Source organism: Arenimonas sp. MALMAid1274 (assembly GCF_049195245.1).
Lineage (GTDB): Bacteria > Pseudomonadota > Gammaproteobacteria > Xanthomonadales > Xanthomonadaceae > Arenimonas.
Window position 1 is genome coordinate 381,887 of record NZ_JBMIRR010000027.1, and the last position, 111,223, is coordinate 493,109.

Sequence of the window (111,223 nt, forward strand, 5' to 3'; positions counted from 1 at the left end):
GCCGACATTGCCGCAGATGCGGCCGCTGACTGCGTCGCCGCGGAACTTGAGCTTCTTGGCCGAGCCCAGTTCGGTGCAGGCGCCTGCCAGGTGCATGCGGTACTTGCGGCGGCCGGCGTCCACCACCAGCTGGTCGCTGTCGACGTACTGCCAGTCGCGCGCGGCCGCGGGCTCCAGACAGTCGGGGCCGCGCAGCAGGGTGCGCTTGGCCACCGGCGTGGCGTCGGCGGCGGGGTCCTCGGCGGCGCGGCCGGGGCGGACGGCAAAGGCGGTGGCCAGGGCAAGGCTCAGGATCAGCAGGGCAGGGGCGCGCATGGGTCTCTCCGGCGTTGGGGTCGGCAACCGGATTCTTCAATCCGGCCACTTAACCCGGGCGAAACAGACCGGGGCGCATTATGCTGTGACCATGGACCGCAACCCGCACAACGCCACCACCCTGGGCTGGACCTTTTTCAGGCAGTGGCTGAAGAACCCGCTGGGCATGGCGGCGATCTCGCCGTCGAGTCCGCAGCTGGCGCGGCAGATGATGTCGGAATTGCCGCGCGGCGCCAGGCGCGTGATCGAACTGGGCGGCGGCACCGGCGTCTTCACCCAGGCCCTGCTCGACCACGGCATCGCGCCGTCCGACCTGCTGGTGCTGGAGCTCAATGAAGAGCTGCACCAGCACCTGCAGAAACATTTCCCGCAGGTGCAGGTCGCCTGCGCCGACGCCCGCGACCTGGCCGAGCTGGCCCTGGCCCGCGGCTTCGGTCCCGAAGCACCCGCGGACGCGGTGATTTCCGGCCTGGGCCTGCTGTCCATGCCCAAGGCCACGCAGCAGGCCATCCTGGGCGCGGCCTTCGACTGCATGCAGCCGCAGGGCCGCTTCGTGCAGTTCACCTACGGTCCGGCCAACCCCGTGGCCAAGGAAGTGGTCGAGGCGCTGGACCTCAACGCCCGGCGCGGCAGCTTCACCTGGTGGAACGTGCCGCCGGCCACGGTGTACGTCTACTCGCGGCGTGTCTCGCGGGCCATTCCGCCCCGTTCGATGCGCTGAAACCCGCGCCGCCCGCCACCCGGGCGGACGACGCGTATCGGCTCAGCGGCCAGTCTTGATCGTGGTCCAGGCGCGCACGCGCTCGCGGGTGACTTCCGGCGACAGCGTGCGCGGGTCCACCAGCTTGGCCATCACCTCGGCCGGCGGGTAGATGGCCGGGTCCTGCGCCACCTCGGGATCGATCAACGGCTTGGCCGCTTCGTTCGCGCTGGCGTAGGCCACGTAGCCGGTAATGCCGGCGGCCACCTCGGGCTTGAGCAGGTAGTTGATGAAGGCATGGGCGTTGTCCACGTGCGGCGCATCCTTGGGCACGGCCATCAGGTCCACCCAGCGCAGCGCGCCTTCCTTGGGAATGAAGTACTGGATCTCGACGCCGTTGTCGGCCTCGGCCGCGCGGTCACGCGCCTGGAACACGTCCCCGGAATAGCCCATCACCAGGCACAGGTCGCCGCTGGCCAGTTCCTCGATGTACTTGGAGGAGTTGAAGTAGCGGATGTGCGGGCGGATGCGGGCGTAGGCCTCGGTGACTACCTGGGTTTCGTCGCCCGTGATGGCGTTGGGATCGCGGCCGGCGTGGATCAGCGCGGCGGCGAAGGTTTCCTGCTCGTCGTCGAGCACGGAAATGCCGCAGGCCGCCAGCTTCTCGGCATTGGCCGGGTCGAACAGCAGCGACCACGAATCCAGCGCGGCGTCCTCGCCCAGCGCGGCCTTCACCTTGGCCACGTTGATGCCCAGGCCGGTGGTGCCCCACATGTAGGGCACGGTGTGGACATTGCCCGGGTCCACGTCCACCAGGCCGGCCAGCAGGGCCTGGTCGAGGTTGCCGTAGTTGCCCAGCTTGGCCCGGTCCAGCGGCGCGTACACGCCGGCCTGGATGTGGCGCTGCGCAAACGGCCGCGCCGAGGGAAAGACCACGTCGTAGCCCGAGGCGCCTGCCATCAGCTTGGTCTCGAGCATCTCGTTGGTGTCGTAGACGTCGTAGACGACCTTGATGCCGGTTTCCTTCTCGAAGTTGGCCAGGGTGTCCTCGGCCACGTAGTCGGACCAGTTGTAGACGTAGACCACCTTCTCGCCGCCGGCCTTGGCGGCAGGCGCTGCGCCGGTGGCACCGTCGGCCGCGGGATCGGGACTGCGGCCGCAGGCGGCGAGCAGCAGCGCGGTGGCGATCAGGCTCAGGCGCAGGGTCATGGCGGCACTCCGTAGGGTCGGGCCTGCATGTTCGGTGCCGGGGCTCGGGCCTGTCAACGCGAGCCACGCGTGCTTCAGCGCCCGGCCTGCCACTCGCTGGCCAGCAGGCCCATCACCACGCTGTCCTGCAGCTCGCCGGCCACCTGCCAGCGCTGGCGCAGGTAGCCCTCGCGCCGGAAACCCAAGGCTTCGAGCGTGCGCAGCGCGGCCTGGTTGCGCGGATCCACATCGGCCTCGAGCCGGCGCAGTCCGAGTGGCCCGAATGCATGCGGCAGCAACACGGTCAGCGCCTCCCGCGCATAGCGCCGGCCCCCGTGCTCGCGCGACAGGGCAAAGCCCAGGTCGGCGCGGCCCTGGGCCAGGTCGACGCCCGACAGCGTGACGGTGCCGACCACGCGGTCGTCGCCGCGCAGGGCGATGCCCCACTGCAGCAGGTTGCCCTGGGCGAATCCGCGCTCGATCGCTTCCAGGTAGATGCTGGCCTCGTCCCGGTGCGGCCAGGCGGCGTGGTTCCAGTAGCGCATCAGGTCCGGGTTGGCGAAGACCGCGTGCAGGTCGTCCAGATCGACGGCGGTCATCCATCGCAGCTGCAGCCGGGGCGCGGTCAGGGTCGGCAGGCGCTCACCCACCGGCGCCGGGGCGGGCGGGGTGCGGGCGGATCGGCTGCGGAGGCTGGGCATCGGGCAGGGCCATGGCGGGGGACGGGACAGTCACAATGCAATACGCAGTCCCGGCGTCCGTCCGGACGGCGGGGCTGGCCCCGACCGGAGAGCCGTGCAACCCTGCGTTGCAGGCCCCGGGGCTGCAAGCCCCGCAGGGCGGCCCTACCTTGATGGCATGGCGCCGCAGGCGCCCCATTCCAGGAGACCCCCATGTCCACTGCGCGTCCCGTCCTTCGCAAGCTGCGCGGCATGCCCGCGTCCGACGGCGCCGGCGTCAAGCTCACGCGCGTGATCGGCACGCCGCCGCTGCCCGATCTCGATCCCTTCCTGATGCTCGATGAGTTCGGCACCGACAAGGCCGAGGACTACCTGGCCGGCTTTCCCTCGCATCCGCACCGCGGCTTCGAAACCGTGACCTACATGCTCGACGGCCGCATGCGCCATCGCGACAACCACGGCAACGAAGGTCTGCTGGTGCCGGGCAGCGTGCAGTGGATGACCGCGGGCCGTGGCATCGTGCACTCGGAGATGCCCGAGCAGGAGGAGGGCCGCATGCGCGGCTTCCAGCTGTGGGTGAACCTGCCCGCCAGCGAGAAGATGACGGCGCCGCGCTATCAGGAATACGGCGCAGACCGCTTTCCCGAAACCCGGCCCGCACCGGGCGTGGCAGTGAAGGTGATCGCGGGCCAGGTGGGCGACGTGGCGGGTCCGATCGTGCAGCCAGCCACCGAGCCGACTTATCTCGACGTGGGACTGGACGCGGGCGCTCGCTTCGAACACGCGCTTCCGGCCGGACACACGGCGTTTGCCTACGTCTACGAAGGCGCAGCGCAGCTGGGTGAATCGGATGGCGCGGCGACCGTGGATGCGCGCGAACTGGCGGTGTTCGGCCCCGGCGACCGGATCGTGGTCGAAGGGCGCGTGGCCGGCACGCGCCTGATCCTGGTCGGCGGACGCCCCCTGCGTGAACCGGTGGCGCGCTACGGCCCGTTCGTGATGAACACGCAAGCCGAACTCCGTCAGGCGTTCGAGGATTTCCAGGCCGGCCGTTTCTGAGCCGGCAGACCCGCACCCCAGGAGCCGCCATGAGCGCACGCCCCGCCCACGCCCGCATCGGTGAGACCTATCCGCCCTACGCCACGCAGCTGGTCGTGGGGGCCCACCACTGGGTCGCCGACGAACCCGCGGACCTGGGCGGCACCGATTCCGGGCCAGCACCCGACGAGGTGCTGCTGGCGGCGCTGGCCTCGTGCACCGCGATCACGCTGCGCATGTACGCGCAGCGCAAGCAGTGGCCGCTGGACGGCGTGGAGGTGGACGTGGCCTATGCCGAACGCGGCAAGGACCGCACGGTGCTGCAGCGGACCGTGCACCTGCACGGTCCGCTGGACGACACGCAGCGCGAGCGGCTGCTGCAGGTTGCCAATGCCTGCCCGGTGCACAAGATCCTGACCGGGCAGGTCGAGGTGCCGACGGCCCTGGCCTAATCGCGCTCGGCCTGCAGCCAGCGGGACACGAATCCCGCGACCACCGCACCCACGATCGGCGCCAGCCAGAACAGCCACAGCTGCGACACCGCGCCGGCATCGGCGAAGAAGGCCACGCCGGTCGAGCGCGCCGGATTCACCGAGGTATTGGTGACCGGGATGCTGACCAGGTGGATCAGCGTCAGGCACAGGCCGATCGCGATCGGCGCGAAGCCGGCCGGCGCGCGTTTGCTGGTGGCACCCAGGATCACGATGAGGAAGAAGAAGGTCATCAGCACTTCGGTGATGGCTGCTGCCATCAGGTTGTAGCCGCCGGGCGAGCGCGCATCGAAGCCATTGCTCGCGAAGCCGCCGGCCTCGAAGCCGGGCTTGCCCGTGCAGATGTGGTACAGCGCCGCGCCCGCGAGCACGCCGCCGATCACCTGCGCCAGCACGTAGGGCACCAGGTCGCGCGCCGGAAAGCGGCCGGCCGCCCACAGGCCCAGGCTGACCGCCGGATTGAAGTGCCCGCCCGAGATGTGCCCGACCGCGTAGGCCATGGTCAGCACGGTCAGGCCGAAGGCCAGTGACACGCCGACCAGGCCGATGCCCAGCGGGTTGCCGTCGCCGCCGAAGTTCGCGGCGATTACCGCGCTGCCGCAGCCGCCGAACACCAGCCAGAAGGTGCCGAACGCTTCGGCGCCGAGTTTGTTTGCCAAGCCCATGAGTCTCCCTCCCAGGAACACGGTGGCGGGCCGCGGCGCGGACCGGTCGTTCTGCACGACCCGCCCTTTATGCACCTGCGGACGCCGGCCGGGAAGGGGTCAGCGCTCGGGCAGCGGGATGAACTCGGTTTCGCCCGGGACCTGGCCCATCCGCCCTTCGCGCCAGTCGTCCTTGGCCTGCTCGATGCGCTCGCGCCGGCTGGACACGAAGTTCCACCACAGGTGGCGATGGCCGTCCACGGGCGCGCCGCCCAACAGCATCACGCGGGCGTCGGTGCGCGCGCGCAGCAGCGGCTCGGTGCCGGGCTCGAGCACGGCCAGGTGGCCCGCCGCGAGAGGTTCGCCGTCCAGGTCCAGTTCGCCCTCGACCGGGTACAGCGCGCGTTCGACGTGCTCGGCCGGGATCGGCAGGGCGCAGCCCGCCTGCAGGTCGATCGACACGTACAGCGTGTCGGCCAGCACGGCCACCGGCGAGCGAACGCCGAAGGCATGGCCGGCCACCACCCGCAGCGTCGCGCCCGGCAGCTCAACGACCGGCAGCGACGCGCGTGGATGATGGGCAAACGACGGCTCCACTTCCTCGTGCGCCTGCGGCAGCGCCACCCAGGTCTGCAGGCCGTGCATCGCGTGGGCCTGGCCCAGCAGCCGTTCGGGCGTGCGTTCGGAGTGCACGATGCCGCGCCCGGCGGTCATCCAGTTGACGTCACCCGGGTTGATCTCCTGCTGCGAGCCCAGGCTGTCGCGATGCATGATCGCGCCTTCCCACAGGTAAGTGACGGTCGCCAGGCCGATGTGCGGATGCGGCCGCACCTCCAGCGGATGGGCGCCGTCGAGCACGGCCGGGCCGATATGGTCGAGGAAGACGAAGGGACCGACGCTGCGGCGCTGCGCATGCGGCAGCAGCCGCTTGACGGTGAAGCCGCCGCCCAGGTCGTGCACGCGCGGGGGTATCGACTGCGGCATGGGGGTGTCCTGTGGATCCAGGGACGCCAGCATGCCACGCGGGCCGCGCGCGGGGCTGCAACGCTGGGTTGCCCTCAGTAGCGGGACTGGAACACGCGGCCGGCGCCATCGGCATCGAGCACCACGACCGTGTAGCGGTCGTACTCGGTCTCCGGCATTTCTGGCGTGGCCTGCCCCGACAGGGCCGACACGATCGCAGGCACGGTATTGCTGTGGCCGACCACCAGCACGGTGCTGCCGGCCGGCAACGCGCGCAGGTCGCGGTCGAGATCGGGGCCATAGCGCTCGGCGTTCGCGGCATCCACCGGCCGCACGCCGACCTCGATGCCGGCCTGCGCCGCGGCGGGCGCCGCCGTGAGCTGCGTGCGGCGGTATTGCGTCGCGAAGGCGGCATCCAGTCCGGTATTCGCCAGCCGGGTGGCAAGGGCCGCGGCCCGCGCCTGTCCGGCCTCGCTGAGCGTGGGGTCGCGCGGATCATCGGTGGCTTTTTCCGCATGGCGCACCACCACCACCACGGTCGCACCGGCGCCCGGCGCCGCCTCCGCGGGCAGCAGCATCGCCAAGCCCAGGGCCAGCACCAGCCGGCTCACATCGAGTCCACGGCGCCGAGCACGCCGACAAACAGGATCAGGCCCAGGAAATACACGATCGGCGACACCACGATGCTGCACACCAGCTGGCCCACGCCATGGGCCACCTCGTCCTTGGTGATGACGATGATGGCGATCACCAGGGCCGCCAGGTTGACCGCCCAGCCCAGGATGCCCAGGCCCGGTATCGGCACCAGGAACAGCAGCCAGGCCAGGCCCAGCACGATCCAGCCGGCCTTCACCGGTGCGGTGTTCGGAATCGCGTCGTGCATCACCTGCTCCCGTGTCCTGGTGTCACTTTAGCCCGCGCCGTGCGGGCGGCCAAGCGCCGCTCAGCCCTTGGCCAGCAGCGTCAGCAGGCCGCGCGCGGTGCGCAGGCGCGAGGCCGCGTCCGGCAGGTCCAGGCGGATGCGCAGCCGGTCGGGCCCGTCCATGGTGTAGACCTTGGACTGGGTCTGGATCAGGCGGATGACCGACATCGGATCCAGCGTGGGCTGCGGCAGGAAGGTGACGCGGCCGCCGGTGGGCCCGAGCTCGAGCTTGCGGATGCCCAGCGGCGTCGCGGCCAGCTTGAGTTCGGCCACCGCGAACAGCTGCTTCGCCGGGTCCGGCAGCACGCCGAAGCGGTCCACCATCTCCACCTGCAGCTCCTTGAGTGCGTCCTCGTCGCGCGCGCCGGCGATGCGCTTGTACAGCGTCAGGCGCGCATGCACGTCGGGCAGGTAGTCCTCGGGGATCAGCGCCGGGATGTGCAGCTCGACCTCGGCGCCATGGCGCAGGGTGGGATCGAGGTCGGGCAGCTTGCCGGACTTGATCGAGGCCACCGCGCGGGCCAACAGTTCGGTATAGAGGGAGAACCCGATCTCGGCCATCTGGCCGCTCTGGTCCTCGCCCAGCAGCTCGCCGGCGCCGCGGATCTCCAGGTCGTGGGTGGCCAGGGTGAAACCGGCGCCGAGTTCTTCCAGCGAGGCCAGGGCCTCGAGACGCTTCTCGGCGTCGCCGGTCATCGCCTTCTTGTTGGGCACCACCAGGTAGGCATAGGCGCGGTGGTGCGAACGTCCCACCCGGCCGCGCAGCTGGTGCAGCTGGGCCAGGCCGAAGCGGTCGGCGCGGTGGATGATGATGGTGTTCGCGCTCGGGATGTCGATGCCCGATTCGATGATGGTGGTGCACACCAGCACGTTGAAGCGCTGGCGGTGGAAGTCGAGCATGGCCTGCTCGAGCTCGCGTTCGGGCATCTGGCCGTGCGCAACCCGGATGCGCGCCTCCGGAACCAGCTCGGCCAGTTCGCGCGCCATTTTCTCGATGCTGTCCACTTCGTTGTGCAGGAAGTAGACCTGGCCGCCGCGCGCCAGTTCGCGCTGGAAGGCCTCGCGCAGCAGTGCGTTGTCCCAGGGCGTCACCACGGTCTGCACCGCCAGCCGGTGCGCGGGCGGCGTGGCGATGATGGACAGCTCGCGCAGGCCGCTCATGGCCATGTTCAGCGTGCGCGGGATCGGCGTGGCGGTCAGGGTCAGCAGGTGCACCTCGGCCCGCAGCGCCTTCAGCGCCTCCTTCTGCCGCACGCCGAAACGCTGTTCCTCGTCCACGATCACCAGGCCCAGGTCGTGGAACTTCACGTCCGGCTGCAGCAGGCGGTGGGTGCCCACGATCACGTCGATCTTGCCTTCGGCCAGTTGCGCCAGCGCCGCCTTCACTTCCTTGGGTGACTTGAAGCGGCTCAGCACCTCGACCTTCAGCGGCCAGTCGGCGTAGCGGTCGCGGAAATTGCGGTAGTGCTGTTCGGCCAGCAGCGTGGTCGGCACCAGGATGGCGACCTGCTTGCCGGCGGTGGCGGCGACGAAGGCCGCGCGCACGGCGACCTCGGTCTTGCCGAAGCCGACGTCGCCGCAGACCACGCGGTCCATCGGCATCGGCTTGCCCAGGTCGGCGATCACCGCATCGATGGCGGCCAGCTGGTCGGGCGTTTCCTCGAACGGGAAGGTCGCGGCGAAGGGCTCGTACATCGCCCGGTCCACGCCCAGCGCCAGACCGACGCGCGCCTGGCGCCGCGCCTGGATCTCCAGCAGTTCGGCGGCGACGTCGCGGACCTTCTCGGCGGCCTTGCGCTTGGCCTTGTCCCACTGCTCGCCGCCGAGCGAATGCAGCGGCGCCAGCTCGGGCGAGGCGCCCGAGTAGCGGCTCACCAGCTGCAGCTGCGCGACGGGCACGTAGAGCTTGTCGCCCTTGGCGTATTCGATCTGCAGGTATTCGCCGCTGATGCCGCCGCTTTCCAGCGTCACCAGGCCCTGGTAGCGGCCGACGCCATGGTCCTCGTGCACGATGGGCGAGCCCATCGTGATCTGGCTCAGGTCGCGCAGCACCGTGTCGGGGTCGCGGGCCGCGCCGCGGCGGCGGCGGCGGCTCTGTTCGGCGCGGTCCGGGAACAGCTGGCGCTCGGTCAGCACCGCCAGCGGCGGCGTGGCCAGCGCGAAGCCTTCCTCGATCGCGGCCACGGTGATCGCGAAGCGGGCGCCGCCGGCGATGAACGCGTCCCAGCCCGCCACCTGCGCCGGGCGCAGGTCTTCCGAGGCCAGCAGCTCGAGCAGCGCCTCGCGCCGGCCGGCCGAATCGGCGGCCATCAGCACGCGGCCCGGATAGCTGCGCAGGAAGCCCTGCAGCGCCGCGCCCGGTTCGCTGCCCTTCACCGACCAGGGCAGGGACGGCACCGGCTGCTCGGCCATCGCCACCGCCTTGTCGTATTGCGGGTGGCCGGGGCCGGCGACTTCGATGCGCAGCGCCTGGTTCCAGCGTGCCCGCAGCTGCTCGGGCGGCAGGAAGATCTCCTCCGGCGGCAGGATCGGCCGCTCGATGTCGTGGCGACGCTGCTCCCAGCGATGGCTGGTCTGGGCCCAGAAGGCCTGTGCGGCTTCAGGGGCGCCGTCGCCGATGACCACCAGCGTCTCGCCGGCGAGATGGTCGAACAGCGTGGCCGTGGCCTCGAAGAACAGCGGCAGGTAGTACTCGATGCCGGCCGGCGCGCCGCCTTCCTTCAGGTCCTGGTAAAGCGGGCAGCGGCGCGGGTCGAACTCGAAGCGCTCACGCAGGGTCTCGCGCACGCGCCGCGCGCTGTCGGCGTCGAGCGGGAACTCGCGCGCGGGCAGCAGGCGCACTGCCTCCACCGCGTGGTCCGAGCGCTGGGTCTCGGGATCGAAGGTGCGCAGCGAATCGATCTCGTCATCGAACAGCTCGATGCGGTAGGGCAGGTCCGAGCCCATCGGGAACAGGTCGAGCAGGGCACCGCGCACCGCGAAATCGCCCGGGTCCAGCACCTGCGGCACGTTGCGGTACCCAGCCGCTTCGAGCCGCCGTTTCTCGGCATCCAGGTCCAGCTTCTGGCCGCGCCGGAGGTCGAGCGTATTGCCGGCGATCCAGCTCGGCGGCGGCAGCCGCTGCATCAGCGAGGCCACCGGCACCACCAGCACGCCCTTGCGCGCGGTCGGCAGCCGGTACAGCGCCGCCACGCGCTGGGACACGATGTCCGGGTGCGGGCTGAACAGGTCGTAGGGCAGGGTTTCCCAGTCGGCGAAATGCAGCACCGGCAGGTCGCCGGCCAGCACCTTGAGGTCGTGCTCGAGCGATTGGGCCGCGTGGCTGTCGCGGGTGACGGCCAGCACCAGGCCATCGTGGGCGCGCGCGGTTTCGGCCAGGCCCAGGGCCAGGGCGCTGGCGCTGGCAGGCGCGCGCCAGTAGGCGCGCTGCTGTCCGGATCGGGGTCGCGGCGCGGAGGGAAGGAGAGGTCGGGTCATGGGGCCGCGGAGTTTACCGCAGGCCGGGGTCGTGGCCCGGTCAACGGCGTGGACGGGGCGCCGGGTCCAGGTCCAGGGTGATGCGCAGCAGGTTGGGCGATTCGGGGCTGGTGTCACGCTCGAAGCCCAGCGACTGTGCCAGCTGGATCATCGCGGTGTTGTCGTCCAGCACTTCGCCCCAGATGCGGCGGATGCCATGTGCCCGCGCCCACTCGACCAGCCGGCCCATCAGCGCCTTGCCCAGACCCTGGCCCGCGACGAAGTGCGACACCAGGATGGCGAATTCGGCGGTGTCCTGGCCCGGGTCGCGGTTGAGGCGGGCCAGCGCACCCACCAGGGCCTCGCCCGGCGGCAGCGGTTCGGCGGCCACCACGGCAAAGGCTTCGCCGGCATGGGGCCGCACCAGCTGCAGCAGGTAGTCCGCGCTCAGGGCCTTGACCGGGTGCAGGTAGCGGCGGCGCACTTCGTCCTCGCCCAGCAGCTCGAACGCGCCGGCGATCGGGCCGGCGTCGGCCGGGTGTACCGGACGCAGCCACAGGTCGCGGCCATCGGGCAGGCGCAGCACCTCGGTACGCTCGGGGCGATGGGAAGGCCGGGCAGGGGTGCGTCGGGTCGCATTCATTGCGGCAAGGGTGTCAGACGGGGGCTGGGTCCATGCTCTAAACCCAAGGTGGAGCGTTCATGAAACGGCATGGCCTTCAGCCTGCCCGATCCTGCGGCTTGTTGCATGTCTCGGCCCGGGAGTAGGCTGGGGCGGACCTGGCGTGGGAGGCGGCACCCGGATGCAAGCGGAGTTCGGCAATCGACGGGCCCCGCCGAACTCCCTGGCCGTGCTGCTGTTGCTGCTCGCGGTGGGACTGGTGTCGCCGGTCTTCGCGCAGTCTTCACCTGCGCCTGCGCCGAACGCACTCGAGCCCCGGGCCGACACGCTCGAACGCCATCCGCTGGAAACGCGCGCGCTGGTCGAACCCGAGGCCGTGCTGCGTGAGCTGTCATCGGCCCTGATCAATGCCAAGGTCGCCGGCGATCCGCACCAACTGGCCTTGCTGTACCTGGCGCAGGCCAACGCCTGCCGCGTGGTCGCCGACTGGGACTGCCAGCGCGAGGCCGGCATGCAGGCCCAGGCCGCGGCCCGCGAGGCGGCGCGGCCGCACCTTGTGGTGCGCGGGCTGATCGCCGAGAGCCGCGCGCGCATGGCCATGCAGGACTACACCCGCGGCGAGCGCCTGCTGGGCGAAGCCGAGCTGCTGCTCAAGCAATCGCCGCAGCCCGAGCTGTCGGCCGACGTCTACCTGGCGTATTCGTCCATGAGTTATTCGCTGGGCAAACATGCCCTGGCCGCCGACTATGCACGCCGCGGGCTGGCCGTGCTGGCCGAAAACGAAGGCCTGGCCATGCAGGCCCGGCTGCAGCGCAACCTGGCCCGCGCGCAGGCGCAGCTGGGCGAGGTCGAAGGCGCCGGCAAGGCGCTGGACGCGGCCACCGCGCTGTCGCAGCGCGTGCAGGATCCCAAGCTGGCGGCCGAACTTTACCTGGAGGGTGCGCGGGTGGCGCGCATCGTCGGCGACTTCGAACTCCAGCGCCGCAACGGCGGCCGCGTGCTGGCCCTGGCCGAGCAGCTGAAGAACTCGCAGCTGGCCGGCCTGGGGCACGAGGTGCTGGGCCTGGCCGCCGCCGACGCCCGCGACGGTCCGCTGGCGCGCCAGGAGCTGCGGGCAGCGCTGGATTCGTTCCGCCAGCTGCAGCTGCAGAGCGACGAGCTGCGCGTATTGCGCGAGCTGGTGACGGTGCTGCTGCGGCACGAGCCCACCAGCCCGGAACTGGCGCCGCTGTTTCAGCGTTTCCTGGCGCTGGACAACGCGATTGCGCAGAGCGAGCGTGCGCAGGCGGCCGACGATTTCGATGCGCGCCTGAAGTACGCCGAGCGCGAGAACGAAGTCATCCGCCTGCAGGGCGAATCGGCCCTGGCCCAGGAGCGCGAGCAGACCCTGGCCCAGACCAACCAGCAGAACCGCCGCATGATGGCGGTGGGGGTGCTGTGCCTGCTGGCCCTCGCGACCTTCTTCGTGGTGCAGCGCCGCAGCAAGCAGCGTCTGGAATCGGCGCTTTCGCAGCTCGGCCAGCGCGAGCTGGAGTACCGCACGCTGGCCGACAACTCCAACGACATGGTGGTGCGCGAGGCGCTCGACGGCCGGTGGCTGTACGTGTCCCCATCCACGCGCGAAATCCTTGGCATGGATCCGGAAGCGCTGCGCACCACGCGCTGGGATTTCGTGCACCCCGAGGACAGGCCCCGGCTCGAGGCGATGCTGGTCGCGCTCCGGACCAAGGGAGACACGGCCACGATGCGTTTCCGCGCCCGCCATGGCGGCGGCCACCAGGTCTGGATCGAGGCGGTGGCGCGACGCGTGCCAGCCGCCGACGGCAGCGAGGAAATCGTCTGGGCAGGGCGCGATGTCAGCGGGCGCGTGCGCGCCGAGCAGGCCCTGGAGGCGATCCAGTCGCGGCTGCGCGCGGTGACCGACAACATCCCCGCGCTCATCGCCCACGTCGACCGGCAGGAGCGCTACACCTTCGTCAACTCGGTCGGGCACCGGCTGTTCGACACCGAAGAGGCCGGCGTGCTGGGCCGTACCGTGCGCGAGGTGCGGGGCGAGGCGATCTACAGCGAGATCAAGGACCACGTGGCGGCGGCGCTGGCCGGACAGCGTGTCACCTACAACGGCCAGGCCGAGATCAAGGGCCGCAGCTACCACTACCAGACCAGCTACGTGCCGGACCTGGATGCGGAAGGTCGCTCCAACGGCTTCTTCTCCTTCACCTACGACATCACCCAGCTCAAGGACGCCGAACAGCGGCTGGAGCAGATCGCTCGTTTCGATGCGCTGACCGGGCTGGCCAACCGGCGCTATTTCGACGAGCGCCTGTCGGCCACGGTGGCCCGGGCGAAGCGGCAGCGCTCGTCGCTGGCGCTGCTGTACCTGGACATCGACCACTTCAAGCTGGTCAACGACCGGCGCGGGCATGCGTCTGGCGATGAAGTACTGCGCGAGTTCGCGCGGCGGCTCAAGGCCTGCGTGCGCGAGGGCGACCTGGCCGCGCGCATCGGCGGCGACGAGTTCGCGCTGCTGGTGGAGGGCCCGGGCTCGGTGGCCGACGCTGAGGCGATCGCCGACAAGCTGGTGAAGACCATGCGCGAGCCGATCCGCATCGCCGGCACCGACCTGCCGGTTGGCACCAGCATCGGCATCGCCTTCAGCCTGGCGTCGGCCGATGCCGACCGGCTGCTGCTGGCCGCCGACGAAGCGCTGTACGCGGCCAAGGCCGCGGGCCGCGGCACCTGGCGGGTGGTACCGCTGGCATGAGCCAGCGCGACCGTTTCAGCACCCACGTCGTCGAGAACCAGCCGCCCGCGCTGTGGCCCTACGACGCCTATCGCACCGACCAGCCCTTGTCGGAGGCCCTGCAGCGCGAGGGCGGCGGCTGGGCCGAGGCCGAGGTGGCCGCGTACGGCCCGCTGGCCGGCGGCGAACTGACGGAACTGGGCCGGCTGGCCAACCTGCACCGGCCGCGCCTGAACGCCTTCGATGCCCAGGGCCACCGCATCGACGAGGTCGAGTTCCATCCCGCTTACCATCGCCTGATGGCCACTGCGGTGCGCCACGGTGTGCCGGGCTTTGCCTGGCGCCATGCCGATCGCCCCGGGGCCCACGTCGCGCGCGCGGCATTGATGTTCCTGCACAACCAGGCGGACCAGGGCAGCAGCTGCCCGCTGACCATGACCTATGCCTGCGTGCCGGCGCTGCGGCACCAGCCGGAACTGGCCGCGCAGTGGCTGCCGCGGCTCGCGTCCACCGAGTACGACCCGCGTCACGTGCCCGCCTGGGAGAAGGCCGGCAACACGCTCGGCATGGGCATGACGGAGAAGCAGGGCGGCTCGGACGTGCGCGCCAACACCACGCGGGCGCATCCCGTCGGCGCCGCGGGCGCGGGCCGGCTGTATGAGCTGGTGGGGCACAAGTGGTTTTTCTCGGCGCCGATGTGCGACGGCTTCCTGGTGCTGGCCCAGGCGGAAGGCGGACTGGGCTGCTTCCTGCTGCCGCGGTTCGCACCGGACGGCAGCCGCAACGCGATCCGCATCCAGCGCCTGAAGGACAAGCTGGGCGACTGGAGCAATGCCAGCAGCGAAGTCGAATTCCACGGCGCCCTGGCCTGGGCCGTGGGCGAGGAAGGGCGCGGTGTGGCGACCCTGCTGCAGATGGTGGCGCTGACCCGCCAGGACTGCCTGATCGGCTCGGCCAGCCTGATGCGCCAGGCGCTGGTGCAGGCGCTGCACCATGCGCGGCATCGTCGTGCCTTCGGCAAGCCGCTGTCGCAGCAGCCGCTGATGCGCAGCGTGCTGGCCGACCTGGCGCTGGAATCGGAGGCCGCGACCGCACTGACCTTCCGCGTGGCGCGCGCGGTGGACGCCAGCGGGCGTGACGCCGGTGAAGCGGCGTTCGCGCGGCTGGCCACGGCCCTGGGCAAGTTCTGGGTGTGCAAGCGCGCGCCCGGTTTCGTCAACGAGGCCCAGGAATGCCTGGGCGGCGCCGGCTACGTCGAAGAGTCCGTGCTGCCCCGGCTGTACCGGCAGGCACCGCTCAATTCCATCTGGGAAGGCAGCGGCAACATCCAGTGCCTGGACGTGCTGCGGGTGCTGGCGCGCGAACCCGAGGCCGCGCAGGCCTGTTTCGCCGAACTCGACGGGATGCGCGGCGGCCACGCCCGGCTCGACGAGGAAGTCGGCTCGTTGCGACAGGCACTGCAGGCCGATCCGCAGGCCCTGGAAGCCGATGCGCGGCGGCTGGCCGAGCGGCTGGCGCTGGCGCTGCAGGCGGCCTGCCTGCTGCGGGCCCAGCCCGTGCTGGGGCAGTGGTTCTGCGAGAGCCGCATCGGCGCCGGCCGGGGCCTGGTCTACGGCAGCCTGCCGCCCGGCGTGCCCGTGGACCTGCTGCTGGAACGCGCCTTGCCCTGAGCCGCGCCCCACGGCTTGGGCAGGGTTCATGCGCCTCCTGTTCCAATGGGAGGCCGTTCCCTACCGGAAATCCCGATGAAACCGTCCCTGCTCGTGCTGGCCCTGGTGGCCGCTGCTTCGCCCGTCCTGGCTACCGAGTGGCAGCCGAAGGCCGAGCTCGGCGTCGTCAACACCACCGGCAACTCCGACACCACCAGCATCAACGGCAAGTTCGCGCTCAACGGCGAGGACGAACGCCTGACCCAGGATTATTCGTTCACCGGCCTGCGCTCGGAGTCCGAGGACGAGCTGTCGGCCAATCGCTACGAGCTGGGCGGCAAGCTGGCGCGCAAGTTCGGCGAGCGCCAGTACCTGGGCGGCGTGGTGCGCTATGAGAACGACGACTTTGCGGCTTATGACTACCAAGCCACGCTGGCCCTGAACTACGGGTTCTGGGCCCTGCAGGACGACACCCGCAGCCTGCAGCTCGAGGGTGGCCCGGGCCTTCGGCGCGCGCGCCTGGCCGAGTCGGGGGAGTCCGAAAGCGATGGTCTGCTGCGCGGTTTCGCCGACTACCAGCACCAGCTCACCGAAAGCACGCAGTTCTACAACACGCTGCTGGTGGAAGCCTCGCCCGACAACCGCTTCCTCCAGAACGACATCGGCATCGCGGTCAGCATCAACCGCTCGCTGGCGTTGAAGGCGGGATTCCAGGCGCGCCACAACACCGACGTGCCCGACGATCGCAAGCGCACCGACACGCTGAGCTCGATCAACATCGTCTGGTCGCCCAAGGCCAGCGCGCGCTGAGGCGAACGGCCGGCCGCGGCCGGCTTTGACGCGGGGGCAGCAAGCCCCTAGCCTTGCCGCATGGCCAAGACCATCAAGCCCTACCAGGGCGCCGCGGGGGGCTGGGACGCCCTGGCCAGTTCGTTCCGGCACGTGAACGAGCAGGGCATCGTCGGGCGCGGCGCGCGGACGATGCTGCGCGCCAACCAGCCGCGCGGCTTCGACTGCCCCGGCTGCGCCTGGCCCGACCGCAATCCCCATTCCACCTTCGAGTTCTGCGAGAACGGCGTCAAGGCTGTCGCGGCCGAGGCGACGTCACGCCGCGTGACGCGCGACTTCTTCGCCGCGCACACGGTCGCCGCGCTGGCGCGGCAGGACGACTACTTCCTGGAGTCGCAGGGCCGGCTGACCGAGCCGATGCGCTACGACGCCGACAGCGACCGTTATGTGCCGGTTGCCTGGGACGAGGCCTTCGCCCTGGTGGCGACGCAGCTGCGCGCGCTGGCCTCGCCCGATGAGGCCCTGTTCTACACCTCGGGCCGCACCAGCAACGAGGCCGCGTTTCTCTACCAGCTGTTCGTGCGTGAGTTCGGCACCAACAACCTGCCCGACTGTTCCAACCTGTGCCACGAGCCTTCGGGCGTGGCAATGAGCGAGCAGATCGGCGTGGGCAAGGGCAGCGTGCGGCTGGAAGACTTCGAGCGCGCCGACGCCATCTTCGTGTTCGGCCAGAACCCGGGCACCAACCATCCGCGCATGCTGGGCGAACTGCGCAGCGCGGCGCGCCGCGGCTGCCGCATCGTCGTGTTCAACCCGCTGCACGAGCGCGGACTGGAGCGCTTCGCCGATCCCAAGGATCCGGTGGAGCTGCTGGGTGGCTCCACCCGCATCGCCAGCCACTACTACCCGCTGCGCATCGGCGGCGACCTGGCTGCGGTCAAGGGCATGATCAAGCACGTGGTCGCCCGGGGCGCCTGCGATCACGCGTTCATCGCCGCGCACACCGAAGGTTACGCGGCGCTGTGCGCGGACGTGGAGGCCGAGGACTGGGCGGTGATCGAAGCGGAGTCCGGGCTGAGCCGCGCGCAAATCGAAGAGGCGGCCGAGGTCTACGCCGCCTCGCGCGCCAGCATTGTCTGCTGGGCCATGGGCATCACCCAGCACCGCAACTCGGTGGCCACGATCCAGATGCTGGTCAACCTGCTGCTGGTGGGCGGCAACCTGGGCAAGCCCGGCGCCGGCGCCTGCCCGGTGCGCGGCCATTCCAACGTGCAGGGTGACCGCACGATGGGCATCTACGAACAGCCGTCCGACGCCTTCCTGGACCGCCTGGGCGCGGAATTCGGCTTCCAGCCGCCGCGACATCCGGGCCACGATGTGGTCGGCGCGATCGGAGCGATGCAGGACGGCCGGTGCAAGGTCCTGTTCGCGATGGGCGGCAACTTCGCCGCGGCCACGCCCGACACCGACCGCACCGCCGCCGCGCTGCGCCGCTGCGCGCTGACGGTGCACGTCTCGACCAAGCTCAACCGCTCGCACCTGGTGCACGGCCGGCAGGCGCTGATCCTGCCCTGCCTGGGCCGCACGGAAGTGGACCGGCAGGCGGCCGGCCCGCAGGCGGTGACGGTCGAGGACTCCATGAGCCACGTGCACCTGTCCGAGGGCGGCAATCCGCCGGCGTCCGAGTCGCTGCTGAGCGAACCGATGATCGTCGCGCGCCTGGCCGAAGCCACGCTGCCGGCCAGCCGCACGCCCTGGCGCTGGCTGGTGGAGGACTACGACCGCATCCGCGACCGGATCGCCCGCGTGGTCGAGGGCTTCGAGGATTTCAACGCCCGCGTGCACCGCGATGGCGGCTTCCATCTGCGCAATGCGGCGGCCGAACGGCGCTGGATGACTTCCAGCGGGCGCGCCAGCTTCCACGTGCATCCCATCGTCCGCACGCCGGCCCGCGACGGTGCGCTGATGACGCTGATGACCCTCCGCAGCCACGACCAGTACAACACCACCATCTACGGTCTGGAGGACCGCTATCGAGGGGTCTCCGGCGAGCGGCGGGTCTGTTTCATCGGTGCGGCTGACCTGATGCGACTGGGGCTGCAGGCCGGGCAGTGGGTGGACCTGGTGTCGGTCTGGCACGACGGCGAGCGCGTGGCGCCGCGATTCCTGCTGGTGGAGTACGACATTCCCGCGGGCTGCCTGGCGGCGTATTACCCCGAGACCAATCCGCTGGTCCCGCTGGACCACCATGCGGATCGCGCGCGCACCCCGGCATCCAAGGCCATCCCGGTGTACCTGCGGCCGCGCGCCGACATCGACCTCGCGCTGGCACCGTGATGCCGGTGGCGCCATGAACCTTCCGCCGCCGCTGCGCGAAAGCCTCGCGCGCCGGATGGACGACGGCGTCGGCCGCGACCAGGTGGAGACGCTGGCCGAGGAGACCCCCGTGGCGCTGCTTTACAACGGCCAGCCTTACGCGGTGATGATGGCCACGCCCGCCGACCTGCACGACTTCGCGCTCGGATTCAGCCTGAGCGAAGGCGTGGTGGCATCGGCCTCGGAAGTCCGCGTGGTGGATGTCGTGGCCGGTGCCGACGGCATCAGCCTGCACCTGGCCATTCCGCAGCAGCGTTTCGACGTTTTGGGATCGCGTGGCCGCAACCTGGCCGGTCGCACCGGCTGCGGCCTGTGCGGCAGCGAAAGCCTGCGCGACGCGATCCGTCCGGTGCGCACGGTGCAGCGCGTCGAACTGTCGGAGCGCGTGCTGTGGCGCGCCTTCGAGGACCTGCTGGCGGCGCAGCCGATCAATGCCCGCACCGGCGCCGTGCACGCGGCCGCCGTGATGGATGCCGATGACCGACTGCACGTGCGTGAGGACGTCGGTCGCCACAACGCCATCGACAAGGCGATCGGCGCGGCGCTGCAGGCCGGGGCGCAGCCACGCGCACTGCTGGTCACGTCGCGCGCCAGCTACGAAGTGGTGCACAAGGCGGCGCAGGTGGGCATCGGCCTGGTGGCGGCGATCTCGGCGCCCACCGCGCTGGCGGTGCGGCTGGCCGACCAGGCGGGTCTGACCCTGCTGGGCTTCGCGCGGGGCAACCGCCATACCCGTTATTCGGGCTTCGGCACGCCGCCGCTTTGACGTGCGCCCGCCGCAGGCACTAGCCTTCGGGCCACTGCCCCGGGATGGAAACGCATGAGCCTTGCCCCACGCCGCATCGTGCCGCTCAGCCAGCGGCTGCCGCGCCTGCTGGCCTATCCGGCCAGCCAGGCCATGCTGTGGATGATCGCGGCGCTCTGCCTGCTGCGCATGCTCAACCACTTGCCCAGCCTGCTGGGCCTGCTGTTCGAGGTCGCCTACTGGATCATGGGCTTCAAGCTGGCGGTGGAAGCCCTGGTCAACACCGCGCAGGGTCGCTTCGAGCCGCTGGGCGGCGAGGACCTGGTGGCCACCGACGGCGATGCCTGGGAACAGATCGTGCTGCAGGCGGTGGTGTTCGTACCGATCTTCGCGGTGGGCCACTGGTTCGGCCCGCTGCCGATGCTGGCGTTGCTGGGCGTGGCCCTGCTGGTGATGCCGGCCGCCACCATCCTGCTGGCCATTGACCACAGCCTGGCGCATGCGCTCAACCCCGTCGCCTGGGGCCGGATGATCGGCCGGCTGGGTGCGCATTATTTCCTGGTGGTGCTGATCCTGGCGGTGCTGGTGCTGGCCTCGTCGGTGCTGCAGTGGATCCTGCTGGCGGTGCTGCCCGGCACGATCGGCATGCTCCCTGGCAGCTTCATCGAACTCTATGCTTTGGTGGCCGGCTTCCACGTGATGGGTTACCTGATCCACGAGCACCACGCGGTGCTGGGCCTGGATGTGAGCCAGGCGGTGACGCGCGCCACCTTCGCCAATCCGATGGAGGACGAGGCGATGGCCCAGGCCGAGGCGCTGCAGGCGCAGGGCCGACCGGCGGAGGCGGCCGACACGCTGGAGGGACTGTTCCGCGGCCGCGGTGCCTCCGATGCGGTGCACGACCGCTACCACCAGCTGGTGGCCGCCAGCGGCGACCGCGTGCGCCTGGCGAAACACGCGCGCGACTACGTCTGCAGCCTGTTGGCCACCGGCAAGGACAAGCGCGCGCTGGCGGTGCTGTCGGAAACACTCGCGATCGTCCCCGACTACCGGCATGAGCTGCCGGGCGACGTGGCGCGCCTGGTCGCGCAGGCCGCGAAGACCGGCCAGAGCCAGCTGGCGGTAGCGCTGGCCGAGGAGTTCGAAGCGCGCTTCCCGGGCGATGAAAACACGCCTGCGGTGCTGATGACGGTGGCGCCCCTGATGGCCGAGAAGCTGGGTCGGGAGACCGATGCGCTGCGGCGGCTGCGCGACGCGCTGCAGCGTTTCCCCGACCATGCGCTGGCCGCCCCGATGCGCGTGCTGGCGGGCGAGGTCGAGCGCCTGCAGCAGATCGCCGGCGGCGCCCGGGCGCGCTGAGCACCGCGGCCTTGCGACCCTGGCCCGATCCTTCGCGGGTCAACGGCGAACCGCTCGACGTCCTCATCGTCGGCGCAGGCTTCTCAGGGCTTTGCCTGGCAATACGGCTCCGCGAGGCCGGCCTTCGATTCAAGGTGCTGGAGCAGGCGGATCGCGTCGGCGGCACCTGGCGCGACAATGTCTATCCGGGCGCCGCCTGCGACGTGCCTTCGGACCTGTACTGCTTTTCGTTCGCGCCGCGGCCGGACAACTCGCGCCGCTATCCGGGCCAGGCCGAGCTGCAGGCCTACCTGGAACACTGCGCAGACCGGTTCGGCGTGCGCGACCACCTGCGGCTGGGATGCACGGTACGCGAGGCGCGTTTCGACCCGGTGGCCTTCCACTGGCGCGTGCGTGTAGACGGCGATGAGCGCGAGTGGCTTGCGCGCAGCCTGGTGATCGCCACCGGCGGCCTCAGCCGTCCGCGCTGGCCGGATATTCCGGGCCTCACGGAGTTCCGCGGCGAGCGGGTGCACAGCGCACGCTGGCGCCCGTTGCCCGACGGCCCCGGCATACGCATCGGCGTGATCGGCACAGGCGCCAGTGCCATCCAGATCGTGCCCAGCCTTGCGCGCGGGCAGGTCGAACTGGCCGTGTTCCAGCGCACGCCCGCCTGGGTGCTGCCCAAGCGCGATCCGCGCGTGCCGGCCTGGCGCCAGCGTGCCTATCGCCGCTGGCCGTGGCTGCAGAAGGCGGCGCGCGGCGTGCTGCGTGTGGCGCTGGAGACGCGCGGCCTTGCCTTCACCCGGGCACCTTGGCTGCTGCGTGCGGCGCGGCCGGTGTTCGAATTCTTTCTGCGACGGCAGGTGCATGACCCCGTACTGCGCGCGGCGCTGCGGCCCGACTACGTGCCGGGCTGCAAGCGCGTGCTGCTGTCCAACGACTACCTGGCCGCGTTTGATCGCGGTCGGGCGACGCTTGTTACCTCACCGATCCGACGCGTGGTGGCCGAAGGGATCGAAACCGCGGACGGCGTGCTGCACCGGCTCGATGCAATCGTCGCGTGCACCGGCTTCGAGGCCGCCGAAGCCGGCGTGCCGTTCCCGGTGCACGGCCGCGAGGGTCGCGAACTCAACGCGCAGTGGCGCGAGGGCGCCCAGGCCTATCGCGGCACGCAGGTCAGCGGCTTTCCCAATCTGTTCCTGATGACGGGGCCCAATACCGGGCTGGGGCACACCTCGGTGCTGCTGATGATCGAGGCGCAGGCCGCTTTCATCCTGCGCCGCCTGCACGCGCTGGCGGGGCGGGTGGGGCAGGCGATGGACGTGCGCGCGGCGGCCCAGGCCGACTACAACGCCTGGCTGCAGCGCCGGCTGGCCGGCACGGTCTGGAACACGGGCGGCTGCCGCAGCTGGTACCTCACCGGCGCGGGCTTGAACACCACCTTGTGGCCCGGCACGACCCCTGCCTTCGAGCGCCTGCTCAGGCGGCCGGACCCGCAAGCCATTGAATTCATTGGTCCTGAGAAAAAAGTTCCGCCCCCCTGACTTCCGGCCCATGGCGGGCTTGCGTTGGTGTTGTAGATTACCAGCACACCAACTCACGAGGCCCCGCCATGAAGACCCTCCACGACTTCTACCGCCTGTTCCCGAGCCGCCCGGCCCTGGCCGAACAGCCCGCCGCCCCGGCCGTCGCGCCGGTCCTGGCCCCGGTCGCCGCACCGCTGCCGGTGCGTGTTTCCAACCGCTACCGCGAGCGCGACTTCGGAAGTGGCTACGGCCGCAGCAGTGGCTACGCCCGCGACAGCCGCTACACCGCCCCGCACGACGACCGCCTGCTGCGCGTCTGCTGATCAGCGCGCGCTGGCGACCCGCGGCCGCTCCGGCGGCGCGTCCGGCCAGCCGCCCGCCAGGGCGCGGTACACCGCCACCAGCGAGGTCGCGGTCCGCGCCTGGCCCAGCGCCAGCTGGTCCTGAGCTTCCAGTCGCGCGCGCTCGGCGTCGATGACCGGCAGGTAGTCCACCAGGCCGCCCTCGAAGCGCACGCGGGCCAGTTCCGCGCCCCGCGTGCCGGCCTCGGCCGCGCGCTGCAGGTGCCCGAGTTCACGCCGGGCCTGCTGGTAACGGACCAGCGCATTTTCGGTTTCCTCCAGCGCCCGCAGCACGGTCTGCTCGTAGCGCGCCAGGTCTTCGTCGGCGCCGGCCTGCGCGGCCGCGATGCGCGCACGCACGCGCCCCACGTCCAGGAACGACCAGTCGATGCCCAGCGCGACCAGGCGGGTCTCGCCGTCGCGACGGAACAGGTCGCCGGCATCGGCGGCCTGGCTGCCCATCAGGCCGCTGAGCGTGAAGCGCGGAAACAGGTCGGCGGTGGCCACGCCGACGCGCGCGCTGGCGGCCTCGAGCCGCGACTCGGCCGCGGCGATGTCGGGACGTCGCCGCAGCAGATCGCCGGGCGTGCCCGGGTCGATCGATTCGAGCCGGGTCGGCAGCGGTTGATCCGGCGTCAGCAGGGACACCAGCGCAGCGGGCTCGCGACCGGTCAGCACCGCGATGCGATGCATCGCGCCCGCCAGCTCGGCTTCCAGCGCCGGGATGCGCGCGCGGGTGGATTCGAGCAGCGCGCGGGCGCGCTCGGCGTCCAGTTCGGTGCCGCGTCCGGCCTCCAGGCGGGCCATGACCAGCTGCAGCGAGCCGTCCAGGTTGTCGGCGTTGCCGCGTGCCACCGCCAGCTGGGCCTGGCGGCCGCGCAGTTCGAAATAGGTTTGCGCCACTTCCGCGGCCACCACGACCTGCAGCGCCGCCAGGTCGGCGGACGCGGCATCGCCTTCGGCGCGGGCCGCGCGGGCCCCGCTGCGCACGCGTCCGAACAGGTCCAGCTCCCACACGGCCGCGATGCCAGCGTCATGGCTTTCGACGTCGCGGGACGCGCGCGAAATCCCGGGCGCCTGGTCGGCACTTGCCCGCGATTCACTGGCCCCGGCCTGCGCGGTCACGGCCGGAAACAGGTCCAGGCGCGATTGCCGCGACAGGGCGCGGGCCTGGTCCAGGCGCGCCAGCCCGATGCGCAGGTCGTGGTTGGCACGCAGCGCATCCTCGACCAGCTGGGTCAGCAGGGGATCCTGGAAACGCTGCCAGAAGCGTCCGGCGTCGGAAGGTGCGACGGCAGGGGCCTCGGGCGCCGTGGACGTCATTGCCTCATCGGCCACGTCCGCCTCATAGGAAGCAGCGTTGGCGAACTGCGCAGGCGTCTCGAGTGCGGGCCGCAGGTTGTCCGCACCGACGCTGCAGCCAGCCAGCAGCAGCGACAACGCGATCGCGGACAGCCGCGGCATCGCGCGGGGGGAAATGGAACGCAGCATCAGAAACTCCGGGAAGGTCGGGGCAGGGCGCGCCGGTGCGGCGCGCCCTGCGCTTACCAGGGCAGGGCCTGGTCGAGGTGGAAGAAGCCGCCGTGCGGGCCATCCTCGCCCAGCAGGGCCAGGCGAACGCTGGTGTGCGCGCCTTCTGGGATGTCCATCGCGCCTTCGCCGGCATTCATGTCGGTGCGCACGTAGCCCGGGTGCAGGGTGTTGACCTTGATGCGGCTGTCGCGCAGTTCGTAGGCCAGCTGCACGGTCCAGGCGTTCACCGCGCTCTTGGACACGTTGTAGGCCGGCACCTTGAAGTCGTAGATGGGCGAACTGGGGTCATTGTGCAGGGTGACCGAGCCGAGCACGCTGGACACATTGACGATGCGCGCCGCGGCCGAGCGGTGCAGCAGCGGCAGGAAGGCCTGCGTCACGGCGATCAGGCCGAAGACATTGGTGTCGAAGGTGCGGCGCCAGGTGTCCTGGGTCTGCTGCGACACCTTCAGCGTGGGGTCGTCGATCAGGATGCCGGCGTTGTTGACCAGGATGTCCAGGCGGCCGTGCTTTTGTTCGACCTCGGCCACGGCGGCGGCGATGCTGGCCGCCTGGGTGACGTCGAGCGCGATCGCCTCGACCGGCAGTCCTTCGGCCTGCAGCTTGAGCGCGGCCTGCACCGCGCCGTCGCGGCTGCGGCCGGCCAGCAGGGTGTGCACGCCGGCGGCGGCCAGCTGGCGCACGGTCTCCAGGCCGATGCCGCGGGTGGCGCCGGTGACCAGCGCGATCTTGTTGGAAGTAGTCATGGGGAGTCCTTGTCTAGTCATGGATCAGGCGTGGGTCGCGGCGGTGGCGCTGCCGGCGGCGGGGGAATGCGAAACCAGCGGGCGATGCACCAGCTTGCGCAGCGCCACGTAGAACACGGGAGTCAGGAACAGGCCGAACAGGGTGACGCCCAGCATGCCGGCAAACACCGTGATGCCGGTGACAGAGCGCACCTCGGCGCCGGCGCCGCTGGAGAACACCAGCGGCACGGTGCCGGCGATGAAGGCGATGGACGTCATCACGATCGGGCGCAGGCGCAGGCGGCAGGCTTCCAGCGCGGATTCGACGATGCCCTTGCCCTGCAGCTCCAGTTCGCGGGCGAACTCTACGATCAGGATGGCGTTCTTGCAGGCCAGGCCCATCAGCACCACCAGGCCCACCTGCACGAAGACATTGTTGTCGCCGCCGGTCAGCCAGACGCCGACCAGGGCCGACAGCAGGGTCATCGGCACGATCAGGATCACGGCCAGCGGCAAGGTCCAGCTTTCGTACAGGGCCGCCAGCACCAGGAAGGCGAGCAGCACGGCCAGCGGGAACACCACCAGCGCGGCGCCGCCCTGGGTGGCCTGCTGGTAGCTCAGGTCGCTCCAGTCGTAGCCCATGCCGGCCGGCAGCGACTGCGCGGCCAGTTCCTCGACCTTGGCCATGGCCTCGGTGGACGAGAACAGGCGCGGGTCGGCTTCGCCCAGCACGTCGGCGGCCGGGTAGCCGTTGAAGCGGATGACCGGGTCGGGTCCGTAGGTCTGGCGGATGGTGACCAGGCTGCCGATCGGCACCATCTCGCCGCGGTCGTTGCGGGTGCGCAGGTTGCCGATGTCCTGCACGTCGTCGCGGAAGTTGCCGTCGGCCTGGGCGATCACCTGCCAGGTGCGGCCGAACAGGTTGAAGTCGTTGACGTAGGCCGAGCCCAGGTAGGTCTGCAGGGTTTCGAACAGCTCCGTCAGCGGCACGCCCTGCGCCTTGGCCTTGACCCGGTCCACCTCGGCGTCGAGCTGGGGCACGTTGGCCTGGTAGCTGCTGATCGGATAGCCCATGCCGGGCGTCTGCGACACCGCGCCCTGGAAGGCATTCACCGCGTTCTGCAGCTCGCCGTAGCCCAGGCCGGCGCGGTCCTCGATGAAGAGCGAGTAGCCCGAGCCATTGCCCAGTCCCTGGATCGGCGGCGGCATCAGCGCGAAGGCGAAACCTTCCTCGATGCCGGCGATCTTCTGGTTGAGCTCGGCGGTGATGTCGGCCGCGCTGCGGTCGCGCTCGGTGAAGGGCTTGAGCGTGAAGAAGGCGACGCCGCTGTTGGGGGTGTTGGTGAACTGCAGCGGATTGAGGCCCGGGAAGGCGATCTCGCTTTCCACGCCTTCGATCGACGTGGCGATTTCGGCGATCTTCGCCAGCGCGCGGTCGGTGCGCTCGATCGACGCGCCTTCGGGCATCTTGATGCCGGCGATCAGGTACAGCTTGTCCTGTACCGGGATGAAGCCGCCCGGCACCGCCGCGAAGATCGCCATGGTCGCCACCAGCAGCGCGGCGTAGACGCCGAACACGGTGCCGCGGCGGCCCAGCGTGCGCGACACCGCGCCTTCGTAGCGCTGCGAGCTGCGGCCGAAGAAGCGGTTGAAGGGCCGGAAGATCCAGCCGAACAGCCGGTCGATCAGGCGCGAGGGGGCATCCTTGGCCGCGTCGTGCGGCTTGAGCAGGATCGCGGCCAGGGCCGGCGACAGCGTCAGCGAGTTGATCGCCGAGATCACCGTCGAGATGGCGATGGTGACCGCGAACTGCTTGTAGAACTGGCCCGTGACGCCGTCCAGGAAGGCCATGGGCACGAACACCGCGCACAGGACCAGGGCGATGGCCACGATGGGGCCCGACACTTCCTTCATGGCCTGGTGCGCCGCGGCCAGCGGCGTCAGCCCTTCGCTGATGTTGCGCTCGACGTTCTCGACCACCACGATCGCGTCGTCCACCACGATGCCGATCGCCAGCACCAGCCCGAACAGGGTCAGCGTGTTGATCGAGAAGCCCAGCAGGTAGAGCACCGCGAAGGTGCCGACCACCGACACCGGCACCGCGATCAGCGGGATGATCGAGGCCCGCCAGGTCTGCAGGAACAGGATCACCACCAGCACCACCAGCAGGGTGGCCTCGAGCAGGGTGGTCACGACGGCGTCGATCGAGTCGCGCACGAAGATGGTGGTGTCGTAGATGGACTTGATCTCGACCCCGGGCGGCAGCCGGGTGGAAATCTCCGCCATCTTTTCCGTCACCGCGTCGCGGATTTCCAGCGCATTGGCGCCGGGGGCCTGGAAGATGCCGATGGCGGCCGCGTTCTGGCCGTCCAGGCGCGCGCGCAGAGTGTAGTCGCCCGCCGCCAGTTCGATCCGGGCGACGTCGGACAGCTGCACGATCTCGCCGCCGGCGCCGCTCTTGATGACGATGTTGCCGAATTCCTCGACCGTCTCCAGGCGTCCCTTGGCATTGATCGGCAGCAGGAAGTCGCTGCCGTTGGCCATCGGCTCGGCGCCGAGCTGGCCGGCCGAGACCTGCACGTTCTGCTCGCGCACCGCCCGCAGCACGTCGCCGGCGGTCAGGCCGCGCGAGGCGATCTTGTCGGGGTCCAGCCACAGACGCATGGCGTAGTCGCCGCCGCCGAAGGGCTGCGCATCGCCGACGCCGGGGATGCGCGCCAGCTCGTCCTTGACGTTGAGGCGCATGTAGTTGCGCAGGTACAGGGTGTCGTACTTGCCGTCGGTGGACACCAGGTGCACCACCATCAGGAACACGGGCGACTGCTTCTGCGTGGTCACGCCCTGGCGGCGCACGTCCTCGGGCAGCCGGGCCAGCGCCTGGCTGACCCGGTTCTGCACGCGCACGGCGGCCTCGTCGGGGTCGGTGCCCGGGCGGAACGTGACCGTCATCTGCATCACGCCGTCGGAGCCGGCGACCGACTTGACGTACATCATGTCCTCGACGCCGTTGATCGCTTCCTCCAGCGGCGTGGCCACGGTTTCGGCGATCACCTTGGGATTGGCGCCCGGATACACGGTGCGCACGACCACCGACGGCGGCACCACTTCGGGGTATTCACCGATGGGAAGCATCGGCAGGGCGATCAGGCCGGCGGCGAAGATCACGATCGACAGCACCGCAGCGAAGATCGGCCGGTCGATGAAAAAGCGGGAAAAATCCATGGAAGGCTCCGGTGCGGCGGATCAGGGCGAGCTGGCGACGGCGGCGGCCAGGCCCGGGGCCTGAGGCTTGGCGTCCAGCGGCATGCCCGGGAAGAAGATTTTCTGCACGCCGCTGACCACCACCTGGTCGCCGGCGGCCAGGCCACTTTCGACCACGCGCAGGCCGTCGACCATGCGGCCCAGGGTGACGTCCTTGCGCACGGCGGTCTTGTCGGCGCCCAGCACGTAGACGTACTTGCGGTCCTGGTCAGTCAGCACGGCCTTGTCGTCGATCAACAGCGCGGATTCGGGTTCGCTGCCGATCAGCTGCACGCGGGCGAACAGGCCGGGCGTGAACAGCCGATCGCTGTTGTCGAGCACGGCGCGGGCGCGAATGGTGCCGGTGCCCGGGTCCACCTGGTTGTCCATGAAGTCGAGCACGCCCACGTGCGGGTAGCCCTGCTCGCTGGACAGTCCGACCCGCACCGGGTTGCGCGCGTCCCGTGACGCGCCGCGGCCATCGTCGCGCGCCTGCTGGTTGTGGCGCAGGTAGGTCTGCTCGTCGCCTTCGAAGTACACGTGCACCGGGTTGAGCGACACCAGCGTGGTCAGCACCGTGGCATCGGGTGAGGCCAGGTTGCCGGTCGTGACGAGGGCGCGACCGGCCAGGCCGTCGATCGGCGCGCGAACCTGGGTGAACTCCAGGTTGAGGCGCGCCACCGCCACGCCCGCTTCGGCCGCGCTGACGTCGGAGGCGGCCTGCGAGGTGGCCGCGCGGCGCTGTTCGAACTCCTCGGTGGAAATCGCGCGCACGTCGGCCATCTTCTGCGCGCGCGCCAGCTCGCTGGCGGCCAGCGCGGCGCGGCTGCGGGCGCGGCTGAGCTCGGCCTGGGCGCGGTCGAACTCGGCCTGGTAGGTGCGGGCGTCGAGGGTGAAAAGCACCTGGCCCTTCTTCACCTCCTGGCCTTCCTCGTAGTTGACGCGCTCGATGTAGCCGCCCACGCGCGGGCGCAGCTCCACCGTCTCGACCGCGGCGATGCGGCCGGTGAACTCATCGGAGGTGGCGATGTCGCGGCTGACGACCGGGGCGATGCTGACCTGGGCCGGGGCGATGTTGCCGTGTTCCTGCGCCTGGCTGCCGCAGGCGGCCAGCACGGCGAGCGTGAGCGCGAAGGTCGCGGCGTGGGCGAGGTGGACGAGGGGATGACGGGTCATGGCGTGTTCTCTTTGCAAGGAATTCGGAGGGAGGGGATGTCAGAGCGGGCGGCGGCGGCGGTCGAAGCGCACCACCGGCTCGTGGCCGGCCAGGGCCAGCAGGTCGACCACGCGCTTGCCGAGCTCGTCGGGACGCGGCCAGTCGGGACAGCTGTGTTCACGATTGCCTTCGGTGCGCAGCGGGGCGCAGACGGCGAGCTGCTGTACGCGCACCGGGCCGCCCAGGGTTTCCTCGCGCAGCGCGCGCGCCAGCATGCGCAGCGCCGCCGAACTCACCGACAGCTGGCCATAGCCGGCCCAGGGCGACTCGGCCGCTGGCCCGCCGACCAGCAGGTAGGTGCCGCGGGCGTTGTTCTCCGACAGCATCGGAATCAGGTGCCGGGCCGCGACCAGGTGCGGGAAAAGATCTTCGTCGAACTTTTCGCGCAGGCGCTGCACCGGCTCGTCGAGCAGCCGGCCGGGCGTGAACGAGCCGCCGACCATCGCCACCACCGCGCCCGGCGGACGCCGCAGCAGGCGCACGGCATTGGCCAGCGCGGCGCCCGCGGTTTCGGTGCCGGTGTGGCCCGGCACGCGGACCAGTTCGGCCTGGCTGCCGTCCGGCCGCACCAGGGCCGACAGCTCGTCGCGCGTTGGCGCCACCGCGATCACGGCCAGGTGGGCTTCGAGCAGGGCACCGACCACGGCCTGGCCGACCTCGCCCGTGGCGCCCAGCACGAGCACCGGCTTCTGGATTGTCCCGCTCACGGGACGGTATGGACCATTATCTGGGTAAATCGGGACAGTCGACATGGCGGCGCATCGTTGGGAGGGGAGTCCAGGCCCCGCACCGGGGGAGGGGATATACGCGAAACCTGGACTCAGGGGCGCAAATCTAGGCCTGTCGCGGCCTCTTGATAAGCCGGCGAATTAGGGAATAATTGTCCCGTCAACGGGCCAATGCCCGGATCGCCCCCGCCAGGAGCCCGTCATGTCCCGCGACCTCAACGACACCCTGATCTTTGCCAAGGTGGTGGAGCAGGGCAGTTTCACCGCTGCCGCAAAACAGCTTGGCCTGCCCAAGACCACCGTCAGCCGCAAGGTCCAGGAGCTGGAGGAACGCCTCGGCGCCCAGCTGCTCAACCGCACCACGCGCAAGCTGGGGCTCACCGAAGCCGGCGCGGTTTATCACGACCACAGCGCGCGCATCGCGCGCGAGCTGGAAGAGGCCGAAAGCGCGGTGAACCAGCTTCAGGGCGGTCCGCGCGGCTGGCTCCGCGTGAGTGCGCCGTACTCGATCGGCGTGATGTGGATCGCGCCGCTGCTGGGCGAGTTCCACCAGCGCTATCCGGAAGTGCGCATCGACCTGCACCTGGGCAGCGAGAAGGTGGACCTGATCGCGTCCGACATCGACGTTGCGCTGCGCATCGGCACCTTGCCCGACTCCTCGCTGGTGGCGCGGCGCCTCGACGGCTTCCGCACCCAGATCTACGCCAGCCCCGAATACATCCGCCGGCACGGCGAGCCGCTGCATCCCAACGACCTGCAGCACCACCGCGTGCTGGCCTACGCCAAGAACCGCCACGGCAACCGCTTCCTGTGGCCGCTGGCCGCCGCCGGCGGCGGCGCGATCGAGGAATACCTGGTGCACCCGATCCTGGTGGCCAACGACCCGGCGCCGCTGCAGGGCGCCATGCTGTGCGGCGAAGGCCTGATGTTCGCCAGCGACGTGAGCATCAAGCCCTTCGTGGAAACCGGGCAGGCGGTGCGCGTGCTCGGTGGCTGGGTCGGACCGGAAGTGGATTTCAACGCGGTGTTCACCCGCGGCCGCGTGCCATCGCCCAAGGTGCGTGCCTTCGTCGACTTCCTGGTCGAGCGGCTGCGCTTCGACGTGAACTACATGAAGAAGAGCTGCCCCAGCCTGTGCAAGTCACAGGCCGCCGAAATGCTGGAGCTGCCGGTGCTGGACGAGCTGCCGGCGCTGTCGGCGCCGCCGCGCGACGTGGTGGTGGCCGCCTGATGGCGCGCCGCTGAGGGACGGCGCCGCTGGCGCGGCCGTCAGCGCGGCGCCAGCACGCCCCCCGACGCTTTGAGCAGCGTGATCAGCAGGTCGAGCCGGCGCTTCATGAAATCCGGGCGCGCGGTCGGCGCCGACGCCAGCTCCATCGCCACGGCCCGACGCACGCTGTCGGCGGGCCAGGCCGGTGCGCCGGCATGGTTGGGATCGCCGGTGCGCGCGAACGCCAGCCAGTAGTCGGCGGTCTGCCGCGCCACCGCGCGGTCCTGCGCGGTGAGCGGATGCGCCAGGCAGCCGCAGGTATCGCCGGTGCCAAACACGAAGGCGATTTCGCCGCCATGCGGCACGCCCGCCACCTTGCCCTGCTGTGCCTGCGGCACGTGGCTGAAGTAGTAGCGCCAGGTCGGCGCGCGCTGCGACTGCAGGTAGGCGATGCGCCGCGCGAACGCGGTGAACACCAGGTCTCGGATCAGGTAGCGGCCCAGCCGGTCGTTGTCCTCCACGCCCGGGTACAGCGGCTTGACCAGCACCCGCGCGGCGCGCAGCTTTTCGATCAGGCTGGCGGGCTCCAGGCCGAAGGCCACCGCCACCGTGGCCTCGTCGCTGTTGTTGCCGATCACCAGCGGCAGCGGGTGCTGCTTCTTCTGCTGGAAGGTTTCCAGGATCGTGCGCGGCAGCGCCGCATCGCCGACGATGAAGCCCGGCGCCAGGTTGGTGGCGGGGTCGGACAGGCCAAAGAATTTTTCCGGCGCAACGGCGCGCAGCTGGTCCAGGCTGGCGCGCTCGCCGGGCAGGCCGACGGCGTGGGCCACCGCGATGCCGGCGTCGCGGGCCTTTTTCCGCGTGTGGCTGGGGATCCCGTACGGGCTCTGGGCAATGCCGCGGGCGAACAGGCCGCGCCCCAGCGGCGAACTGTAGAGCGCCAGCACGCTTTGCCCGCCGGCCGATTCGCCAAACACCGTGACCTGCGCAGGATCGCCGCCGAAGGCCGCGATGTTGCGCTGCACCCACTGCAGCGCGGCGATCTGGTCGAGCAGGCCGAAGTTCATCGCCGACCGCTCGCCCAGCGCCGGGTGCGCGAAGAATCCCAGCGCGCCCAGGCGATAGTTGAACGTCACCACCACCACGTCGCGACGGGCGAGTTCCGCACCGTCGTAAAGCTTTACCGCGCCGCCGCCGAACACCAGGGCGCCACCGTGGATCCACACCATCACCGGGCGCTTGCCCTGCAGCGAGGGCGTCCAGACGTTGAGGTTGAGGCAGTCCTCGCCCAGGTCGCCGGGGCTGCCGCCGCCCTCGAGCGACGCGCCGGGTTGCTGCACGCAGGCCAGGCCGTTGCGCCGCGCGTCGCGCTCGCCGGTCCACGCGGCCACCGGTTGCGGTTCGCGCCAGCGCCGTTCACCCGTGGGCGGGGCCGCGTAGGGAATGCCGCGGAACACAGCCACCGCACCGTCCTGCACCCCGGCCACCTTGCCGGCCTCGGTGCTTGCGACGGAGCCGGATGCCTGCGCCGCGCCCGATGCGGCGCCGAAAACGAGGAGGACTGCGAACAGACCGGGACGCCACGCTGCCATGGAAGCACTCCGCCGGGGACAGGCGGCCAGCATAGCCAAAGCCGGGTCGGCGCGGTCTTTCCCGCGCGTGGCCGTCAGCGCACGCGGTCCAGCGGCAGCGCGGTCACCCGCCAGACGATGTTGCCGACGTCGTCGGCCACCAGCAGACCGCCGGACGCGTCGATGGCCACGCCCACCGGTCGGCCGCGTGCCTCGCCCTCGTCGCTGAGGAAGCCGCTGAGCAGGGCCTCCGGCTGGCCCGCGGGCTTGCCGTCCCGGAACGGCACGAACACCACCTGGTAACCGGCCCGCGGGCTGCGATTCCAGGAACCGTGCTGGCCCACGATCGCCCCGCCCAGATAGCGGTCGGGGAAGGCACTGCCATCGTAGAAGGCCAGTCCCAGCGAAGCGGTGTGGGCGCCCAGCGCATAGTCGGGCACGCGCGCCCGCGCCACGAGATCCGGCGCCTGCGGCTCGATCCGGGGATCGAGGTGCTGGCCGAAGTAGCTGTAGGGCCAGCCGAAGAATTCACCTTCGCGCACCGAGGTCATGTAGTCGGGCACCAGGTCGTTGCCCAGCTCGTCGCGTTCGTTCACCGCGGTCCACAGCTCGCGCGTGTGCGGGTTGAAGGCCATGCCGACGGGGTTGCGCAGGCCCGAGGCGAACACGCGCGTGCGCCCGGTGGCGGCGTCCACCGCCAGGATCGCGGCGCGGTCGGTCTCCTGGTCCATGCCGTTTTCGCCGATGTTGCTGTTCGAGCCCACGCCGACGTAAAGCGTGCGTCCGTCCTCGCTGGCCACCAGGCTCTTGGTCCAGTGGTGGTTCAAGGGGCCGCCCGGCAGCGGCGCCAGCACGGTGGGCGCGCCGGTGAGCGAGGTGTCGCCTTCGCGGTAAGGGAACCAGACCAGGGCATCGGTGTTGGCGATGTAGAAGCGGTCACCCACCAGGGCCATGCCGAAGGGCGAGTTGAGGCCTTCGACGAAGGTGACCTGCAGTTCGACCCGGCCATCGCGGTTGGCATCGCGCAGCAGGGTGATGCGGTTGGCGCTGGGCACGGTCGCGCCGGCGCGGGCCATGACCTTGCCGGCGATCCAGCCCTTGAGGCCCTTGGAGTCCTCGGGCCGCTCCGGCGCATTGGTCTCGGCCACCAGCACGTCGCCATTGGGCAGCACGTACAGCCAGCGCGGGTGATCGAGGTTGCGCGCGAACGGCGCCACTTCGAAACCCTCGGCGGGCACGGGCATTTCATGCACTTCCCAACCCACGGCCTTGGCAACCTTCACCGTCGGCACCAGGCCCTCGTCGGGCGGTGGCAGCCGCACCTCGGTGCCGGTGGTGGCGTAGGTGCCGGGCACCGGCGATTCGGCACAGGCGCCGAGCATCAGGGTGGCCAGAAGGATCGGCGTGATGACGGCGGCGTGGCGTGCGTTCATGGCGTCGATCCGGCGGAGGCAGGCTGCGAGCATGGTCCCGCGCAACTGAACGCGATGTCTAGGCCGGAGACTGCGGCCACGCGGCGCGCCCGGTGGGCGCGCGCCGCGCAGGACGATCAGTCCAGCGGCGGCAGGTCGAACACCAGCACTTCGGCATCCTTGCCGGACCCGACACTGACGACACTCTCGTCCTTGAACTTCAGGGCATCCCCGGCCGTGAGCCGATGCCCGTTCACCACCAGCTCGCCCCGCACCAGGTGCACGTAGCCGAGCCGGCCCGGCGCCAGCGTCAGCTCTGCGCTTTCCCCGCCATCGAACAGGCCCGCATACATGCGCGCGTCCTGCTGGATGGACACCGAAGCTTCGGCGCCATCCGGGCTCACCACCAGCGCCAGACGGCCGCGCTTGTCCTGGTCACCGAAGTGTTTCTGGGCATACCCGGGCTTGACGCCCATGAACTTCGGGATGATCCAGATCTGCAGGAAATGCGTGGTGCCGGTGGTGCTGTAGTTGAACTCGGAGTGGGTGATGCCGGTGCCGGCACTGAGCCGCTGGACTTCGCCGGGCACGATGTTCTCGGCATTGCCCATCGAGTCCTTGTGGCCCAGAGAACCTTCCAGCACGTAGCTGATGATTTCCATGTCGCGGTGGCTGTGCGTGCCGAAGCCTTGCCCGGCTTCGACGCGGTCCTCGTTGATGACCCGCAGCGGGCCCCAGTGCACGTGCGCGGGGTCGCTGTAGCCGGCGAAGGAGAAGCTGTGCCAGGAATCAAGCCAGCCGTGGTTGGCGTGGCCACGTTCGTGGGCGGGGCGGGCGATGATCATGGGCGGACTCCGTGGCGGCGACCGGGCGGGCCGCAGGCTGCGTTGCCCGGATCCGGTTGCGGTGTGCCTGAAGTATGGGAACGCGCAGATGCCGCATCAACGTGCGGAAAAGCGAACCCTACGTTGCAGCCATGGCGTGCTGTACCTGGCCGGGCCCGCGGGAAGCGGTGGCGCTCCCGTCGGGCCAGCGCAGGGACAGGCCGCCGCTCAGGCCGCCAGCGTCGATTTCAGGAATGCCACCGCCTCGCCCCAGGCCAGTTTCGCCGCCGCCTCGTCGTAGCGCGGCGTGGTGTCGTTGTTGAAGCCATGCTGGGTGCCCGGCGGCTGGATCAGGCGGTAGTCCACGCCGGCCTGATCCAGCGCGGCCTGGTAGGCGGGCCAGCCCGCGTTGACGCGCTCGTCGTCGGCGGCCAGCACCACCAGCAGCGAGGCCTTGATGCGCGGCACGTCGTCCAGCGGCGCGCCGCTGCCGTAGAAGGGGACGGCAGCGTCCAGGTCGGGCAGGCGCGTGGCGAGGAAGTTGGAGATGGCGCCGCCGTAGCAGAAGCCGATCACGCCCAGCTTGCCGTTGCCGCCCTCGCGTGCGTCGAGCCAGTTCGCTGCGGCCACCATGTCTTCGCGCGTCAGCGCCTGGTCGAGTTTGCCGAACAGGGCGCGGGCGCTGTCCTCGTCGCCGGGATAGCCGCCCAGCGGGAACAGCGCATCGGGCGCGAACGCGCGGAAGCCTTCCAGCGCCAGCCGGCGCGCAATGTCTTCGATGTGCGGGTTCAGGCCACGGTTCTCGTGCACCACCAGCACCTGCGGCAGGGCCTCGCCGGCGTCGCGGGGCTCCACGAGATAGCCGCGACCGGTGCCATAACCCTGCGGGGACGGGAATTGCACGAAGCGCGCATGCAGACGGCCGTCATCGGGCTTGACCACCTGCGCCGCGGCGAAGTCCGGCGCCAGCGCCGCCAGCAGGCCCGCCGCACCTGAGGCGCCCACCGAATACGCCGCTGCCCCCTTGAGGAAGCCGCGCCGGTCGATCAGTCCGTGCACGTACTGGTCGAACAGCCGCATCACCGCGGGGTCGAAATCCTGCACCGTCTTGCGCGGGGTTTGGCTCATGACCGGCTCCGAAGGGTAGGGATGCCGGAAGCATTCCAGAGCCCGCGCTGGCGGCGCGTGAAGGGTCCGTCAGACGTGGGCTCGCCAGCTCACATCCGGGTAAGGATCACGACGACCACGGCCAGCTGGCCCGAAACCACGCTGAGCACGAAATCCATCGCGGCCACCGCGGCCCCGCGCACCAGGCTGCCCGGCCAGGAGCGTCCGTACACCCGGCGGCTGGCCAGGCTGGCCCACAGGAACAGCAGGAACATGCCCAGGGGCAGGGTTGCGGTGAAGACGGCCAGGCGATCCGCCGCCGGCACCAGGGCGATCACCAGGGTGAGCAGCGAATACACCGCGAAGTCGAACACGGTGTAGTGCAACGCATAGACCATGTGCGCGCCGATGGGCGCGCGGTTGCCCAGGTGCAGCAAGGCGACCCAGAGCCCCATCACCAGCACCGACGCGAACTTGAACAGTGCCGTCAGGTCGCCCACGAGGTTGGCCGCCGCATCGTCCAGGTAGACCTCGCGCACCGGCGCCGGCATCGCGCCCTCGGGCAGGGCGCGGACCTGGTCCACGTTGATCTGGAAGGTCACGTCCCAGGCCAGCAGGAAGTACACGCCGCTGAGCAGCAGGTACAGGCGCAGCGGGGGGAAATACTGCTGCCAGCGATAGTCCAGCCAGGCCCGCGTCAGCAGGCCGGGCCGGAAGATGCCGCCCAGGGTGCGCCACAGGCGCGAGTCAGTGTTGCTGACCTCCTCCCACGCCTCCCCGGCGAGGTGGCGCAGGCCGAAATCGCCGGGCTGGGGCTGGCGCTGGCCGCAGGCCGGGCAGTACGGGCCATCGACGGCGGCGCTGCAGCCGGGACAAGTGCGGATGGTCATGCGTTGGTTCCCCCTGCGGCGAGTCTAGCCCGCGGGTGCGCGGCCTTGTCACGTTTCGTCCCGTCGCACCGTCTGGGCTTTCATCGGCATTGGGGCGGCTTTCGTCCCAAGGCCGGACCGGTGGCGGCGTGAATGCCCTACCATTCGCGGGCCGGACAGGGAATCGGCCGTTGCATCCATTCGATTACGGGGAATCACATGTCGCAGCTGATCAACATCTTCGTGGACCCGGCCAAGGTCTTCACCGAGCTCAAGGAAAAGCCGAGCTTCCTGCTGCCCACCCTGGTGGTGGTGCTGGTCGGCGCGCTGGCCATCGTGCTCTACCACCTGCGCGTGGACCCGCAGTGGTTCCTGGACCACCGCGACGCGGCCATGGCCGGCCAGATGAGCAAGGCCGAGCTGGACCAGGTGCGCAGCGTGCTGCCGGGCGCCCGCGCCTCGGGCTACATCGGTGCGGCCATGGTCTTCATCATGTCCCTGGTGATCTACGTGGTGGTGGCGCTGTACTACCTGCTGGCCGGCAAGATCACCGGCAACGCGGTCAGCTTCCGCCACGGCCTGGCCCTGGTGGCCTGGGCCGGCGTGCCGATGGTGCTGGGCAGCGTGATCATGCTGGTGGGCACCTACACCAGCTCGCCGCAGACCGGCCTGGAGTCGCTGCAGCTGCTCAACGTCGATCCGCTGTTCGTGCAGCTGCCGATGGACCATCCCTGGAGCACGCTGGCCAAGTCCAGCAGCCTGCTGATCCTGTGGGTGGTGTTCCTGGCGGCGCTGGGCTGGAAGACCTGGTTCCGTACCGGCTGGGGCCAGGCCATCGCCGTGGCCCTGTTCCCGTGGCTGCTTTATTTCGGCGCACTGTCGATTCCCGCCCTGGTCTGACCTGATCCGCCTCTCTGGAACCGCGCATGAAATTCAACAGGAAGTACGTCGTCGCCGCCGCGATCATCGCCCTGATCGCCATTCCGCTGATGATCAAGGCCGGCCGCGGCGAGTCCAGCAAGGAAGTGGAGATCGCGGTGGCCGGAAACCAGGCCATCCGCCCCACCATCCTGGCCTCGGGCGTGCTGGCCTACCTCACCGAGGTCAACCTGACCTCGGAAGTGGTGGCCAAGGTGCGCGAGATCCTGGTGGAGGAGGGCGACACGGTCGAGAAGGGCCAGCTGCTGCTGCGCCTGGACCCGGAGTCCTACCGCAACGCGATCGAGCGCGAGGAGGCCAGCCGGCGCCAGGGCCTGATCAGCATCCAGCGCCAGCGCCTGGCGCTGGCGCTGGCCGAGAAGAAGCTCGAGCGCGGCGCGCAGCTGTTCGAGCGAAAGATGATCGGCCAGAGCGAATACGACGACCTGCGCAACGGCCGCGACCTGGCCCGCGTCGAGCTGCAGAGCAGCGAGGAGGCCGTGCGCCGCGCCGACGCCATCCTCGGCGAGGCGCGCGACCAGTTCAGCAAGACCGACATCCGCTCGCCTATCAGCGGCGTCATCGTGGCGCTGCCGATCAAGGTCGGTGAAACCGCGATCGCGTCCACCAATGCCTTCGCGGGCGCCCAGCTGATGCAGATCGCCGACACCTCGGCCATCCAGGCAGAGCTGAAGGTGGACGAGGCCGACATTTCCAAGATCGCCGTCGGCCAGGACGTGAACGTCTACGCCGCCGCGTATCCGGACCTGGCCCTGAAGGGGAAGGTGCACCAGATCGCGCTGGCGCCGACCCTGGAGAACCAGGGCCGCTCCTACGAGGTCACCGCGCTGCTGGAAACGCCCAAGGACATCTCCCTGCGTTCGGGCATGAGCGCACGCGCCGACATCTTCCTGGGCGATGGCGGCGAGAAGCTGGCCGTGCCGGTGGAAGCCGTCGGCACCGACGTGGACGAGAAGAAGAAGGTCACCCGTTTCGTCTGGGTCGACCGCGACGGCGTGGCGCGCAAGGTCGTCGTGCAGACCGGACTGTCGGATGACAGCTGGGAAGAGATCACGTCGGGCCTGAAGCCCGGCGACCGCGTGATCACCGGACCGGGCAAGACCGTGCGCGGGCTGGTCGAAGGCGAGCGCATCCGCCAGGCCGAAGCCAAGCCTGGCAAGGACGGCGCGGACGACAAGGATGCCGGGTCCGACGCCGAGGATGACGCCGACACCGGGGACGCCGGCGAATGATCCGCCTGACCGGCATCGTCAAGCGCTACATCATGGGCGAGGAGGAACTGCTGGCCCTGGCCGGCGTGGACCTGCACATCGGCCGCAACGAGTACGTGGCCCTGATCGGCCCGTCCGGTTCCGGCAAGTCCACCCTGATGAACCTGCTGGGCTGCCTGGACACGCCGACCTCGGGCACCTACGTGCTCAACGGCCGCGACACCTCGACCATGAACGACAACGAGCTGGCCCAGGTGCGCAACCAGGAAATCGGCTTTGTGTTCCAGAGCTTCCACCTGCTGCCGCGCCTGACCGTGCTGGAAAACGTGATGCAGCCGCTGGTCTACCGCGGCCTGCCGCGGCCCGAGCGCAAGCGCCTGGCCACCGAGGCGCTGGAGAAGGTGGGCCTGGGCAACCGCCTGGGCCACCGCCCCAACCAGCTTTCGGGCGGCCAGCGCCAGCGCGTGGCCGTGGCGCGCGCCCTGGTCGGCAAGCCCTCGATCCTGCTGGCCGACGAGCCCACCGGCAACCTCGACTCGCGCACCTCGGCCGACATCATGGCCCTGTTCGACGAAGTGCACCGCAGCGGCCAGACCGTGGTGGTGGTGACGCACGAGCCCGACATCGCCGCCTACTGCAAGCGCACCCTGCGGGTGAACGACGGCAGGATCGTGCAGGACAGCCTCAATCCGCCCCGCGTCCCGGCCGCCGCCGGGGGAGCCCACTGATGTACGCCTTCGTCGAAGCCTTCCGCGCCGCGCTGACCAGTCTGATGGGCCACCGCATGCGCAGCTTCCTGACCACGCTGGGCATCCTGATCGGCACCGCCTCGGTGATCGCCGTGGTGTCGCTGGTGCAGGGCTTTTCCAAGTCCATCTCCGACCAGTTTGCCGACCTGGGCGGCAGCACGCTGACCCTGCAGGCCTACACGCCCTTCGCCGAGGCCAGCGTGGGCAAGGAAAACCGCCTGAGCTTCCAGGACGTGGACACCCTGCGCTACCGGGTGCCGGGAGTGGACCAGGTGGTGCCCACCATGTTTATTCCGCTGGCGTCGGCCGGATTCCGCGGCCGCTCGGCCAGCCCGCAAGTGCTGGCCACCACGGCCGAGTACCCGGCGGTGCGCGGCAACTACCCGGCCAAGGGTCGCTTCATCGTCGCCAGCGACGACCGCGGCCGGCGCCGCGTCGCGGTGATCGGCGACAAGCTGATCGAGGACCTGGACCTGCCCGAGGATCCGATCGGCGAGTTCATCCGGGTCGGCAGCGAGTGGTTCAAGATCGTCGGCGTGATGGAGAAGCGCGGCGAGATCTTCGGCTTCAACCAGGACAACATCGTGCTGATTCCCTTCGACGTGGGCCGGGCCATGACCGGCAACAACGTCGAGCCGCGCATGTCGGTGTCCTTCACCGCGCAGAACCTGGAGGACGTGGAGGCGCTGCGCGAACGCACCAAGCGCGCCATCCGCGCCTCGCACCGGCTGCGGCCGGGCGACGAGGACGATTTCCGGGTCGAAGCCGCCGATTCCTTCGTCAAGCAGTTCGAGACCATCACCGGCACCGCCACGGCGGTGCTGGCCGGCATCGTCAGCATTTCGCTGCTGGTGGGCGGCATCGGCATCATGAACATCATGCTGGTGTCGGTGACCGAGCGTACCCGCGAGATCGGCATCCTCAAGGCGCTGGGCGCGACGCGGCGCGACATCCTGGTCCAGTTCCTGCTCGAGGCCGGCCTGTTGGCTTTGCTGGGCGGCGTGATCGGCATCGTGCTGGGCGTGGCCATCGGCGTTGGCGTGGCCAGCCTGATCCCGGGCTTCCCGCCGGCCTCGGTGCCGCTGTGGGTGATCGCCGCGGCCGCGGGTTTCTCGGCCCTGGTGGGAGTGGTATTCGGCATCATGCCCGCGTCCAAGGCCGCGGGCCTGGATCCGATCGAAGCCCTGCGTTACGAGTGATCGGAAAAGGAGAGGGACGATGCAGGCGGCGGTGGCGTGGCCGCCCGGCTACCGGGCGATGATGACGGGACTGATGGTGCTGGCCGTCGGCGTGGGCTTGCTAGCGGGGCTGCTGGCCATCTTCTGGTCGCCCTGGCTGTGGGTGTTCGCGATCGGTGGCGCGCTGATGGCCTATTCGATGGGCGCGGCCGCGCGCCACATGCGCGAGCGGCCGATGCTGGCCGTGCACGAGGGGCGGCTGCTGTGCCGGCTGGAGGGCACGCGCTCGGGCAAGAGCGCGCGGCTCACCAACGAGCACTGGTTCGCGCTGGACGAGATCGAAAGCATCGGACGCGAAGTGCAGCCCTGGCCCGGCAAGGGCGGCGAACGCCATGTGTACCGGCTGCACCTGCGCAATGGCCGCAACCTCGGACTGGTGCCGCGCCCAATCGATCCGGGGACCCGCCAGGCGATGGCGGACTTCTTCGATCGGCAGCTGCCCGGCCGGGTGCAGGAAACGCGGATCGGCTGAGGCTGCGCACCGGCCGTCGACCGGTGCGCATTGCGCTCAGATCGCCGCGCGCGAAGGTCCGTTGGGTTCGATCACGATCTTGCCGTCGCGGGCGCCGCTGGCGGCCGCCGCCACCGCCTCGCGGATGTCGTCCAGCCCGTAGCTGGCCTGGATGCGCGCCTGCAGCTTGCCCTCGGCGATCAGTCCGGCGATTTCGCCGAACACCGCCATGCGCTTGTCCGGCGCCGCCTTCTTGAACCACTGCGACAGCCAGAAGCCGCGCAGCACGATGTCGCGGAAGACGAAGTAGCGCGGCGAGATCATGCAGCGCTCGCCGCTCATCGCGCCGTAGTTGACCAGGGTGCCGCCTTCGACCAGGCAGCGCGCCAGGTTCTCGGTGCTGACCCCGCCCACGCAGTCGATGGCCAGCTTCACCGGCACGTCGCCGACGAGTTCGCGCACGCGCTTGGGCAGGTCCTCGGCGTCCACCACCACGTGCTCGGCGCCGCTGGCCTTGACCGCCTCGATGGCCGAGGCGCGCCGCACCACGTTGATGGTGTTGATGCCGCGCAGCTTCGCCAGCTGCACCAGGTAGCCGCCGACCGCGGAGTTGGCCGCGTTCTGGATCACCCAGTCGCCCGGCTGCAGGTCCACGAATTCGGTGAGCATCAGCAGGGCCGTGGGCGGGTTCACCGTCAGCATGGACAGCTGCACCGGGTCCACGCCCGAAGGCAGCGGCACCAGGCCCTTGGCGGGCAGGGTGAGGTGGGTGGTCCAGGTGCCGCAGCCCACGGGCAGCAGCACCACGGTGCCGGCGGGCAGGCCGGTGACGCCGTCGCCGACCTCGAGGATGCGGCCCACGCCCTCGTTGCCGCCCACCGCCGGCAGCGGCGGCAGCAGGCCGTACTCGCCGGTGAGGGTAAGCACGTCGGAGGGGTTGATCGGCGCGGCCAGCACGGCCACGCGCACCTGGCCGGCCTGCAGCGGCGGCAGTTCGAAGTCCACCGCGTGGATCACGTCCTGCGGCACGGGGCCGCGCTGTTCGTACTGGGCTTTCTTGGGCTGGGTGGTCATGGCTCAGGCCTTGTCTTGCTTCAACCAGGTGAGGCGCCAGGAAGCGCCGGCTTCGCCCATGGCCTGGGCGAGGGGTTTCAACGCGGGTTCGATCTCTTTTTCGATGTTCCAGGGCGGATTGACCAGCAGCATGCCGCTGCCGTTCATGCGCAGCGGCGAATCGTCGGGCCGCACCAGCAGCTCGATCGCCAGCGCCGACTTCGCCGGCAGCGTGGCCACCTTGCGGAAGAAGGGATGCAGGCTGGGCCGCTGCTTGATCGGGTACCACACCGCGAAGATGGCCTGCGGGAAGCGCAGCAGGGCGTCGCCCAGCGCGGCCAGGATCAGCGGGTACTCGGCCTCCTGGGCTTCGTAGGGCGGATCCACCAGCACCAGGGCACGGGCGAAGCGGGTGGCGCCATCCTTGGGTGGCAGCAGCGCCTTGAGCGCGGCGTACCCGTCGCGCTGGTGCACGTGGCTGCGCGGATCGCCGTGCAGCAGCGCTTTGAGCGCCGCCGCCTCCTCGGCCACCAGTTCGCAGGCGGCGAAGCGGTCCTGGGGGCGCAGGGCCTGGGACACCAGCAGGGGAGAGCCCGGGTAGGACTGCGGGGCATCGGCCTGGGTGGCGGCGACCGCGGCGAGGTAGCGCGACAGCGCCGGGGGGGCGGCCGGCCTGGCGTTCCAGACGCGGTGGATGCCGGCCTTGGCCTCGCCGGTCTTGCTGGCCTGGCCGCCGGACAGGTCGTAGCGGCCGCGCCCGGCGTGGCTGTCGAGCACGAAGAAGCCGGCGTCCTTGCGCTTGAGCGCATCGAGCAGGGCCACCAGCACCAGGTGCTTGAGCACGTCCGCATGGTTGCCGGCATGGAAGCCGTGACGGTAGTTCATGGCGGCAGTTTATAGGTCCCGGCCTCCGGCAGGGTGGCCGGAACGGTGGCCTCTGGTATCTTCCGGGCGACCCCTTGGAGACCCTCCGGATGAAGATCGCGATACGCCTGGTGGGCTGGCTGCTGTTCGCCGGCCTGCTGCTGGGCATAGGCCTGTCCCTGCACACGATCCACGCCAAGCCCCTGAAGATCGAGTGGTTCTTCGAGCGGGTCTTCATCGAGTACGCGATCGACGACCCCGAGATGCTCAGCTCGCTGCGCATCCTGCCGCCCTGGATGGACTGGTACAGCGACGACCTGACCGACCGCTCGCTGGCCCGCGAGGCGAAGATGCAGCGCAAGCTGCGCGACGACCTGGCCACCCTGCGCAGCTACGACCGCGCGGCGCTGGACGCCAACCAGCAGCTGTCCTACGACGTGCTCGAGTACTTCCTGGCCATCCAGGCCGACGGCGAGCGCTTCGCGCAACACAACTATCCGCTCAACCAGCTGTTCGGCATCCAGAACGAGTTCCCCACCTTCCTGGCCACCCAGCATTCGGTGGACTCGGTGAAGGACGCCGAAAACTATCTCTCCCGCCTGACCAAAACGCCGGTGATGGTGGACCAGGTGATGGAAGGCCTGCGCGCGCGCGAAGCCGCGGGCATCCTGCCGCCCACCTTCGTGGTGGAAAAGGTGCTGACCGGCATGCGCGACTTCGCCGGCGCCGCGCCGAAGCAGAACATCCTCTACACCTCCTTCGCGGAAAAACTCGGCAAGCTGCCGGCGGGCACCCTGGACTCCGGCGAGCGCGATGCCCTGCTGGGGCGTGCGGAAGCCGCGATCAGCGGCCAGGTCTACCCGGCCTACGGCAAGTTCATTGCCTACTACGACGGCCTGCTGGGCAAGACCCAGGGCAACCACGGCGTGTGGGCGCTGCCCGACGGCGCGGCCTACTACGCCTGGGCCGCGCGCCAGCACACCAGCACCGACATGACGCCGGCGCAGATCCACCAGCTGGGCCTGGATGAAGTGGCCCGCATCGAGGCCGAGATGAACGCCATCCTGGTCGCCGAGGGCCTGACCGAAGGCAGCGTCGGCGAGCGCGTGCAGCTGATCGCCATGCGGCCCGACCAGCTCTACTCCGACGACGACGCCGGCCGCGCGGCGATCATCGCCGACTTCACCCGCATCATCGAAGAGATCGACGCCGGCCTGGACCCGTACTTCAACGTGCGCCCCAAGCAGGGCATGAAGGTCGAGCGCATTCCCGAGTTCCGCCAGGCCACCGCGCCGGGCGCCTACTACAATCCGCCGGCGATGGACGGTTCGCGGCCGGGCATCTTCTACATCAACCTGCGCAACACGGCCGAGGTGGCGCGCTTCGGCATGCGCACGCTGGCCTACCACGAAGGCATCCCCGGCCATCATTTCCAGACCACGATCCAGCAGGAGCTGACGGGGGTGCCCACGTTCCGCAAGCTGCTGCCGTTCACCGCGTTCTCGGAAGGCTGGGCGCTGTACACCGAACGCCTGGCCTGGGAAATCGGCTTCCAGGACCAGCCGCTGGACAACCTGGGCCGGCTGCAGGCGGAAATGTTCCGCGCCGTGCGCCTGGTGGTGGACACCGGCATGCACGAGCAGCGCTGGACGCGCGAGCGCGCCATTGCCTACATGCGCGAGAAGACCGGCATGCCCGAAACCGACGTGGTGGCCGAGATCGAGCGCTACCTGGTGATGCCGGGCCAGGCCCTGGCCTACAAGGTGGGCATGAACCGCATCCTGGAACTGCGCGAGAAGGCCAAGGCCGCGCTGGGCCCGAAGTTCGACCTGCGCGGCTTCCACGACCAGGTGCTGACGGGAGGCGACCTGCCGCTGGCCCTGCTGGAAAAACGCATCGATGCCTGGATCGGGGAGCAGGCCAAGAAGTGAGCGGCACGGCGACCGTGCGGCGCGTCGGCGGCGCGGCGATCGGCCCGTGGCTGGACGCGGTGGCGGCGCTGCGCATCGCCGTGTTCCGGGACTGGCCGTATCTGTACGACGGCGACCTGGCCTACGAGCGGGACTACCTGCGCGCTTACGCCGCTTCGCCCGGCAGCGTGTTCGTGCTGGCGCTGGATGGCGACCGCGCGGTCGGCGCCGCTACCGGGCTGCCGCTGGCCGATGATGCCGAGGCGTTCCAGGCGCCGTGGCGCGCGGCCGGACTGGCGGTCGACCCTGTGTTCTACTTCGGCGAATCCGTGCTGCTGCCCGAGTATCGGGGGCGGGGCCTGGGCCATCGCTTCTTCGACGAGCGCGAGGCGCATGCGCGCGCACTCGGCCGGTTCACGACCACGGCCTTCTGTGCGGTGGACCGCGATGCCGACGATCCTCGGCGGCCCGCCGGGCATCGCGGCAACGAGGCGTTCTGGACCAAGCGCGGCTACCGGCGCCAGCCGGGCTTGACGGTGCAGCTGGCGTGGCAGGAAATCGGCGAGCCCGCCGCGTCGACCAAGCCGCTGAACTTCTGGGTTCGAGCCCTGGCGTGACCGCAGGTCAGGCGACGACCGGCGCGATCCAGAGCGACAGCGTTGCCAGCGCCAGCCCGAGGCCGGTGGCCGCGATCACGTCGCTGGGATAGTGCAGGCCCAGCACCACGCGCGAGACAGCCACGCTGGCGGTGAACGGAACCAGCAGCCAGGCCAGCGCGGGATAGTGCGCCAGCGCCACCGCCGTGAACGACACCGCGTGCAGGGTGTGGCCGGAGGGGAAGCTGAATTCATCCAGCGGCGCGATCCAGGCGCGGATGCGTACGTCGGCGGCGCAGGGGCGCGGGCGACGGGTCCAGCGCTTTAGTTTGCGATACAGGATTAGCACCACGACGCCGGTGGCGGCCAGGTGCGCCGAGGCCGCCAGGCCGCGCCAGCCGTCGGCCAGCACCAGGGCCGCCATCAGCGCATACCAGAACGCACCGTCGCCCAGCCGGCTGATGGCGCGGAAGTAGGCGCGGACCACGCCGCGCGTGCACCAGCGGTTCGCGGCCAGGCACCAGCCCTGCTCGCGGTCCACGAGCCGGCGGGTGCGCGGCGTCATGCCGCCTCCTGTTCCTGCGCCAGCCCCGAGAGCAGGCCGGCGAAATCGCGGGCGACGGTGTCGGGATGCAGGTGCAGCACCGCCGAACGCGCCGCCGCGCCCAGCGCCGGCAGGTCGCGCCGCAGCGCCGTGCTGACGAAGGCCTCGAGGAAGCCGGCCTCGTCGCCGAAGGCCGCGGTGGCGCCGTGGGCGCCGTTGCAAAGATGTTCGCGCGCCGCGCCATAGTCGAAGGCCACCGCGGCGATGCCGCTGGCCATGGCTTCCAGCGTGACGTTGCCGAAGGTCTCGGACAGGCTGGGGAAGCAGAACAGATCGGCGCTGGCAAAGTGGCGTGCCAGCGCTTCGCCGCGCAGCACGCCGGTGAAGATGAAGTCCGGGTTGGCGGCCTGCAGCTCGGCGCGGGCCGGGCCGTCGCCGACCCAGACGAAGCGCGCCTGCGGCCGGTGCCGCTGCAGCTCGCGGAAGCAGCGCACGGCCAGCGGAAGGTTTTTCTCCGGCGCGATACGGCCCACGCTGATCACCACCGGCGCGTCGGGGCCGGCCTGCCACGTCGCACGCAGCGCGTCGTCGCGCCAGCGCGGATGGAAGTCCCGGGTGTCCACCGCCCGACCCAGCCGCAGCACGTGGCGGAAGCCCTGCTGCGCCAGTGCGTCCTGCAGTTCACGGGTGGGCACCAGGGTGGCATCGGCGCGGTTGTGGAAACGCCGCAGCCAGGAAAATACCCAGGGGCTGAGGAAGCCCGCGCCGTAGCGGCCCACGTAGTCGTCGAAGCGCGTGTGGAAGCCGGTGGCGACCGGAATGCCCAACCGACGGCAGGCGCGAAGCGCCGACCAGCCCAGCGGGCCTTCGGTGGCGATGTAGACCGCATCCGGGCGCTGCACCGACCAGCGCGCCGTGAGCCGGCGGCCGGCCGGCAGGCCGAAGCGCAGGCCGGGATAGCGCGGGATCGGCGCGCCTTCGACCAGCAGCAGTGAGGGGTCGGGGCGGCTGCTGTCCTCGTCGCGCTGCGGCCGCACCAGGCCCACCGTGTGGCCGAGGCCGCGCAGGCCCTGTTCCAGCGCCTGCACGGTGAGCGCGACGCCATTGACGTCGGGCGGGTAGGTTTCGGTGACCAGTTCGAAGTGCTTGAGCCTGTCCATGGCCGGCACTTTGCGCGGCCTGCGTGCCAGCGGCGTTACCGCGGCATGACCGGGCCATGACGCCGGTTCAGACGGTGCGGATCACCAGCTTGCGGTCCACGTCCTGCAGGTACTCGCGCTCGCTGTCGAGATCGGCGCGGGTCAGCGGGTGCGCCTCGAGCCAGGCGCGGGGCAGGGTGAGGGTGGCGGCGTTGGCGCTGTCCAGGCGCAGCTGCATGTCGGGCAGCGGATCGCGGTCGTGGCCGCGGTGGAACAGCACGGCCAGGCGCAGGATCAGGGCGCAGCGCAGCACGTTCGGCACCAGCCGGTCGGGCAGCTTCTCGAAGCTGGGCAGGTGCACGCCGCGGCGCTGGTTGCGCACCACCGCCGCCAGCGACTGCTGCTCGGTGCGCGAGAAACCGGCGATGTCGGAGTGTTCGAGCACGTAGGCGCCGTGCTGGTGGTACTGGCTGTGGGCGATGGCCAGGCCGAGTTCGTGCACCTGCGCGGCCCAGGACAGCAGGCGGCGGTCGCCGGGCTCCAGCGCCAGCGGGCCCTCGACCTGCTCGAACAGGGCCATCGCCGTGGCCTCCACCCGCGCGGCCTGGTCCACGTCCACCCCGTAGCGGTCGCACAGCGCGCGGATCGAGCCATCGCGCGGGTCGGTTTCGCTCGCCCGGCCCACCAGGTCGAACAGCACGCCCTCGCGCAGCGCGTAGTCGCTGATGTGCATGCGCTCGATGCCAAGCTCGGCGAACGCCGCGTCCAGCACCAGCAGGCCACCGGCGAAGATCGGCCGGCGTTCGGACGACAGGCCGGGCAGGCGGATGTCCTGCAGGCGCTCGAAGTCAAGCAGCTTCTCGCGGATCACCGCCAGGCTGTCGGCCGTGACCGAGACCTTGGTCAGCTTCAGCGCCACCGACACGTCGCAGATGGCCTTGATGGTGCCCGACGAACCCATGGCGTCATGCCAGCCGCGTTCGCGGTAGGCGTTGGCGAACTGCTGGAATTCAGCGGTGATCTCGGTGCGCGCTTCCTTCCAGCGCTTGCGCGACAGCTTGCCGTCGGCGAAAAAGCGGCGGGTGGTGGCGATGCAGCCCATCTGCAGGCTTTCGCGCTCGATGGCCTCGAAGCCCTGGCCGATGATGAACTCGGTGGAGCCGCCGCCGATGTCCATCACCAGCCGGCGCTTGCCTTCCGTGGGTGGATTGCCGTTGGCCACGCCCTGGTAGATCAGGCGGGCCTCCTCGCGGCCGGCCACCACGTCGATGCCGTGGCCCAGCGCGGCCTCGGCCGGCACCAGGAAGTCCTGCGGATGCCGCAGCGCGCGCACGGTGTTGGTGGCGATCGCGCGCACGCGCTTGGCGGGAATGGCGCGCAGGCGCTGGCCGAAGCGCGACAGGCATTCCAGCGCGCGCGGCATCACCGCCGGGTCCAGGCCGCCCTGGCCGTCCAGGCCCTCGGCCAGGCGCACGGTCTCCTTGATGCGGTCGACGATGCGCAGCTGGCCCAGCAGGTAGCGGGCCACCACCATGTGGAAGCTGTTGGAGCCCAGGTCGACCGCGGCCAGCAGGTCACCGTCCTTCAGTGGCTGCTCGACGTCGGTCGGCATCAGGTCATCCGCAGAGTTTGGCGAGTAGCGCGCCCTGTGCAGAATAAGGCATCTCGCCCTCGGCGGGCGAGGCCCGGCGATAGCTGCCGTCGTGCTGCAGCTCCCAGGCGTTGAGGTTGTCGGCCAGGTAATTGGCCAGCTCCTCGTCGTACACGCGCTCGGCCAGCCTGGGTTCCAGCAGCGGGAAGCAGGTCTCGACCCGGCGCATCAGGTTGCGCTCCATCCAGTCGGCGCTGGAACAGAAGATCTCCGGCGTGCCGCCGTTGCGGAACCAGTACACGCGGCTGTGCTCGAGGAAGCGGCCGATCACCGAGCGCACCGTGATGTTGTCCGACACGCCCGGCACGCCCGGCCGCAGGCAGCAGGCGCCGCGCACGATCAGCTCGATCTTCACGCCGGCCTGCGAGGCCTCGTACAGCGCGCGGATCACGCTGGGCTCGTTGAGGGCATTCATCTTGGCAATGATGTGTCCACCCTTGCCGGCGCGCGCATTCTTCGCCTCGCGCTCGATCTTCTTGAGCAGGCCGGCATGCAGGGTGAAGGGCGACTGCAGCAGCTTGCGCAGCTTGATCTTGGGCGCCAGGCCCGAGAGCTGGTGGAAGATGTCGTGCACGTCGGCGGCGATGTCCGGGTTGGCGGTCATCAGTCCGATGTCGGTGTAGGCGCGCGCCGTACCGGCGTGGTAGTTGCCGGTGCCCAGGTGCACGTAGCGCTGCAGCTTCTTTCCTTCGCGGCGCACGATCAGCATCATCTTGGCGTGGGTCTTGTAGCCCACCACGCCATACATCACCTGCACGCCGGCCTCCTGCAGCTGGTCGGCCAGGCGGATGTTGGCCTCCTCGTCGAAGCGCGCGCGCAGCTCCACCACCACCGTCACGTCCTTGCCGTTGCGCGCGGCCGTGATCAGGTGGTCGATGATCTTGCTGTCCTTGCCGGTGCGGTACAGCGTCTGCTTGATCGCCAGCACCTCGGGGTCGTTGGCGGCGAACTGCAGCAGGTCCAGCACCGACTGGAAGCTCTGGTAGGGGTGGTGCAGCAGCACGTCCCCTTCGCGCAGGGTCTTGAACGGCGCGTCCTCGTCGAGCTTGGCCGGCCGCTGCCGGAACGGCTTGAACTTCAGCTCCGGCCGGTTGACCAGGTCGTAGACCTGGGTGACGCGGTTGAGGTTGACCGGGCCGTTGATGCGGTACACCGCGTTCTCGGTGAGGCCGAAATTCTGCAGCAGGATGTTGACGATGGCCTTGGGGCAGTGCTCGGCGATCTCCAGCCGCACCGCGGGCCGGAAGCCGCGGCTGGCCAGTTCGTCCTTCAGCGCGCTGGCCAGGTTCTCCACTTCCTCCTCGTCCACGAACAGCTCGGAGTTTCGGGTGACGCGGAACTGGTAGGCGCCCTTGACCTTGAGCCCTGTGAACAGGTCGTCCACGAAGGCGGTGAGCACGGCCGAGAGCAGCACGAAATCGTGCTGGCCGCCGGAAACCTCGGGCGGCAGCTTGATGATGCGCGGCAGCGAGCGCGGCGCCCGCACGATGGCCATGCCGCCGTTGCGGCCGAACGCGTCCTTGCCTTCCAGCACCACCACCACGTTGAGCGACTTGTTGAGGATGCGCGGGAACGGATGCACCGGGTCCAGGCCCAGCGGCGACAGCACCGGCAGCAGCTCGTCCTGGAAATAGCTGTGCAGCCAGCGCTTCTGCTTGGCGTTCCAGGCTTCGCGCGTGAGGATGCGGATGCCGGCCTCGTTGAGCTCGGGGCGCAGGGTGTCGTTCCAGTATTCGTACTGCGCCTTCACCAGTTCGCCGGCCTTGTCGTGGATCAGCTCCAGCGCTTTGGTCGGCGCGATGCCGTCGGGCGGCAGCGGGCCGCCGAACTGCTGGGCCGTGCGCACGGTCGCGGCGCGGATCTCGAAGAACTCGTCCAGGTTGGTGCAGCTGATGCACAGGTACTTCAGGCGCTCCAGCAGCGGCACCGTCGGGTCCTGGGCCTGCGCCAGCACGCGGAAGTTGAACTCCAGCTGGGACAGTTCCCGGTTCAGGTACAGGTCGGGCGAGTGCAGGTCGGGGCTGTCGGGGCTGTCGGGGCTCATGGTCCGTGGCGTTCGTTCGGGGCCGCAGGGAGGCCTGCGGCGGGGGGGATAGTGTAGTGGTTCGGGCTCAGGCGCCCGCGAGCACGCGTTCACGCACCCGCGCCGGGCCGAACACGCAGGCGAAGGTGCTGCCCGAGCCGACTTCGCTTTCGATCTCGAGGCGTCCCTGGTGCAGGCTCAGCACGTGCTTGACGATGGACAGGCCCAGGCCGGTGCCGCCCGATTCCCGCGAGCGGCTGGTGGACACGCGGTAGAAGCGCTCGGTGATGCGCGGCAGGTGCTGGGCCGGGATGCCGTAGCCGCTGTCCTGCACTGCCAGGCGGGCGCCGCCGTCGGCCGTGCGGCTGAAGCGGATGACGATGCGGCCGTCGGTGGGCGTGTAGCGCACCGCATTGCTGACGAGGTTGGAGAAAGCGCTGTGCAGCTCCTTGATCGAGCCGGTAAGGTCGATGCCCGCCAGGTCCTCGACCGTGATCTGGTGCCGCCCCTGGCTCAGGGCCTCGGCCTCGCGGCGCAGCGTGACCAGCATCGGCGCCATGGACATGGGCTCTTCGGGCAGGTGTTCCTGCGCTTCCAGGCGAGACAGGGTCAGCAGGTCCTCGACCAGCTGGGTCATGCGCTGCGACTGGCGCCGCATTTCCTCCACCATCACCGCCAGGTCCGGGTGCTCCTCGGGCTCGATCATGTCCAGGTAGCCATGCACCACCGTCAGCGGCGTGCGCAGCTCATGCGAGACATTGGCGACGAAGTCGCGGCGCACCTGCTCCAGCCGCATCAGCTTGGTCACGTCGCGCACCACCACCAGCCACTGCGTGGCGGAGTAGGGGATCAGGCGCAGGCTGATCCGCACCAGCGGGTCGGCGGGACTGGCCAGGTCGGTCAGCGGGTCGTCGGTCTGCGCGGCGGCCAGCCAGTCGCGCACGCGCGGCTGTTCCGGGAAGAAGTCCAGCAGCGGCTCGCCCAGGCTTTGCGGGTAACGCAGCCCGAGCAGGTGGCGCGCGGTCTTGTTGAACCACACCAGGTGGCCATCGCGGCGGTTGATGATCAGCGCGCCGTCGGGCATCGCCGTCGCGGCCTGGCGATACGCGCGCAGCAGGCGCACCAGGCGCCGGCCGCGGGTGCGGTTTTCGGTCTGGCGCCGGTGGATCAGCGTTTCCAGCGCCGCCCACAGGCCCTGGCCATCCACCGTGCGCAGCTGCTTGCGCCAGTCGAGGAAACGCAGCACGCGGTACAGGCGCCAGTAGGCTCGCGCGGCCAGCAGGGCGGTGGCGATGCCCAGCGACCACCAGACCTGGCCCAGCACGACGCCGATGCCCAGGGCGATCGCGTAATACAGCAGCAGCCGGATCAGGGACTGGCGCCAGGCCAGCCGCAGCAGCATCGAAACGCTCATGTCCGGCCGGGCTCCATCGCTCAGGCCATCGCGGCCGAGAAGCGATAGCCGGAGCCGCGCACCGTCTGCACCATGTCGTCCAGGCGGTAGGGCTCCAGGGCCTTGCGCAGGCGGCGGATGTGCACATCCACGGTCCGTTCCTCGACGTACACGTTGCCGCCCCAGACGTGGTCGAGCAACTGGGTGCGGGTGTAGACGCGTTCGGCGTGGGTCATGAAGAAATGCAGCAGGCGGTATTCGGTCGGGCCCACGTGCACCGACTGGTCGCCGGCGAAGACCCGGTGCGCGGCGCCGTCGATGCGCAGGCCGCCCACGGTCACGGAACCGTCATCTTCGTCCTCGCGCGAGCGGCGCATCACGGCGCGGATGCGGGCCAGCAGCTCGCGGGCCGAGAAGGGCTTGACCACATAGTCGTCCACGCCCGATTCCAGGCCGCTGACGCGGTCGTTTTCCTCGCCGCGGGCGGTAAGCATGATGATCGGGATGTCGCGGGTCAGCTCGTCCTTGCGCCAGCGCCGGGCCAGCTCCAGGCCGCTGGATCCGGGCAGCATCCAGTCCAGCAGGATCAGGTCGGGCACCTTTTCCGCGATCGCGGTCTGGGCCTCGCGGGCGTCGCCGGCGTGCACCGGCTCGTATTCGCCCTTGCGCAGGGCATAGGCCACCATCTCGCGGATGGCGGGTTCGTCGTCGACGATCAGGATGCGTTTTTGCACAGGGTTTACCGTGTCACCGGGAGGGCCTGCGTGCAAGTAGATAAAACTTTTGTGACCGGGCAGTGACAGGGTGCTGTCCGGGGTTCCAGGCCCCGGGGGCCGCGGTCACTGGCGGTCAGGGCGCTGCTCGTGGGCGCGGATGCCCTGGCGTTCCATTTCCAGCACCACCGGGGTGATGGCGGCCATGCGGGCCTCGATGCGGGCGCGCTGGTAGTAGTCCAGGTCGTCTCGCTGCTTGAGGCGGTCGAGCTGGTTGAGCGCATCCACCGCCCGGCCGTTGAGGTAGGCGGCTTCCGCGTAGGCCTCGCCTGCCCGCACCAGGTCGCCGGCCAGCTCGCTGGCGCGGGCGAAGCTGCGCTGGAACAGGGGGTCGTCACCGCTGCTGCCCAGCAGCGGACGCAGCACTTCCTGGGCGCGGCGGCCGGCCACGGCGGTGGACATCTCGCCCAGGGTCTGGGCATAGGCCAGGCGCACCGCGCGGCTGTCGGGATGGCGAAGCAGCAGGGCGTCGAAGCGCTCGCGCGCGACCTCGTTGCGGCCAGCCACCGCCGCGGCCTCGGCGCGGGCCAGCTCCAGCCACAGCTGGCCGGGGTGGCGTGCCAGAAGGGCCTCCAGGCCAGCCTCGGCCTCGGCCGGGTAGCCGGCCCGCATCTGCGCCAGGGCCAGGCCGTAGCGCTGGGGGTCGCCCGCCCTGTCGCCCAGGGCCCGCGCCGAGGCGCGGTACTCGCGCAGTGCCGCGGCGGTGTCATCGGCACTCAGTACCCGCAGCCGTTCCTGGGCCCACCCGAACAAACCGGTTTCGCCCCCGGCGCTGGCGGCGCCGAGGCTGAAGTCGCCCGGCAGCAGCGGATTCATCGACGGCCTGAGCGAAGGCCCCTGCGTCGGCGGCTGGGCCTTGAGCCGCTGTGCCAGCTGGCGGGTCTCGCTGATGCGGGTGGTGGTGACCGGGTGGCTGCGCAGGTATTCGGGCAGCTGGTAGCCACCGCTGTTGCCGCGGTTGGCGCGCTGCATGCGCTCGAAGAAGTCGGCCATGCCATCCGGGGCGTAACCGGCGCGGGCCAGGGTCTGGATGCCGACGCGGTCGGCTTCGGACTCGTTGGACCGGGTGTAGTCGATCTGGCGCTGGGCCATCAGCGCCATCGCGCCGGTCACGACCGCAGCGGTGGCGTTGTCGCTGGAGCTGTCGCGCGAATTGCTGCTGGACGCCGCCTGCGAGGCCGCGATCGCGCCGATCATCGCCAGCAGGATCGGAATCTGGTCCTTCTGCGCGCGTTCGACCGCACGCAGCACGTGGCGCTGGCTGACGTGCGCGATCTCGTGAGACATCACGCCCGCCACCTCGGCCTCGTTGCGGGCGGTCAGCACGAGGCCGGCGTTCATGCCGACATAGCCGCCGAGCGTGGCGAAGGCGTTGATCTGCCGGTCGCGCATCATGAAGAAGGTGAAGGACTGGCGCGGGGTGTCGCTGGCCGCGGCCAGCCGGTAGCCCATGGCCTGCAGCCAGGAATCGATCAGCGGGTCGTCCAGCACCAGGCCCAGGCGCCGCAGTTCGTAGAGAGTGTAGGCACCGTAGTCGGCCTCAAGCTGCGGATCGATCACCTCGCCGGCGGAGGAGCCGATGTCGGGCAGGCCGGTGTCCTGGGCGCGCGCGCTGCAGGCCAGGCCCAGGGCAAGGCTGAGGGCGGCGAGGGGAAACAGGATGCGCACGGTGGCTCCACGGGCAGGACGGCTCAGGATACCGGCTGGGCCCCGGGGCGGGGGTGAACCCGCGGTTAACACGACCGGCCCCGCCATCGCTGCGTTGCAGTGCCGCGCTGGAAAAGCAGGGCCTTGCCCCCCAGACTTGCGGCGTTGCCTGGAGAGAGAACGTGCCCGAAGTCCTGATGTACACCACCGCCGTCTGCCCGTACTGCGTGGCGGCCAAGAATTTCCTCAAATCCCGCGGGGCCACCTGGCGCGAAGTGCGCGTGGACCTGGACTTCGAGGCGCGCCGCCGCATGATGGACCTGACCCAGCGCAGCTCGGTGCCGCAGATCTTCATCGGCGAGCGCCACGTCGGCGGCTACGACGACCTGGTGGCGCTGGACCGCGCCGGCGGCCTCAAGCCCCTGCTGGAGGGCTCGGCATGAGCGCGGACGAAAAGGACCGGGTGCAGGCCTTCACCGAATTCCGGCAGCGCATGAACGAGCGCATCCTGGGCCAGGACAACCAGGTGGTGCGGCGTTTCTTCGCGCTCGACACCCAGACCTACAAGGCCGGCGCGCTCGACCTCAAGACCAAGGAGCTGATGGGCCTGGTGGCGTCGATGGTGCTGCGCTGCGACGACTGCATCAGTTACCACGTCGCGCAGTGCAAGGACGCCGGGGTGAACCGCGACGAGCTGTTCGAGGCCTTCAGCGTCGCCCTGGTGGTCGGCGGTTCCATCGTCATCCCGCATCTTCGCAGGGCCGTGGACTTCCTCGACCAGCTCGAAGGCGCCGGCGCGCACGCGCCCGCGGCGCCCTCGCACGAGCACTGATCCGGCGGCCCGGGGCCACGACCAAGGTCGGGTGGGCAGGGTCGGGGGCTGATCTGGCATAATACGGCGCCTTCGGGAGCCGTCCGGCTGCCCGGTACTTCTTGGAAGAACAAGCACTTATGACCCAGACCATCGCGGTGATCCGTGGCGACGGCATCGGCCCGGAAATCATGGACGCCACCCTGCAGGTGCTCGATGCGCTGCGGCTCGGCCTGCAGTACGACTTCGTCGAAGCCGGCCTGGCCGCCTACGAAAAGCAGGGCGAACTGCTGCCGGCGGCCACCCTGGACGCCATCCACCGCCATCGCGTGGCGCTGAAGTCGCCGCTGACCACGCCGGTGGGCGAAGGCTTCTCGTCCATCAACGTCGAGCTGCGCAAGCGCTTCGACCTGTACGCCAATGTGCGCCCGGCGATCAGTTTCCCCAACACCAAGTCGCGCTACGAGAACATCGACCTGATCACGGTGCGCGAGAACACCGAAGGCGCCTACATCGGCGAGGGCCAGAACCTCACCGCCGACGGCGAGACCGCCACCCTGACCCAGCGCGTCACCCGCCGCGGCTCCGAGCGCATCGTGCGCTACGCCTTCGACCTGGCGCGCCGCGTCGGCCGCAAGAAGGTCACGGTGGTGCACAAGGCCAACATCCTCAAGTCCACCTCGGGCCTGTTCCTGAAGGTGGCGCGCAACGTCGCCGCCGAATACCCCGACATCCAGTGCAACGAGATGATCGTGGACAACACCTGCATGCAGCTGGTGATGAAGCCCGAGCAGTTCGACGTGATCGTTACCACCAACCTGTTCGGCGACATCATCTCCGACCTGTGCGCCGGTTTGGTGGGCGGCCTGGGCCTGGCCCCCGGCGCCAACATCGGCACCGAGGCGGCCATCTTCGAGGCCGTGCACGGCTCGGCGCCGGACATCGCCGGCAAGGGCGTGGCCAATCCGATCGCGCTGCTGCTGGGCGCCATCCAGATGCTCGAGCACCTGGGCAAGGTCGAGGAAGCGGCGCGCCTGCGCAAGGCGATCGTGGACACGATGCAGGCCCGCGACCACCTCACGCCGGACCTGGGCGGCAGCGGCACCACGCAGTCGCTGGCCCAGGCCATCGCGGCCCGCGCCCAGGGCTGATTCCCGCCAGGCATGCAGCAACGAGGGCGCCTCCGGGCGCCCTCGGCCTTCTTGGGTACTTCAGGGGGCGGGCAGGCCGAACAGCGCGCGCGTCTGCGCGTCGGGCGCGTCGCGGAAGGCCAGCAGGTTGATCTCCAGGTTGCCCAGGCTGCTGAAGGTCTTGCGGAAACCCGCGCGTGCCAGCACGCGCTGCAGCGATTTGTTGGTGAAGCCGGTCTTGTGCGCGTAGAAGTCCTGGCCGCTGGCCTGGATCTGCGAGGACAGTCCGTAGATCACATCGAGCACGCGGATGGGGCCGGCCGCCGAGTCGTACAGCACCTCGTCAACGTCCAGGCCACGCTGCAGTGTCTGCTTCATCAGTTCGTGCAGGTCGGGCACGCGCACGTGCAGGAAGCCGTCGGGCTTGAGCACGTGCAGGAATCCGGCCAGCACCCGCGGCACCTCGTGCTCGTGGTAGTGCTCGAGGTTGTGCGAGCAGTAGATGGCGTCGAACTGGCCGGGTTCGAGCGTGGCCAGTTCGCGCGCATCGCAGACCAGATCGGGCGCTCCGGCCGGGTCGATGTCCAGCAGCAGGTGTTCGAAGCCGGCGTATTGCGGCGGCAGCGGCGTGAGCTTGCTGCCGCCGCCGACGTTGAGCAGTCGTTTCATGTCGGGATTCCGGGACGCAGTCCGTCCTGCAAAGAGGAAGGGCCGGCGCTGGCCGGCCCTTCGGGTAGCCGCAGGCCGTGGCCGGTCAGTCGCGCGACTGCAGCTTGGCCAGCAGGCGCAGGATTTCCAGGTACAGCCAGATCAGCGTGACCACCAGGCCGAAGGCACCGTACCACTCCATGTACTTGGGCGCACCGGCCTCGACGCCGGACTCGATGAAGTCGAAGTCCAGCACCAGGTTCAGCGCAGCGATGATGACCACGAAGGCGCTGAAGGCGATGCCCATCCAGCTCGCCTCGTGGATGAAGCCGATGCCGTCCAGGCCGAACAGGCGCATGCCGATGTTGACCAGGTACAGCACCGCGATGCCGCCGGTGGCCGCCACCACGCCCAGCTTGAAGTTTTCGGTGGCCTTGATCAGGCCGCTCTTGTAGGCCAGAAGCAGCGAAGCCAGCACGCCCATGGTCAGCATCACCGCCTGCATGACGATGCCGGGGAACTGCGCCTCGAACATGGCCGAGAGGCCGCCGACGAACAGACCCTCGAGTGCCGCGTACAGCGGCGCGGTGACGGGCGCCCAGGCCTTCTTGAACACGGTGACGATGCCCACGACCAGGCCGCCGATGGCGCCGCCGATCAGCCAGGGCATCACGGCGCCCGGGTTCTCGGGGGTGAACAGGCTCCAGGTGTAGGCGGCGGTGGCCACCACCAGCAGCAGCAGGAAGCCGGTCTTGTTGACGGTGCCGTTGAGCGTCATGGTGTCGCCGGCGGTGGCGCCGGACACCAGCTGGCCGCTGGCGACGTCGAGGAAGGCGTTCTGGTTCAGGGCGGGATTGCCGCTGCGCATGGGTCTGCTCCGGGTGGATTCTGACCGGGATGCTAGCCGAGCCCCGGGACGGGCGCCACCTCGGGCAACCGCGTCAGGCCTCAGTGCGAAGCGGGCGGGCCCACAGGTGGTCCAACACGCGCACCGTGCCCTTGCCCGGCGAATGACCCTGCAGCAAGGCCCCGTGCACGTAATCGGCCGCGAGCTCGCAGGCCGTCCCGGCGTCCCGCCCGAGGCACAGGCCGGCGGCGATCGCCGAGGCCAGCGTGCAACCGGTGCCGTGGCCTTCGAACGGCAGCCGGGCGTGCCGGTACTGCCGGCGGGTGCGGTCATCCCCGTAGCGGTCGATCATGTCGCCGCTGCCGGGCAGGTGGCCGCCCTTCAGCAGCACCGCCCGGGGCCCCAGAGCCAGCAGGTCGTCCAGCGCGCGGTCGGCATCGTCGGCGTCCCGGATGGCGCGGCCCAGCAGCAGCTCGGCCTCCGGGATGTTGGGGGTCAGCACGCTGGCCAGCGGCAGCAGGCGCTCGCGCAGGGCATCCAGGGCGTCGTCGGCCAGCAGCTTGGCGCCCGATGTGGCCACCATCACCGGATCAAGCACGACCAAGCGCGGCGTGTGGACGATCAGGGCATCGGCGACGGCATGGATGACCTCGGCGTTGGCCAGCATGCCCAGCTTCACCGCGCCGATGGCGAAGTCGTCGAAGCAGGCATCCATCTGCGCCCGAAGGAAAGCCACCGGCGGCACGTGCACCGCGGTGACGCCGCGCGTGTGCTGCGCGGTGAGCGCGGCGATCGCACTCAGGCCGTGCACGCCGTGCGCGGCGAAGGTCTTGAGGTCGGCCTGGATGCCGGCGCCGCCGCCGGAGTCGGAGCCGGCGAGCGTCAGGGCGCAGGGCAGGGTGGGGTCCATGGGCGGATTCTGACACCGCCTGTGCGTGGGAGGAATTTCGGGCGCTTGCGGGATGAGCCGCCCGCGGCGCCGCATCCGGCTATCCGGCCGCGTACCCGCCGGCGGTTCAGAAACTTCTGGCGATCAGCTCGATCACGCCGGCGACCTGCTTGCGCACGTGGAAAGGCATGCGCCGCAGCATGTCCAGGCAACTGGCCTCGAGATCGTCGTGTGCGAATTCCGTGGCCCGCACGGCGGCTTCCCAGGACTCCGCCGCCATCGTCACCGGACCGCGCCCCGTGCCCAGCCATTCCAGGTGGACGTTGGTGGCCACGGCGATGGCCACCAGGTGCGGCATCGACGGATAACAGCCATCGCGCCGCTCCCACTGCGCCACGGCGCTGCGCTTGACGCCCACGGCTTCGGCCAGGGCGCGCTGCGACATCGAGGCCAGCGTGCGCGCGCGACGGATGCGTTCGGCAGGCGTCTGCAGATGGCATTCGGACGAAACAGGGGTTGCACGGGAACCATTTACTAACATGTTAGTGATATCTCCCGAACCTGGTGCGGAATGAATAACGCGTCGCGCGAAAGTCCACTTGCCTACAGGACACGCGCAACTTTCGGGATTCCGGCCAAGCGCGGGTTAGCAATAAGCATGCTTGTGGTGGCGCCGGGTGCGGGCTATCCCGTAGGCCATGGAGCCGGATCAGCGACTCCATGCCGCGCCACTGACATGCACTTCCCATCCCGCGACGACGAGATCGCATCACGGAGGACTCATGAACAGGAAAATTTTGTTCTCAAGTTTGCTTTTTGCAACGGTCGCCCAGACGGCCGCGACGTCCCCGACCCAAGCCAAGGGCAATGGCCTGGCCCCGGAATCCATGCGCGCCGAGCTGGCGCAGGACATCGTCGACCGATGGCAGCCGCATGTGTCGCGCACCTACGGCAAGAACAGCGACGGGTGGTCGGAACGCATGCGTTCGACCCTGCGGTCGGCCGACCTCGCCAACCTCGAGCTGGCGGCCAGCGCGGACAGCTTCCGCGCCATGAACGCCGCCCTGCTCGGCGGCGCGAAGGCATTCGCGGACTCCGGCGACGCGCCGTCCAGCCTCGGGCAGCCGGGCGAGGACCTGGTCTACACGCCGGTGGCGCCTTGCCGGCTGGTCGACACCCGCATCATCGGCGGTCCGATCGTCGCCAACACCACGCGCAGCTTCGTCGCCCACAGCGCCGGCGGCTTCGCCTCGCAGGGCGGCGACGCCAGCGATTGCGCCCTGCCCGAGAACGTGTCCTCGGTCACGGTCAAGATCACCTCGGTCCGGCCGGACGCCGACGGCTATTTCACGGCCTACCCCTACAACACGGTGCGGCCGCTGGCGTCCTCGTTGAACTACACGGCCGGCATGATCCTCTCCGACGAAAGCCACGTGACCCTGTGCCGCCCTGGCTGTGCGAATGAGCTGAGCGTCTACAGTTTCGCCACGTCCGACTTGGTGATCGACGTCACCGGTTATTTCACGGAACCCGAGGCCACGGCCCTGGACTGCACGGTCGCAACCGACAGCGGCAACCTTGCCCTGCTGAGTGGACTGCAGCCGCGCAGCGTCAGCTGTCCGGCCGGTTACACCGCCACTGGCGGCGGCTGCGGCGGACCCCTGGGCATCGGCGTGAGCAACTCGCAGCCGGTGGTGACGGCGGGCCAGCCCACCGGCTGGCGTTGCGACCTGGTGGGCTCGCTGCTCAGCGTGATCAGCTACCAGGTCAACGCAACCTGCTGCCGCGTGCCCGGTCGCTGAGCCGGCATTCCGGTCCGAAGGCCGGCCAGGCTGGCCGGCCTTCGTCGTCTTCGTTCCCCTTGTTCGGCGGGGATGGCTAGCGCCTCAGGCCTTGCTGCTTGCCCGCTGGAGCGCGTGATGCCGGTAGACGACGTAGCCGACGCCTGCCGCACCGGTGAGCATCGCGGGCAGGTAAAGCGCACGGTATTGCATCATGCCAAACATCAGCGCCCCCCCCACGCCGCCGGCGAGGAAGCTGGCGATGATCACCAGGCAGAGCCACAGCCGGCGGCGTGGCACCGGCAGCCCGCGCATCGCGTGGCCCAGGGTGATGCCCAGGTCCGTGAACATGCCGCTGACGTGCGAGGTGCGCACGATCGCGCCGCTGTAGGTGGTGGCCATGGCGTTCTGCAGCCCGATCGCGACCGCCGCCAGCACCGGCCCTGCGAAGCTGCCGCGCTCGAACAGCGGCACCGCCAGCGCCAGCAGCACGGCCTCGATCGCCAGCGCCACGCCGTAGCGACGGCCCAGCCTCAGCGTGCTGTCCTGGATCAGCAGGCCGCTGAGCACCGCACCGCCAACGAAGGCCAGCAGCATCGCGCCCAGCTGCAGCACGTGCGGAAGGTTGCCCTGCGCCAGCGCCGCGCCCAGCAGCGACGTGGTGCCGGTGAGGTGGGTGATGGCCTGGTGCTCGAAACCCAGGTAGCCCACCACGTTGACCATGCCGGCCACGCAGGCCAGGGCCGCGGCCCCGACCCAGACCCACGTGGCCAGCCGTTCGGTCATGGCCTCACAGGACTTCCGACGCGTAGTCGGCCAGGCGCGAGCGCTCGCCGCGGCGCAGCGTGATGTGGGCCGAATGCGCCCAGTTCTTGAAGCGGTCCACGGCGTAGGTCAGGCCCGACGTGGTCTCGGTGAGGTAGGGCGTGTCGATCTGCTCCACATTGCCCATGCAGATGATCTTGGTGCCCGGGCCGGCGCGCGTGATCAGGGTCTTCATCTGCTTGGGCGTGAGGTTCTGCGCCTCGTCCACGATCACCCAGCGGTTGAGGAAGGTGCGGCCGCGCATGAAGTTCATCGAGCGGATCTTGATGCGCGAGGCCAGCAGTTCGTTGGTGGCGCCGCGGCCCCAGCTGCCGTGGTCCTCGGTGTGGGTGAGCACCTCGAGGTTGTCGGTGAGCGCACCCATCCACGGCGTCATCTTTTCCTCCTCGGTGCCGGGCAGGAAACCGATGTCCTCGCCGACGCTCACCGTGGCACGGGTCATGATGATCTCGCGATAGCGCTGGATGTCCATGGTCTGGGTCAGGCCGGCCGCGAGCGCCAGCAGCGTCTTGCCCGTGCCGGCGGTGCCCAGCAGGGTGACGAAGTCGATCTCCGGATCCATCAGCGCGTTGAACGCGAAATTCTGCTCGCGGTTGCGCGCGTTGATGCCCCAGACCTGGTGCTGCGGGCTGCGGAAGTCGTCGACGATCTGCAACACCGCGCGCTGTTCGTCCAGGCGCGCCACCTTCATCTCCACTTCGTCGGTGCCGGGCAGGTACAGGAACTGGTTCGGGTACCAGCCGTCGTCGTCGGTGCGGCGCACCTCGTAGAAGGTGCGGCCTTTCTCGGTCCAGCTGCGAAGACTGCCCTCGTGCCGGTCCCAGAAATCGGCCGGCAGCTCGTTGGCGCCGGTGAAGAGCAGGTTGAAGTCGTCGATGGCGCGGTCGTTTTCGTAGTCCTCGGCCTTGACGCCGGCGATCGAGGCCTTGATGCGCAGGTTGATGTCCTTGGACACCAGCACCACCGGCACGCCCGGGTTGTCCTCGATCAGCTGCAGGATCGAGGACAGGATCAGGTTGTCGGGCATCACCTTGCCGAAGCGCTTGCTGCCGTCCACCGGCTTGAGCTGGAACAGCAGGCGGCCCACGCTTTCCTGGGCGCGCAGCTGCAAGCCCTTGGGCTGGGCCAGCTTCACGCCCTGGCCCAGGTCCTGGCTGCCGTGCGCCTCGATGATCTCGTTGAGGAAGCGGCTGACCTGGCGCGCGTTGCGGCTGGCTTCGCTGTGGCCCTTCTTGCCGTTGTCCAGCTCCTCCAGGACCATCATCGGGATGAAGACGTCGTGCTCCTCGAATTTGAACAGCGCGGTCGGGTCGTGCATCAGCACGTTGGTGTCCAGAACATAGATCCGCTTGCTTCTAGTCATGGGGTTCTCGGCTAGGTTGGACACGGAACGCACGTCCTTGTGCACAGCGAAGCGCCGCCTTGGCTCGCGGGGCGAGACGGCGGGTCGGGTTTGCGCGGGGGTGCATCACTTGGCTTTGGCGGCCTTCTGCAGCGTTTCAAGCACGGCCTCGGCATGGCCGGCGACCTTCACTCCGCGCCAGCACTCGGCGACGCGGCCCTCGGGATCGATCAGGAAGGTGCTGCGCTCGATGCCCATCACCTTCCTGCCATACATGTTCTTCTCCTTGATGACACCGAAGGATCGGCACAGGCCCTCGTCGGCGTCGGAGACCAGGTCGAACACGAAGCCATGCTTGGTGCAGAAGTTCTGGTGAGACTTCACCGAATCGCGCGACACGCCCAGTATCTCGGCCTTGGCGCGGCGGAACTTCGGATACAGGTCGTTGAAGTCGAGACCTTCCGTGGTGCAGCCCGGGGTGTTGTCCTTGGGATAGAAGTACAGCACCAGCCAGCGGCCGCGGTAGTCGGACAGGTCGGCATTGCCTCCGCGCCCCAGCGTGATCGGCAGGCCCAGGATGCGGTCGCCGACGTTCACTTGGGCGCCGCTCCGGCAGCCGCCTCAAGTGCGGCAACACGCTTCTTCAGTGCGTGGACTTCGCTCATGGCGATCAGCGCGAACATGAAACCGACAAACGCGAAGAAAGACATCAGCGCTCCTTGCTCAGAACTTCATCGGATCCATGATGGCGTCGAGGTTCAGGTGATCGCAGAACTCGAGGAAATCGTCGCGCAGCGCGGCGATGTGCATGTTGGCCGGGATGCCGATGGTGACCTGGGCCGAGAACATGTCGGCGCCGGTCTGCATCGCCCGGTAGCGCGAGCTGTGCAGGCTTTCGATGGTGATGCCCTGGCGGTCGAAGAAGTCGGCCAGCTGGAACAGGATGCCGGGCTTGTCGGCCGCCACCACCTCCACGATGTAGGGAAGCAGGTTGGACTGCAGCGCCTTGGGGCCGGTGCGGTACCAGACCAGCTTGTAGCCTTCCTCGCGCTCGAGCCGGGTCAGCATGGCCTCGAGCTTGGCCACGGCGTCCCATGACCCCACCGCCAGGGCCGTGACCGACACGTCGCGGCCCACGGTGGACAGGCGCGCGTCCACCATGTTGCAGCCACTGTCGGAGATGCGGCGGGTGACGGCCAAAAGCGGCGACTGCGGATGCGTGGTGTAGGCGCTGATCAGCAGGTGGTTCTCGTTGGCGGTCGGGCGTGCGGCAGGGTCGGTCAATTCGGTGTTCCGTGGCGGCGCGTCTGAAGCTGCGCGGAATGTTCCGGGCCAGCATACTTGCCGCCGCTTTCCACCCGCAAGTAACATCGCGGCCAGTCCCCGCAAGGCCCTTCCTTTGCACCTTTCCGGCAGCATCACCGCCCTGGCCACGCCGTTCACGGCCGCCGGCGCGCCCGACCTCGACGCCTGGTCGCGCCTGATCGACACCCAGATCGCGGGCGGCACCCGCGGCATCGTGGTTGCCGGCTCCACCGGCGAAGCCGCCGCGCTGGACGACCGCGAGTACTCCCAGCTGCTGCGCGCCGCCGTGGCCCAGGCGTCCGGCCGGCTGCTGGTGCTGGCCGGCACGGGCCAGTCCAACACCGCCAAGACCATCGCCCAGACCCATCTGGCGCGCGACGGTGGCGCCGACGCCGCGCTGGTGGTCACGCCGCCCTACGTGCGGCCCACCCAGGAAGGCCTGGTGGCGCACTACACCGCCGTGGCGGAAGAGGGCGGCCTGCCGGTGGTGCTGTACAACGTGCCGGGCCGCACCGGCTGCGACCTGTTGCCTGAAACCGTGGCGCGGCTTTGCGCGCATCCCGGCATCGTCGGCCTGAAGGAGGCCCGCGGCGACGAGGAGCGCTGGGAGGCGCTTTATCCCCTGGCCCGCGACGATTTCGCCCTGCTCAGCGGCGACGATCCGACCTTCGTGCGCGCCCTGCTGGGCGGCGCCCGCGGCGTGATCTCGGTGGCGTCCAACGTGGTGCCCGCCAGTTTCAGCCGGCTCTGCGCGCTGGCCGCGGCCGGCCAGTCCGACGCGGCCCGGGCGCTGGACCAGCGCCTGCAGGACCTCTACGACTTCCTGGGGGTCGAGCCCAATCCGATCCCGGTCAAGGCCCTGCTGGCCCGGCAGGGCATCGGACACGGCCTGCGCCTGCCCCTGTTGCCGCTGTCGGCCGGGCACAATGCCCGGGCCGATGCCATGGCCGCGCTGTGCCAGGCCCTGGAACACGAAACCGCCTAATCCCGCTTACCATATGGAACCGAGCCCGCGGCCGTGCCGCGGTGCCATTCAGGAGATCACCATGACCGCGTCCTCGTCCCACTACCGCCCGCTGCTGATCGGCGCCATCGCACTCGCCCTGCTTTCCGTGGGCGGCTGCGCCTGGACGCGCGACAAGCTGGGCATGGACGCCAAGTACCAGGACAGCGTGCAGAACCAGCCGCTGGAAGTCCCGCCCGGCCTGGACCTGCCTGCCACCACCGGCGCCATCACCGTGCCCGACGTCACCGGCAACCCGAACGTGCGCGGCACGCCGGCCGTGGCGGCGCTGCCGGGCGGCATCTCCAGCTTCACCATGGCCGACACCCTGGACAGCGCCTGGCGCCGCGTCGGCATCGCGCTGGGCAAGATCGAGGGCGTCAGCGTCGATGGCACCGCCAAGCTGCTCAACAGCTATGAGGTCAGCTACCAGGGCACGGCCATGCTGATCCGCGTCGAGACGGTGGGCAACGAGAGCCGCGTCGTGGCGCTCGGCAGCGACGGCAAGGAACTCTCCGGCGGTCCGGGCGGCCAGCTGCTGGCCTTGCTCAAGGCGCGCCTGGGCTGAGGCCAGCGCGCTGGATCGCGCGGGGTACGACCCCCGGCGCGAAGGCAGGCAAGGGGACTAGCGCTGCAGCTGGTCCAGCTTGCCGGACTTGCCGTCCCATTCGGCCGCATCCGGCAGCGGGTCCTTGCGGGTGGTGATCACGGGCCAGGCCTTGGACAGCTCGGCGTTGAGCGCGATGAAGGCTTCCTGGCCGGCGGGCACGTCGTCCTCGGGATAGATCGCCTTGGCGGGGCATTCGGGCTCGCACAGGGTGCAGTCGATGCACTCCTCCGGATCGATCACCAGGAAATTGGGGCCTTCGTGGAAGCAGTCGACCGGGCACACCTCGACGCAGTCGGTGTACTTGCAGCGGATGCAGTTCTCGATGACGACAAAGGGCATGGCCGGTTCCTGGATGGGTCGCAGTGGCCGGGATTCTAGCCGCGGGCGCGGCCGTCGCCCAGCGTGGGCTTGAAACGAGGAAGGCCCGGCACAGGGCCGGGCCTTCGGAAGGGTGGCGCTCCCTAGGGGACTCGAACCCCTGTTCCAGCCTTGAGAGGGCCGTGTCCTAGGCCACTAGACGAAGGGAGCGCTGATGGCGAAGCCATGGGACGGGCGTTAGTATAACGGGCTTTACCCATGCCGGGAAGCCAGACCCCCGGCCCGCGAGCCGCCGCGCAAGGAATCCGCGCGGCCGAACCCAGATGGATACGCGCATCGCCACTCCCACGCACCCGCTCATCGTCCCGCGCGCCGAGCACGGCATTTCCCGCAAGGACATCAGTCCCAACGCGCTGCGGGTGCTGTACCGCCTGCGCGAGGGCGGATTCCAGGCCTACCTGGTCGGCGGCGCCGTACGCGATCTGCTGGTGGGCGGGCACCCCAAGGACTTCGACGTGGCCACCGACGCCACGCCCGAGCAGGTCAAGTCGCTGTTCCGCAACTGCCGCCTGATCGGGCGCCGGTTCCGGCTTGCGCACGTGGTCTATGGCCGCGAGATCATCGAGGTCGCCACCTTCCGCGCCAACATCGACGACGGCAGCGGCGACCGCGAGACCGAGGACGGCGGCCGCCTGCTGCGCGACAACGTCTACGGCACCATCGAAGACGACGCGGTGCGCCGCGACTTCACCGCGAACGCGCTGTACTACGCGATCGAGGATTTTTCGGTCCGCGACTATGTCGGCGGTTTCCAGGACTGCCAGGACCGCGTGCTGCGCCTGATCGGCGATCCGGTCGAGCGTTATCGCGAGGATCCCGTGCGCATGCTGCGTGCGGCGCGCCTGGCGGCCAAGCTGGGCTTCACGATCGCGCCCGACGCGGCGGCGCCGATTCCCGAACTGGCGCACCTGCTGGCGGCGGCACCGCCCGCGCGCCTGTTCGACGAGTGCCTGAAGATGTTCCTGGCCGGCCACGCCGAAAGCAGCTTCCGCACGCTCGAAGACCATGGCCTGCTGCCGGCGCTGTTTCCGGAAACGGCGGTCGCGCTGGAGACCAACCGAAGCGGCGCCCTGCGCACCATGGTGCTGCAGGCGCTGCGCAATACCGACGAGCGTGTCGCACACGACAAGCCGGTCACGCCGGCGTTCCTGTTCGCGGCCCTGCTGTGGCCCGCCTACTGCCGTGAGCTGGCGGTGATGCAGAAGGCCGGCACCGATCCGCTGGTGGCGCAGCAGCGCGCCGCCGACCGCGTCACCCTGCACCAGGCGCAGCGCATCGCGCTGCCGCGCCGCTTCTCGCTGCCGATGCAGGAGATATGGCTGCTGCAGCCGCGCTTCAACCAGCGCGTGCGCAAGCGCGTGTTCCGCCTGCTCTCGCATCCGCGCTTCCGGGCTGCGTTCGATTTCCTCGAACTGCGGGCCAGCGGTACGCCCGAAGTGGCTGACGATCTTGCCTTCTGGCGCGAGGCGCAGCAGCAGGCGCCCGAGCAGCTGTCCGAGCAGCTTGAATCCAAGACCCCGCGCCGCGGCCGCGGCGAGCCGGCCGGCTCCGATGGCGCGGACGCGGACGGCGCATCGCCGGGTCCGAAGAAGCGTCGCCGGCGCCGTCGCAAGCCCGGTGGTGGCGAGGCGGCCGCGGAATGAGGCCCGACGCGCCCATCCGCGCCTACGTTGCCGTCGGCGGCAACGACGGCGACGTCGAAACCAACCTCACCGAGGCGCTGTGGGCGGTGGACGCCCTGCCGCAGACCACCATCCGCGCCCAGTCGGCCTTCTACCGCACGCCCGCCTGGGGCCGCACCGACCAGCCCGACTTCCTCAACGCCGTGGTCGAGCTGCAGACGCGCATGACGGCGCCGGTGCTGCTGGAGTCGCTGCTGGCGATCGAGACCCGCTTTGGCCGCGTCCGCAGCCAGCAGGACCGCTGGGGTCCGCGCACCGTGGACCTGGACCTGCTGCTGTACGGCGACGAGGTGATGGACGAGCCCGGGCTTACCCTGCCGCACCCGCGCATGCACGAGCGCGCGTTCGTGCTGGTGCCGCTGGCGGAAATCGCCCCGCGCCTGGTGGTGCCGGGGCGCGGCGACGTTGCCACGCTGCTCGCGGCGGTGGCTACGGACGGCATCGAAGCGATACCTTAGGGGCTCCCCCGCAAGGTGCCCCGCCCATGTACGCGAACGACCCCCAGGCGCCGGCGCGCATCCGCCTGACCGTACCCGCGCTGCGCAAGCTCAAGGCCGAGGGCCAGCGCATCGTCGCCCTGACCGCCTACGACGCCGGCTTCGCCCGCAGCATGGACGAGGCGGGCATCGACCTGGTGCTGGTCGGCGACTCGCTGGGCATGGTCTGCCAGGGCCACGACAGCACGCTGCCGGTCACGGTGGACGACATCGTCTACCACGTGGGCTGCGTTGCGCGCGGGCTGTCGCGCACCTTCCTGGTGGCCGACCTTCCGTTCCAGTCCGATGCCACGCCCGAGCGCGCACTGGAGGCGTCCACGCGCTGCCTGCAGGCCGGCGCGGCGATGGTCAAGCTCGAGGGTGCTGGCCACAAGCTCGAGGTCATCCGTTTCCTGTCCGATCGCGAGATCCCGGTGTGCGCCCACCTGGGCCTGACGCCGCAATCGGTGCTGCGCCTGGGCGGCTACAAGGTGCAGGGCCGCGAGGCGGCCGCCGCGCGCAAGCTGGTGGAGGACGCGCGGGCGGTGGCCGCCGCCGGCGCTGATCTGCTCGTGCTCGAATGCGTGCCATCCGAGCTGGCCAGCGAGATCACCGCGGCGATCGACATCCCCACCATCGGCATCGGCGCCGGCGCCGGCTGCGACGGCCAGATCCTGGTGTTGCACGACCTGCTGGGCCTGAACAGCGGCCACCGCCGCCCGCGCTTCGTCAAGGATTTCCTGGCGGACGGCGGCTCGGTGCTGGGGGCGTTCCAGGCCTATGCGGACGCGGTGCGCTCGGGTACCTTCCCCGGTCCCGAACACGGATACTGAATCCATGCAGACCCACACCACGCTGGCCGCGCTGCGCGCCCAGGTCCGGCAATGGCGGCGCGACGGCGCCAGCATCGGCTTCGTGCCGACCATGGGCAACCTGCACGCGGGCCACCATGCGCTGGTGGACCTGGCGCGGCGGCACGCCGACCGCGTGGTGGCCAGCATCTTCGTCAACCCGACCCAGTTCGGCCCGAACGAAGACTACGCCCGCTATCCGCGCACGCCCGACAGCGACATCCATGGCCTGGCCGAAAAGAACTGCGACGCGCTGTTCCTGCCGCCGGTCGAGCAGATGTACCCGTTCGGCACCATGGGCTGCGTGCAGATGCACGTACCCGGCATCACCGACATCCTCGACGGTGCGCACCGGCCGGGCCACTTCAACGGGGTGGCGCAGGTCGTGGCGCGGCTGTTCAACATGGTGCAGCCCGACCTGGCCGTGTTCGGCCGCAAGGATTACCAGCAGCTGCAGGTGATCCGCTACATGACCCGCGAGATGAGCTTCCCGGTCGAGATCATTCCGGCGCCCACGCTGCGCGAGGCCGACGGACTGGCGATGAGCTCGCGCAACCAGTACCTGCAGGGCGAGGAACGCCAGACCGCCACCTGCATCCACCAGACACTCCTGTTCATGCGCGATGGCGCGCGCCAGGGGCTGCCGCTGGCCGGCATCGAGGACGAGGCGGTGGCGCGGCTGGAAGCCGCCGGCTTCACCGTGGACTACGCCGAGATCCGCCGCAGCGACCTCACCCGCGCCAAGCTGGCCAACGAAACGGGCCTGGTCGCGCTGATCGCCGCGCGCCTGGGCCGCACCCGCCTGATCGACAATCTCGAGTTCGACGGTGGCAGCCCGTAAGGCTCCGGACTGGGAGGCGCTTCGCGCGCACGCGCGCCGACTGGGCGCCCGGACCCTGTCGGCCCAACTGGCCGCCGATCCGTCGCGGGCCACGGATTTTTCGCTGGACGTCGGTGCCCTGCATGCCAATTTCGCGCGCCAGGGCTACGACCGCGAGGCGCGTGCAGCACTGTTCGCGGCGGCGGAGGCCGCGCGACTTCCGCAGGCGTTCCGGGCCTTGTTCGATGGCGAAACGGTCAATGCTTCCGAACGGCGCCCGGCCCTGCATACCGCCCTGCGTTCCGACCTGGGCCACGGCCCGGTGGCGAAGGCCGCACGCGGCCAGGCGCTGGATGCACGACAGCGCATGGCGGCGATGGTGGCCGAGCTGGAAGCCTCGGACATCACCGACATCATCAACGTCGGCATCGGCGGCTCCGACCTGGGGCCCCGGCTGGCGGTGGACGCGCTGGCGGAGTTCCGCACTGGCCGTTTCCGCGTGCACTTCCTCAACAATGTCGATGCCAGCGGCGTGCACCGGCTGCTGCCCGGCCTGGACCCGGCGCGCACGGCGGTGGTACTGGCGTCCAAGAGTTTCGGCACGCAGGAAACCCTGCTCAACGGCGGCATCGTACGCGACTGGCTGGCGGGTCGCGGCCGGCTGTACGCGGTCACCTCGGCCACGGAACGCGCGGCGGCCTTCGGCGTTGCGCCCGAGCGGGTGCTGCCGATCTGGGACTGGGTCGGTGGCCGCTACTCGCTGTGGTCCAGCGTGGGCTTCGCGGTGGCGCTGGCGCTGGGCAACGCGAACTTCGACCAGCTGCTGGCCGGCGCCGCGCAGATGGATGCGCACGTGCTGGCGCAAGCGCCCCCCACCAACCTGGCCGCCTGGCATGCGCTGACGATGGTGTGGAACCGCAACGCCCGCGGCCTGGGATCCCACGCCATCCTGCCTTACGACCAGCGCCTGGCCCTGCTGCCCGATTACCTGCAGCAGCTGGTGATGGAAAGCCTGGGCAAAAACGTCGGCGCCGGCGGCGAGCCCCTGGCCGAGTCCACGGTGCCCGTGCTGTGGGGCGGCACCGGCACCAACAGCCAGCACAGTTTTTTCCAGGCCCTGCACCAGGGCAGCGACGACGTGCCGGCCGACCTGCTGGGCGTGGTGAGGCCGGCCCACGGTTATGGCGAAAGCCAGCAGTGGGTGCTGGCCAACCTGCTGGCGCAGTCGGAGTCGCTGGCCAACGGCCATGCCGGCGAGGATGCGCAGCGACACTATCCCGGTGGCCGGCCGAACACGCTGGTGTTGCTGGATCAGCTGACGCCGGCATCGCTGGGCGCGCTGCTGGCGATGTACGAACACAGCGTCTATGCCGCCTCGGTGCTCTGGGGCATCAATGCCTTCGACCAGTGGGGCGTCGAGCGCGGCAAGGTCCTGGCGGCGGGCCTGCATCCCGCCCTGGACGGACAGGGCGATGACAGCGCGGTGTCCGATCCGGTGACACGCGCGCTGCTGCGCCGCATCCGCGCCTCGCGCGGCGGCTGAGCCCGCGCTCAGTCCGCGCCGTGGCGCGCCAGCGCCCAGGCGACGTGTTCGCGCACCACGGCGCTGGGATCGGCGCGTCGCGTGGCCAGTGCGCCCACCACCTGCGGCGTGGTGCGCGCATTGCCCAGCGCCACCGCGATGTTGCGAAGCCAGCCTTCATGGCCGGTGCGGCGAATCGCCGAGCCTTCGGTGCGGGCCAGGAACTCCGCCTCGTTCCAGGCGAACAGCTGCACGAGCGTGCTGCGGTCGAGGTCATTGCGCGGACGGAAGTCGGCCTCGGCGCTGCGCACGGCGAACTTGTTCCAGGGGCAGGCCAGCTGGCAGTCGTCGCAGCCGAAGATGCGGTTGCCCACCAGCGGCCGCAGCTCTTCCGGGATCGAGCCCTTGAGCTCGATCGTGAGGTAGCTGATGCAGCGGCGTGCGTCCACGCGGTAGGGCGCCACGATCGCGCCCGTGGGGCAGACCTGCAGGCATCGCGTGCAGCTGCCGCAGTGCGCGCTGGCGGGTTCGTCCACCGGCAGCGGCAGGTCGGTGTAGATCTCGCCAAGGAAAAACCAGCTGCCGGCCGACTTGTTGATCAGGCAGCTGTGCTTGCCGATCCATCCCAGTCCCGCATCGCGCGCCAGCGCACGTTCGAGCACCGGCGCGGAGTCGACGAAGGCGCGATAGCCGAAATCGCCGATGTGCGCGGCGATGCGGTCGGCCAGTTTCTGCAGCCGGTTGCGCAACACCTTGTGGTAGTCGCGGCCCAGGGCGTAGCGCGCCACGTAGGCCTGTTCGTCCCGCGCCAGGGTGTCCCAGGCGGCGCCGTCGTCGCCGGTGCCGTAGTCCATGCGCACCGAGATCACGCGCAGGGTGCCGGGCACCAGTTCGTCGGGCCGGGCGCGCTTGCTGCCGTGCCGCGCCATGTAGTCCATGGTGCCGTGCTGGCCTTGGGCCAGCCAGTCGCGAAGGTGTTCCTCGTCCTCGGCCAGCGAGACGCCGGCCACGCCCAGCTGCTGGAATCCCAGCTCCAGGCTCCAGGTCTTGATCAGGCGGGCGAGGGCGCTGAAGTCGTGCATCGCCGCAAGTATAGAATCCCGGCATGACCCAGCAGTTGCCCCTGTATCTGAGTGCCCAGGTCCGGGCGATGGACGAGCACGCCATCGCCAGCCTGGGCGTCCCCGCCGGGGAACTCATGGCACGCGCCGGTGCCGCCGCCTGGCGCCTGCTGCAGCTGCGCTGGCCCAAGGCCAGGGTCATCGGCGTGGCCTGCGGGCCGGGCAACAACGGCGGCGATGGCTACGTGCTGGCGCGGCTGGCGCGCGCGGCCGGCCATACCGTGCGCGTGGTCACGCCCCCGGGCGCAACGCCGCGCACGGCGCCGGCGCGGGCCGCGCTGGCCGCGTGGCGGCAGGCGGGCGGGTCGGTGATCGCGTTTGACGGGCTGCTGCCGGAAGCGGACGTGTGGGTGGACGCCATCTATGGCATCGGGCTCAGTCGTGCGCCGTCGGAAGCGGCACAGGGCATGATCGAGCGCATCAACGCCAGCCGCGCGCCGGTGCTGTCGCTGGACGTGCCTTCGGGGCTCGATGCCGACACCGGCCATGCCGAAGGCGTGGCGGTGCGCGCCACGGTGACCCTGAGTTTCATCGGCGCCAAGCGGGGGCTGTACACGGGCATGGCGCGCGATTTCGACGGTGAGGTGCTGCTGGACCGGCTGGACCTGAAGATCGGCGCCTTCGACGACATCACGCCGGCGGCCTGCCTCTGCGTGCCCGAGGGCCTGGTGCGCTGGCTTGCGCCGAGGCATGCCAATGCCCACAAGGGCGAACATGGCCACGTGCTGTGCGTGGGCGGCGAAGAAGGCATGGGCGGGGCCGTTCGACTGTGCGCCGAGGCCGCGCTGCGGACCGGGGTCGGCCTGGCCAGCGTCGCCACCCGCCAGTCCGGCGTCGCGGCGCTGGTGGCGGCGCGGCCCGAAGCGATGACGCATGCGGTGGAGGACGCCGACGCGCTGCGCCCCCTGATCGAACGCGCCACGGTGCTGGCCGTGGGCCCCGGTCTCGGGCAGGGCGATTGGGGACTGGCGCTTTATCGCGAAGCGCTGACTTCGGGAAAACCCGTGATCCTGGATGCCGATGCGCTGAACCTGCTGTCGCTGCAGCCCCGGCGGGTACCGCAGGCCATCCTGACGCCGCATCCCGGCGAGGCCGCCCGCCTGTTGGGCAAGGACAAGCGTGACGTACAGGCCGACCGCTTCGGAGCCGCCGAAGCCATGGCGCAGCGCTTCGGTTGCGTGGTGGTGCTCAAGGGCGCGGGCACGATCATTGCGGCGCCCGGGGAGATTCCCGCGGTGATCGGCGCCGGCAATCCCGGCATGGCCACCGGCGGCATGGGCGACGTGCTGTCGGGCGTGATCGCGGCGCTGCTGGCGCAGCACCTGCCGCCGTTCCAGGCGGCCGTGGCCGGGGCCCTGCTGCATTCGGCCGCCGGTGATGCGGCGGCCCGCGTGGGTGGCGAGCGGGGGCTGCTGCCCTCGGACCTGTTCCCGCACCTGCGTCGCATGGCGAACCCCGAATGAACCACGAGCTTGCCCTGTCCGATGCCGACGCCACCGCGACGCTGGCCCGCAGCCTGGCGCTGTCCGCGCCGGAACGCGCCGTCGTCTACCTGCACGGCGAACTCGGCGCCGGGAAGTCCACCCTGGCCCGCGCCTGGCTGCGCGCGCTGGGCGTCACCGGTGCGATCAAGAGCCCGACCTACACCCTGGTCGAACGTTATCCGCTGGCGCGGGGCGAGGCGGCGCACCTGGATCTTTACCGGCTCGCGGGCGCCGGTGAGCTGGACTTCCTGGGGCTGGACGAACTGGCCTCGGAGGCCCGGCTGTGGCTGGTGGAGTGGCCCGAGCGCGGGCAGGGCGGACTGCCGGCCCCGGACCTGAGCCTGCATCTGTTGCACGACGGCCCCGGCCGCCGGGCCTCGATGGCCGCGGGGAGCCCGGCAGGAGAAGCCTGGCTGGGCCGGATCGCGTCCTGACGCCTTCTCCGGGCCTCTTCTGACCCGAAATTCAGGAAGGTTGGGCAGGCTACGGATTCCTAAGGAAAAATCTTGCTTTTCCGGGATTACGGTGCTTCAATCCCGCCCATGCGCCGGAATCCTGCCCTTGCCCTGTTGACGTCCGTCCTGTTCGGCCTGGCCGCCGTGGGTGCGCAGGCCGCGCAGCTGGAAGGCCTGAAGCTGGTCGACGGCGAGAACGGCACCCGCGCGGTGCTGGACCTGTCCGGCCCGGCCGACTACAAGATTTTCACCCTGGCCAATCCCGATCGCCTGGTGTTGGACCTGTCGGGCACTTCGTTGGCCAATGGTTACAAGGCGCCGGCGCCCAACGGCGTGGTCGCCGGCGTGCGCACCGGCAAGCCCTCTGACGGCGACCTGCGCGTGGTGCTCGACCTGGGCCGCGAAGTGAAGCCGCGCAGCCGCATCGAGCGCACCGGCAGCCAGGCGCGCCTGGTGCTTGAGCTGCTCACCGATGGCGCTGCGGTGGCCGGCAAGCCTGCACCCGCACGCACGCTGCAGGACGTGATCGGCACCGGCAGCCGCAAGCTCATCATCGCCATCGACGCCGGACACGGCGGCAAGGATCCGGGCGCGATCGGCCCGAGCCGCAAGTTCGAGAAGGACATCACGCTGGCGATGGCGCGCGAACTGGCCACGCAGATCAATGCCGATCCGGGCATGGAAGCGTTCCTGGTGCGCGACCGCGACGTGTTCATCCCGCTCGACCAGCGCTACATGATTGCGCGCGAGGCGCAGGCCGACCTCTTCATCTCCATCCACGCCGATGCCGCGCACAACCGCAACGCCAACGGCGCGTCCGTGTATGTGCTGTCCTTGCGCGGCGCCTCGTCGGAAGCGGCGCGCTGGCTGGCCGACCAGGAAAACGCCGCCGACCTGGTGGGCGGCGTCGAGCTGGACGCGCGCGACAAGAACCTGGCCGCGGTGCTGCTCGACCTTTCGCAGAACGCCACCATGCGCGTGTCCGACGACGTCGCCAGCGAAGTGCTGGCCGCGCTCAAGGGCGTGGGCAAGGCACACAAGCCGCAGATCGAGCGCGCCAACTTCGTGGTGCTGCGTTCGCCCGACGTGCCGTCCATGCTGGTCGAGACCGGCTTCATCTCCAATCCGGGAGAAGAGGCCAAGCTCAGCGATCCGGTGTACCGCTCGCGCATGGCCACCGCCATCGTTTCGGGCGTGCGCAGCTACTTCGCCAACCAGGCGCCGCCGGGCACCTGGTACGCCGCGCACCAGGGCCAGTTCGGCGGCCCGCGCCAGCACGTGGTCAGCCGCGGCGAAACCCTGAGCCTGATCGCCGCGCGCCACGGCGTGCCGATGAACAGCATCCGCCAGGCCAACAAGCTGCAGGGCGACACCGTCCGCGTCGGCGAGCGCCTCACCATCCCGGCCGCCACGGCCCTGGCCGCAGCCCCGAAGTAGGGCCTCCGCGCCGCTGGTATCATCGGTCTCCGAACCTCGAGACCGACCGTCCGTGCCGATCCAGCAGCTTCCCGACACCCTGGTCAACCAGATCGCCGCCGGCGAGGTGGTCGAACGACCCGCGTCGGTGGTCAAGGAATTGGTCGAGAACGCGCTCGATGCCGGCGCCACGCGCGTGGACATCGACCTGGAAGAGGGCGGCATCCGCCTGATCCGCATCCGCGACGACGGCGGCGGCATTCCGGCCGCCGAGCTGCCCTTGGCCATCTCGCGCCACGCCACCAGCAAGATCTCCTCGCTCGATGACCTGGAGGAAGTGGCCACGCTCGGCTTCCGCGGCGAAGCGCTGCCCTCGATCGCGTCGGTCAGCCGGTTCGCGATGAGTTCGCGCACCGCCGACCAGGCCCACGGCCTGCGGCTGGAAGTGGAGGGCGGCAAGGTTGCGCCTGCGCAGCCGCACCCGCATCCGGCCGGCACCACGGTGGAAGTGCGCGACCTGTTCTACAACGTGCCCGCGCGCCGCAAGTTCCTGCGCGCCGAGCGCACCGAGCTGGGCCACGTGGAGGAATGGCTGCGTTCGCTGGCGCTGGCGCGTCCGCAGGTGGAGCTGCGCATCAGCCACAACGGCCGCCTGACCCGGCACTACAAGCCGGTGCGCGACGGCGCCGACCAGGTGCGACGCGTCGCCGAGGCGCTGGGTGAAGAGTTCACCTCGCAGTGCCTGCAGATCGAACATGCCGCGGCCGGCCTGCGCCTGCGCGGCTGGGTGGGGCTGCCCACCGCCGCGCGTTCCAGCGCCGACCAGCAGTACTTCTATGTCAACGGCCGCGCGGTGCGCGACCGCACCGTGGCCCATGCGGTGCGGCAGGCTTACGCCGACGTGCTCTTCCACGGCCGCTACCCGGCCTTCGTGCTGTTCCTGGACTGCGATCCGCGCCAGGTGGACGTGAACGTGCATCCGGCCAAGCACGAGGTGCGTTTCCGCGAACAGCGCCTGGTGCACGAGTTCATCTATCGCACGCTGCACGAGTCCCTGGCCTCGACGCGTGCCGGCCTCAACGGCGGCGCGGCCGCGGCGGGCGCCGAACTGGCCGGCCAGGCTGTCGCCACCGGCGCGGCGTTTGGCTGGTCCGCGCCCGCGCAGACCGGGCTGGGGTTGCCGGTGCGTGAAGCGATGTCAGCGTATGCCTCGCTGTATCGCGCTCCCGCCGATTCGGCGCCAGGTCCGGGTATGCCGGCCGCCAACGAGGCCGAGGCGCCGCCGCTGGGTTATGCGCTGGCGCAGCTGCACGGCGTCTTCGTGCTGGCCGAGAACCCGCAGGGCCTGGTGCTGGTGGACATGCACGCGGCGCACGAGCGCATCACCTACGAACGGCTCAAGGCCGCGCGCGACGGCGAGGGTATCCGCACCCAGCCGCTGCTGGTGCCGATCGCGCTGGCGGTGTCCGAGCGCGAGGCCGACCTGGCCGAGCAGCACGCCGATACGCTGGCCGCCTTCGGCTTCGAGCTGCGCCGGGCCGGGCCGCAGTCGCTCAGCGTGCGCAGCGTGCCGACCCTGCTGGCCGATCTGGATCCGAAGTCGCTGGTGCTGGACGTGCTCGGCGACCTGCGCGAGCACGGCCAGAGCCGCCGCCTGGAGGAAGCGCGCAACGAACTGCTGTCCACCCTGGCCTGCCACACCTCGGTGCGCGCCAACCGCAGGCTGACGCTGCCGGAGATGAACGCCCTGCTGCGCGACATGGAAGCCACCGAACGCAGCGGCCAGTGCAACCACGGCCGGCCGACGTGGGTACAGTTGAGCAAGGCCGAACTCGACCGCCTATTCCTGAGGGGACGATGATGAGAATGCGCTGGATTCCCGCCCATGCTCCGCTACGCGTGGTTGGACTGTGCCTGGCCGCGCTGGTGCTGGTAACGGCGTGCGGCGGCGACGAGGACGAGGCCAAGCGCTCCGAGGCCGCCGCACGCGCAGCCAAGGCGGCCCGCCTGGCCTATGACGGCCAGATCCTGGCCTGGCGCGACGAGCGCCTGGCGCGCCTGACCCGGCCCGATGGCTGGCTGTCGCTGGTGGGCCTGCACTGGATCACGCCCGGCGCCACCTATGTCGGCTCAGCCCAGGACAACGGCACCCGGCTGGCGATCGGCCCGGCGCAGCTGGGCATGCTCACGCTGGGAAAGGACGGCAGCGTCCGTCTGCGCGCGGCGGCCGATGCCGAGGTGACCATCGATGGCCAGCCGGCCCAGGGCGAGGTGCCGCTGGTGGTGGATAGCCAGGGCACGCCCACCGTGGTGGGCTTCAACAAGGGCGACGCAAGCTTCGTGGTGATCGAACGCGGCGGCCGCTACGGCCTGCGCGTTCGCAATGCGATGGCCCGTACCCGCACGCAGTTCCCCGGGCTGGACTACTTCGACATCGATCCGGAATTCCGCATCACCGCGCGCTTCGAGGCGCATCCCGCGGGCAAGACCCTGGACATCGTCAACATGCTGGGCATGGTCGAACCCATGGCCAACCCGGGCCGGCTGCTGTTCGAGAAGGACGGCAAGGCCTATGCGCTGGAGGCGGTGGACGAGGGCGACGGCCAGCTTTTCCTGATATTCGCCGACCGCACCAGCGGCCATGCTACCTACGCGGCCTCGCGCTTCCTGTATGCCGCGCCCGCCGGCAAGGACGGCACCACCGAACTCGACTTCAACAAGGCCTACAACCCGCCCTGCGCCTTCACCGCGTTTTCCACCTGTCCGATGCCGCCGCCCGAAAACCGGCTGGACCTGGCCGTGACCGCGGGTGAGAAGAAGCCCCGCCCCTTCCCGCAATGATGTTGTCCCCCCACCCAAGGAAACCCCGCATGTCGAAACGCTGGATCGCCACCCTGCTGCTGGCCACTGCCACCACCTTCGCCCAGGCCGAGCCGCCCAAGCCCCTGCTTTGGAAAGTCAGCGATGCCGACAACTCGGTCTACCTGATGGGCTCGTTCCATCTGCTCAAGCCCGGCGACTATCCGCTGGCGCCCAGCACCGACGCGGCCTTCGAGGACGCCGAGAAAGTGGTGTTCGAACTCTCGCCCCAGGAAATGAACGACCCCAGCCTGGGCCCGCGCATGCAGCAGGCCGGCACCCGCACCGACGGCAAGACCCTGCAGCAGACGCTGCCGGAAGCCACCTGGAAGCAGCTTGAGGCCTGGGCCACGCGGCGCGGCGCCAACGCCGCGATGTTCCAGGGCATGGAGCCCTGGCTGGCCAGCCTGGTGATCAGCATCACCGAGATGCAGCTGCTGGGCCTGGACCCGAAGCTGGGCCTGGACAAGCACTTTGCCGATCGCGCGGTCGCGGCGGGGAAGCCGGTGGAAGGTCTGGAGACCGGCGCCCAGCAGATCGAGATGTTCGACGGGATGGATGAGAAGGAGCAGCTGCAGTCGCTGCAGGAAGCCCTGGCCGAAATGGCCACGATGGAAGCCGAGATCGGCAAGCTGCACGACCTGTGGCGCCAGGGCGACGCCGACGCGCTGTTCGCCGGCACCGGCGCCGAGATGAAGGCCGACTACCCGCTGCTGTACGACCGCCTCAACAAGGACCGCAACCTGGCCTGGATGCCGCGCCTGCGCGCGCTGCTGGACCAGAGCAAGGAAGACGACACCCTGGTCGTGGTGGGCGCGATGCATCTGCTCGGCGAGGACGGCGTCATCGCGCTGCTCAAGGCGCAGGGTTACACCGTCGAGCGGCTCTGAGACCCGCTCGCCCGGTCGCGCCCGGGGTTCACGCCGGGCGCGGCCACTGCGGCAGGGACGCCGCCCGTGCTGGCGGCACCAGCACGATGCAATCCACCGGGCAGGGTGGCAGGCACAGCTCGCAGCCCGTGCACAGCTCGGCGATCACCGTGTGCATCAGCTTGGGCCCGCCGACGATGGCGTCGACCGGGCAGGCCTGGATGCATTTGGTGCAGCCGATGCAATCGGCTTCCACGATCAGCGCCACGACCGGGGGTTTTTCCTTACCGTTGTCGGGATTGATCGGCTTGGGCTCGCGTCCCAGCAGGCTGGCCAGGGCGCGCACGCCGGCTTCGCCGCCGGGCGGGCACTGGTTGATGTCGGCCTGGCCCGCGGCGATGGCGGCCGCGTAGGGTTTGCAGCCGGCGTAGCCGCACTGTCCGCACTGGGTTTGCGGCAGTTCCCGGTTGATGCGTTCCACCATCGGGTCGTCCTGCACCCGCCAGCGCACGGCCGCCCAGCCCAGCCCGGCGCCCAGCGCGGCGGCCAGGGCCGTCACCACCAGCAGCGCCGTCAGCATCTCAGGCCGGCACCAGGCCGGCGAAGCCCATGAAGGCCAGCGACATCAGGCCCGCGGTGGTCAGCGCAATCGGCGTGCCGCGCCAGGCGGCCGGCACGTCGGCCGTTTCCAGGCGCTCGCGCATCGCCGAGAACAGGACCAGCACCAGGCCGAAGCCGAGCGACGCGCCCAGGCCGTACAGCACCGAATCGAACAGGCTGTGCCGAGCCTGCACGTTGAGCAGGGTCACGCCCAGCACCGCGCAGTTGGTGGTGATCAGCGGCAGGTAGATGCCCAGCACGCGATACAGCCGCGGGCTGCGCCGGTTCATCACGATCTCGGTGAACTGCACCACGGCGGCGATCACCAGGATGAAGCCCAGGGTGCGCAGGTACTCCAGCCCCAGCGGCAGCAGGATCCAGTGGTGCACCATCCAGGCCAGGGCCGAGGCCAGGGTCAGCACGAAGCCGGTGGCCAGGGCCATGCCGTAGGCGCCGTCCAGGCTGCGCGAGACGCCCATGAACGGGCACAGGCCCAGGAACTTCACCAGCACGAAGTTGTTGACGAAAACCGCGCCGACCAGGAGCAGGGCGATTTCGCTCATGGCGCGCTCAGCGCACCGGCATGCCCGGCTCGGCGCCGGAGTCGACGTCCAGCAGCACCAGCGCATCGGTGGCGTGGCCGGCCGACAGGATCATGCCTTCGCTGGTGCCGAAGCGCATCTTGCGCGGCGCCAGGTTGGCCACGAAGACGACGAATCGGCCGACCAGTTTCTCCGGCTCGCCGTAGCTGGCGCGGATGCCCGAGAAGATCTGCCGCTGGCCCAGCTCGCCGGCGTCGAGCAGGAAGCGCAGCAGCTTGTCCGAGCCCTCCACGAAGCCGCACTCGAGCACCTTGCCGATGCGCATGTCGATGCGGGCGAAGTCGTCTATGCCGATCACGGCAGTCGTGCCCGCCGGGGCGGCGGCAGCCGCTTCCGGCGCCTTCACCTTCGCCTCGGCTGGCTTGGCCGGGGTCGGCAGGGCGGCGGGCGGGGTGACGGCGCTGCCGTCCTTGCTGGCTTCGGTCATGGTCTCGATCTGGCTGGGTTCGATGCGGGTCATCAGGGGCGTGAAGGCTGCGATGGTGTGGTCGAGCAGCGGCGCATCGACGTCGTGCCAGTGCTGGACCGGGGCGCGCAGGAACGCTTCGGCGCGCGCCACCGTGGCCGGCAGCACCGGCTTGAGGCCGGCCGCCAGCACGCGGAACAGGTTCAGGCCCTGGCTGCACACCGCCTGCAGTTCGGCCTCGGCATCTTCCTGCTTCGCGATCACCCAGGGCTTGCGCTCGTCGATGTAGCGGTTGGCCTCGTCGGCCAGGGCCATCAGCTGGCGCGTGGCCTGGCCGTACTCGTCGCGGGCGTAGCTGGCCGCGACCTCGTGCACCGCGGCCGCGAAGCGCGCATACATCGCCCGGTCCGGCAGCTGCGCCGCCAGCCGGCCGTCGAAGCGCTTGCCGATGAAGCCGGCGCAGCGGCTGGCGATGTTGACCACCTTGCCGACCAGGTCGCTGTTGACGCGCGCGACGAAGTCCTCGAGGTTGAGGTCCAGGTCCACCACGCCGGCGCCGGTCTTGGACGCGAAGTAGTAGCGCAGGTATTCCGGATTCAGGCCGGTGTCGAGGTAGGTGCGCGCCATCACGAAGGTGCCGCGCGACTTGGACATCTTGGCGCCGTTCACCGTCAGGTAGCCGTTGACGTGCAGTCCGGTGGGCGCGCGCAGCCCGGCGCCATGCAGCATCGCCGGCCAGAACAGTCCGTGGAAATTGATGATGTCCTTGCCGAGGAAATGGTGCATCTCGGTTTCGCCGCCAGTGTTGCGGGCGGCGTCGGTGTAGGCCTCGAAATCGGTGCCGGTGCGTGCGCACAGGGCCTTGAAGCTGGCCAGGTAGCCGATCGGCGCATCCAGCCACACGTAGAAGAACTTGCCCGGGGCATCGGGGATGGGGAAGCCGAAGTAGGGCGCGTCGCGGCTGATGTCCCAGTCGCGCAGGCCGCCTTCCAGCCACTCGGCCAGCTTGGCCTTCACCGCCGGGTGGGCCACCTCTCCGGCCAGCCATTCGCGCAGGAAGGCCTCGAACTTGCCCAGCTCGAAGAAGTAGTGCTCGGAATCGCGCAGCTCGGGCGTGGCGCCGGAGACCACCGAACGCGGATTCTTCAGGTCGGTGGGCGAATAGGCCTTGCCGCAGACCTCGCAATTGTCGCCGTACTGGTCGGGGCTGCCGCAGTTGGGGCATTCGCCCTTGATGTAGCGGTCGGGCAGGAACATCTGCCGGACCGGGTCGTACAGCTGCTGGATCGACCGGCGGGCGATGCAGGCCGGCCCATGGGTGCCATCGCGCAGGCGCGTGTAGACCTCGCTGGCCAGCGCGCGGTTGTACTCGGAATGGGTGGAGTCGTAGTGGTCGAAGGCCACCCCGAAGGCGGCGAAGTCGGCCTCATGGCCCGCCTGCACGTCGCGGATGAAGTCTTCCGGTGCAAGCCCGGCCTTTTCGGCCGCCAGCATGATCGGAGTGCCATGGGCATCGTCGGCGCAGACGAAGTGCACCGTGCCGCCGGCCATGCGCCGGGCCCGCACCCAGATGTCGGCCTGCAGGTAGCCCACCAGGTGGCCCAGGTGCAGCGGACCATTGGCATAGGGCAGGGCGGTGGTGACCAGGGCGGGGCGGGGCGGTGTCATCGGTGTCGGGGGTCCTTCGCGAGGCCGCCATTATCCCACACAAAAAAAGAGCCCGGCTTTCGCCGGGCTCCCACCACTCTCTGATCCGTTGGAGAATCAGAACTGATAGTCGAACTGCAGACCCACCTCACGACCGACCGGGCTGTACGCCTGCCAGAAGTAGGGGTAGGTGTTGAAGGTCGGATCTTCCGGCGCGATGTCGTTGAGAATGTTGTTCACATTCAGACGCATCGAGAAGTTGTCCGTCCAGCGCTTGCCGATCGAGATGTTGGCGATGGTGTGCGGCGAGGCGCGGGAATCGAGCTCCCCACTGACCACGGCCGTGTTCAGCAGGTTCCAGCGCGGGAAGGTGCCATCACGGTAGATGTACGTGGTGGCATCCCAGTCGCCCTTCTGCCAGCCGAGCGTGAGGGTCACGCGGCTGCGGAAGTCCGACGAACCGTTGCTGTCACGCAGGTTGAACAGCGCCGAGTCCGCACGCAGCTTGGTGACATGCTTCAGGACGTGGGCCCACTGCAGGCGCGACGAGAAGTTGCCCCAACGATCGGTGTCCAGGCTGTAGCGCAGGCTGGCATCGATGCCGGTGACCTTGCGATACGACAGGTTGACCGGTCCGGAACGGATTTCAGTGATGCGGTTGCCGTTGTTCGGGTCGCGGTCGATGCGGCCGTCGATCTCGTTGCAGTAGGCCGAGCCGGCAGCGTACGGGAACGGCAGGCCGTTGGTCGGGTAGGTGCCGTAGGTGCAGCCGTACTCGTCCTGGATGATCGTGGTACCGGCCAGCACGGCGACCTCGTTCTCGAGCTCGATCTCGTAGTAGTCAGCCGACAGCGACAGCGTGTCGGTGATGTCCCACACCAGACCCGCCGACCACGACTTGCCCTCTTCCTCTTCCAGCGTCGTGGAACCCTGCGACGTGGTGAAGGCCGAGTAGACGTAGTTGGCGCCTGCCGCGTTGCAGGTGGCAACGGGGAGGTTGTTTTCACGGCAGCGCACGTAGTCGATCACGTTGCCGAACGAGCCGCTGCGGTCCGAGAACACGTAGTGCATGTCCGGGGCCTTGAAGCTGGTGGCGTACTGGCCGCGGAACAGCAGGCTCTCGATGGGACGCCACTCGAGGCCGGCGTTCCAGGTCACGGCATCGTCGACTTCGGTGACGTCGTCGTAGTTGTCGTAACGGGCGGCCGCGGTGAGGGTGACCGACTCCAGGACCGGGAAGCTGGTCTCGACGCCGAAGGCGTAACGGTCACGCTCGCCGCCACCGCCGGTGCCGGTCAGGTTGTAGATCTGGCGCACGTCCGGGGCGATGCGGGCATCGCTGACCAGGTCGTATTCCTGGTGGCCCCACTCGGCCACGGCCGCGACGGCAGCGGTGCCGCCACGCATGTCGAACAGGTCACCGGTGACGGCGAACTGGAACAGCTGGTTCTCCGACTCGGCTTCGTACTCGACCTGGGTGGACATGGCGAGGTAGTCGGCCGGGCTGATCGGGCCGTAGAAGCGGTCCAGGTTCATGCGGTACACCGGGGTGCCGTTGGGCACGCCGACGATGCCGACATAGGCACCCTGGCCGACCGTACCCAGGCGCGGGCCGAGGAAGTAGTCGGTGGCGCCCTGGACGGTCAGGCGCGGGCGCTGGCGGTCGGTTTCATACTTGGAGGTGCTGGCGGTCAGGTCCCAGTCGAAGCGCTCGCCGAAGGAACCGCTCAGGCCAGCGGCGAACTCCCACGACAGTTCCTGGAACTTCTGGAAGGTGCCCTGCGGGCCGCCGTAGGCTTCCGTGCTCAGGGCGCGGATGGGGAAGGTGCGCGCGCCCGGGAACTGCGGGTCGTAGTGGAAGGCACCCGGCTGCGGGCCGCCCTGCCACTGCTCCACGCCGCCACCGAGCTCGGCATCGGACTTGAAGGCCATGATGCTGGCCCAACCCGAGATCGAGTCGTTGAAGTCGTAGTTGCCGATCACGTAGGCCGACAGGTCCTGCGTACCGTTGAGCACCGTCTGCTCGGCGACGAAGCGGTCGTAACCGCAGCCCGGGCCGAGGGTGGCGCCGGTGGCACCGCTGACGTAGGTGTGCGGGCGGTAGAACTCGCTGCCCGAGCAGTCGTAGCCGGCGGGCTGCACGTAGTTGATGGTTCCGCCGTTCGCCGCGATGCGGCGGATCTGGGTGCCGATCGACGGCTGGTAGCCACCGAAGCCCGGGGTGCCGTTGACGCCGGCCGGGGACGGGTTGTCGGCGCCGGAGTCCATGAAGTCGCGCTGCCAGGCGAACAGCGGGCTGCGGTCGAAGTACTCGATGGCGTAGGTCAGGCTGCCGCGGTCGGAGGTCTTGCCTCCCACCCACTGGAAGTTCAGCGTGTTGGCACCGCCTTCGCTGGACGTCTGGCCCTTGAGGCTCATCACGTCGCCTTCGAAGTTCTTGCGCAGCACCACGTTGACCACGCCGGCCACGGCGTCGGAACCATAGATGGCGGACGCGCCGCCGGCCAGGATCTCGATGCGCTCGACGGCGGCGGACGGGATGTTGTTGAAGTTCTGGAAGTTGCTGCGGCCGTTGTACGGGAACGGATAGTCGTTCGCGCGGCGACCGTTGATCAGCAGCAGGGTGCGACCCGGGCCAAGGCCACGCAGGTTGACCACGCCGGCATTGGGCGTGAAGCCACCGTTGGCGTTGAAGTCGTTCTGGGCGAAGCCAATGTTCTGGGCGACCGTCTGCAGCACGTCATGCACGGTGTTGAAGCCGGACTTCTCGATCTCCTCGGCGGAGATCACCGTGACGGGCGAGGGACCTTCGATGGTGGCGCGCTTGATGCGCGAACCGACGACGGTGACCGTCTCGAGCGTGGTGGCGTCTTCGGCCGAGCTGGTGCTCTCGTCCTCGGCGTCCTGGGCGTAGGCGGTGGCCGCCAGCGGCAGCACCATGGCCAGGGCCAGGGACTGCGCCAGGACATTCCTACGGTAAACGGGTACGGCGGTCTTCATCGGGTGACTCCCCTGAGTCGTTATCGGGTCGTGGAAAGCAGCGTTTTTTGGGATAGGGCCCGGTATTCCCCACGCGGGCCTTAACCGGAACGTAACACAATCGTGCCCCGTCTCTGCAAGTGCCCCGGCCAAGCCCGCTCGGCGGCCGCCGACGGCCCGTGTAAACTATTGGCCGAACAGGAGTTTTAAGAATGTCCATGGATTCACAGGTACGCGCGGCGGTCTCCGCCCTGGCCGATCCCCACGCTGGCCAGACCCTGGGTGAGTCCGGCGCCGTGCGAGGGGTCGGGGTCGAGGGCACGGCGGTCGTGGTCGAAATACTGCTGGGCTACCCCGCCGCCGGCTGGCACGCCGCGCTCGAGGCACGGGTCCGCGAGGCCGTCCTGGCCGTGCCGGGGGTGGAGCGGGCGACGGTCTCGGTCGCGTCGCGCGTTCAGGCGCATCGCGTCCAGAAGGACCTGACCCCGCTGCCCCAGGTGAAGAACATCATCGCCGTGGCTTCGGGCAAGGGCGGGGTGGGCAAGTCCACCACCGCGGTCAACCTGGCCCTGGCGCTGCAGGCCGAGGGCGCCGTGGTCGGCGTGCTGGACGCCGACATTTACGGGCCCAGCATCCCCAAGATGCTCGGCTTGAGCGGCCGGCCCGACAGCCCGGACGGCAAGTCGATCGAGCCCAAGCGCAACCATGGCCTGCAGGCCATGTCGATCGGCCTGCTGATCGGCGAGGACACGCCGATGATCTGGCGCGGCCCGATGGTCACCCAGGCCCTGCAGCAGCTGCTCAACGACACCCGCTGGGAAGGCCTGGACTACCTGGTGATCGACCTGCCCCCGGGTACCGGCGACATCCAGCTCACCCTGGCCCAGCGCGTGCCCGTGTCGGGTGCGGTGATCGTGACCACGCCCCAGGACATCGCCACTCTGGACGCGCGCAAGGCGCTGCAGATGTTCGCCAAGGTGGACGTGCCGGTGCTGGGCATCGTCGAGAACATGGCCGTGCATGTCTGCACGAACTGCGGCCACAGTGAACACGTATTCGGCGCCGGCGGCGGCGAGCGCATGTCCGCGGAGTACGGGGTACCGCTGCTGGGCGCGCTGCCGTTGGACATCCGTATACGCGAGCAGGCCGATTCCGGCGTGCCCACGGTGGCCGCCGATCCGGAGTCGGCGCTGTCGCTGGCCTACCGCGACATCGCCCGGCGCACCGCCGCGCGGCTGTCGCTGCAGGCGCGCAACAAGGCCATCGCCTTCCCCAACATCGTGATCCAGAACACCTGATGGCGGCCCGGCTGGCCCGGCGGCTGGTGCTGGCGGCGCTGATGGGGGCGGGGCTGGTGGCGGCCACCCCTCCGGCGCCACCGGTGGTCACCCTGCTCGAGGCGGCCCACCGCCAGGTCGGGGTGACCCGGCTCTACGACGGGGCCTATGTCCGCCTGGCGTACCCGGGCGGCGACGTTCCGGCCGATCGTGGCGTCTGCACCGACGTGGTGATCCGGGCCCTGCGCGCCACCGGCCTGGACCTGCAGAAGGCGGTGCACGAGGACATGCGCGCAAACTTCGCCGCGTACCCGCGCAACTGGGGTCTGAGGCGCCCGGACCGGAACATCGACCATCGGCGCGTGCCGAACCTGGAGACCTGGTTCCGGCGCGCGGGCCACGCGTTGCCGGTGACCGCCGATGCGGCCGACTACCGGCCCGGCGACATCGTCAGCTGGCGCCTGCCGGGCGGGCTGCCGCACATCGGCGTGGTGTCGGACCGCAAGGTGCCGGGGGCGGACCGCTACCTGGTGGTGCACAACATCGGCCAGGGCGCCCGGGTCGAGGACGTGCTGCTGGCCTGGCCACCGGTGGGACACTTCCGGGTCTTCCGCGCGCCGCCGGCAACCCGCTGAGCGCCGGCTGCCGATAGAATCGCGGGCTTGAACGTCGCCACCGAGAGCCCCGAATGAGCATCAAGTCCGACAAGTGGATCCGCCGCATGGCCGAGGGCCAGGGCATGATCGAGCCCTTCGAGCCGGGCCAGGTCAAGCACGGCGCCGACGGCCACCGCATCGTCAGCTACGGCACTTCCAGCTATGGCTACGACGTGCGCTGCGCGCGCGAGTTCAAGATCTTCACCAACATCAACTCCACCATCGTGGATCCGAAGAATTTCGATCCCACCAGCTTCGTGGACGTGGTGTCGGACGTCTGCATCATCCCGCCCAATTCCTTCGCGCTGGCGCGCACGGTCGAGTTCTTCCGGATCCCGCGCGACACTCTCGTGGTCTGCCTGGGAAAGAGCACCTATGCGCGCTGCGGCATCATCGTCAACGTCACCCCGCTCGAGCCGGAGTGGGAAGGCCACGTGACCCTGGAATTCAGCAACACCACGCCGCTGCCGGCCAAGATCTATGCGGGCGAGGGCGTGGCCCAGATGCTGTTCTTCCAGTCCGACGAGGTCTGCGAAACCTCTTACAAGGACCGCGGCGGCAAATACCAGGGCCAGACCGGAGTAACCTTGCCCCGGACCTGACCGGCGCCGCGGCGGCGCCCCCCACCGGAGCCCCACCATGCCCCCTGTTCGCCTGCTCGTGCTGATCGCGCTGTCCCTGCTGGTGGGCTGCGGCTCGCTGGGTCGCCTGGAAAGCAGGAGCCCGGCGCGCGAGGCGCAGATCCGCGACTACGACCGGGTGATCGTCGCCGACTTCATCCCCAACGATTCGCGCCCGGCCAAGGACGAGGCGCAGCGGGCAGAACGTGCCGCGGAAATCGAAGCCGGCGCCAAGGCGTTCTCGGCCCGCATCGCCGAAGAAATCCGCGCCACGGGCGCCTTCCCGGAAGTGGCCCAGGCCAAGATGGTGAGTCCCGCGCTGCAGGTGCACGGCACGGTGGACCTGTGGGAGCCGGGCAACATCGCCGCGCGCGCCGTCACCGGCTTCGTGGGCAAGAGCGAATTCAGCGCCACCGTGATCATCTCCGACCTGGACTCGGGCCAGGAACTGGCGCGGCTGGTGGTGGACCGCAACAGCTGGCCGCTGCCGATCGGGGCCTCGACCACGATCGTGCAGACGGTGGATTTCTTCATGCACCAGGCCGCCAAGCGCGTCGCCGACGAGCTGGCGAAGAAGAAAGCCCCGCCGATGGTGGAGTAGGGCCTCAGCCGGCCGGCAAGGTCGGAAGGGTCTGGCGCAGGTCGGCCAACAGCTGCCCACGTGCCTCCGGGGAATACCGGGTCGCCGTGCCCGAGCCCCAGGCCGGACCCGGCCAGGCGGCATCGCCTTCCTGCCGCGCCAGCACGTGCACGTGCAGCTGTCGCACGATGTTGCCCAGCGCGCCGATGTTGAGCTTGTGCACCGGGCCCTGCGCGCGCAGCAGCTGGCCGGCCAGGTTGATCTCGGCCAGCAGCAGGCGCTGCTGAGCGCCATCGAGATCGATCCACTCCACCGCGCCCGCCACCCGCGGCACCAGCACCAGCCAGGGAAAGCGAGCATCGTCCATCAGGCGCAGCTGGGACAGCGGCCCGTCGGCCACCAGCACCGTGTCGGCCGCCAGCCGCGGGTCGAGCGCGAAGGAAGCCGCCATGCCTAGCGCAGGGCCTTCTGAAGGAAGGCCAGGGTGCGCGTGAGGGCCTGCTGGGCCACGTCGGCGTTGTAGTCGGCGCGCTGGTCACAGTTGAAGCCGTGGCCCGCGCCGGGCCAGACCTGGATGTCGGCCGCAGGCAGGGCTTCGCGGTGGCGTTCTACGTCCTCGGGCGGGATCAGCGGATCGTCCTGGCCGAAGTGCAGCAGCATCGGCGCCTTGGGGCGCTCCTTCAGCAAGGGCACGGTGCGGCCGCCGTAGTAGCTCACGCAGGGCAGGCCCAGCCGGGTATTGGCCAGGAAGGCGACGCTGCCGCCCCAGCAATAGCCCACCACGCCGACCTTGAATTCGGCTTCCAGGTAGTCGAAGGCCCCGCGTACGCCGTCGAGCGCGCCGTTGAAGCCCAGCTCCTCGACGATCTCGCGGCCGCGCTTCACGCCCGCCTCGTCGTAATCCAGGGTGGTGCCGGGGTGGACCAGGTCGAACAGGGCCGGGGCGATGGCCACGTAGCCGTAGTTGGCGAAGCGGTCGGCCACCTGGCGGATATGCGAGTTGAGCCCGAAGATTTCCTGCACCACGATCAGCGCACCCTTGGGCGTGACGTGCGGCTTGGCGTGCCAGGCGGAAATGCGCCCGTGGCGGGTGTTGATCGAGATGGTCTGGCCCATGGCGGTTCCCCCGTGCGGTCCCGGGCGCCAGCCTACACCGGCCCGGCCGGCGGGGAGCGCTATAATCCGCGCCCGCTTCCCCTACGGCCCGCCATGTCCGCCAGCCACCCCAAGGTGGGTTTCGTCAGCCTCGGCTGTCCGAAAGCCCTCGTAGACTCAGAACGCATTCTGACCCAGCTTCGGGTCGAGGGTTACGAGATCGTGCCCAGCTACGACGCCGCCGACGTGGTGGTGGTCAATACCTGCGGCTTCATCGACTCGGCCGTGACCGAAAGCCTGGACGCGATCGGCGAGGCGCTGGCCGAGAACGGCAAGGTCATCGTCACCGGCTGCCTGGGCAAGCGCCCCGAGCAGATCCGCGCGGCGCACCCCGACGTGCTGTCCATCAGCGGCCCGCAGGACTACGGCACGGTGATGAATGCGGTGCACGCCGCGCTGCCGCCGCGCCACGATCCGTTCGTGAACCTGCTGCCCGACTACGGGCTCAAGCTGACGCCCAAGCACTACGCGTACCTGAAGATTTCCGAAGGCTGCAACCACCGCTGCAGCTTCTGCATCATCCCGTCCATGCGCGGCGACCTGGTATCGCGCCCGGTGGACGAGGTGCTGCGCGAAGCCGAGAAGCTGGCCAGGGGCGGCGTGCGCGAGCTCCTGGTGATCTCGCAGGACACCAGCGCCTACGGCGTGGACCTGAAGTACGCGGAGCGCGAATGGCGCGGCAAGGCCTATGCCACCCGCATGAAGGGCCTGTGCGAAGGCCTGGCCGAGCTCGGCCTCTGGACGCGCCTGCACTACGTGTATCCGTATCCGCACGTGGACGACATCATTCCGCTGATGGCCGAGGGCAAGCTGCTGCCTTACCTTGACATCCCGTTCCAGCACGCCAGCCCGCGCATCCTGAAGCTGATGAAGCGCCCCGGCGCGGTCGACAAGACGCTCGAGCGCATCCAGCGCTGGCGGGCCATCTGCCCCGAGATCACGATCCGCAGCACCTTCATCGTCGGCTTCCCGGGCGAGACCGAGGAAGACTTCGAGCAGCTGCTGTCCTTCCTGGACCAGGCCGAGCTGGACCGCGTCGGCGCCTTCGCCTATTCGCCGGTGGACGGCGCCCAGGCCAATGCGCTGCCCGATGCGGTGCCCGAGGAGGTGAAGCAGGAGCGGCTGGCGCGCTTCATGGCGCTGCAGGCCGAGATCAGCACGGACAAGCTCGAGCGCAAGGTCGGCACTGTGCAGACGGTGCTGGTGGACGAGATCGACGGTGAACTGGCGATCGGGCGGTCGAAGGCCGACGCGCCGGAAATCGACGGGCTGGTGCAGATCCAGGACGGCGCGGCGGCCGGCCTCAAGCCTGGCGACTTCTGCGAAGTGCGCATCATGGGCAGCGACGAGCACGACCTGTTCGGACTGGTCGGCGACGAGGAAGACTGAGTAGGCATCCAAGGGGAGGCGGCGTCATGAAGATCGTCCTGCTGGCTGTCGTGCTGTTCGCCAACCCCGTGGGGGCGAAGGCGCCGGGTCCGGACGCACCCCCGGTGCTCGCCGCCATGACCGACGCCATGCTGCTGGACCGGCATCCCGCGGGCGCGGTGATCGAAACGCGCCTGGACGCCGATTTCAACGGCGATGGCCTGGTCGACACCGCCTACGTGGCCCGCGTGCCGGACGAGTGGCGCAAGCTGGCCGTGATGATGGGCTACGCCGAAGAGACCGACATGGGCCATGAGCCCGCCGGCGAGGCGGAGATGGATCCCTATCCGCTGGGCAGCGCCACCCTGAGCGTGAAGAAGGGCGTGTTGCTGGTGGAGGACCTGGCCGGCGGCACCAGCGCGACCGCCAGCACCTATCGTTACCGCTTTGATCCGGCGCAGCGGCGCATGCGCCTGATCGGCGACGACGTGGCCTATTACAGCCGCACGAACCAGCACGACAAGGTGGAGATCAGCACCAACCGCCTCACCGGTCAGCGCATACGCCAGGTCTTCAAGCTGGACGCCGATGGCTACGCGCCGCAGCCGCCGGTGAAGGAGGCGGTGCCGACCGCGCCGGTGTACATGGAGGATGCGCCCCTGCCCGACGTCACGCTGGGGCTTGGCGAGGCGGGTTAGTCTTCCCCGGGTGACTCATCCCGGACCCGACATGGCCCCCACGCCTTCCGCGACCAGATCCACCAAGCCGCCCAAGCCGAACCTTCGCGAACGCTTCGACGCGCTGCGCAACCTGCGCCCCTTCCTGGCCCAGATCTGGGCCACCAGCCGCCCGCTGACCCTGGCCACGCTGTCGCTGCGCCTGGTGCGCGCGCTGCTGCCGGTGGTGATGCTGTACGTGGGCAAGCTGATCATCGACGAGGCGCTGCGCCTGGTCGGCCTGCAGCCGGAGCTGGGCACGGTGCGCGAGTGGCTCGACAGCGGGCTGCTGACGCCAGTGCTGTGGCTGCTGGCGCTGGAGTTCGGCCTGGCCGTGCTGTCGGACGTGCTGGGACGGCTGGTGTCGCTGTTCGACTCGCTGCTGTCCGAGCTTTTCACCAACGCCACCAGCGTCCGCCTGATGGAACACGCGGCCACGCTGGACCTTGAGGATTTCGAGGACAGCGAACTGCAGGACCGCCTGGACCGCGCGCGCCGCCAGACCATGGGCCGCATGACCCTGATGAGCCAGCTGTTCGGACAGGCCCAGGACATGCTGACCATCATCGGCTTCGCCGCCGGCCTGATCGTGTACGCGCCCTGGCTGATCCTGCTGCTGGTGGTGGCCCTGGTGCCGGCGTTCCTGGGCGAGGCCCATTTCAACGCGCTCAACTACTCGCTCAACTTTTCCTGGACACCGGAGCGGCGCGAGCTGGAATACATCCGGCAGACCGGCGCCAGCGTCGAGACGGCCAAGGAAGTGAAGATCTTCGGCCTGCACGACTTCCTGATCGGGCGCTTCCGCGAACTGTCCCAGCGCTTCTACGCCGCCAACCGGACCCTGGCGATCCGCCGCGCCGGCTGGGGCAGCGTGCTCACCGCGCTGGGCACGCTGGGTTATTACGTGGCCTATGCCTACATCGCCTGGCGCACCGTGCGCGGCGAGTTCACCATCGGCGACCTGACCTTCCTGGCGGGCAGCTTCCGGAGGCTGCGCCAGCTGCTGGAAGGCCTGCTGGTGGGCTTCTCGCAGGTAGCGGGGCAGGCGCTGTACCTGGACGACCTGTTCTCCTTCTTCGAGATCGAGCCCGAGATCACCTCGCCGGCGTCGCCGCGTCCGTTCCCGATGCCGGTGCGCGAAGGCTTCGTGTTCGAGGACGTGGGTTTCCGCTATCCGGGCGCGGAACGCTGGGCGGTGCGGCGCCTTTCCTTCACGCTCAAGGCCGGCGAGGTGCTGGCGCTGGTGGGCGAAAACGGCGCCGGCAAGACCACCCTGGTGAAGCTGCTGGCGCGGCTGTACGACCCCGACGAGGGCCGCATCCTGCTCGATGGCCACGACCTGCGCGACTACGACCTGGACGTGCTGCGGCGGAACATTGGCGTGATCTTCCAGGACTTCGTGCGCTACCACCTCACCGCCGCCGAGAACATCGCGGTGGGCCGCATCGAGGCGCGCGACGACCGCGCCCGCATCGTCGAGGCCGCGCGCCGCAGCCTGGCCGACGAGGTGATCGCCAAGCTGCCCAAGGGCTACGACCAGGTGATCGGCAAGCGCTTCAAGTACGGCGTGGACCTGTCGGGCGGCGAATGGCAGAAGGTGGCCATCGCGCGCGCCTACATGCGCGAGTCGCAGCTGCTGATCCTGGACGAGCCGACGGCGGCGCTGGACGCCCGCTCGGAGTTCGAGGTCTTCCAGCGCTTCAAGGAGCTCAGCGACGGCAAGACCGCCGTCCTGATCTCGCACCGTTTCTCCAGCGTGCGCATGGCCGACCGCATCCTGGTGCTCAACCAGGGCCAGGTGGAGGCGGTGGGCACGCACGAGGAACTGCTGGCGCAGGACGGACGCTATGCGGAGCTGTTCGAGCTGCAGGCGGCAGGCTACCGGTGAGCGCTGTGCCCGGCGGGCCGCTGCACGGCGGGGCAACCAATTCGCCGCGTGCCACGGCGATGTCTCCGCCCCTCAGTCGTAGCTGACGGCCGCAACGACATAGCGCGCTGGTCCGGCCGGCAGCGCGACCTCGAACTCGTCGTCGACGCGCTTGCGCAGCGCCGCCCGCGCCAGCGGCGAGTCGATGCTGATCCAGCCGGCGCGCGCATCGGTTTCATCCGGGCCCACGATGCGGTACGTCGCCGACTCGCCGCTGTCGGCGTCCTCGACGGTGAAGCGCGCGCCGAAAAAGACCGCGCCAGGATCCGAGGGCCGGCCGTCGGCGACCTTCAGCACTTCCAGCCGCTTGCTCAGGTAACGCACGCGCCGGTCGATCTCGCCCAGCTGCTTCTTGCGGTAGGTGTATTCGGCGTTTTCGCTGCGGTCGCCCTCGGCCGCGGCCGCGGCGAGCGCCTTCACCACCTCGGGGCGGCGCAGGCGCCAAAGCTCATCGAGTTCGGCGCGCAGGCGGTCGAAGCCGGCGCGGGTGATCAGGGCGGTGGAGGCTTCGGACGGCGGACGCCAACGGGACATGGGTGTGCCGGCGCAGGTCAGCGCTTCTTGCCGCCGAGCAGGCTGCCCAGGATGCCGCGCAGGATCTGGCGGCCCAGGCCCGTGGCCACCGTGCGCGTGGCCGACTTGGCGGCGGCTTCCACCGCGCCCTGGCGGCGCTTCGTGCCCCACAGGAATTCGTCCATTTTCGACGGGGGCTTGGGCGCTTCCGCAGGCGCCGGTTTGCCCGCGCCGCCGCCATTGGCGGCCGGGCCGGTGCCACTCGCTTCGGGGGCCGCCGACTGCGCGGCGCGCGCGGCCAGCATTTCGGCGGCCGACTCGCGGTTCACGGCGGTGTCGTACTTGCCGCCCACCGGGCTGCGTGCGCGCACGGTAGCGCGCTCTTCCTGCGTGATCGCGCCCATTCGGCAGCGCGGCGGGCAGATCAGCGCGCGTTCGACCGGCATCGGAATGCCCTTGTCCAGCAGCATCGACACCAGGGCCTCGCCGACCGCGAGTTCGCCGATGGCCTTGGCCACGTCGATCTTCGGGTTCTGCACGAACGTCTCGGCGGCGGTGCGCACCGCCTTCTGGTCGCGCGGCGTATAGGCGCGCAGCGCGTGCTGCGCGCGGTTGCCCAGCTGGCCCAGCACCTCGTCGGGGATGTCGTCGGGGTTCTGCGAGCAGAAGTACACGCCCACGCCCTTGGAACGGATCAGCCGCACCACCTGCTCCACGCGCTGGCGCAGCGCGGGCGGGCAGTCGTTGAACAGCAGGTGCGCCTCGTCGAAGAAGAACACCAGCTTGGGCACGTCCAGGTCGCCCACCTCGGGCAGAGTCTCGAACAGTTCCGACAGCAGCCACAGCAGGAAGCTGGAATACAGGCGCGGGCGCAGTATCAGCTGCTCGGCCGCGAGCAGGTTGATCACGCCCCGGCCGGACATGTCCTGGCGCATCAGGTCGGAAAGCTGCAGGGCCGGCTCGCCAAAGAACTGCTCGCCGCCGTCCTGCTCCAGCCGCAGCAGTGCGCGCTGGATCGCCGCCACCGACTGCGGGCTGACCAGGCCGTACTCCTTTGAAATGGCGGACTTGTTCTCGGCCACGAAGCTGAGCAGGGCGCGCAGGTCGTCCAGGTCCAGCAGCAGCAGGCCCTGGTCGTCGGCCAGCTTGAAGGCGATGTCCATCACGCCCGACTGGATTTCATTGAGCTCGAGCATGCGCGACATCAACGGCGGCCCGACCTCGGACACGGTGGTGCGCACCGGGTGGCCCAGCTTGCCGTAGAGATCCCAGAACACGACCGGGCTGGCTTCCTGGGTGTAACCGTCGATGCCGATCTGCTGCACGCGCGCGGCGAGCTTGTCGCTGGGTACACCGGGCACCGCGAGACCCGCGATGTCGCCCTTCACGTCGGCCATGAACACCGGCACGCCCAGACGCGAGAAACCTTCGGCCATCACCATCAGCGTCACCGACTTGCCGGTGCCGGTGGCGCCGGCGACGAGGCCGTGGCGATTGCCGTACTTGCCCAGCAGGCGCACGGGCAGCTCGCCCTTGCCGATCAGGATGTCGCTCATCTTGCTCCGCTCCGTGGCGTGTCGGTGTGCTGCGATTCTAGCCCGCGGCTTGCCGGGCTGGCGTTGCGGCCGCTAGGCTGCGCCCCTGTCGTCCGGAACCCTGCCCATGCGCGTGCGCCCCCTGTTCGTCCTGATCCTGCCGCTGCTGGCCCTGCTGGCCCTGCTGGCCGCGTCGCCGGCCGAGGCCCGGCGCCCCTCGGCCAAGGTGCAGAAGCTCTATGACACGCTGGCCGCGTCCACCGAGCAGTACCGCGCCGGCGTGGCCCAACTGCGCAAGGGCGAGACGGCGCCGGGGCGCGAGGCCATCCGCCAGGCCTCGGGCCAGCTGCTGGATGCGGCGCGCCGTTGCGGCGCCACCCGCGGCTGCGACAGCGCGCGCTTCCTCGCGGCCTACGACGCCCTGGTGCAGCAGGGCGCGGATCTCGCCGCCGGCGGCGAAGGCTTCGGCGCCGCGGAAGCCGGGATAGGGGGCAGCGCCCAGCAATCGGGCGTGCTCGGCGCGATGCCCGAGGCAGGGCGCTCGATCAGCCTGCTCAAGGGCCGCGACCTGCGCGAGATCATCGAACTCAACGAGCCGGTGAAGGCCGCGATGGCCGAGTGGCTGACCTGGATGCGGCCCAGCCTGATCACCAGCTGGGAGAACTACCAGCAGATGCGCTTCCTGATGTGGCCCGAGTACGAGAAGGCCGGGCTGCCCGAAGCCCTGCTGTTCGGCATCCTGGCCAAGGAGTCCAATGGCCGCGTGCATGCGGTATCGCGCGCGGGCGCGGCGGGCCCGATGCAGTTCATGCCGGCCACCGGCGCGCGCTTCGGCCTGGGCTGGCGCGACGGCTTCGACACTCGCTACGACCCGCAGCTGGCGGCGCGTGCGAGCGTGCTCTACTTCAACGAGCGCTTTGCCGAGCTCAACAACGACCTGGAATTCGCGGTGGCCGCCTACAACGGCGGCGAAGGCCGCGCGCTGCGCCTCAAGCGCGCCTCGGGCGACAAGGATTTCTGGGATCCCGAGGTGTACGCCCAGCTGCCGCCGGAAACCCGCGACTACGTGCCCTACGTGCTGGCGGCGGCCTGGCTGTTCCTGCACCCGGAGCAGTACGGGCTGGAGTTCCCGAAGGTGGACGGCGCGGCGACCGTGATCAAGCTGGCGGCGCCGGCGTCCATCTACCAGCTTTCGATCTGCCTGGGCGGGCCGCGCGACGGCTACTTCCGCCCCCTGCGCAACCTCAATCCGCGCTACGAGCCGCATTTCCTGATCCCGGCGGGTACCGAACTGCGCGTGCCCGTGGCGGTGCCGCCGCTGTACCAGGCCTCGTGCCTGACCGGTCCGCGCGCCGAAGCCGCGGTGGCGCTGATGGCCGCCAGCAAGCCGACGGTGCCGGCCACGGCCACGCGACCGCCGGCATCGCGCGCGGTGGCGGCACGCAGCTACCGGGTGAAGTCGGGCGACACGCTGAGCAGCATCGCCCGCCGGAATGATTGCGCCAGCCCCGAAGCGCTGGCGCGCGCCAACGGCCTGCGCTCGCCCTACGTGTTGCGCACCGGCCAGCAGCTCAAGCTCACCGGCTGCGGCTGAGCGGAGCCGCGCCGCGGATCAGAGCTTGTCCCAGCCCGCGCGCGGCTTGAAGCGGCCGCCGTAGCGCGTGGCCAGCACTTCCAGCCGCGCCACCAGCTTGTCGTCGCCGACCGCCTTGATGTGCTGGATCGGGCCGCCGCGGAAGGGCGCGAAACCGGTGCCGAAGATCACGCCGGCGTCGAGCAGGTCGGCGTCCGACACCACGCCGTCGTTGAGGCAGGACACGGCTTCGTTGAGCAGCGGCAGGATCAGGCGGTCCTCCAGATCCTCGGGCGCCTGGTAGTCCTTGGGCACCTCGGGCTTGACCGCCTTGCCGTTCTCCCACTTGTACAGGCCCTGGCCGTCCTTCTTGCCGCGCCGGGCTTCCTCGACCTTGAAGGCCTCGGGCAGGGCCTGGCCATGGAAGTCGGCCATGATCCGGCCCACGCTGGCGGCGACATCCAGGCCCACGGTGTCCACCAGTTCGATCGGGCCCATCGGCATGCCGAACTTCAGCGCCGCCTTGTCGATCACCGGTCCCGGGATGCCTTCGGAGAACGCGATGATGGCTTCCTGCATGTAGGGCGCCAGGATGCGGTTCACCAGGAAGCCGGGTGTGCCGGCGACGGGCACCGGCAGCTTGTCGATGGCCTTGCAGAAGGCCGCCAGGCGCCGCTCGGTCTCGGCGTCCAGGCCGTCGTGGCGCACGATTTCCACCAGTGGCATCAGCGCCACCGGATTGAAGTAGTGCAGGCCGGCGAAGCGCGCCGGATCCCGGCGGCCTTCGCGCAGCTGGGTCAGCGGAATCGAGGAGGTATTCGAAACCAGGATCGCGCCGGGCTTGAGCGTTTCCTCCACCTTGGCGAACAGCGCCTGCTTGGCCTCGAGGTTCTCGAAGATGGCTTCGATCACCAGGTCGGCCCGGGCCACGCCCGCGCCCTCGACGTCGGCCACCAGGCGCGCCTGGGTGGCCTCGCGCTTGGCGGGGTCCTTCACCTTTTTCTCGAACAGCGCCCGGGCGCGGTCCATTGCCGGCTGCACGAACTTCATCTCGCGGTCCTGCAGCGTGACGTCGAAGCCCCGCAGCGCGCACCAGGCGGCGATGTCGCCGCCCATCACGCCGGCGCCGATCACGTGCACGTGGGTGATGCCATGGTCCTTGCCGCCCAGGCCCTTGAGCCGGTCCATCAGGAAGAACACGCGCACCAGGTTGTGCGCGGTCGGGGTACCGGCCAGCTTCACGACCGACTTCGCCTCGGCCTTGAGGGCCGCATGTACCGGCAGGCCGCCGCTGCGGCGCCAGGTGTCGATCAGGGCGAACGGCGCCGGGTAGTGTTCCTTGCGCGCCTTGCGGGCGGTGGCCTTGGTGATCTGCGGCGCCAGCAGCGCGCGGCCCAGGCCGGTGTTGGTGGCCCAGGCGGTGAAGCGCTGCTTGAACGGCCGCGTGGTGCCGCGCTGGGCCAGCTTCACGGCCTCGTCCAGCAGCAGCGCGGGCTCGACCACCTTGTCCACCAGGCCCATCGCGCGGGCCGAGGACGCGGACAGCGAACGCCCGGTCAGCATCAGGTCCATCGCGGCCGGTGCACCCAGCAGGCGCGGTGCGCGCACGCTTCCGCCCCAGCCCGGATAGATGCCCAGCTTGATCTCGGGCAGGCCGATGCGGGTGGACTCGCTGTTGCTGGCGATGCGGTAGCGGCAGGCCAGCGCGATCTCGGTGCCGCCGCCCATGCAGTGGCCGTGGATCGCGGCCACGGTGGGGCAGCGCAGTTCGGCCAGCTTCTGGAACACCAGCTGGCCGCGGCGGATCCAGTCCTCGACCAGGCCCTTGGCGGCGATTTCCTCGAAGCTCTTGATGTCGGCGCCGGGGATGAAGCCGGCCTTCTTGCCCGAGATGATGACGATGCCCTTGGGCAGTTCCAGGGCGATGCGCTCGATCATGGCCTCGAGCTCGTCTAGCACGGCGCGCGACAGCGCATTGACGCCCTGGTCGGCGCGATCCAGGGTCAGCACCAGGATGCCGTCGGGGCGGCGGTCGGCCTGCCAATGGGCGAGGCGAAGTCCGTCGAACATGGCGGTCTCCATACGAAGGGGTAGGGTGGGAGCACGTATCATCGGGGCAGGACCCCGGGGGGTCAACGCCGGGGCGGGCGCCCGGGGAACTTCCCGGGGCCGGCGATGTCCATGAATCGGCCCGGATGGCCGCAGGAGCAGCGGCCCGGATGGGCGACGACAATCAACTGGACCTGGCCCTCGTCAAGCGTGTTCAGGCTGGCGACAACTCGGCGTTCGACCTGCTGGTGCGCAAGTACCAGCACCGGATCGGCGCGGTGGTGTATCGCTTCGTGCCCGACCATGCCGAATGCCAGGACATCACCCAGGAGGCCTTCATCCGTGCCTATCGGGCGCTGGCGAACTTCCGCGGCGATGCGCAGTTCTATACCTGGCTCTACCGGATCGCCGTGAACACCGCCAAGAACCACCTCGTCGCCACCAAACGCCGGCCACCCCTGGCCGACATCGCCGCCGAGGATGCCGAACACCACGCCGGCGCCGGGCGCATGCACGACAACGACACGCCCGAGCACCAGCTGCTGCGCCAGGAAATCGAACAGACGGTCACCGACACCGTGGCCGGCCTGCCCGAGGAACTGCGCCAGGCCATCACCCTGCGCGAGGTGGATGGCCTGAGCTACGAGGAAATCGCCGCGCTGATGCAATGCCCGATCGGCACGGTGCGCTCGCGCATCTTCCGCGCCCGGGAAGCCATCGATCAGAAGCTGCGCCCCCTGATGGACCACGAACGAGTGCGACCATGACCCCGATTCCGCCCGACCTGCTGCAAGATCTCTGCGCCTGGATGGACGGCGAGCTGCCCGAGCCGCAGGCCCGTTTCCTCCAGCGCCGTCTCGAGCACGACCCGGAGCTTCGCGGCCAGTGGGAGCGATGGCAGCTGGCGTCGGCCTGCCTGCGCGGCCAGCCCGTGCGGCCCATGCCCGCCGCGCTCGCCCCCGCCATCGCGGCGGCCATCGCCGGCGAACGGGTGGCCGCGCCGGGTGCCAGGCGCTGGCCTTGGCTGGCCGGCGCGGCCGCCGCCGTGTTCGCCGCGGCGCTGCTGCCGGGCCTGCTGGCCGAGGCGCCGGGTCCGGGCCTTGCGCCCTCGCCGGAACTGGCTGCACAGCCTGGTGTGCCCGTGTTCGAAGCCAGTCCGATGCCGCCGGCACCCTCGACGCCGGTGGACGCGGCCACCTCGGTGCGGGATTTTCCCCTGGCCGAAGTCGCGGGCGGCAAGCCCTGGCCGCGCTCCCCGCTCGCGCCCGACGGGCGTTCGATGGAGGCCTACCTGGTCCGCCACAACGCACTGATGGCCGAAGATGGACTGGGCGGCTTCATGCCTTACGTCGACGTGGTCGCGCATGCGACCGACGAGGCCTCTGGAAGCCAGGAAAACGCGGAGCAGTGATGCGCCTTTTGCTGGTGCTGTTGCTGGGACTGGCCGGGCCACTGCAGGCCGCGGTCACGGCCGAGGCGTGGCTGGCGCGGATCGGTCCGGCGCTGCGCAGCGTCGATTACCACGGCACCCTGGTCTATGCCGCGGGTGGGCGGATGGAAACCCTGCGCGTTTTCCACCGTGTGGATGGCGGGCGCGAACGCGAGCGCCTGGTCGCGCTCAGCGGGCCGCCGCGCGAAGTGATCCGCGACGGCGACAAGGTGATGTGCATCGGTACCGGCATCCAGCCCGTTTCCTACGACCTTCGGCAGGCGGGCCGCTGGAGTGAGGCCCTGGCCGTCTCCGAGGCGGTGCGCCGCCAGGGTTACCGCGCCCGGCTGGCGGGCGAGGGACGCATTGCCGGCCATGCCGCGCAGATCGTGGACGTTGCGGCCAGCGACGGCTGGCGCTACGGCTATCGGCTCTGGATCGAACGCGAGACCGGCCTGCCGCTGCGCGTCGACCTGCTGGATGACGACCGTCGATCGATCGAGCAGGTGGCCTTTACCGACATCCACCTGGGCGTGGCTCCGGCCGAAGCGGACCTGCGTCCCTCGTCGGGGGTCAGCCTGAGCCCCGTGGTGGCGCTGCCGCGTCCCGATCGCGCCGCGCCGCAGTGGCGGGTGCGTTTGATGCCCGCCGGTTTCGAGCTGCGCGCCGTGCGGCATCTGCCCGAGGGCGTGCAGCTGCTCTACAGCGATGGCCTGGCCAGCGTGTCGGTGTACGTCGAGCCCGCGGCGGCCGGCCTGCGCGGCAGCTCGTCCTCCCGCCGCGGTGCGGTGAACATCCGCTCGTACTGGATCGATGGCTGGCAGGTGCTGGCGATCGGCAAGGTGCCGGCCGCGACCGTGGACCGCTTCGCGCGCAACCTGCGCCGGGTCGATGCGGATGGCTGAGCGCCAGGTCCTGGTGCAGGCGGTGACGCCGGAAGGCCTGCGCCTGCGGCTGCTCGGATCGGCCTGTGCGGGTTGCCAGGGCGGATGCGGCGGGCGCTGCAGCCTTTTCGCCACCGGCGCCGATGGCGACCTGCTGCTGCCTTGTCCGCCGGGTGCCGTCCCGCGCGTGGGCGACCAGCTCCGCCTGCGCATCGACGACGTGCAGCTGCGCCGCAGCGCTTGGCGGGGCTATGGCCTGGCCTGGCTGGGGCTGGTGGCCGGCGCCGCCGTCGGCCACGGTTTCGGACTGTTGTGGCCGGCGGCGTCGAACCTGCTGACCCTGGCTGGCCTGGCCGCGGGAACTTTCCTGGCCGTGCTTTCATCCAAGCGCCACCTGCCCGAGCCCAGTCTGGTGCCCGGGACTGAACATTCGCCTCCCCCTACGCATGAGTGACCGACCATGACCCCGACGTTTCGACATGCCCTTTTCCTTGCCCTGCTGCTGGGCGGTCCGCTTGCCCAGGCGCAGGCACCCGCGGTCGCTGCGCCAGCGAGCGCGCCGATCGTCAACCTGCCGGACTTCACCCGGCTGGTGGAGCGCGCCGGCCCGGCGGTGGTCAACATCGAAGCCAGCGCCAAGGGCGAAGAAGAAGCGCTGGCCCAGCAGGGGCGGCGTCCGCCCGGCAGCCAGGACGTGCCCGATGACGTTCCCGAATTCTTCAAGCGCTTCTTCGAAGCGCCGGGCCAGGGCGGTCCGCCGGGACCGATGCCGCGCGGCGGCGTGTCGCAGGGCACCGGGTTCATCATTTCGGCCGACGGCTATGTGCTCACCAACCACCACGTGGTGGCGGGCGCCGATGACATCGTGGTGCGCCTGGCCGACAGCAACGAACTCACCGCGCGGCTGATCGGCAGTGACCCGCTGTCGGACGTGGCCCTGCTCAAGGTCGAGGGCCAGGGCCTGCCGGTGCTGAAGATCGCCGACTCGCGCAGCCTCAAGCCCGGACAGTGGGTGCTGGCGATCGGCTCGCCGTTCGGCTTCGAGCATTCGGTCACCGCCGGCATCGTCAGCGGCGTCGGCCGGCGCTCGCTCGATCCCAGCCAGCAGTACGTGCCCTTCATCCAGACCGACGTGGCGATCAACCGCGGCAATTCCGGCGGCCCGTTGCTCAACACCAGCGGCGAAGTGGTGGGCATCAACTCGCAAATCTTCTCCAACTCCGGTGGCTACATGGGCGTGAGCTTCGCCATTCCGATCGAGGTGGCGATGAACGCCGTGCGCCAGCTGCGCGAGACCGGGCGCGTGGTTCGCGGCCAGCTCGGCGTGCGCATCCAGGACGTGGGCCGCGAGCGCATGGCCGAGCTGGGCCTGGCCCGCCCGATCGGCGCCTTCGTGGACTCGGTCGAAAATGGCAGCGCCGCTGCCCGCGCCGGGCTGCGTCCGGGCGACGTGATCACGGCCATCAACGGCCGCGAGATCGTCCGCTCCGCCGAACTGCCGCCCCTGGTCGGCGCCATGCCCCCGGGCAGCCGCGTCAGCCTGGGCCTGCTGCGCAACGGCAAGCCGCTGGACGTAGTGGTGACCCTGTCGGCGCTGGATGCGGCGGTGGCGTCCGGCCCGGACGCGTCGCCGGCCAAGACGCTGCCGGCCCCGGCGGCCGGCAATCCGCTGGGCGTGGTGGTGGAGTCGCTGGATGCCCCCGCGCGCCAGGCCCTGGGCCTGGCCGAGGGCGAGGGCGTGCTGGTTTCGCGGGTCGCGGGCCTGGCGGCGCGCCGGGCCGGGCTGGCCCCGGGCGACGTGGTCCTGCAGGTGGGCCGGACGTCCGTGGGCACCGTGGCCCAGTTCGAAGGCGCCGTGAAGGGCCTCAAGCCGGGCGACGAGGTCCGCCTGCTGGTCCGCAACACCCGCAGCACGGGCTTTGTCACCTTCGTCCTGCGCTGAGGTGGCCGGAGCGGCCGCGGGGTTCCCCTCCTGGGGGCCTGCGGCCGTGGTCCGGGCCGGGGCAGGGGCGCTGTGCGATAATCGACCGTTTACAGCATCGAAACGGCAGCCAGCGTCCCCCATGCAGCACATCCGCAATTTCTCAATCATCGCCCACGTGGACCACGGCAAATCCACCCTGGCCGATCGCATCATCCAGATCTGCGGTGGCCTGCAGGCGCGCGAGATGGAAGCGCAGGTGCTCGACTCGAATCCGATCGAACGCGAGCGCGGCATCACCATCAAGGCCCAGTCCGTGTCGCTGCCCTACACGGCGAAGGACGGCATCACCTACCAGCTCAACTTCATCGACACGCCCGGCCACGTGGACTTCAGCTACGAGGTCAGCCGGTCGCTGGCCGCCTGCGAGGGCGCGCTGCTGGTCGTGGACGCGGCCCAGGGCGTGGAAGCGCAGTCGGTCGCCAACTGCTACACCGCCGTCGAGCAGGGCCTTGAAGTGGTGCCGGTGCTGAACAAGATCGACCTGCCCACCGCCGACATCGAGAAGGTGAAGAAGGAGATCGAGGCGGTGATCGGCATCGACGCCGACGACGCGGTGGCGATCAGTGCCAAGACCGGCCTGAACGTCATCGACGTGCTCGAGGCCATCGTTCAGCGCATCCCTGCGCCGAAGGACCGGGGCAGCGACAAGCTGCAGGCGCTGATCATCGATTCCTGGTTCGACAACTACCTGGGCGTGGTGTCGCTGGTGCGCGTGATGCAGGGCGAGATCAAGCCCGGCGACAAGATGCTGGTGATGTCCACGGGCCGCACCCACCTGGTGGACAAGGTCGGCGTGTTCACCCCCAAGCGCAAGGAGCTGGCCAAGCTCGGCGCGGGCGAGGTGGGCTGGATCAACGCGTCCATCAAGGACGTGCACGGCGCGCCCGTGGGCGACACGCTGACGCTGGCCAACGATCCGGCGCCGGGTCCGCTGCCGGGCTTCCAGGAAATGCAGCCGCGCGTGTTCGCCGGCCTGTTCCCGGTGGACGCCGAGGACTACCCCGCGCTGCGCGAGGCGCTGGAGAAGCTCAAGCTCAACGACGCCGCGCTGCGCTTCGAGCCGGAAAGCTCCGAAGCCATGGGCTTCGGCTTCCGCTGCGGCTTCCTGGGCATGCTGCACATGGAAATCGTGCAGGAACGGCTGGAGCGCGAATACGACCTCAACCTGATCACCACCGCGCCGACGGTGGTGTACGAAGTGCTGATGAACGACGGCAGCACCATGGCGCTGGACAACCCGGCCAAGCTGCCGCCGCCGACCAAGGTCAGCGAGATCCGCGAGCCGATCATCCGCGCCAACATCCTCACGCCGCCCGACTACGTGGGCAACGTGATCAAGCTGTGCGAGGAGAAGCGCGGCCGCCAGGTGTCCATCACCTACATGGCCTCGCAGGTGCAGATCAGCTACGAGCTGCCGATGGCCGAGGTGGTGTTGGATTTCTTCGACCGCCTCAAGTCGGTGTCGCGCGGCTACGCTTCGCTCGACTACCACTTCGAGCGCTTCGAGGCGGGCCCGTTCGTGCTGGTGGACACCCTGATCAACGGCGACAAGGTGGACGCGCTTTCGTCCATCGTGCACCGCAGCCACGCCGACCGCCGCGGCCGCGACATCTGCGAGAAGATGCGTGAGCTGATCCCTCGGCAGATGTTCGACGTGGCCATCCAGGCGGCGATCGGCTCGCAGATCATCTCGCGCTCCACCGTCAAGGCGATGCGCAAGAACGTGCTGGCCAAGTGCTACGGCGGCGACGCCACGCGCAAGAAGAAGCTGCTGGAGAAGCAGAAAGAGGGCAAGAAGCGCATGAAGCAGGTGGGCCGGGTGGAGATCCCGCAGGAGGCCTTCCTTGCCGTGCTCCAGGTCGACAACAAGTAAGCGGCCCCCGCCGCAGGGAAACCACGCGTGAAAATTGATCTCGCCCTGATCCTCACCGTCGCCGCCGCCATCACCGGCGCCATCTGGCTGCTCGACAGCCTGCTGTTCGCCCGCAAGCGCCGACTGATGCTGGCCGAAGGCGAGGAGGTGGCCGAGCCGGTGATCGTGGAATACGCCAAGTCGCTGTTCCCGGTGATCTTCCTGGTGCTGGGCCTGCGCAGCTTCGTCGCCGAGCCCTTCCGCATCCCGTCCAACTCGATGATGCCGACCCTGCTCGACGGCGACTTCATCCTGGTCAACAAGTTCGGCTACGGCCTGCGGCTGCCGGTGGCCAACACCAAGGTGCTGGACCTGGGCGCGCCCCGGCGCGGCGACGTGGTGGTGTTCCGCTACCCCGGCAACGGCCCGGACGATCCCACCGCCGGCGCCGATTACATCAAGCGCGTCGTCGGCCTGCCCGGCGACCGGATCACGTTCCGGGACCAGACCCTGTATCTCAACGACCAGCCGGTGTCCAAGCGCCCGGTCGGCGTCTACGTGGGCAGCGGGGAAGGCCGGGAAATGACCGGCGCCACGTTGTTCGAGGTGGACCTGGACGGTCGGAGACACCAGAGCCTGGAGCTGTTCAAGCAGGGCGACCCGCGCGCCGAGGACAGCTGGGTGGTGCCCGAGGGCCACTATTTCATGATGGGCGACAACCGCGACCGCAGCGAGGACAGCCGCTACTGGGGCTTCGTGCCGGAGCAGAACCTGGTCGGCAAGGCGTTCGTGATCTGGCTCAACTGCGACGGCTGGTTCTGCAGCGGGGCGTTTGACTACACCCGGATTGGCGATACCATTCGCTGAACGGGCAACCTTGGGGAAAGGGCATGGCAAGCAAGCAGAAAGGCATCACCTTGATGAGCTTCGTGGTTGTCCTGGTGGTCGTGGGCTTCTTCGCCCTGATCGCCATGAAGCTGTTCCCGATGTACAGCGAATTCCACAACCTCAAGGGCACCATGGACGAGTTCGCCCTGCAGCCCAACGCAGCCAGCTACACCCCGGCCCAGCTGCAGGCCGACTTTGATCGCCGGTTCAATATTGCCTACGTCGAGTCGGTGGACTCCCGCAAGCACCTCAAGATCGTCCGCAACCCGGGCGGACGGGGCAGCCAGCTGGTTGTCTCCTACGAAGTCCGCAAGCCGCTGATCGCCAACCTTGATGTGGTGGGCAAGTTTGATTACGCGGTCGACCTCACCGGCGCGAGTTCGGGTGGCTGATCGCATCACGCACCCGTTCCAAAACCCCGAGCTGCTGCAGCAGGCCCTCCGGCACCGCAGCGCCGGGGCGCCCCACAACGAACGACTGGAGTTCCTGGGCGACGCGCTGGTGAACCTGGTGGTCGCAGAAGCGTTGCACCAGCGCTGGCCCAAGGCCGACGAAGGCACGCTCACCCGCGCCCGCGCCAGCCTGGTGCGGGAATCGGCACTGGCCGAACTTGCCCGGCGCCTGGAGCTCGGTGCGCGGATCGAACTGGGCCCTGGCGAACTCAAGAGCGGTGGCCACCGTCGCGATTCGATCCTGGCCGATGCGCTCGAGGCCGTGGTGGCCGCGATCCACCTCGATGCCGGTTTCGAAGCCTGCCGGCGCGTGGTATTGCCCTGGTTCGAGGCGATGATCGCCGAGCTGCCCGAAGGCAAGGCCGACAAGGATCCCAAGACCCGGCTGCAGGAATGGCTGCAGGGACGGCAATTGCCACGCCCCAGCTACCGGCTGGTGGACACCCGCGGCGACGACCATGCCCGTATCTTCCAGGTGAGCTGCGAGACCAGCGAACCTGCGCTGGCCGAACAGGCCGAAGCCAGCTCGCTGCGCGTGGCCGAACAGCTCGCCGCCGAACGCCTGCTGGCCAGACTGGAGAAGAAGTGAACACGCCCCCCTCGACCGGCCCGGCGTTCCGCGCCGGCACCATCGCCGTGCTCGGGCGCCCCAACGTCGGCAAGTCGACGCTGGTCAACGCCCTGGTCGGCGCCAAGATCAGCATCGTTTCGCCCCGGCCGCAGACCACGCGGCACCGCCTCCTGGGCATCGCCACGTTCCCCGACGGCCAGCTGATGCTGGTGGACACGCCCGGCATCCACGGCGCCCAGAAGCGCGCGATGAACCGCATGATGAACCGGGCCGCACGCGGCGCCGTCGAGGGTGTCGACGCGGCGCTGCTGGTGATCGAGGCCGGCCGCTGGGAAGAGGACGATGCGCTGGCCTACCAGGCCCTGAAGGCCTCCGGCGTGCCCTGCGTGCTGGTGATCAACAAGGTGGACAAGGTGCCCGACAAGGGCAAGCTGCTGCCCTTCATCGCCGAGGTGACGCGCGAGCGCGAGTTCAGCGCGGTGTACCCGCTGTCGGCGCTGAAGAAGAAGGGACTGGACGGCCTGGTCAAGACGCTGCTGGCGCTGATGCCGGAATCGGAAGCGCACTACGCCGAGGACGAGATCACCGACCGCAGCGAACGTTTCCTGGCCGGCGAACTGGTGCGCGAGCAGCTGATGCTGCGCCTGGGCGAAGAGCTGCCGTACTCGACCACGGTCGAGATCGAGAAGTTCGAACTCGACGGCGAGATGCTTCGGATCGCCGCGGTGGTCTGGGTCGAGCGCGAGGGCCAGAAGCCGATCGTGATCGGCAAGGGCGGCACGCGCCTGAAGGCCATCAGCACCGGTGCCCGCCTGGGCATGGAAGGCCTGTTCGGCCGCAAGGTGTTCCTGGAGACCTGGTGCCGCGTGCGTGAGGGCTGGTCGGATGACGAGGCGGCGCTGCGCCGCTTCGGTTACTCGGACTGACATGGCCGGATCTTCCCGCCGGCGCCCGGCAACACGACGCTGCTGAGCGCCGTGCGCGTCCAGGGACAGCCCGCCTACGTGCTGCATGCGCGCCCCTGGCGCGAAACCAGCCTGATCGTCGAACTGCTTACGCCCGACCATGGACGCGTGGCCGTGGTCGCGCGCGGCGTGCAGGGCGCCAAGCGCCACCTGCTGCGGGCTGCGCTGCAGCCGCTGCAGTACCTGCGCGTGGATTTCCTGCCGCGCGGCGAGCTGGCGCGCCTGCTGCAGGCCGAGGCCCAGGATGCCGCACCGCAGCTGCAGGGCGAGGCGATGATGGCCGCCTTCTACGTCAATGAGCTGCTGCTGCGGCTGCTGCCGCGGCAGGATGCCGCGCCCGCGCTTTTCGACCGCTACGGTGAGCTGCGCCAATCGCTGGCGTCGGCGGAGCCGCTGTCCTGGACCCTGCGTCGTTTCGAGCGCGACCTGCTGGACCTGCTGGGCTACGGCCTGCCCTGGGACGAGGAGGGCGAGGGCGAGCGCCTGGATCCCGCCGGACGCTACCGGCTCGATCCCGAACGGGGACCCGTGCGCGACCGCGCGCACGACGCCGGCTCGACCAGCGGCGCCGCGCTGCTGGCGTTGGCCGAGGATCGCCTGCCGCCACCGGAACAACTGATGGAACTGCGCGGCGCGCTGCGCGGCGTGCTGCAGAGCCATCTGGGTCCGCAGAAGCTCAAGTCGTGGGGCTTGCTGTCCGAACTGGCGCGACTGCGGCCGGAGTAGGCGGCGGCGCCACCAGCAAGGCCTCGACATCGGCCTGGAACCGCGCCAGCGCCGTGGCGGCGCGCGGCGCCGCGGCCAGCGCGCGCACCGCCTCGGCCAGGGCGGCCGCGCCGACAAAGCCGCAGCTGGCCTTGAGGCGGTGCAGCAGGGCCTGCAGTCCGGCCAGATCGTCCGACGCGACCGCGTGAAGGGCGGCATCGCGCTGACCCGGCAGCTCCTGCAGGAACAACTGGCGCAGCGCCTGCACCGACGCGGGCTGCCCGCCCAGGGCCAGCAGCGCCGCCTCGTCGTCCCACGCTGCCCGCACGCCGCACGGAACCTGCAGATGCCGTTGAACCGCCGCCTGCAGGCTGCGGCTGCCGATCGGCTTGGACAACACTTCGGCGAAACCCGCGCGCGCCAGGCGCTGCAGCTCCACGGGGTCCTCGCTGGCCGTCAGGGCCAGCGCCGGCGTGGTCCATCCGCGCGCGCGCAGCTCCGGCAGCAGGTCGGCCGCGTGGCCATCGGGCAGCCGGGCGTCGAACAGCCACAGCCCCAGGCTGTCGTCGACCAGCCTGCGCGCGGTGGCCAGGTCGCCGGCCCATTGCACCTGCAGACCCAGCGGCGCCAGCGCCTGGTCCAGGAAGGCAGCGCTGACGGCGTCGTCCTCGAGCAGCAGCACCCGCGAATTCATCGTGCGTCCATGGGAAGGGGACATACCATCGTGTCGTGCAGAACCACTATGCTCGCAGCATGCGGCGACCCTTCTCCAGCGGCAAGGCCCTGCTCCTGTGCCTGGCGCTGCTGCCGGGTGCGCCCTTGCAGGCGCGTACGCTCCACGTCGAAGTGGACCGCGTGGGCGCCGGCGTGGGCACGATGCAAGACGTGCGCTTGAAGCTTGCCTGGCCCGACGGCGCGGCCACCGGCGAACTCGAAATGCGGGTCGCGCAGCTGGATTTTCCCCTGCTTTCCTATCGTGCCCGGGAGCTGGTGTGGCGGTGCCCGCTGCGTCGCGGAAGCG

At 69.8% G+C, this 111,223-nt stretch carries 103 protein-coding genes, 1 tRNA gene and 1 pseudogene (2 of these 105 cut by a window edge); 56 read left to right on the forward strand and 49 right to left on the reverse strand.

Going from position 1 to position 111,223, the window contains the following annotated elements; translation table 11 throughout:
* On the reverse strand, positions 1-315 hold the 5' portion of the coding sequence (locus tag ACOQFR_RS10335; RefSeq protein WP_421381550.1) for a DUF6491 family protein. 126 nt of this gene lie to the left of the window's left edge; the window shows 315 of its 441 coding nt (coding positions 1-315); it begins with the start codon at positions 313-315; its stop codon lies beyond the left edge, outside the window.
* Between the two features lie 91 nt (positions 316-406).
* On the opposite strand from ACOQFR_RS10335, the gene ACOQFR_RS10340 reads away from it, so the two are divergent.
* Positions 407-1,036: a class I SAM-dependent methyltransferase gene (locus ACOQFR_RS10340; RefSeq protein WP_421381552.1), complete on the forward strand. Its 630-nt coding sequence runs from the start codon at positions 407-409 to the stop codon at positions 1,034-1,036.
* A 42-nt stretch (positions 1,037-1,078) separates the two neighbouring features.
* Here ACOQFR_RS10340 and ACOQFR_RS10345 read toward each other — a convergent pair whose 3' ends face one another.
* Positions 1,079-2,224: a polyamine ABC transporter substrate-binding protein gene (locus ACOQFR_RS10345; protein WP_421381554.1), complete on the reverse strand. Its 1,146-nt coding sequence runs from the start codon at positions 2,222-2,224 to the stop codon at positions 1,079-1,081.
* 74 nt (positions 2,225-2,298) lie between these two features.
* Positions 2,299-2,904 (reverse strand): GNAT family N-acetyltransferase, encoded by a 606-nt coding sequence (locus tag ACOQFR_RS10350; protein ID WP_421381556.1) that lies wholly within the window; start codon positions 2,902-2,904, stop codon positions 2,299-2,301.
* Positions 2,905-3,096: 192 nt separating this feature from the next.
* Here ACOQFR_RS10350 and ACOQFR_RS10355 point away from each other — a divergent pair, with 192 nt between their 5' ends.
* Together ACOQFR_RS10355 and ACOQFR_RS10360 are read left to right on the forward strand one after the other, a co-directional pair.
* The gene (locus tag ACOQFR_RS10355) at positions 3,097-3,942 is read left to right on the forward strand and encodes a pirin family protein (RefSeq protein ID WP_421381558.1); all 846 of its coding nucleotides are present in this window, start codon (positions 3,097-3,099) and stop codon (positions 3,940-3,942) included.
* 29 nt (positions 3,943-3,971) lie between these two features.
* Positions 3,972-4,373, forward strand: a complete 402-nt coding sequence (locus ACOQFR_RS10360) for an OsmC family protein (RefSeq protein ID WP_421381560.1) — start codon at positions 3,972-3,974, stop codon at positions 4,371-4,373.
* Here ACOQFR_RS10360 and aqpZ read toward each other — a convergent pair.
* The 6 genes from aqpZ to ACOQFR_RS10390 all read right to left on the reverse strand — a co-directional run bounded on the left by aqpZ (position 4,370) and on the right by ACOQFR_RS10390 (position 11,040).
* On the reverse strand, positions 4,370-5,077 hold the full coding sequence (aqpZ, locus tag ACOQFR_RS10365) for an aquaporin Z (RefSeq protein WP_421381562.1): 708 nt from the start codon (positions 5,075-5,077) through the stop codon (positions 4,370-4,372). The two genes, ACOQFR_RS10360 and aqpZ, sit on opposite strands and share 4 nt — an antisense overlap.
* Before the next feature lie 99 nt (positions 5,078-5,176).
* Positions 5,177-6,040, reverse strand: coding sequence for a pirin family protein (locus ACOQFR_RS10370; RefSeq protein ID WP_421381564.1), 864 nt, complete (start codon positions 6,038-6,040; stop codon positions 5,177-5,179).
* 74 nt (positions 6,041-6,114) lie between these two features.
* Entirely contained in the window at positions 6,115-6,630 is a 516-nt protein-coding gene (locus tag ACOQFR_RS10375) for a histidine phosphatase family protein (RefSeq protein WP_421381566.1), read from the reverse strand.
* Entirely contained in the window at positions 6,627-6,902 is a 276-nt protein-coding gene (locus ACOQFR_RS10380) for a hypothetical protein (protein ID WP_421381568.1), read from the reverse strand. Before ACOQFR_RS10380 ends, ACOQFR_RS10375 begins: the two co-directional genes overlap by 4 nt.
* A gap of 60 nt (positions 6,903-6,962) precedes the next feature.
* On the reverse strand, positions 6,963-10,418 hold the full coding sequence (gene mfd / locus ACOQFR_RS10385) for a transcription-repair coupling factor (protein WP_421381570.1): 3,456 nt from the start codon (positions 10,416-10,418) through the stop codon (positions 6,963-6,965).
* Positions 10,419-10,458: 40 nt separating this feature from the next.
* Positions 10,459-11,040, reverse strand: a complete 582-nt coding sequence (locus tag ACOQFR_RS10390) for a GNAT family N-acetyltransferase (protein ID WP_421381572.1) — start codon at positions 11,038-11,040, stop codon at positions 10,459-10,461.
* A gap of 160 nt (positions 11,041-11,200) precedes the next feature.
* On the opposite strand from ACOQFR_RS10390, the gene ACOQFR_RS10395 reads away from it, so the two are divergent.
* From ACOQFR_RS10395 to ACOQFR_RS10430, 8 genes are all read left to right on the forward strand, one after another.
* Complete coding sequence (locus ACOQFR_RS10395) at positions 11,201-13,783, forward strand: diguanylate cyclase domain-containing protein (protein WP_421381574.1); 2,583 nt, start codon at positions 11,201-11,203, stop codon at positions 13,781-13,783.
* Complete coding sequence (locus ACOQFR_RS10400) at positions 13,780-15,432, forward strand: isovaleryl-CoA dehydrogenase (protein WP_421381576.1); 1,653 nt, start codon at positions 13,780-13,782, stop codon at positions 15,430-15,432. Before ACOQFR_RS10395 ends, ACOQFR_RS10400 begins: the two co-directional genes overlap by 4 nt.
* Positions 15,433-15,507: 75 nt before the next feature.
* Positions 15,508-16,221, forward strand: coding sequence for a DUF481 domain-containing protein (locus ACOQFR_RS10405; RefSeq protein ID WP_421381578.1), 714 nt, complete (start codon positions 15,508-15,510; stop codon positions 16,219-16,221).
* A gap of 60 nt (positions 16,222-16,281) precedes the next feature.
* Complete coding sequence (locus ACOQFR_RS10410; protein ID WP_421381580.1) at positions 16,282-18,537, forward strand: FdhF/YdeP family oxidoreductase; 2,256 nt, start codon at positions 16,282-16,284, stop codon at positions 18,535-18,537.
* 13 nt (positions 18,538-18,550) lie between these two features.
* Positions 18,551-19,342 carry a formate dehydrogenase accessory sulfurtransferase FdhD gene (fdhD, locus tag ACOQFR_RS10415; RefSeq protein WP_421381582.1) on the forward strand — a complete coding sequence of 264 codons (792 nt, stop codon included), beginning with the start codon at positions 18,551-18,553 and terminating at the stop codon, positions 19,340-19,342.
* A gap of 54 nt (positions 19,343-19,396) precedes the next feature.
* Positions 19,397-20,680: a tetratricopeptide repeat protein gene (locus tag ACOQFR_RS10420; protein WP_421381584.1), complete on the forward strand. Its 1,284-nt coding sequence runs from the start codon at positions 19,397-19,399 to the stop codon at positions 20,678-20,680.
* Between the two features lie 11 nt (positions 20,681-20,691).
* Positions 20,692-22,206 carry a flavin-containing monooxygenase gene (locus ACOQFR_RS10425; RefSeq protein WP_421381586.1) on the forward strand — a complete coding sequence of 505 codons (1,515 nt, stop codon included), beginning with the start codon at positions 20,692-20,694 and terminating at the stop codon, positions 22,204-22,206.
* Positions 22,207-22,274: 68 nt separating this feature from the next.
* On the forward strand, positions 22,275-22,511 hold the full coding sequence (locus tag ACOQFR_RS10430) for a hypothetical protein (RefSeq protein ID WP_421381588.1): 237 nt from the start codon (positions 22,275-22,277) through the stop codon (positions 22,509-22,511).
* On the opposite strand, the gene ACOQFR_RS10435 is transcribed toward ACOQFR_RS10430, so the two are convergent.
* Genes ACOQFR_RS10435 through ACOQFR_RS10455 form a run of 5 tightly spaced genes read right to left on the reverse strand, consistent with a single transcriptional unit; the run spans position 22,512 to position 29,950 of the window.
* Positions 22,512-24,020, reverse strand: a complete 1,509-nt coding sequence (locus tag ACOQFR_RS10435; protein WP_421381590.1) for an efflux transporter outer membrane subunit — start codon at positions 24,018-24,020, stop codon at positions 22,512-22,514. It abuts the gene before it with no gap.
* 53 nt (positions 24,021-24,073) lie between these two features.
* Positions 24,074-24,808, reverse strand: coding sequence for an SDR family oxidoreductase (locus ACOQFR_RS10440; RefSeq protein ID WP_421381592.1), 735 nt, complete (start codon positions 24,806-24,808; stop codon positions 24,074-24,076).
* A 24-nt stretch (positions 24,809-24,832) separates the two neighbouring features.
* Positions 24,833-28,009: an efflux RND transporter permease subunit gene (locus ACOQFR_RS10445; protein ID WP_421381594.1), complete on the reverse strand. Its 3,177-nt coding sequence runs from the start codon at positions 28,007-28,009 to the stop codon at positions 24,833-24,835.
* Between the two features lie 21 nt (positions 28,010-28,030).
* The gene (locus tag ACOQFR_RS10450) at positions 28,031-29,203 is read right to left on the reverse strand and encodes an efflux RND transporter periplasmic adaptor subunit (RefSeq protein ID WP_421381596.1); all 1,173 of its coding nucleotides are present in this window, start codon (positions 29,201-29,203) and stop codon (positions 28,031-28,033) included.
* A gap of 39 nt (positions 29,204-29,242) precedes the next feature.
* The gene (locus ACOQFR_RS10455) at positions 29,243-29,950 is read right to left on the reverse strand and encodes an SDR family NAD(P)-dependent oxidoreductase (RefSeq protein ID WP_421381598.1); all 708 of its coding nucleotides are present in this window, start codon (positions 29,948-29,950) and stop codon (positions 29,243-29,245) included.
* A gap of 223 nt (positions 29,951-30,173) precedes the next feature.
* Between ACOQFR_RS10455 and ACOQFR_RS10460 the strand changes: the two genes are divergently transcribed.
* A complete protein-coding gene (locus ACOQFR_RS10460; protein WP_421381600.1) occupies positions 30,174-31,202 on the forward strand; it encodes a LysR substrate-binding domain-containing protein in 1,029 nt (342 codons plus the stop codon).
* Positions 31,203-31,240: 38 nt separating this feature from the next.
* Here ACOQFR_RS10460 and ACOQFR_RS10465 read toward each other — a convergent pair whose 3' ends face one another.
* The 5 genes from ACOQFR_RS10465 to ACOQFR_RS10485 all read right to left on the reverse strand — a co-directional run bounded on the left by ACOQFR_RS10465 (position 31,241) and on the right by ACOQFR_RS10485 (position 36,985).
* Positions 31,241-32,773 (reverse strand): carboxylesterase/lipase family protein, encoded by a 1,533-nt coding sequence (locus ACOQFR_RS10465; RefSeq protein ID WP_421381602.1) that lies wholly within the window; start codon positions 32,771-32,773, stop codon positions 31,241-31,243.
* Between the two features lie 74 nt (positions 32,774-32,847).
* Entirely contained in the window at positions 32,848-34,185 is a 1,338-nt protein-coding gene (locus tag ACOQFR_RS10470) for a PQQ-dependent sugar dehydrogenase (protein ID WP_421381604.1), read from the reverse strand.
* 116 nt (positions 34,186-34,301) lie between these two features.
* Positions 34,302-35,009, reverse strand: coding sequence for a pirin family protein (locus ACOQFR_RS10475; RefSeq protein WP_421381606.1), 708 nt, complete (start codon positions 35,007-35,009; stop codon positions 34,302-34,304).
* A 207-nt stretch (positions 35,010-35,216) separates the two neighbouring features.
* Positions 35,217-36,116 (reverse strand): dienelactone hydrolase family protein, encoded by a 900-nt coding sequence (locus ACOQFR_RS10480; protein ID WP_421381608.1) that lies wholly within the window; start codon positions 36,114-36,116, stop codon positions 35,217-35,219.
* A gap of 89 nt (positions 36,117-36,205) precedes the next feature.
* Positions 36,206-36,985, reverse strand: a complete 780-nt coding sequence (locus ACOQFR_RS10485; RefSeq protein WP_421381610.1) for a DUF3667 domain-containing protein — start codon at positions 36,983-36,985, stop codon at positions 36,206-36,208.
* Positions 36,986-37,183: 198 nt separating this feature from the next.
* Here ACOQFR_RS10485 and ACOQFR_RS10490 point away from each other — a divergent pair, with 198 nt between their 5' ends.
* The 5 genes from ACOQFR_RS10490 to ACOQFR_RS10510 are packed head-to-tail and all read left to right on the forward strand — an operon-like array spanning position 37,184 to position 41,573.
* A complete protein-coding gene (locus ACOQFR_RS10490; protein ID WP_421381612.1) occupies positions 37,184-37,864 on the forward strand; it encodes a YIP1 family protein in 681 nt (226 codons plus the stop codon).
* Between the two features lie 26 nt (positions 37,865-37,890).
* The gene (locus tag ACOQFR_RS10495; protein ID WP_421381614.1) at positions 37,891-39,135 is read left to right on the forward strand and encodes an efflux RND transporter periplasmic adaptor subunit; all 1,245 of its coding nucleotides are present in this window, start codon (positions 37,891-37,893) and stop codon (positions 39,133-39,135) included.
* Positions 39,132-39,842 carry an ABC transporter ATP-binding protein gene (locus ACOQFR_RS10500; protein WP_421381616.1) on the forward strand — a complete coding sequence of 237 codons (711 nt, stop codon included), beginning with the start codon at positions 39,132-39,134 and terminating at the stop codon, positions 39,840-39,842. The genes ACOQFR_RS10495 and ACOQFR_RS10500 overlap by 4 nt, the downstream gene beginning before the upstream one ends.
* On the forward strand, positions 39,842-41,062 hold the full coding sequence (locus ACOQFR_RS10505; RefSeq protein ID WP_421381618.1) for an ABC transporter permease: 1,221 nt from the start codon (positions 39,842-39,844) through the stop codon (positions 41,060-41,062). The genes ACOQFR_RS10500 and ACOQFR_RS10505 overlap by 1 nt, the downstream gene beginning before the upstream one ends.
* Positions 41,063-41,081: 19 nt before the next feature.
* On the forward strand, positions 41,082-41,573 hold the full coding sequence (locus tag ACOQFR_RS10510; protein WP_421381620.1) for a hypothetical protein: 492 nt from the start codon (positions 41,082-41,084) through the stop codon (positions 41,571-41,573).
* Between the two features lie 36 nt (positions 41,574-41,609).
* Here the strand turns inward: ACOQFR_RS10510 and ACOQFR_RS10515 are convergent, their stop codons facing one another.
* Together ACOQFR_RS10515 and ACOQFR_RS10520 are read right to left on the reverse strand one after the other, a co-directional pair.
* A complete protein-coding gene (locus tag ACOQFR_RS10515; RefSeq protein ID WP_421381622.1) occupies positions 41,610-42,626 on the reverse strand; it encodes a zinc-dependent alcohol dehydrogenase family protein in 1,017 nt (338 codons plus the stop codon).
* A 3-nt stretch (positions 42,627-42,629) separates the two neighbouring features.
* A complete protein-coding gene (locus ACOQFR_RS10520; RefSeq protein WP_421381624.1) occupies positions 42,630-43,490 on the reverse strand; it encodes a 23S rRNA (adenine(2030)-N(6))-methyltransferase RlmJ in 861 nt (286 codons plus the stop codon).
* 89 nt (positions 43,491-43,579) lie between these two features.
* Between ACOQFR_RS10520 and ACOQFR_RS10525 the strand changes: the two genes are divergently transcribed.
* Together ACOQFR_RS10525 and ACOQFR_RS10530 are read left to right on the forward strand one after the other, a co-directional pair.
* Positions 43,580-45,400, forward strand: a complete 1,821-nt coding sequence (locus tag ACOQFR_RS10525; protein ID WP_421381626.1) for a DUF885 domain-containing protein — start codon at positions 43,580-43,582, stop codon at positions 45,398-45,400.
* Complete coding sequence (locus tag ACOQFR_RS10530) at positions 45,397-45,996, forward strand: GNAT family N-acetyltransferase (protein WP_421381628.1); 600 nt, start codon at positions 45,397-45,399, stop codon at positions 45,994-45,996. Before ACOQFR_RS10525 ends, ACOQFR_RS10530 begins: the two co-directional genes overlap by 4 nt.
* Positions 45,997-46,003: 7 nt before the next feature.
* On the opposite strand, the gene ACOQFR_RS10535 is transcribed toward ACOQFR_RS10530, so the two are convergent.
* The 7 genes from ACOQFR_RS10535 to ACOQFR_RS10565 form a co-directional block, all read right to left on the reverse strand.
* A complete protein-coding gene (locus tag ACOQFR_RS10535) occupies positions 46,004-46,540 on the reverse strand; it encodes a phosphatase PAP2 family protein (RefSeq protein ID WP_421381630.1) in 537 nt (178 codons plus the stop codon).
* Positions 46,537-47,679, reverse strand: coding sequence for a glycosyltransferase family 4 protein (locus ACOQFR_RS10540; RefSeq protein WP_421381632.1), 1,143 nt, complete (start codon positions 47,677-47,679; stop codon positions 46,537-46,539). The genes ACOQFR_RS10535 and ACOQFR_RS10540 overlap by 4 nt, the downstream gene beginning before the upstream one ends.
* 67 nt (positions 47,680-47,746) lie before the next feature.
* A complete protein-coding gene (gene ppx / locus ACOQFR_RS10545; protein ID WP_421381634.1) occupies positions 47,747-49,270 on the reverse strand; it encodes an exopolyphosphatase in 1,524 nt (507 codons plus the stop codon).
* Positions 49,271-49,274: 4 nt separating this feature from the next.
* Positions 49,275-51,353, reverse strand: a complete 2,079-nt coding sequence (gene ppk1, locus ACOQFR_RS10550; RefSeq protein WP_421381636.1) for a polyphosphate kinase 1 — start codon at positions 51,351-51,353, stop codon at positions 49,275-49,277.
* Between the two features lie 67 nt (positions 51,354-51,420).
* Positions 51,421-52,746: a phosphate regulon sensor histidine kinase PhoR gene (gene phoR, locus ACOQFR_RS10555; RefSeq protein WP_421381638.1), complete on the reverse strand. Its 1,326-nt coding sequence runs from the start codon at positions 52,744-52,746 to the stop codon at positions 51,421-51,423.
* A gap of 20 nt (positions 52,747-52,766) precedes the next feature.
* Complete coding sequence (gene phoB, locus ACOQFR_RS10560; protein WP_421381640.1) at positions 52,767-53,459, reverse strand: phosphate regulon transcriptional regulator PhoB; 693 nt, start codon at positions 53,457-53,459, stop codon at positions 52,767-52,769.
* 105 nt (positions 53,460-53,564) lie between these two features.
* Positions 53,565-55,253, reverse strand: coding sequence for a M48 family metalloprotease (locus ACOQFR_RS10565; protein WP_421381642.1), 1,689 nt, complete (start codon positions 55,251-55,253; stop codon positions 53,565-53,567).
* Between the two features lie 89 nt (positions 55,254-55,342).
* Here ACOQFR_RS10565 and grxC point away from each other — a divergent pair, with 89 nt between their 5' ends.
* The 3 genes from grxC to ACOQFR_RS10580 all read left to right on the forward strand — a co-directional run bounded on the left by grxC (position 55,343) and on the right by ACOQFR_RS10580 (position 57,107).
* Entirely contained in the window at positions 55,343-55,588 is a 246-nt protein-coding gene (gene grxC / locus ACOQFR_RS10570; protein ID WP_421383277.1) for a glutaredoxin 3, read from the forward strand.
* Positions 55,585-55,977 (forward strand): carboxymuconolactone decarboxylase family protein, encoded by a 393-nt coding sequence (locus ACOQFR_RS10575; RefSeq protein ID WP_421381644.1) that lies wholly within the window; start codon positions 55,585-55,587, stop codon positions 55,975-55,977. The genes grxC and ACOQFR_RS10575 overlap by 4 nt, the downstream gene beginning before the upstream one ends.
* Before the next feature lie 119 nt (positions 55,978-56,096).
* Complete coding sequence (locus tag ACOQFR_RS10580; RefSeq protein WP_421381646.1) at positions 56,097-57,107, forward strand: isocitrate dehydrogenase; 1,011 nt, start codon at positions 56,097-56,099, stop codon at positions 57,105-57,107.
* A gap of 60 nt (positions 57,108-57,167) precedes the next feature.
* On the opposite strand, the pseudogene ACOQFR_RS10585 reads toward ACOQFR_RS10580, so the two are convergent.
* The 4 genes and pseudogenes from ACOQFR_RS10585 to ACOQFR_RS10600 form a co-directional block, all read right to left on the reverse strand.
* Positions 57,168-57,767 (reverse strand): annotated as a pseudogene (locus ACOQFR_RS10585) (class I SAM-dependent methyltransferase); the annotation flags it as partial.
* A gap of 73 nt (positions 57,768-57,840) precedes the next feature.
* A complete protein-coding gene (locus ACOQFR_RS10590; protein ID WP_421381648.1) occupies positions 57,841-58,602 on the reverse strand; it encodes a Bax inhibitor-1/YccA family protein in 762 nt (253 codons plus the stop codon).
* Positions 58,603-58,675: 73 nt separating this feature from the next.
* Entirely contained in the window at positions 58,676-59,491 is an 816-nt protein-coding gene (thiD, locus tag ACOQFR_RS10595) for a bifunctional hydroxymethylpyrimidine kinase/phosphomethylpyrimidine kinase (RefSeq protein WP_421381650.1), read from the reverse strand.
* Between the two features lie 106 nt (positions 59,492-59,597).
* Positions 59,598-60,011 carry a helix-turn-helix domain-containing protein gene (locus ACOQFR_RS10600; protein ID WP_421381652.1) on the reverse strand — a complete coding sequence of 138 codons (414 nt, stop codon included), beginning with the start codon at positions 60,009-60,011 and terminating at the stop codon, positions 59,598-59,600.
* A 241-nt stretch (positions 60,012-60,252) separates the two neighbouring features.
* On the opposite strand from ACOQFR_RS10600, the gene ACOQFR_RS10605 reads away from it, so the two are divergent.
* Positions 60,253-61,272, forward strand: a complete 1,020-nt coding sequence (locus ACOQFR_RS10605) for a hypothetical protein (RefSeq protein ID WP_421381654.1) — start codon at positions 60,253-60,255, stop codon at positions 61,270-61,272.
* An 84-nt stretch (positions 61,273-61,356) separates the two neighbouring features.
* Here ACOQFR_RS10605 and ACOQFR_RS10610 read toward each other — a convergent pair whose 3' ends face one another.
* From ACOQFR_RS10610 to ACOQFR_RS10625, 4 genes are all read right to left on the reverse strand, one after another.
* On the reverse strand, positions 61,357-62,037 hold the full coding sequence (locus ACOQFR_RS10610; protein WP_421381656.1) for a YoaK family protein: 681 nt from the start codon (positions 62,035-62,037) through the stop codon (positions 61,357-61,359).
* Between the two features lie 4 nt (positions 62,038-62,041).
* Complete coding sequence (locus tag ACOQFR_RS10615) at positions 62,042-63,439, reverse strand: PhoH family protein (RefSeq protein ID WP_421381658.1); 1,398 nt, start codon at positions 63,437-63,439, stop codon at positions 62,042-62,044.
* 105 nt (positions 63,440-63,544) lie between these two features.
* A complete protein-coding gene (locus ACOQFR_RS10620) occupies positions 63,545-64,015 on the reverse strand; it encodes a peroxiredoxin (protein WP_421381660.1) in 471 nt (156 codons plus the stop codon).
* 126 nt (positions 64,016-64,141) lie between these two features.
* Positions 64,142-64,702 (reverse strand): glycine cleavage system protein R, encoded by a 561-nt coding sequence (locus ACOQFR_RS10625; protein ID WP_227977861.1) that lies wholly within the window; start codon positions 64,700-64,702, stop codon positions 64,142-64,144.
* A gap of 115 nt (positions 64,703-64,817) precedes the next feature.
* Here ACOQFR_RS10625 and dapA point away from each other — a divergent pair, with 115 nt between their 5' ends.
* Positions 64,818-65,708: a 4-hydroxy-tetrahydrodipicolinate synthase gene (gene dapA, locus ACOQFR_RS10630; protein ID WP_421381663.1), complete on the forward strand. Its 891-nt coding sequence runs from the start codon at positions 64,818-64,820 to the stop codon at positions 65,706-65,708.
* 61 nt (positions 65,709-65,769) lie between these two features.
* Positions 65,770-66,294, forward strand: coding sequence for a hypothetical protein (locus tag ACOQFR_RS10635; protein ID WP_421381665.1), 525 nt, complete (start codon positions 65,770-65,772; stop codon positions 66,292-66,294).
* A gap of 57 nt (positions 66,295-66,351) precedes the next feature.
* On the opposite strand, the gene fdxA is transcribed toward ACOQFR_RS10635, so the two are convergent.
* Positions 66,352-66,675: a ferredoxin FdxA gene (fdxA, locus tag ACOQFR_RS10640; protein WP_421381667.1), complete on the reverse strand. Its 324-nt coding sequence runs from the start codon at positions 66,673-66,675 to the stop codon at positions 66,352-66,354.
* A gap of 113 nt (positions 66,676-66,788) precedes the next feature.
* A tRNA-Glu gene (locus ACOQFR_RS10645) sits at positions 66,789-66,864 on the reverse strand.
* A 113-nt stretch (positions 66,865-66,977) separates the two neighbouring features.
* Here ACOQFR_RS10645 and pcnB point away from each other — a divergent pair.
* The 5 genes from pcnB to pgi are packed head-to-tail and all read left to right on the forward strand — an operon-like array spanning position 66,978 to position 72,086.
* A complete protein-coding gene (pcnB, locus tag ACOQFR_RS10650; RefSeq protein WP_421381669.1) occupies positions 66,978-68,357 on the forward strand; it encodes a polynucleotide adenylyltransferase PcnB in 1,380 nt (459 codons plus the stop codon).
* Positions 68,354-68,854 (forward strand): 2-amino-4-hydroxy-6-hydroxymethyldihydropteridine diphosphokinase, encoded by a 501-nt coding sequence (folK, locus tag ACOQFR_RS10655; RefSeq protein ID WP_421381671.1) that lies wholly within the window; start codon positions 68,354-68,356, stop codon positions 68,852-68,854. The genes pcnB and folK overlap by 4 nt, the downstream gene beginning before the upstream one ends.
* Before the next feature lie 26 nt (positions 68,855-68,880).
* A complete protein-coding gene (gene panB / locus ACOQFR_RS10660; RefSeq protein WP_421381673.1) occupies positions 68,881-69,705 on the forward strand; it encodes a 3-methyl-2-oxobutanoate hydroxymethyltransferase in 825 nt (274 codons plus the stop codon).
* 4 nt (positions 69,706-69,709) lie between these two features.
* A complete protein-coding gene (panC, locus tag ACOQFR_RS10665; protein WP_421381675.1) occupies positions 69,710-70,564 on the forward strand; it encodes a pantoate--beta-alanine ligase in 855 nt (284 codons plus the stop codon).
* Positions 70,551-72,086, forward strand: a complete 1,536-nt coding sequence (gene pgi / locus ACOQFR_RS10670) for a glucose-6-phosphate isomerase (protein WP_421381677.1) — start codon at positions 70,551-70,553, stop codon at positions 72,084-72,086. Before panC ends, pgi begins: the two co-directional genes overlap by 14 nt.
* 8 nt (positions 72,087-72,094) lie before the next feature.
* Here the strand turns inward: pgi and queG are convergent, their stop codons facing one another.
* The gene (queG, locus tag ACOQFR_RS10675; RefSeq protein WP_421381679.1) at positions 72,095-73,147 is read right to left on the reverse strand and encodes a tRNA epoxyqueuosine(34) reductase QueG; all 1,053 of its coding nucleotides are present in this window, start codon (positions 73,145-73,147) and stop codon (positions 72,095-72,097) included.
* Positions 73,148-73,170: 23 nt separating this feature from the next.
* Between queG and ACOQFR_RS10680 the strand changes: the two genes are divergently transcribed.
* The 6 genes from ACOQFR_RS10680 to ACOQFR_RS10705 all read left to right on the forward strand — a co-directional run bounded on the left by ACOQFR_RS10680 (position 73,171) and on the right by ACOQFR_RS10705 (position 80,290).
* Positions 73,171-74,649 carry an NAD(P)H-hydrate dehydratase gene (locus ACOQFR_RS10680; protein WP_421381681.1) on the forward strand — a complete coding sequence of 493 codons (1,479 nt, stop codon included), beginning with the start codon at positions 73,171-73,173 and terminating at the stop codon, positions 74,647-74,649.
* Positions 74,646-75,104: a tRNA (adenosine(37)-N6)-threonylcarbamoyltransferase complex ATPase subunit type 1 TsaE gene (gene tsaE / locus ACOQFR_RS10685; protein ID WP_421381683.1), complete on the forward strand. Its 459-nt coding sequence runs from the start codon at positions 74,646-74,648 to the stop codon at positions 75,102-75,104. Before ACOQFR_RS10680 ends, tsaE begins: the two co-directional genes overlap by 4 nt.
* A 108-nt stretch (positions 75,105-75,212) precedes the next feature.
* A complete protein-coding gene (locus ACOQFR_RS10690; protein ID WP_421381685.1) occupies positions 75,213-76,562 on the forward strand; it encodes an N-acetylmuramoyl-L-alanine amidase in 1,350 nt (449 codons plus the stop codon).
* 52 nt (positions 76,563-76,614) lie between these two features.
* Positions 76,615-78,402, forward strand: coding sequence for a DNA mismatch repair endonuclease MutL (gene mutL / locus ACOQFR_RS10695; RefSeq protein ID WP_421381687.1), 1,788 nt, complete (start codon positions 76,615-76,617; stop codon positions 78,400-78,402).
* A 5-nt stretch (positions 78,403-78,407) separates the two neighbouring features.
* Entirely contained in the window at positions 78,408-79,382 is a 975-nt protein-coding gene (locus tag ACOQFR_RS10700) for a DUF1684 domain-containing protein (protein ID WP_421381689.1), read from the forward strand.
* 29 nt (positions 79,383-79,411) lie between these two features.
* Positions 79,412-80,290 carry a TraB/GumN family protein gene (locus ACOQFR_RS10705; protein ID WP_421381691.1) on the forward strand — a complete coding sequence of 293 codons (879 nt, stop codon included), beginning with the start codon at positions 79,412-79,414 and terminating at the stop codon, positions 80,288-80,290.
* Between the two features lie 28 nt (positions 80,291-80,318).
* On the opposite strand, the gene rsxB is transcribed toward ACOQFR_RS10705, so the two are convergent.
* The 4 genes from rsxB to ACOQFR_RS10725 form a co-directional block, all read right to left on the reverse strand.
* Positions 80,319-80,849 carry an electron transport complex subunit RsxB gene (rsxB, locus tag ACOQFR_RS10710; protein WP_421381693.1) on the reverse strand — a complete coding sequence of 177 codons (531 nt, stop codon included), beginning with the start codon at positions 80,847-80,849 and terminating at the stop codon, positions 80,319-80,321.
* A gap of 1 nt (position 80,850) precedes the next feature.
* Positions 80,851-81,432, reverse strand: a complete 582-nt coding sequence (gene rsxA / locus ACOQFR_RS10715; RefSeq protein ID WP_421381695.1) for an electron transport complex subunit RsxA — start codon at positions 81,430-81,432, stop codon at positions 80,851-80,853.
* Between the two features lie 7 nt (positions 81,433-81,439).
* Positions 81,440-83,545 (reverse strand): methionine--tRNA ligase, encoded by a 2,106-nt coding sequence (gene metG, locus ACOQFR_RS10720; protein WP_421381697.1) that lies wholly within the window; start codon positions 83,543-83,545, stop codon positions 81,440-81,442.
* A gap of 96 nt (positions 83,546-83,641) precedes the next feature.
* Positions 83,642-86,524 (reverse strand): TonB-dependent receptor plug domain-containing protein, encoded by a 2,883-nt coding sequence (locus tag ACOQFR_RS10725; RefSeq protein WP_421381699.1) that lies wholly within the window; start codon positions 86,522-86,524, stop codon positions 83,642-83,644.
* Between the two features lie 191 nt (positions 86,525-86,715).
* On the opposite strand from ACOQFR_RS10725, the gene apbC reads away from it, so the two are divergent.
* The 4 genes from apbC to ACOQFR_RS10745 are packed head-to-tail and all read left to right on the forward strand — an operon-like array spanning position 86,716 to position 89,657.
* Complete coding sequence (apbC, locus tag ACOQFR_RS10730) at positions 86,716-87,801, forward strand: iron-sulfur cluster carrier protein ApbC (protein WP_421381701.1); 1,086 nt, start codon at positions 86,716-86,718, stop codon at positions 87,799-87,801.
* Positions 87,801-88,415: a DUF1287 domain-containing protein gene (locus tag ACOQFR_RS10735; protein ID WP_421381703.1), complete on the forward strand. Its 615-nt coding sequence runs from the start codon at positions 87,801-87,803 to the stop codon at positions 88,413-88,415. Before apbC ends, ACOQFR_RS10735 begins: the two co-directional genes overlap by 1 nt.
* A gap of 53 nt (positions 88,416-88,468) precedes the next feature.
* On the forward strand, positions 88,469-89,038 hold the full coding sequence (dcd, locus tag ACOQFR_RS10740; RefSeq protein ID WP_421381705.1) for a dCTP deaminase: 570 nt from the start codon (positions 88,469-88,471) through the stop codon (positions 89,036-89,038).
* A gap of 37 nt (positions 89,039-89,075) precedes the next feature.
* The gene (locus ACOQFR_RS10745; protein WP_421381707.1) at positions 89,076-89,657 is read left to right on the forward strand and encodes a DUF4410 domain-containing protein; all 582 of its coding nucleotides are present in this window, start codon (positions 89,076-89,078) and stop codon (positions 89,655-89,657) included.
* Between the two features lie 4 nt (positions 89,658-89,661).
* On the opposite strand, the gene ACOQFR_RS10750 is transcribed toward ACOQFR_RS10745, so the two are convergent.
* Positions 89,662-90,087 carry an HIT domain-containing protein gene (locus tag ACOQFR_RS10750; protein WP_421381709.1) on the reverse strand — a complete coding sequence of 142 codons (426 nt, stop codon included), beginning with the start codon at positions 90,085-90,087 and terminating at the stop codon, positions 89,662-89,664.
* A gap of 2 nt (positions 90,088-90,089) precedes the next feature.
* Positions 90,090-90,752 (reverse strand): dienelactone hydrolase family protein, encoded by a 663-nt coding sequence (locus ACOQFR_RS10755; protein WP_421381711.1) that lies wholly within the window; start codon positions 90,750-90,752, stop codon positions 90,090-90,092.
* Positions 90,753-90,845: 93 nt separating this feature from the next.
* Here ACOQFR_RS10755 and rimO point away from each other — a divergent pair, with 93 nt between their 5' ends.
* From rimO to ACOQFR_RS10770, 3 genes are read left to right on the forward strand one after another with little or no spacing between them, the layout of a single operon-like run.
* A complete protein-coding gene (gene rimO / locus ACOQFR_RS10760; protein WP_421381713.1) occupies positions 90,846-92,180 on the forward strand; it encodes a 30S ribosomal protein S12 methylthiotransferase RimO in 1,335 nt (444 codons plus the stop codon).
* 26 nt (positions 92,181-92,206) lie between these two features.
* Positions 92,207-92,857: a hypothetical protein gene (locus ACOQFR_RS10765; protein ID WP_421381715.1), complete on the forward strand. Its 651-nt coding sequence runs from the start codon at positions 92,207-92,209 to the stop codon at positions 92,855-92,857.
* Positions 92,858-92,888: 31 nt separating this feature from the next.
* On the forward strand, positions 92,889-94,763 hold the full coding sequence (locus ACOQFR_RS10770; protein ID WP_421381717.1) for an ABC transporter ATP-binding protein: 1,875 nt from the start codon (positions 92,889-92,891) through the stop codon (positions 94,761-94,763).
* 72 nt (positions 94,764-94,835) lie between these two features.
* Here ACOQFR_RS10770 and greB read toward each other — a convergent pair whose 3' ends face one another.
* Positions 94,836-95,336, reverse strand: coding sequence for a transcription elongation factor GreB (gene greB / locus ACOQFR_RS10775; RefSeq protein ID WP_421381719.1), 501 nt, complete (start codon positions 95,334-95,336; stop codon positions 94,836-94,838).
* A 17-nt stretch (positions 95,337-95,353) separates the two neighbouring features.
* Positions 95,354-96,871 (reverse strand): helicase HerA-like domain-containing protein, encoded by a 1,518-nt coding sequence (locus ACOQFR_RS10780; protein WP_421381721.1) that lies wholly within the window; start codon positions 96,869-96,871, stop codon positions 95,354-95,356.
* Between the two features lie 106 nt (positions 96,872-96,977).
* On the opposite strand from ACOQFR_RS10780, the gene ACOQFR_RS10785 reads away from it, so the two are divergent.
* Entirely contained in the window at positions 96,978-98,444 is a 1,467-nt protein-coding gene (locus ACOQFR_RS10785) for a transglycosylase SLT domain-containing protein (RefSeq protein WP_421381723.1), read from the forward strand.
* Positions 98,445-98,462: 18 nt separating this feature from the next.
* Here the strand turns inward: ACOQFR_RS10785 and ACOQFR_RS10790 are convergent, their stop codons facing one another.
* Positions 98,463-100,493, reverse strand: coding sequence for a 3-hydroxyacyl-CoA dehydrogenase NAD-binding domain-containing protein (locus ACOQFR_RS10790; protein ID WP_421381725.1), 2,031 nt, complete (start codon positions 100,491-100,493; stop codon positions 98,463-98,465).
* Positions 100,494-100,642: 149 nt separating this feature from the next.
* On the opposite strand from ACOQFR_RS10790, the gene rpoE reads away from it, so the two are divergent.
* The 11 genes from rpoE (at position 100,643) to recO (ending at position 110,223) form a co-directional block, all read left to right on the forward strand.
* Entirely contained in the window at positions 100,643-101,239 is a 597-nt protein-coding gene (gene rpoE / locus ACOQFR_RS10795; protein ID WP_421381727.1) for an RNA polymerase sigma factor RpoE, read from the forward strand.
* The gene (locus ACOQFR_RS10800) at positions 101,236-101,883 is read left to right on the forward strand and encodes a sigma-E factor negative regulatory protein (RefSeq protein ID WP_421381729.1); all 648 of its coding nucleotides are present in this window, start codon (positions 101,236-101,238) and stop codon (positions 101,881-101,883) included. Before rpoE ends, ACOQFR_RS10800 begins: the two co-directional genes overlap by 4 nt.
* Positions 101,883-102,806 (forward strand): MucB/RseB C-terminal domain-containing protein, encoded by a 924-nt coding sequence (locus ACOQFR_RS10805; RefSeq protein ID WP_421381731.1) that lies wholly within the window; start codon positions 101,883-101,885, stop codon positions 102,804-102,806. Before ACOQFR_RS10800 ends, ACOQFR_RS10805 begins: the two co-directional genes overlap by 1 nt.
* Entirely contained in the window at positions 102,799-103,239 is a 441-nt protein-coding gene (locus ACOQFR_RS10810; protein ID WP_421381733.1) for a SoxR reducing system RseC family protein, read from the forward strand. The genes ACOQFR_RS10805 and ACOQFR_RS10810 overlap by 8 nt, the downstream gene beginning before the upstream one ends.
* A gap of 6 nt (positions 103,240-103,245) precedes the next feature.
* Positions 103,246-104,727: a Do family serine endopeptidase gene (locus ACOQFR_RS10815; RefSeq protein ID WP_421381735.1), complete on the forward strand. Its 1,482-nt coding sequence runs from the start codon at positions 103,246-103,248 to the stop codon at positions 104,725-104,727.
* Positions 104,728-104,848: 121 nt separating this feature from the next.
* Positions 104,849-106,642: a translation elongation factor 4 gene (gene lepA, locus ACOQFR_RS10820; protein ID WP_421381737.1), complete on the forward strand. Its 1,794-nt coding sequence runs from the start codon at positions 104,849-104,851 to the stop codon at positions 106,640-106,642.
* A gap of 33 nt (positions 106,643-106,675) precedes the next feature.
* Positions 106,676-107,488, forward strand: a complete 813-nt coding sequence (gene lepB, locus ACOQFR_RS10825) for a signal peptidase I (RefSeq protein WP_421383279.1) — start codon at positions 106,676-106,678, stop codon at positions 107,486-107,488.
* Between the two features lie 23 nt (positions 107,489-107,511).
* Positions 107,512-107,901 (forward strand): DUF4845 domain-containing protein, encoded by a 390-nt coding sequence (locus ACOQFR_RS10830; RefSeq protein WP_421381739.1) that lies wholly within the window; start codon positions 107,512-107,514, stop codon positions 107,899-107,901.
* Positions 107,894-108,550, forward strand: coding sequence for a ribonuclease III (gene rnc / locus ACOQFR_RS10835; protein WP_421381741.1), 657 nt, complete (start codon positions 107,894-107,896; stop codon positions 108,548-108,550). Before ACOQFR_RS10830 ends, rnc begins: the two co-directional genes overlap by 8 nt.
* Entirely contained in the window at positions 108,547-109,458 is a 912-nt protein-coding gene (gene era, locus ACOQFR_RS10840) for a GTPase Era (RefSeq protein ID WP_421381743.1), read from the forward strand. Before rnc ends, era begins: the two co-directional genes overlap by 4 nt.
* A gap of 51 nt (positions 109,459-109,509) precedes the next feature.
* Positions 109,510-110,223 carry a DNA repair protein RecO gene (gene recO / locus ACOQFR_RS10845; protein ID WP_421381745.1) on the forward strand — a complete coding sequence of 238 codons (714 nt, stop codon included), beginning with the start codon at positions 109,510-109,512 and terminating at the stop codon, positions 110,221-110,223.
* Here recO and ACOQFR_RS10850 read toward each other — a convergent pair.
* Complete coding sequence (locus tag ACOQFR_RS10850; RefSeq protein WP_421381747.1) at positions 110,174-110,896, reverse strand: response regulator; 723 nt, start codon at positions 110,894-110,896, stop codon at positions 110,174-110,176. The genes recO and ACOQFR_RS10850 overlap by 50 nt on opposite strands.
* 59 nt (positions 110,897-110,955) lie before the next feature.
* On the opposite strand from ACOQFR_RS10850, the gene ACOQFR_RS10855 reads away from it, so the two are divergent.
* Positions 110,956-111,223, forward strand: partial view of a hypothetical protein gene (locus ACOQFR_RS10855; protein ID WP_421381749.1) — the beginning only. It continues 1,760 nt past the right edge of the window; the window shows 268 of its 2,028 coding nt (coding positions 1-268); it begins with the start codon at positions 110,956-110,958; its stop codon lies beyond the right edge, outside the window.

Bases quoted from the DNA above. Each gene is read 5' to 3' on its own strand.
- ACOQFR_RS10540 (WP_421381632.1), bottom strand. From the start codon at position 47,679: ATGGACAGGCTCAAGCACTTCGAACTGGTCACCGAAACCTACCCGCCC.
- ACOQFR_RS10745 (WP_421381707.1), top strand. From the start codon at position 89,076: ATGCCCCCTGTTCGCCTGCTCGTGCTGATCGCGCTGTCCCTGCTGGTG.
- ACOQFR_RS10785 (WP_421381723.1), top strand. From the start codon at position 96,978: ATGCGCGTGCGCCCCCTGTTCGTCCTGATCCTGCCGCTGCTGGCCCTG.
- folK (WP_421381671.1), top strand. From the start codon at position 68,354: ATGAGGCCCGACGCGCCCATCCGCGCCTACGTTGCCGTCGGCGGCAAC.
- ACOQFR_RS10525 (WP_421381626.1), top strand. From the start codon at position 43,580: ATGAAGATCGCGATACGCCTGGTGGGCTGGCTGCTGTTCGCCGGCCTG.
- ACOQFR_RS10705 (WP_421381691.1), top strand. From the start codon at position 79,412: ATGTCGAAACGCTGGATCGCCACCCTGCTGCTGGCCACTGCCACCACC.
- ACOQFR_RS10590 (WP_421381648.1), bottom strand. From the start codon at position 58,602: ATGCGCAGCGGCAATCCCGCCCTGAACCAGAACGCCTTCCTCGACGTC.
- ACOQFR_RS10520 (WP_421381624.1), bottom strand. From the start codon at position 43,490: ATGAACTACCGTCACGGCTTCCATGCCGGCAACCATGCGGACGTGCTC.
- ACOQFR_RS10460 (WP_421381600.1), top strand. From the start codon at position 30,174: ATGTCCCGCGACCTCAACGACACCCTGATCTTTGCCAAGGTGGTGGAG.
- ppx (WP_421381634.1), bottom strand. From the start codon at position 49,270: ATGCCGACCGACGTCGAGCAGCCACTGAAGGACGGTGACCTGCTGGCC.
- ACOQFR_RS10400 (WP_421381576.1), top strand. From the start codon at position 13,780: ATGAGCCAGCGCGACCGTTTCAGCACCCACGTCGTCGAGAACCAGCCG.
- tsaE (WP_421381683.1), top strand. From the start codon at position 74,646: ATGAACCACGAGCTTGCCCTGTCCGATGCCGACGCCACCGCGACGCTG.
- ACOQFR_RS10395 (WP_421381574.1), top strand. From the start codon at position 11,201: ATGCAAGCGGAGTTCGGCAATCGACGGGCCCCGCCGAACTCCCTGGCC.
- ppk1 (WP_421381636.1), bottom strand. From the start codon at position 51,353: ATGAGCCCCGACAGCCCCGACAGCCCCGACCTGCACTCGCCCGACCTG.
- ACOQFR_RS10575 (WP_421381644.1), top strand. From the start codon at position 55,585: ATGAGCGCGGACGAAAAGGACCGGGTGCAGGCCTTCACCGAATTCCGG.
- rsxA (WP_421381695.1), bottom strand. From the start codon at position 81,432: ATGAGCGAAATCGCCCTGCTCCTGGTCGGCGCGGTTTTCGTCAACAAC.
- mfd (WP_421381570.1), bottom strand. From the start codon at position 10,418: ATGACCCGACCTCTCCTTCCCTCCGCGCCGCGACCCCGATCCGGACAG.
- ACOQFR_RS10815 (WP_421381735.1), top strand. From the start codon at position 103,246: ATGACCCCGACGTTTCGACATGCCCTTTTCCTTGCCCTGCTGCTGGGC.
- ACOQFR_RS10500 (WP_421381616.1), top strand. From the start codon at position 39,132: ATGATCCGCCTGACCGGCATCGTCAAGCGCTACATCATGGGCGAGGAG.
- ACOQFR_RS10780 (WP_421381721.1), bottom strand. From the start codon at position 96,871: ATGAGCGACATCCTGATCGGCAAGGGCGAGCTGCCCGTGCGCCTGCTG.
- ACOQFR_RS10490 (WP_421381612.1), top strand. From the start codon at position 37,184: ATGTCGCAGCTGATCAACATCTTCGTGGACCCGGCCAAGGTCTTCACC.
- ACOQFR_RS10505 (WP_421381618.1), top strand. From the start codon at position 39,842: ATGTACGCCTTCGTCGAAGCCTTCCGCGCCGCGCTGACCAGTCTGATG.
- ACOQFR_RS10510 (WP_421381620.1), top strand. From the start codon at position 41,082: ATGCAGGCGGCGGTGGCGTGGCCGCCCGGCTACCGGGCGATGATGACG.
- ACOQFR_RS10445 (WP_421381594.1), bottom strand. From the start codon at position 28,009: ATGGATTTTTCCCGCTTTTTCATCGACCGGCCGATCTTCGCTGCGGTG.
- ACOQFR_RS10755 (WP_421381711.1), bottom strand. From the start codon at position 90,752: ATGGGCCAGACCATCTCGATCAACACCCGCCACGGGCGCATTTCCGCC.
- ACOQFR_RS10465 (WP_421381602.1), bottom strand. From the start codon at position 32,773: ATGGCAGCGTGGCGTCCCGGTCTGTTCGCAGTCCTCCTCGTTTTCGGC.
- lepA (WP_421381737.1), top strand. From the start codon at position 104,849: ATGCAGCACATCCGCAATTTCTCAATCATCGCCCACGTGGACCACGGC.
- fdhD (WP_421381582.1), top strand. From the start codon at position 18,551: ATGAACCTTCCGCCGCCGCTGCGCGAAAGCCTCGCGCGCCGGATGGAC.
- dcd (WP_421381705.1), top strand. From the start codon at position 88,469: ATGAGCATCAAGTCCGACAAGTGGATCCGCCGCATGGCCGAGGGCCAG.
- rsxB (WP_421381693.1), bottom strand. From the start codon at position 80,849: ATGCTGACGGCGCTGCTGGTGGTGACGGCCCTGGCCGCCGCGCTGGGC.
- ACOQFR_RS10600 (WP_421381652.1), bottom strand. From the start codon at position 60,011: ATGTTAGTAAATGGTTCCCGTGCAACCCCTGTTTCGTCCGAATGCCAT.
- ACOQFR_RS10380 (WP_421381568.1), bottom strand. From the start codon at position 6,902: ATGCACGACGCGATTCCGAACACCGCACCGGTGAAGGCCGGCTGGATC.
- ACOQFR_RS10830 (WP_421381739.1), top strand. From the start codon at position 107,512: ATGGCAAGCAAGCAGAAAGGCATCACCTTGATGAGCTTCGTGGTTGTC.
- ACOQFR_RS10410 (WP_421381580.1), top strand. From the start codon at position 16,282: ATGGCCAAGACCATCAAGCCCTACCAGGGCGCCGCGGGGGGCTGGGAC.
- ACOQFR_RS10605 (WP_421381654.1), top strand. From the start codon at position 60,253: ATGAACAGGAAAATTTTGTTCTCAAGTTTGCTTTTTGCAACGGTCGCC.
- ACOQFR_RS10475 (WP_421381606.1), bottom strand. From the start codon at position 35,009: ATGATCATCGCCCGCCCCGCCCACGAACGTGGCCACGCCAACCACGGC.
- ACOQFR_RS10480 (WP_421381608.1), bottom strand. From the start codon at position 36,116: ATGAGCCAAACCCCGCGCAAGACGGTGCAGGATTTCGACCCCGCGGTG.
- rimO (WP_421381713.1), top strand. From the start codon at position 90,846: ATGTCCGCCAGCCACCCCAAGGTGGGTTTCGTCAGCCTCGGCTGTCCG.
- phoR (WP_421381638.1), bottom strand. From the start codon at position 52,746: ATGAGCGTTTCGATGCTGCTGCGGCTGGCCTGGCGCCAGTCCCTGATC.
- pcnB (WP_421381669.1), top strand. From the start codon at position 66,978: ATGGATACGCGCATCGCCACTCCCACGCACCCGCTCATCGTCCCGCGC.
- ACOQFR_RS10345 (WP_421381554.1), bottom strand. From the start codon at position 2,224: ATGACCCTGCGCCTGAGCCTGATCGCCACCGCGCTGCTGCTCGCCGCC.
- ACOQFR_RS10430 (WP_421381588.1), top strand. From the start codon at position 22,275: ATGAAGACCCTCCACGACTTCTACCGCCTGTTCCCGAGCCGCCCGGCC.
- ACOQFR_RS10360 (WP_421381560.1), top strand. From the start codon at position 3,972: ATGAGCGCACGCCCCGCCCACGCCCGCATCGGTGAGACCTATCCGCCC.
- ACOQFR_RS10770 (WP_421381717.1), top strand. From the start codon at position 92,889: ATGGCCCCCACGCCTTCCGCGACCAGATCCACCAAGCCGCCCAAGCCG.
- ACOQFR_RS10495 (WP_421381614.1), top strand. From the start codon at position 37,891: ATGAAATTCAACAGGAAGTACGTCGTCGCCGCCGCGATCATCGCCCTG.
- ACOQFR_RS10850 (WP_421381747.1), bottom strand. From the start codon at position 110,896: ATGAATTCGCGGGTGCTGCTGCTCGAGGACGACGCCGTCAGCGCTGCC.
- ACOQFR_RS10580 (WP_421381646.1), top strand. From the start codon at position 56,097: ATGACCCAGACCATCGCGGTGATCCGTGGCGACGGCATCGGCCCGGAA.
- ACOQFR_RS10370 (WP_421381564.1), bottom strand. From the start codon at position 6,040: ATGCCGCAGTCGATACCCCCGCGCGTGCACGACCTGGGCGGCGGCTTC.
- ACOQFR_RS10450 (WP_421381596.1), bottom strand. From the start codon at position 29,203: ATGACCCGTCATCCCCTCGTCCACCTCGCCCACGCCGCGACCTTCGCG.
- grxC (WP_421383277.1), top strand. From the start codon at position 55,343: ATGTACACCACCGCCGTCTGCCCGTACTGCGTGGCGGCCAAGAATTTC.
- apbC (WP_421381701.1), top strand. From the start codon at position 86,716: ATGTCCATGGATTCACAGGTACGCGCGGCGGTCTCCGCCCTGGCCGAT.
- ACOQFR_RS10790 (WP_421381725.1), bottom strand. From the start codon at position 100,493: ATGTTCGACGGACTTCGCCTCGCCCATTGGCAGGCCGACCGCCGCCCC.
- thiD (WP_421381650.1), bottom strand. From the start codon at position 59,491: ATGGACCCCACCCTGCCCTGCGCCCTGACGCTCGCCGGCTCCGACTCC.
- ACOQFR_RS10800 (WP_421381729.1), top strand. From the start codon at position 101,236: ATGACCCCGATTCCGCCCGACCTGCTGCAAGATCTCTGCGCCTGGATG.
- ACOQFR_RS10405 (WP_421381578.1), top strand. From the start codon at position 15,508: ATGAAACCGTCCCTGCTCGTGCTGGCCCTGGTGGCCGCTGCTTCGCCC.
- greB (WP_421381719.1), bottom strand. From the start codon at position 95,336: ATGTCCCGTTGGCGTCCGCCGTCCGAAGCCTCCACCGCCCTGATCACC.
- ACOQFR_RS10515 (WP_421381622.1), bottom strand. From the start codon at position 42,626: ATGACCACCCAGCCCAAGAAAGCCCAGTACGAACAGCGCGGCCCCGTG.
- fdxA (WP_421381667.1), bottom strand. From the start codon at position 66,675: ATGCCCTTTGTCGTCATCGAGAACTGCATCCGCTGCAAGTACACCGAC.
- rpoE (WP_421381727.1), top strand. From the start codon at position 100,643: ATGGGCGACGACAATCAACTGGACCTGGCCCTCGTCAAGCGTGTTCAG.
- metG (WP_421381697.1), bottom strand. From the start codon at position 83,545: ATGACACCGCCCCGCCCCGCCCTGGTCACCACCGCCCTGCCCTATGCC.
- ACOQFR_RS10810 (WP_421381733.1), top strand. From the start codon at position 102,799: ATGGCTGAGCGCCAGGTCCTGGTGCAGGCGGTGACGCCGGAAGGCCTG.
- ACOQFR_RS10750 (WP_421381709.1), bottom strand. From the start codon at position 90,087: ATGGCGGCTTCCTTCGCGCTCGACCCGCGGCTGGCGGCCGACACGGTG.
- ACOQFR_RS10435 (WP_421381590.1), bottom strand. From the start codon at position 24,020: ATGCTGCGTTCCATTTCCCCCCGCGCGATGCCGCGGCTGTCCGCGATC.
- ACOQFR_RS10680 (WP_421381681.1), top strand. From the start codon at position 73,171: ATGACCCAGCAGTTGCCCCTGTATCTGAGTGCCCAGGTCCGGGCGATG.
- ACOQFR_RS10340 (WP_421381552.1), top strand. From the start codon at position 407: ATGGACCGCAACCCGCACAACGCCACCACCCTGGGCTGGACCTTTTTC.
- ACOQFR_RS10420 (WP_421381584.1), top strand. From the start codon at position 19,397: ATGAGCCTTGCCCCACGCCGCATCGTGCCGCTCAGCCAGCGGCTGCCG.
- queG (WP_421381679.1), bottom strand. From the start codon at position 73,147: ATGCACGACTTCAGCGCCCTCGCCCGCCTGATCAAGACCTGGAGCCTG.
- panB (WP_421381673.1), top strand. From the start codon at position 68,881: ATGTACGCGAACGACCCCCAGGCGCCGGCGCGCATCCGCCTGACCGTA.
- ACOQFR_RS10470 (WP_421381604.1), bottom strand. From the start codon at position 34,185: ATGAACGCACGCCACGCCGCCGTCATCACGCCGATCCTTCTGGCCACC.
- ACOQFR_RS10690 (WP_421381685.1), top strand. From the start codon at position 75,213: ATGCGCCGGAATCCTGCCCTTGCCCTGTTGACGTCCGTCCTGTTCGGC.
- ACOQFR_RS10615 (WP_421381658.1), bottom strand. From the start codon at position 63,439: ATGACTAGAAGCAAGCGGATCTATGTTCTGGACACCAACGTGCTGATG.
- ACOQFR_RS10535 (WP_421381630.1), bottom strand. From the start codon at position 46,540: ATGACGCCGCGCACCCGCCGGCTCGTGGACCGCGAGCAGGGCTGGTGC.
- ACOQFR_RS10565 (WP_421381642.1), bottom strand. From the start codon at position 55,253: ATGGCGGGGCCGGTCGTGTTAACCGCGGGTTCACCCCCGCCCCGGGGC.
- ACOQFR_RS10635 (WP_421381665.1), top strand. From the start codon at position 65,770: ATGACCGCGTCCTCGTCCCACTACCGCCCGCTGCTGATCGGCGCCATC.
- ACOQFR_RS10390 (WP_421381572.1), bottom strand. From the start codon at position 11,040: ATGAATGCGACCCGACGCACCCCTGCCCGGCCTTCCCATCGCCCCGAG.
- ACOQFR_RS10765 (WP_421381715.1), top strand. From the start codon at position 92,207: ATGAAGATCGTCCTGCTGGCTGTCGTGCTGTTCGCCAACCCCGTGGGG.
- ACOQFR_RS10485 (WP_421381610.1), bottom strand. From the start codon at position 36,985: ATGACCATCCGCACTTGTCCCGGCTGCAGCGCCGCCGTCGATGGCCCG.
- aqpZ (WP_421381562.1), bottom strand. From the start codon at position 5,077: ATGGGCTTGGCAAACAAACTCGGCGCCGAAGCGTTCGGCACCTTCTGG.
- ACOQFR_RS10610 (WP_421381656.1), bottom strand. From the start codon at position 62,037: ATGACCGAACGGCTGGCCACGTGGGTCTGGGTCGGGGCCGCGGCCCTG.
- ACOQFR_RS10350 (WP_421381556.1), bottom strand. From the start codon at position 2,904: ATGCCCAGCCTCCGCAGCCGATCCGCCCGCACCCCGCCCGCCCCGGCG.
- ACOQFR_RS10725 (WP_421381699.1), bottom strand. From the start codon at position 86,524: ATGAAGACCGCCGTACCCGTTTACCGTAGGAATGTCCTGGCGCAGTCC.
- ACOQFR_RS10440 (WP_421381592.1), bottom strand. From the start codon at position 24,808: ATGACTACTTCCAACAAGATCGCGCTGGTCACCGGCGCCACCCGCGGC.
- panC (WP_421381675.1), top strand. From the start codon at position 69,710: ATGCAGACCCACACCACGCTGGCCGCGCTGCGCGCCCAGGTCCGGCAA.
- ACOQFR_RS10700 (WP_421381689.1), top strand. From the start codon at position 78,408: ATGCGCTGGATTCCCGCCCATGCTCCGCTACGCGTGGTTGGACTGTGC.
- ACOQFR_RS10805 (WP_421381731.1), top strand. From the start codon at position 101,883: ATGCGCCTTTTGCTGGTGCTGTTGCTGGGACTGGCCGGGCCACTGCAG.
- ACOQFR_RS10355 (WP_421381558.1), top strand. From the start codon at position 3,097: ATGTCCACTGCGCGTCCCGTCCTTCGCAAGCTGCGCGGCATGCCCGCG.
- ACOQFR_RS10735 (WP_421381703.1), top strand. From the start codon at position 87,801: ATGGCGGCCCGGCTGGCCCGGCGGCTGGTGCTGGCGGCGCTGATGGGG.